Origin of the sequence: Thalassospira tepidiphila MCCC 1A03514 (assembly GCF_001662875.1) — a bacterium.
Taxonomy (GTDB): Bacteria; Pseudomonadota; Alphaproteobacteria; order Rhodospirillales; family Thalassospiraceae; genus Thalassospira; species Thalassospira tepidiphila.
The window spans coordinates 1-115,343 of the sequence record NZ_JPVZ01000010.1 but is presented as its reverse complement, the minus strand read 5'-3'; the positions used below and the strand labels follow the sequence as shown (position 1 = coordinate 115,343).

Sequence of the window (115,343 nt, the reverse complement as noted above, 5' to 3'; positions counted from 1 at the left end):
CCATGCTGGCCGGTGTGCTGGTACGTGGGGGCTTGGTGGCATCGGCACGTCGTGCACTTGCCTGATCGGCAATGCGAAGGGTGTCGATGTTTTGTTCGATGATCGCAATCGCCTTGCGGTCATTGTCAAAGAATACTGCGCGTTCCGCCCCGCGTGAAATGGCTTCAAGGCCAAGCGCACCCGATCCGGCAAAGGCGTCAAGGATCACGCCATCATAAAGCGGGTTGAAGTCATCCTCATACCAGCGCGATGCGTGTGACAGGATGCTAAACAGGGCTTCGCGCACCCGATCAAGGGTCGGGCGCGTATCGCGTCCTTCCGGTGCGGCCAAAAGCCTGCCACGATGGGTGCCACCGACAATCCGCATTCAACTTAGTCCTTCTTGCCGCGCGGACGGTTGCCGGACGGCTTGCGACCGGGCGCACTATGTGTGGTATCGCCGGAACGACCAGCAGGTTTTCCCGATGGTTTGCCGGTTGGCTTTCCACGACCGCGTCCTTCGATGAAGCCCGGCTTGCCTTCGCGGCCACCAGTGCCCCGTCCGCCATCACGACCGCCATCACGCCCACCAGAAGCTTTGCCTTCGGCACTGTAACGGCCACGGCCCTTGTAGGTCGGGCGCGATGATCCGCGTTCTTCGCGCATATCGCGTTCCTGGCGATCCCCGCCAGAAGCCGGTTTGCCACGGCCACCGGCACGCGGGGCAGCCCCGATGCGCGGGCCTTTCCGTGCCGCACCACTCGCCGGACGTTCGCGGGTTTCACGCTGTTGGTCGGCCTCGGCATTCTGGGCTGCGGCGTTCGCGCCACCTTGCGGGCGTTTGCGCTGGGCTGGTTGGCCGAATACGGTGCGCGGGGCTTTCGGGCGCGACGTGCCGCCACGGGCAACCGATTTCTTTTCGGAAACCTTGGAATAGTCGCCCTTGAAGAACGCAGCGAGCTGTTCTTTCATCACCTTGCCGGTGATTTCTTCGCACTCGCCCGGCGCCAGATTGCCCAACTGGAACGGGCCATAGGAAACACGCATCAGGCGCGTCACCGGCCAGCCAAGATGTTCCATCACACGGCGAATTTCACGGTTCTTGCCTTCACGCAGCGTCACCGTCATCCAGGCATTGGTACCTTTCTGAACGTCAACCTCGGCCTGGATAGAGCCATAATTAATGCCGTCGACCGTGACACCGTCTTCAAGCTGCTTGAGCTTGGCCGGGTCAATTTGCCCATGCACGCGCACGCGGTACCGCCGCGCCCAGCCGGTTGCAGGCAGTTCAAGATAGCGGGCAAGCTCGCCATCGTTGGTCAGCAACAGCAACCCTTCGGAGTTCAAATCCAGTCGACCGACTGAAATCACGCGCGGGACGTAACTTGGCAGATGTTCAAACACCGTGTCGCGGCCCTGTTCATCGCGGTGGCTGGTGACCAGACCACGCTTTTTAAACAGGCGCCAAAGACGCGGCTTTTCCTTTTCCGGAAGCGGCTTGCCATCGACGATGATTTCATCTTCGTCGGTCACGGTGACGGCCGGGGTATCAAGCTTCTTGCCATTGAGGCGTACAAGCCCCTCGGCGATCATGCGTTCGGCATCACGTCGGGAGCAAACACCAGATCGTGCAATGCGCTTGGCAATGCGTTCGGGCTTGTTGTCATCCGGGGTGGTGTTCTTGTCGCTCATTTGCGGGCCTCGGAAATCAGGGCGTCGAAAATCTTCGCATCGCCCGAACTGATATGGAATTCGGGATGCCACTGGACCCCGAGACAATAACGATATTTCGGATGCTCAATCCCCTCGATCACGCCATCAGGCGCATAGGAATTAATGATCACATCCGGGCCAACCCCCGCCACCGCCTGATGGTGGGCGGAATTGACCGAAAGACTTTTCACATCGCCAACGATCTTCGCCAGAAGCGTATCGGGTTCGACCGTGACATTATGGCCGGGCTCGTTGCGCGGGTTCGGCTGTTCGTGGGGCAGGCAGTTTTCAACCGTGTCCGGGATATGCTGGATCAGCGACCCGCCCAGAATAACGTTCAAAAGCTGCTGACCACCGCAAATGCCAAGAACCGGCATGTCGCGCTCAAGCGCGCCTTCGGCCATCGCCCATTCAAATTTGGTGCGCCGATCCTTGGTGACAACCGTGTCGTGCTTTTCCGTCGCACCAAACAGGCTCGGATCCACGTCAAACGCGCCACCGGTCACGACCAGCCCGTCAATCAGATCAAGCAGATCGGGAACCAGTTCCACTTCGTGGGGCAAAGGCATCGGAATGCCGCCTGCCTCGGTCACCGCACCGGCATAGTTTTCACGCAGCGCATACCACGGGAATTTGGAATAGCCCCCCGGTTCTTCGGAATCGAGTGTGATACCAATGATCGGCTTGCGCGTGGTCATGATCGAAATAGCCTTGATGCTGGTGACAGGTTCGCGAATAAAGTCACGCGGAAACTACCTGTGTAACCCTTTAAGGGCAACGGCAATTCACGCGGATGGTCCATGCGTTTCTGCGGGCCCTCGCCAGTAAAGCTTCACCAGCAACCCGCCAGATCATCGCTTGACCGATTATCTGCATGGTAGCACTCTGGATCCTAACGCCCTAAAATGAAGTAAAAACAAGATCAGCCATGACAAACGACCTGATTTGTCAGATGGCCCAAGTGGGATGGAAAGATCATGAGTGCAGACAGCTACATGGATATGGCACTTGAAGAAGCCCGTGCTGCCGCGCGCCGGGGCGAAGTGCCCGTCGGTGCCGTTCTTGTCGATGCTGATAGCGGCGAGGTTTTGGCACGCGCCGGAAACCTGACCGAGGAAATGAACGACCCAACAGCACACGCCGAAATCCTCGTCATCCGGGCCGCTGCCGGGGCCAAGGGCGAACCAAGACTTCCCAATTGCGATCTTTACGTCACGCTTGAACCTTGCCCGATGTGCGCGACCGCCATTTCATTTGCCCGTCTGCGCCGGGTTTATTTCGGGGCTTATGATCCGAAGGGTGGTGGCGTTGATCACGGCCCGCGCGTGTTTGAAAGCACAAGCTGCCATCACCGTCCGGAAGTCTATGGTGGCATTGGCGAGGTCGAGGCTACTAAGCTTCTGAAGGATTTCTTTGGCAGCTTGCGCTAGGGATTTGATTGTTCGGTTGGGTGGCGTCGGAACTTAGTTTTCCGGCACTTCACGGAACATCACCATGCCACCGTGATACAGGACATCATTTTCGAAATAGCCATCGGCAGTAAAACCGGTGTCATCCTGATAGGTGATGTAGTTCCCCGAAACCTGATAGTCGCCCTGATAGGCCGACTGACGTGTGCCACGGGCCTCGTCATAGCGGCCATCGGCACGCAGTTCCTGGCGGATATGACCATCCTTGGTCACCCACATGCCGACATACGGGTGCGGGGCGATTTCAGCACTTTTGTTCATACCGGCCTCCTGCTGGGCCCATGCTGGTGATGCGAACACCACCAGCATGGAAAGAAAACACAAGGATTGCAGAATGATCTTCATCAGAACGCCGATGCCGTCGGACGGACGATGACTTCGTTGATGTCGACATCTGCGGGCTGATCAAGGGCATAAAGCACAGCGCGCGCAATGGCATCCGGGGTAAGGGATACCTGACGGAACTGGGTCAGAAGCTCCTTGCTGTTCGGATCGGAAATATCGTGGCCAAGTTCGGTCTCGACCACGCCCGGTGAAATGGTGGTGACACGGACATTGGTGCTTTCCTGACGCAGGCCTTCGGAAATCGCCCAGACCGCGTATTTGGTTCCGCAATAGACAGCAGCACTTGAATAAACGTTGTGTGCTGCAATGGACGCGGTGTTGATGACATGGCCGCCGCCCTGTTGTTCAAACAGCGGCAGAACAGCTGCAATACCGTTCAGAACACCGCGAATATTGACGTTGATCATGTTGTCCCATTCGTCGGTTTTCAGTGCCGACATCGGGGCAAGCGGCATCACGCCGGCATTGTTGAAAATCGCATCCACACGGCCATAAAGGTTGTTTGCGTTGTAAACCAGTGCCTCGACGCTATCGGCATTGGTGACATCCACCGAACGGGCCATGGCACGGCCGCCGGCAGCTTCGATTTCGGTGGCAATCTCATCAAGGCGTTCTGTGCGGCGTGCGCCAAGAACCACATTCGCCCCGCGGGATGCAAGAAGGCGGGCGGTGGCTTCGCCAATGCCGCTGCTGGCCCCGGTGATGATAACGGTCTTGTTTTCGACATGGTTGATTGGGTTCGACATGACATGCTCCTTGGGTTGGTGTGTCGGTGTTTGTTCGTGGCGCTTACTCTGTCGATAAATCCCCGATTGATGAATACACAGAACTCGAATTGGATTGCCTAATCCTCCAAATCGAAGATTGAGTGCTTTGTCCGTGTGAAGGCGGGTGTATAGTGGGCCTATGGAAAACAAAGGGTTTTACGATGGATAGCTATCAGAAGCTGTGTGACCTGATTGACAAATACTGCGAGGCGGATGGCGCTGTGCGCACGGCTGTTGAGCCGGTCTGGATGTTCCGATCAACCGGCCCGACCCTTAAGGTACCGACGATCTACAAGCCTTGCCTGTGTCTGATTATCTCAGGCGCGAAGGAAGTCACGCTGGGGGACGAGCTTTATCGCTATGAGCCCGGCCAACTGCTGGCCGCATCGGTCGATTTGCCACTTGTTGGCCATGTGACGCTGGCGGCCAAGGATGCGCCGTATCGCAGCCTGTCACTTGATCTGGATGCGAAGATCCTCGGCGAACTTGTTGCCAACATGGACATCAAGATGGGTGCAGATGGCGAAAGCACACGCGGGCTTTTTGTCGAAAAGACAACCGAAAGCCTGACCGATGCTGTCTTGCGCGTGGTTGAGCTGCTTGATCGTCCCGATGATGTGCCGGTGATGTTGCCGCTTTTGATGCGCGAAGTGCATTACCGCTTGTTATGTACCGCCAAGGGGGCGGCGATTGCGGGGCTTGCTATCGGCGGCAGCAACATGCAGCGGATCTCGGCCGCCCTTCAATTGATCAAGGATAACTTCGACAAGCCGCTGAAGGTGGAAGACCTGGCAAATCGCGCCAATATGAGCCCGTCTTCCTTCCATCACCACTTCAAGCAGGTGACAGCCATGAGCCCGCTTCAATACCAAAAGCGGCTCCGCCTGACGACGGCGCGTCAGATCATGCTGGCCGAAATGAAGGATGCTGCATCTGCGGCCTACGCGGTCGGATATGAAAGCGCGTCACAGTTCAGTCGCGAATATGCCCGCATGTTTGGCGCACCGCCAATCCGCGATGTCATGGCGATCCTTGGGCAGGGCGGGGCCAGCCAGTCTGCTGACATGGCCCCGCATTAACCCTAACCCTGTTGCTGGTTGCCAACGGCCGGCAGGTGCTGGAACATCCAGGTTTCACTGAGCGGTTCGTCACCGCGTTTCAGATACATGCGCAGGTCAACCGGATCATTGCCCGCGGCCTTCAGGTCAAAGGCCGCCCGCCAGATGCGGGTATCCATGATCGGTTCGATCTTGGTGCGGACAATCTCCCCGCGCGAGGATGTCACAACCACTTCGGGGAATTCGCCGTAGGCAAGGGTTCCCAGAACCTCGCCTTCGAACTCGACGGAAAACTTGATTTCGTCCTTGGGCCGGTTGGTGCCGGGCTCCCCGCCACGGCCCATGCGGGTTGCGGTTGCGGTTGCCAGTTCCTTGACCGGGAACGGGTTATGGGCCTGCCAGTACAGACGGTATTTGAACTGATAGCTGTTGCCCGCCTTGGCGGGGCCATTCGGGACCCAGAAGGCGGCAATGTTATCGTGGATTTCATCGTCGGTCGGGATTTCGATCAACTGAACCGCACCGTCATTCCAATCGCCCTGCGGTTCGACCCACAGGCTGGGGCGGCGGTGATAACGCACACCATCCAGATAGTTTTCCACATCGCGATCGCGCTGCATCAGACCAAAACCACGCGGGTTATTGTCACCAAACGCAGATGCGCGGATGGTTTCCGGGTTGTTCAGCTGTCGCCATATGCGTTCGCCGCCGCCGGTCCAAAGCTCCAGCCCGTCGCTGTCATGCACTTCCGGACGCCAGTCAAAGCGGAACGATTTGTTCTGTTCGGAATACCAGAACATGCTGGTCAGCGGTGCGATGCCAAGCCGTTCGATGTCACGGCGCAAAAACAGATGTTTTTCGACATCCATCGTGACCCCTTCGCCGCGATAAAGCAGGAATTTATAAGCCCCCGTGATGCTGGGGCCATCCAGCAGGGCATAGACCGTCACCGGGTCTTCGGGATTTTTGGCCGGTTCGATAAAGAACTGACGGAAATCTGGGAATTCTTCGGGCACCGAGGTCGCCGTATTGACCGCAATGCCTCGCGCCGACAGGCCATATTGGCCTTGATCCCCAATCGCGCGGAAGTACGATGCGCCAAGAAACGCTGCCCAGTCCTGGGTCTTCCAGTCATCGCGCGCCTGATTTTCATGCAGGCGGAAACCGGCAAAGCCGCTATTGGCGGGCAACTGTCGGGCAATGCTGTCTTCGGGCATGTCAAAGTATTCGGGCTTGTAGATCACTTCGCGCGCCTGCCCGTTTTCCAGAAGGTACATATGCACCGGTTTGGCGAAATACATACCCAGATGGAAGAAGGTCAGCGGATAGGTGCCCGACCCATCGGAAAACGGCGAATGGTCGCGTTTGTAATGCAGCTTGCCATGGGTGTCGTAATCGATTTTGCCGACAATGTCCGGGTTTGGCGCAACGGGTGCTTCATATGCCGATGCGGCCATGGATTTGGCGCGTGCAATCAAATCGGCAAAATCAAACGGCTGTGCCGAACCCAGATCAAGGCCGTCGACATCTGCCAAAGCATGCTGATAGATCGACATTCCCGGCAGGATAAGACCGGCTGCCGCGATGGATTTCAAAAAGCGTCTGCGTTCAACAGAAGTCGTCATGTTCATCACATTCCTGTGGTTTGAGGTGTCGGGAAAGCATACCCGGCAGTGTGGAGGTAATCGGGATGAAACATGGCAAATTCAAGGTCGTATCAATTGCTTTTTATGCATGGAGGCGCAGCGTTAATGCCGCTGGTGGTCTGCCAATTTCCTTGACCGTGTTTTTGGTTTAATCTAACCGTGACGTGTCGGTATCCGAATATCGGATAAAGGGAATTCGAGATGGGCCGAATATTGGCTCATTAACCGAAGCTGCCCCCGCAACTGTAGGCGGCGAGCATTTTTCTGACCAATGCCACTGGGATCAACCCGGGAAGGCCAGGGAAAATGCGTTGACCCGTAAGCCAGGAGACCTGCCGACACGAAGACGACGGACCGGGCGGGGTGCCCCGGAGAATGTCGGTACGTGTCTTGGCCCAACAGTTTAGCCCAGGTTTTCTAAGCTTTAAGGCCGACATCTTCCGTCATCTCCTGACACTTTTGCCAGTCCATTGACAGCAGCAAAACTGATGTTATGGTATAACATAACATTTGACGATGTGTTGAAACTGGATCATCCAAAACGGTCCCGGATCAGCCCATCAGCAAGAGGGAACTAAAAGTGATCAATCACGATAAACGTGTACTGGCGGTCGGGGTGTTTGCCGCTGGTCTTATTTCATCTGTTTCATTTGCGTCCGCAACCGAATATCCGGTCAGTATCGAGAACTGCGGCACTGTGTTGCAATTTGATGCGGCCCCGGAACGCGTGGTGTCGCTGGGCCAAAGCACGACCGAAATTCTTTATTCGTTGGGCCTGGCCGATAAGGTCAAGGGTACGGGTGTCTGGTTTGGCCCGGTGATGGATGAATTCAAGGACGTCAACGCATCTGTGCCGCGTCTGGCCGACAATGATCCGGGGTTCGAAACCGTTGTCGCGCAAAAGCCGCAACTGGTTGCCACCCAGTATCAGTGGCATGTCGGGCCCAAGGGCACCGTTGGCACCACCGAACAGTTCAACGAACTGTCCATTCCGGTCTACACCGCACCCGCTGATTGTGTGGGCAAGGACAATGCCGGTGGCGGTGACGGGGTGCGTCACGAAGGCTTCACTATGGATCTGATTTATCGCGAGATTTCCGATCTTGCGCAAATCTTTGATGTCGAAGATCGCGGCGACGCACTGATTGCCAGCTTGAAGGAACGTCAGGAAAGCTCATTGGCGCGTGTGACGGCAAGCGGCCATGACAACGTATCCGCTGTCTTCTGGTTTTCCAGTCCCGAAATCAACAGTGATCCCTATGTGGCCGGCAAAAACGGTGCAGCGGGCTATATCGCCGGTAAACTTGGTGTTCGCAACATCATCGACAGCAATGAAGAATGGCCGACCGTTGGCTGGGAAACCATCGCGCGCGCCAATCCTGATATCATTGTGATTGGCAAAATGGGCCGTCGGCGTTTTCCGGCCGATGACTGGCAGGTCAAGATGGACTTCCTGAAAACCGATCCGGTCGCAAGTCAGATGAAGGCGGTGCGCAATGGCAATATCGTGGTGATGGACGCCCAGTCGATGGATCCGACCATCCGCCTGATCAATGGTATTGAAACACTTGCCGAAGCCGTCGAAAGACTGAGCGCTTCGAACTGACCTGCACTGCCAAAGGCGCATGATATGCCCGGAGAATTCAATGTTTGAAACAACGCCAGTGCAGCAGCCGGTTCAGCCACCTCGGCAATCGCTGGCGGGTCGGGCATATCTTGCGCGGGCTGGTGTCAGTCTTGGTGCTTTGGTTTTGCTTGTTGGCGTCATCGCAATGGCCGCGGCCAAGGGGGAAACACACATTCCCCTTGGTACCGTCTTTCAGACCATTGCCAATCATCTTTGGCAGGCGGGCTATGACGTTGATCCGATTGATGCCGGGATCATCTGGAATTACCGGATATCGCGCGCCATGGTGGCGGCGGCCTGCGGGGCGTCCCTTGCGCTGTCCGGCGCAGTGTTGCAGGCACTTTTGCGCAATAGCCTTGCTGATCCTTATTTGCTGGGGATTTCGGCCGGGGCATCGACCGGTGCAGTCAGCGTTGCCATTCTGGGGTTTGGCGCGGGCATGGTTTCCCTGTCACTTGGCGCCTTTGTCGGCGCGCTGGTGGCATTCGGGTTTGTTGCCCTTTTGGCCATTCCGGCCGGGCGCGGGGCCGGTGCGATCATTCTTGCCGGGGTAGCCGGATCACAACTGTTTAACGCGTTAACGTCCTTCATCGTGACCAAGGCCGCCACGGCGGACGAGGCACGCGGGGTAATGTTCTGGCTGCTTGGTAATCTAAGTGGCGTGCGATGGCCTGATGTCTATCTTGCGCTGCCGGTTGCCGTTATCGGCTTGCTGGTTTGCCTTTGGTATTCCCGTGCGCTTGATGCCTTTACCTTTGGTGTGGAGTCGGCAGCATCCCTTGGTGTGCCGGTGCGCCGGGTTTATGTGGTGTTGATTGCCATTGCTGCCTCGATGACCGCAGTGATGGTCAGTATCGTCGGGTCCATCGGCTTTGTCGGGTTGGTCATTCCCCATGCCGCGCGGTTCTTTGTTGGAACACGGCACGGATTTCTGTTGCCGGCATCGGCTCTGATCGGGGCGGTGTTTCTTGTGGCGGCCGATATTGTATCGCGCATCATCCTTGATGGTCAGGTCCTGCCCATCGGGGTTATCACGGCGCTGATCGGTGCACCGGCCTTTGCGATCATCCTGTGTCATGGGCGGGTGTTGCGATGAGCCTTGAATTACGCAATGTCGGCTGGAATGCCGGATTTAAAAAGATCATCAGCGACGTGTCGCTTCACGTGACACGGGGCGAGTTCCTGGGTGTGATTGGGCCAAACGGATCAGGCAAAACCAGCATGATGTCGGTTCTGGGCGGCATTCGTGCGCCGTCGACCGGGCAGGCATTGCTGGGGGACCAACCGATGAAGAAAATCGGTCGGCGCAACCTTGCCCGTCATATCGGCTTTGTCGAACAACAGGCCGATACCATCGACCGCATTACCGTGCGCGATGCCGTCGCCCTTGGCAGAACGCCTTATCTCAGTTTGCTGACACCATGGTCAGGGCACGACGACGCCATCGTGTGCGAAGCCCTTGCCAGTGTTGAAATGGGGCCGTTTGCGGACCGGATGTGGCATACGCTTTCGGGGGGTGAAAAGCAGCGCGTTCACATCGCCCGTGCCTTGGCGCAGCAGCCTGACTTCCTGTTGCTTGATGAACCGACCAACCATCTTGATATCCATCATCAACTGGGCCTGCTGGAACTGGTGCGTGCGCTGCCTGTCACCGTGGTGGCAGCACTCCATGACCTGAACCATGCGGCGATGTTTTGTGACCGGATTGCGATGATGAATGGTGGCAAGCTGATTGCGCTTGGCACACCCGAACAGATTTTGACATCGCAAAACCTGCACGATGTTTTTGGCGTTGCCGCCGATATCGAGATTGATGATCAGGGCCGCTGCCATATCCGTTATCACGCCGGAAACCAGAAATCTTCGGCCATAAAAAAGACCGGGTTGCGTAACCCGGTCTTTTGATTTCGGTAGCTTGGTCTGCTTGCGGCTTAGCCCTGTTCGCGGGCAACCGCGCGCCAGCCGATATCGCGGCGGCAGAAACCACCATCCCAATCAATTGCATCAACCGCCTCATAGGCGCGTTTCTGCGTTTCGGTCACCGTCGCACCGCGCGCGGTCACACCAAGAACGCGGCCACCGGTCGCAACCAGTTTGTCGCCATCCATCTTGGTACCGGCATGGAGGACCTTGACCTTGTCCATGGCGTCCGCCGCCGGAACGTTTTTGATCTCGGTCCCTTTTTCGTAGGATCCCGGATACCCCTTGGCGGCCATAACAACGACCATCGCGGTTTCATCGTGCCATTCCGGTTTGACTTGATCGAGGTTGCCGGTGGCTGCCCCATCAAGGATATCAAGCACATCTGATTTCAGACGCGTCATCAGCACCTGACATTCCGGATCGCCAAAACGAATGTTGTATTCGATCAGTTTCGGATTGCCCGCATCATCAATCATCAAGCCAGCAAACAAAACACCCTTGAACGGGTGGCCTTCGTTGGCCATGCCCTTGACGGTCGGGATGATGATCTGATCCATGACCTTGGCTTCGACTGCATCGGTAAAGACCGGGGCCGGGGAATAAGCGCCCATGCCGCCCGTGTTCGGGCCGGTATCGCCTTCGCCAACCGCCTTGTGATCCTGGGCTGCGACCAGCGGAATGACGTTTTCGCCATCACAAACAGCAAAAAATGAGGCTTCCTCACCTTTGAGGAATTCCTCGATCACGATTTCTGCGCCAGCATCGCCAAACTTGCCGCCGACCATGCATTCTTCAATGGCAGCAAAGGCTTCGTCATTTGTCATACAAATGGTCACACCCTTGCCCGCGGCCAGACCATCGGTCTTGACCACAATCGGTGCGCCCTGTTTTTCGACAAACGCCTTGGCGTCTTTGGGATCGGTGAAGCGGCCATAGGCAGCAGTCGGCACACCGAACTTTGCCACCATGTCCTTCATGAAGCCCTTGGAGCCTTCAAGCTGGGCGGCTGCCTTGGAACAACCGAACGATTTGATGCCCTCGGCATCCAGTGCATCGACAAGGCCTGCTACCAGCGGGGCTTCGGGGCCGACAACGACCAGATCAACCGCGTTGTCCGAGGCAAAATTTACCAGACCATCAATGTCGCTATCGGAAATCGCAACGCATTCGGCGCTGTCTGCAATCCCGGCATTGCCCGGTGCACACCACAGTTTGGAGATGCGCGGGCTGCGCGCAATTGCCCAGCACAATGCGTGTTCACGTCCGCCGCCGCCAACGACCAGAACCTTCATGACTTTATCCTTCGACTTGTCCGATTGCTTGATGGTCCATGCGCGATGAACTAGGCTAGACCTAATTGCCACCCCGCAAAATTATTAGGCGGGCTTTTAGCATAAAGTACCCTTGATGACGCAAGATTTGTTCGACCCTTATGCCCCGGTTCCCGAAACGCCCGTAAAATCGGGAAATGCACCCGAGTTTTCGGTTTCCGACCTGTCAAACGCGCTGAAGCGGACCGTGGAGGATGCGTTTTCGTTCGTGCGGGTGCGCGGCGAAATTTCCGGGTTCAAGCGCGCCAGCAGCGGGCATATGTACCTTGCGCTTAAAGACGACAAGGCGGTGATTGATGGCGTGTGCTGGCGCGGGCAGGCGGCCAAGCTTGGCCTTGTGCCCGAAGACGGCATGGAAGTCATCGTTACCGGGCGCCTGACGACATTTCCAGGCCGATCAAAATACCAGATCGTGATCGAGACGATGGAAGTTGCGGGCGAAGGCGCGCTTTTAAAGCTTCTGGAAGAACGCAAAAAGAAACTCGCCGCCGAAGGGCTTTTTGATCCGGACCGCAAAAAGCCGATCCCGTTCCTGCCCGATGTCATTGGCATTGTGACATCGCCCACGGGTGCCGTGATCCGCGATATCATGCATCGCCTGCGCGATCGTTTCCCGCGCCGGGTTTTGCTTTGGCCGGTACTCGTGCAGGGGCAGGGGGCGGCCGAACAGGTGGCCGAGGCCGTGCGGGGGTTTAACGATCTTTTGCCGTATGGCCAGATCCCGCGCCCGGATGTTCTGATTGTTGCGCGCGGTGGTGGATCGCTTGAAGATCTGTGGTCGTTTAACGAGGAAGTCGTTGCCCGTGCGGTGGCCGAGTCTGATATTCCGGTGATTTCGGCGGTCGGCCATGAAACCGATACCACCCTGATCGATTTTGTTTCGGACCTGCGTGCGCCGACGCCCACCGGGGCGGCGGAAAAGGCCGTGCCGGTCCGCGTCGAGCTGATTGGTCAGGTCGAGGAAGATGGTCTTCGTCTGGCGCAAGCCGTCCGGCGTTTGGGCGTTGAGAAGAAAACGGCGCTTGAAAGTCTTGCCCGTGGGCTCGGAGATCCCAAACGCATGCTCGAGGAACGCAGCCAGACCCTTGATAACTGGGCTGATCGTTTGCCGCGCGCAGCCGTCAATGTCACGCAACAAGCCCGCGCCCGGTTGAACGAGGCCAGCGCCCGACTGGTCAGCCCGCGTGAACAGCTTTCGGAAAAGCGCGGCCGTCTGGAAAACGCGGCATTGCGTCTGGATGGTGCGATGAAATCCGCCCTTCAGATGCAGCAATCTCGCCTTGATCGTGCCGCGGCGGGCCTTCGGCCCAGTGACGCCAAACGCGACATTGCCCGTGCCGACAAACAGATCATTGATCTTGGTACGCGTTTGCAGGGGGCGGTTCGCAATACGCTGACCCGCGAGGCAGAAGGACTTGCCCGCTATGACCGGCTTTTGGAAAGTTATTCCTATCGCAATGTGCTGAAACGCGGGTTTGCGGTGGTCCGCGACGGGGAGGGCAAACTTATTGGTAAGTCGTCCGATCTTGTCACAGGTCAGACCTATGATCTTGAGATGGGCGATGGCATTACGCCTGTCACGGCGGGCGAGGGGGTGGCGACATCAAAGCCCGTGCCGGGCAGGGATAATAGCGCTACCATCGCAGATCAAAACGCCGCCATATCTGCGCCGGAAAAATCCGCCAAACCCAAACCGGCGAAGAAGAAAAATCCAAGCCCCAAAGACGATGACAGACAAGGGAGCCTTCTGTAATGCGTATGACCATTTCCGGCATGCTGGCCGCAGCGGGCCTTTTGGCGGTTAGTCTTTCCGCACAGGCGGCCGAGCCGACCTATCAGGGGCAGTTTGTTCAGGGCGGGATTGTGTTCGGGCAGACAGATGCCGGGTCCCAAGTGCTGCTGGATGACGAGGCGATTGATACCATAGCACCCGATGGCCGGTTTGTTCTGGGGTTCCCGCGCGATTACGAAGGCCCGGCACGGGTCAGCATCCGGCATGCCGATGGCAGTGTTGAAGCGTTCAGTTACGAGATCGGTGATCGCGAATTTAATGTTCAACGGATTGACGGGTTGGCACCCAAAATGGTGACGCCCGATCCGGGCGTCATCAGCCGCATTCAGGATGATTCACGCCAGGCCCGCGAAGCACGCACCGAACGGTTTACCGAGAACTTCCTGGAAAACGGTTTTATCTGGCCCGCCGTTGGTCCGATCAGCGGGGTTTATGGATCGCAGCGTATCTTGAATGGGGAGCCGCGTGCACCGCATTGGGGCGTTGATATTGCCCTTCCGACCGGAAGCCCGGTTGTGGCCCCGGCGGATGGCATTGTGACGCTGGCCCATCCCGATATGTATTTTTCCGGTGCGACATTGTTTATCGATCATGGGCTTGGCGTGGTGTCGGCATTTTTGCATCTGTCAGAAATTGATGTGCAGGTCGGCGACGTCGTTAAACAGGGCGATTTGATCGGCAAAATCGGTGAATCAGGTCGTGCGACCGGGCCGCATCTGGATTGGCGGGTCAATGTCGGGGCAGCACGGGTTGATGCCCAGTTGCTGGTGCCACCGATGGAAGAAGCACAAAAGACCGCAAACGCCAGTCAGTAACGGGAAACATAAGCCATGAAAACCCACGGGGCCGTTGCCGCAGGACATGCCGTTACCGCAGATGCGGCGGCCCGTGTGCTTGACGAAGGTGGCAATGCCTTTGACGCGGTGATTGCCGCGATGTGGGCGGCCTGTGTGGCGGAGCCGGTTCTGGCATCCTTGGGGGGCGGTGGTTTTGTGATGGCGCGGCCTTCCGGGCAGACGCCACGGCTTTATGATTTCTTTGTTGAAACCCCGCTTGAAAAACGATCGCGTGAAAATCTTGAGTTTGAAAGCCGCCTTGCGACCTTTGCCGGTGGCGTAACCCAGGAATTCCATGGTGGCTATGGTTCGGTGGCAACACCGGGCGTGGTGGCGGGGCTTTTTGCCGTCCATGACGATCTTGCCAAACTCCCGATGGCGAAACTGGCGGAGCCAGCAATCCGTGCCGCGCGCGATGGCGTGGAACTTGATGCCTTTCAACGCTATGTCATGGGGATTGTCGAGCCGCTTTTGGGCTTCTGCGCCGAAAGCCGCAAGGTGTTTGGCAAGGCTGGCAAAACCGGAGCCGATGAGTTCGAGCTGCTTGATGCCGGTGTGCTTCATCGGCAACCCGATCTGGCATGCAGCATCAACTATCTGGTCGAGAACGGGGCAGAGGGTTTTTACCAAGGTGACCTTGGTGCCGCCCTTGTGCGCGGATGTACCGAGCATGGTGGATATCTCACAGCACAGGATCTGGCAGGCTATCGAGTTTTGGTGCGTGATCCGTTGCTGGTGTCCGGACGCAAGGGGCGGTTTGTCCTGAACCCGCCACCGGCATCGGGCGGGGTTCTGGTTGGTTTTGGCCTTAAGCTTACGCGGGAAATGGCATTGGGGGCGTTTGGCTCTGAACGTCATCTTGAAGCGGTGTCGCGGATCATTCATGCCACGGGTTTGGCGCGTGGGGAATATGGTGCGCGCCCGGCGATCCTGGCGGACGAGCTGTGCGAACGTTATCGTCTGATGATTGGCGAACGCCCGCTTAGTCAGAATGGCACCACCCATATTTCGGTGGTTGATCAACATGGCAATCTTGCCGCGGCGACGATTTCAAACGGCTCCACATCGGGGCGGGTCGTGCCGGGCACCGGGATCATGATGAACAACATGCTGGGGGAGGCCGATCTGTCACCGGATGGTTTCCATAACTGGCCGTGTGGTGTTCGCATGACATCGATGATGACCCCGTCGCTTTATCTCGGGCAGGACGGGGCGTCAGTTGCGCTGGGTTCTGGCGGGTCAAACCGGATCCGGTCAACCATGCTGCAGGTGTTGCTTAATATCGATGCGTTTGACATGACCCTGCACGGGGCGATCTCGGCCCCGCGCATGCATGTCGAAGATGAATTGTTATCGGTCGAGCCGGGATTTGATGATGCTTTGCTTGATGGGCTCAGCCTTGGCAATCAACAGCGCTGGGATTGCGAGGATATGTTCTTTGGCGGGGTGCATGCGGCCAAGGTAAATCAGTCGGGCGACATGCTTTCGGCGACCGGGGATGGGCGACGCAGTGGTCATCAGATCATTGTTTGATCGGCCGATAGTTCTGAGGGGCTTATCTGAACCGCTGAATAACGGCGAAAATCAGTGAAAAGATCGCAATCAGAATGATGGCAACCGTTGCGATCAGAAGCGCCTGTTTGGTGCGTAGTTCATAGGCCTGCTTGCGTTCGACAAAGACAATCACATCACGGCGCAACTGGTCCATTTCCGGTGCAACATCAAGACTGTTGAGGTAAAGCCTTGCACCTGCGCGAGCCAGAAGATCATTGGTTTTGTTCATCTCGCGGGTGAACAGGGCAAACCGTTCTTCGGTGTCGGCCAGATCATCAAGAAGGTTTTTATCATCCTTCCCGGCAGAGGCGATTGTGATGGTTGTTCGCGTCAGATCGCGCGCATCTTCTTCGATACATTGCGACAATGATTTTCGGGGTTGATCAGAGGTGCATTCAACTTGCCGATTGCCGAATTCTTCAAGGGCACGCTTCAGATGTTCCTTGAGCTGCTGATCAAGTTCGGAAATTCGCAACCGGATGTCGCGTGCCGTTTCACGAATGGTCGTGTCGTCCTGATCAAGCGCCATTGTAGGCCAGACGACAAAGATCGAGCCGGCCAGAATAAGACAGAAAATGATCAGCAAGCGGCGCAAAAAGGCGGGCTCCGAAGACGCGTTCGACAGCGGACGAAATGCCAGTCTGCGCCAACAGGGTTCCTATTCGGTTAATGCCCGATCGAAACGCCAGTCGGATTTACTTCGGCCAACGGCGATGCAGCCAAAGCCATTGTTCGGGGCGTTCGCGGATCCACTTTTCCATGACAGCGTTGACCTCGGTCATGGTAGCCAGAATATCGGCGTGCCGGTCGCCTGTTTTGGGAACTTCCAGTGGTGGATAGAACGTCACACGGAAATGCGCACCATTCAGGCGTTCTGAACGAATGGGAATGATTGGCGCATCGTATTTAAGGGCAAACTGTGCCAGTGCCGGGGCTGTCATCGCATCCCGGCCAAAAAACGGCACGGCGATACCATCTGTCATTTTTTGATCGACCAGCATGCAGGCATGACCGCCATCTTTTAGATAGCGTGTGAGCTTGCGTGCACCTTCCGGTCCTTTTTTGACCAGTTTCCCCTTAAAGGTTTTGCGGGCCCGCATGAACAGGCCTTCTACCCACGGATTATCCGGTGCGCGATAGACACTCATCATGTCCATATCAAGCACCTCGGCGATGCACATGGTCGCTTCCCAGTTGCCGATGTGACCGGAAAAGAACAGGCCGGGTTTGTCATCGGTCTTGGTGGCAAGGCCATTTTCAATGCCAACGATTTCAATGCGGGGTCCACCCGGGCGCATTTTATGCAGATGGGGAATTTCGGCTGCCGAACGGCCAAGGTTGTCCCACATGCCAACAATGATCTTGTCGATCTCTTCGGGGGACTTTTCCGGGAACGCCGCAACCAGATTGTTGCGTGCCTTTTTCGTCTGACCGACTTTGGGGCCCAGGGTACGCATAAGCCAACCGCCAACCGCCGATGCCATGTCCGCGGGCATCAGCGCAAACATCCAGTAGACCAGATACGCCCCGAAACCCTGAAGCGGGTGGGAGATGTATTTCTGGCGCATTTTGTAAAGTTGGCTGTTCTTATCCATCGGCAAGTACTGATGTCACAATCTTTGCGAGCTGATCTGGTGCCTTGAACACCAGACGAATGTCGAGACTGCTTATGCCGTCCCGGTCCTGTAATGGCAAGCGCATCAGATCTTTTTGGGTCGTGACCAGTCTGGCATCAAGCCGTGCCGCCTCGGCACGCAGATCGCCAAGTTCTTGCGCCGTAAAGGGGTGGTGATCTGAAAAATCACGTGTCTGGATGATTTGCGCGCCAGCCTTCCGGAGGCTGTCATAGAACTTCGACGGTTGGCCAATCCCGGCAAAGGCCAGAACACGGGATTGATTGAAATCACCCGCGTTGATCGCCTCAATCGTTGCGCGCAACACCGGAACGGAAGCCGGAAGGCGCGTGATAAAGTCGGGCGTCTTGTCGCCGATCAGAATGATGGCCCGCACCTTTTCAAGACCGCTGATCAGCGGTTCGCGCATGGGGCCTGCGGGCATGACGCGGCCATTGCCAATGCCATAGTTGCTGTCGATCACAGCAAAACTGCAATCCTTGATCAGGGTTGGATTTTGCAATCCGTCATCAAGAATGATCGCATTTGCACCGCCATCAACCGCCATTTCGGCGCCAAGGGCACGGTTGCGTGAAATCCACGCAGGGCCATGCTGGGCGAGCAAAAGTGGTTCATCGCCGACTTTGTCAGCCGTATCAACGCCCGGATTGACCCGGTGCGGGCCTTCAAGCGATCCGCCATAGCCGCGGCTGACAAAATGCGGCGTCCGGCCAAGGCTTGTCAGAAGATTGTAAAGTGCGACCGCAGTCGGGGTTTTGCCGGCACCACCCACAGTGAAATTGCCGACGCAGAAAACCGGGCAGCCGGGATGGCGCGGTGTGGTTGTCAGTTTGCGAAAGCAGGTGCCCGCCCGCCAGGCTGCGGACAGCGGGCTTAGAAGTTTGGGAATGACGCCGTCATGCTGCCAGAATTCCGGATCACGCATCACTGGCCTCCTTGATGCCCTTTTGCGCCAACAACGGGCGCAGGGCATCAAGCGTTCGATCGAGCACTTCGGCCTTGGAGTTTGCGTAATCAAGTGCGGCTTTGGCGATTTTCCCTGTGGAGTCAGGATCGCGAAGCAGGGCGGCAACCTGTCGTGCAAGATCATCCGCATCGGTCACCGGGCGGCAGGCACCGTTTGCCAGCATTTCGGCGCTGATGGCGGCAAAGTTGCTCATATCCGGGCCGTGCAAGATGGCGCAGTTCAATCGTGCCGGTTCCAGCGGGTTCTGACCGCCACCCGCAGACAGGGTTTTGCCCATAAAGACGATTGGCGCGATGCGGTAAAACAGGCCAAGTTCACCCATGGTATCGGCAAGGTAAACATCAGTACCCGGTGTGATGTCGTGACCAAGGCTTCGGCGCGAAACCTGCAGGCCCTGTGCGACCAGATCGGCCTCAATATCATCGGCGCGATCCGGATGACGCGGCACGATGATGGTCAGCACGCCGCTATGGTCGCTGGCGAGTTTTTTGTGCACGTCGCCGGCAATATGTTCTTCGCCCTTAAATGTGCTTGAGGCCAGCCAGACCGGACGATGACCAATCTGTTCCTGAAGCTTTGCCAGATCAGCCTCATTGGCAGGCAGGGGAGGAGCGGCAAATTTAAGATTGCCAACAGCCCGGACCGATGTCGCACCGAGGCTTTCAAATCGCGTGGTTTCGTCACCGCTTTGGGTCAGGATCAAATCAAACGCAGAAATAACCGGCCGGATAAAGGACGGATAGCGTGAGTATCCCTTAAAGCTTTTTTCCGAAATGCGCCCATTGAGCAATGCAAGACTGACACCGGCTTTCTTTGCCTTGGTCAGCAGATTTGGCCAGAAGTCACTTTCAAGCCAAAGCGCGACATCAGGTTTCCAGTGATGCAGGAAACGCGCGACACAGACCTGACGGTCAATCGGGACGAACTGGTGAATAACGCCCCTGGGCAGGCGGGCATGCATCATGGTCGCCGATGTAACCGTGCCGGTCGTCACCAGAATGGATGCCGACGGATAAAGACGACGGATTTCATCAATTACCGGCAAGGCCGACAGGGATTCCCCCACACTGGCCCCGTGAATCCAGACCAGATGGCCCTTGGGGCGGGCCGCACCCGGATGACCAAACCGTTCCCCAATGCGCCCTGCGTCTTCCTTGCCGCGGCTTTTGCGACGGTTCAGATAAAGGTTTAGCGCCGGACCAAGCAGGCGGGTTGCCGCGCGATAGGCGTAAAACAGGCTCATGATCCGGTTTCCCCCGCCGCGATGGCAGATCGCTTTTGCTTGGGCAGTTCATCGGGGGCAGCAGGCGGGATCACCGCAAGACCAAGTTCACGATCAGTTTCCTGGGTGAGCCTGGTCAGGGCGTTTTCAAGCTCGATCCGTTTGGCTTCCATGCCTTCGTCATCAAGCTTGCGGTCGACAAAAATCGGATCGCCCCAGTGAAAAACACCGCGTGAAAAGGGCAGCGGTAAAATGAACCGATCCCAGCTTTGAATGACCTTGCGGTTGGAAGCCGAATAGGTCAGCGGGAAAATCGGAACACCGGCCATACGGGCCGCCTGAATGATCCCGTCGGATGCCCGCATGCGCGGGCCGCGCGGCCCATCTGGCGTCATGCCGACAACTTCGCCGGCTTTCAGTGCCTTGAGAATCTGGCGAAGCGCCGCAGCACCGCCTTTGCCCTTGCCGGTCGATCCGGCGATGGTCTTGATATCAAAGCGCGCAATCGTCCGAGAAATGATTTCCCCGTCACGATGCGATGAAATCAACATGTTAAACGGGCGGTCCCCGCCAACAGATCGCCAGGTATAGGGCATCATCAAAAGACGTTGATGCCAGAAGGCAACGATAAACGGTTTGCCTTCCGTCAGGTAGTGGGCCGGATGGTCACCACCTTTGGTGCGCCAGCGTCCTGTGGCACGCATCAGGCGCACATAAAACGCCGCCAGCCAGCACAGTGTGCTGCGCATTGTATCGCTTTTTATGATCCGTTTATGCCACTGCACGCCCGATATTCCCGAAGTTGTCCGGATCAGTTTCCGTTTTCTTCCGAGAATTGCAAGTTATAGAGGTGCGCATAAGCCCCTCCCAGTGCTAGCAATTCTTCGTGTTTGCCCTGTTCGGTCACGCGACCATTGCTGACAACGCAAATCTTGTCGGCATCAATGATGGTCGACAGACGGTGCGCAATCACAAGGGTCGTTCGGCCTTTCATCAGTTCGGCCAAAGCCCCCTGAATATGGCGTTCGGATTCCGTATCAAGGGCCGAGGTTGCTTCATCAAGCAACAGGATCGGCGCGTTTTTCAGCATGGCGCGCGCAATCGCAATACGCTGACGCTGCCCACCCGACAGCTTTACACCATGTTCGCCGACAATCGTGTCATAGCCATGTTGAAGCTGTCCGATAAAGTCGTGGGCGGCGGCCTGACGTGCGGCCTGTTCGATCTCGGCATCCGAGGCGCCGGCGCGACCATAGGCGATGTTGGCACGCACCGTATCGTCAAACAGGGTGATTTCCTGACTGACAAGCGCGGTCGCCTTGCGCAGGCTTTCAAGCGTTACATTGCGGATATCCTGACCATCAATGGTGATGGCACCCTGATCGATGTCATAGAAACGCGGGATCAGGTTGAGGATGGTCGATTTACCCGCACCCGACGGGCCAACAAGGGCCACGGTTTCGCCCGCCTTGATATCAAGATCAATCTCGCGCAGTGCTGTGATTTCAGGGGTATAGGCAAAGGCAACGTTTTTGAAGTTGATGTTGCCACCTGAAACCGCGAGCTCCTTGGCATCCGGTGCGTCCTTGATTTCAGGTTCAATATCTAGAACCGTGAAGACGCGCTGGGATGCAGCAAGGCCTTGCTGCAAGGTGATGTTGATATTGGCCAGACGTTTGACCGGCTCATAGGCCAGCAGCAAGGCCGTGATAAAGGCAAAGAAGCTTCCGGGGTCACTTGCCCCGTCGATCACGCGGTTGCCGCCATAAATGATGATCGCGGTGATTGCTGCACCACCAAGTGTTTCCATGATGGGGGAAGAACGCGCGCTAACCGTCGATGCCTTGAAGCTCAGTTTGAAGACGGTTTCAACCAGCTTGCCCATGCGCGAACATTCATAGGGCTCCATGCCATATGCCTTCACGTGGCGAATGCCCTGGAAGGTTTGTTCAAGCAAGGTGGCGAATTCGCCAATCTGTTGCTGGGTGTTGGCAGAGACCTTGCGCATGCGTTTACCCAGTCGCGCAATCGGATAGATCGCAGCGGGAAATACGGTAAAGGCGATGATCGCAAGCAACCAGTCCTTGTAGAACATCACGCCGACAAGGACGGCAGCAGTCAGAAGGTCTTTGCCAAAACCGGTCAGCGAGTTTGAAACTGCTGCGCGCATCGCGGTGATGTCGTTGGTAAAGCGCGTGATCAGCTTGCCGGTATTCGTGCTGTGGAAAAAGCCGATATCAAGGCGAATGACATGCTCATACAGGCTGTTTTGCAGATCGGCCAGAATACGCCCGCCGACATAGCTCATCAAAACCGTCTGGCCATAGTTGGCAAAGCCTTTGAGGGCGAAGGATCCAAGAACTGCCGCCCCGACGGGTACCAGCATGTTTTCCTTCTTGTTGATGAAAACATCATTGATGATCGGATCCATCAAAAGCGCGTAAAGGCCGGTCGCCCCGGCCATCAGCGCCATGCAGAGAAGGGCAAGCAGTATTTTGCCAAGATAGGGGGCAACCGCATCTCGCACGATACGCTTGACCAGCGGCCAGGTACCCCAGTGTTCTGCAGTATGATCCAACGAATTCTTTGGCAATGATTTGATCCCGGCCTTCTTCGCCATTTCCAGATTGTATCGAATTGATACTATCGTTATGGATACGGCATCATAAAAGTAAAATACTCGCGCTGTTGCTAGCACGCTCGGACAAGGGCGGCAAGCTGCTGAGACGCTTTAACGGACACAAAAATGGTCTGCATAACAGCAGATTGCCAACTGCGACATATAAGACAAATAAATGAACGAGCAACTCCACGCACTTGTCGAACGCACCGTGGCCCAGGGTGTCGGGGCACGGGTTTTCCCGCTGCGCTGGGATAACCGGCGCATTTGGGTCAAACAGGCAGTTCCGGCCAAACATAAAGTCTGGCACAGCGTTCAGCGCTTTGCGGCCAACATTACCGGTATTCCATTGTTGCGCCCGACCGTATCGCCCGGCGGGCAAAAGGGCCTTGAAAGCGAGGCCGCGACCTTGCGCAAGCTTGCCGCCCTTGGTGTGTTGGTCCCGGATCTGATTGACGTCGGTGAAAACTGGATTGCGATTGGCGATAATGGCCGCATCCTTAAAACCTGCATCGAAGATGATGTCGACAAGGGCAATGATGATGCCATCCGTCGCCATGTTGTTGACGCCGGTGCGGCCTTGGCAAGATTGCACAGCGAAGGGGTTGCTCATGGTGCGCCACTGCTTCGCAACATGACACTGCGCGACGATCATCAGATCGGCTTTATCGATTTCGAAGAAGATCCAAACGCCCGCATGCCGGTGATTGATGCCCAGGCGCGCGACATCTTGCTGTTTGTGTTTTCCATCCAGCGTGAATTTAAAAAACGCCCGGAATTGCTGCGTGCCGGATGGCAGGCCTATGTCGAGGCTGCTGGCGCAACTGCACCGCAATTAGTACCGCTGCGTAAGGTGATCAGGCTTTTGCGCCCGGTCTATCTGATGCTGCGCCCGTTCCGTCGCTGGTTGGGCACGGATGCGCTCAACGGTCTTTGGGCATATCGCACCTTGCGCAAAAGCCTTTATCGCTGATCAGGCGTGCGACCTATTGGGCTGGTTGCCCAACAGGTGCTTTGCCTGCCACGGTTTCAGGCGCGTGATCCGGTTCTGCGACCGCTGACTTTGCTGCGCTGGTATTTGCCGCGTCATCCAGTGAAATGCGGGTTGCCTCAACACCATCAAACCCACCGGAAAACGGTGCCAGATTGTGCAGGAACTGGTTGGCGGAATTGCGCCAGCTATATTGTTCGGCCAATGCGCGGGCATCGTCACTTTTAAGCTCCAACGCGGCCAAGGCGGCTTCGCGCAGGTCGGCATCGATGGCGCCGGCCTTGGTCCCACGCACGATATCGGCTGGTCCCTGAACCGGGAAGACGGCAACCGGGGTGCCCGATGCCAGGGCTTCAAGGATCACAAGGCCGAAAGTATCCGTCTTACTGGGGAAGACAAAGACGTCGGCCGCGGCAAAGGCCGTTGCCAGTTCTTCACCAATTTTTTTGCCGAGAAACTGCGCGTTGGGATACTTGCCCTTGAGCTCATTTAGTTGCGGGCCATCGCCGACAACGAATTTCGTACCCGGCAGGTCAAGATCCAGGAAATGGCCGATATTCTTTTCCACCGCAACCCGGCCGACAAACAGCCAGTGCGGTTTTGGGAAATCGCCAAAACTGGCGTCCGGGCGGGGGCGGAACAGGTCCAGATCGACACCGCGTGACCAGATTTGCAGGTTGTTAAAGCCCCAGTCGGACAGTTCCTGACGCAGGGTTTCGGTCGCGACCATGACGGATTGCGATTTGCCGTGGAAATGCTTCATGCCGCGATAAAGGATCGAAAGCGGCAGGCGCCAGCGGGCATGAATATATTCCGGGAAACGCGTGTGATAGGCGGTCGAAAACGGAATGCCACGCTTAAGGCAATAGGCCCGTGCGGCCTGACCCAGCGGGCCTTCGGTGGAAATGTGGATGGCGACGGGATGAAGGGCCTCGATCATCTTGGCCATTTTGCGTTTGGCAAAAAGCGCCAGCCGGATTTCCGGATAAGTCGGGCAGGGGATGGTTTTAAACTGATCGGGCGAGATGACATGAACGTCATGTCCCATCTCGCCCAACTCGCCCCGTACGGTTTCAAGGGTACGGACAACACCGTTGACCTGCGGATACCAGGCATCGGTTACGATCAGTATTTTCATGCAGTCTTTCCAATCGGTGCATCACTGCCCTTTTTCGAAGAGCCCGATGCAGAGTTGCCCGCTTCATGGGCGATACGAAACATGGAAATCAATTTGCCGAGGCCAAGTGACGGGGCGCTTGCCGCATCGTGACCGGGGCTTGAATGGCTCATCGCCATCTGGCGCATTTCGGCCCAGTGCAGCAGTTCCAGCTTGCCTTCCTTGTCTTCGACAAGGGCCGTACAGCTTTCAACCCAGTCACCATCATTGCAATACAGCACATCGCCGATCTTGCGTTTTTCGGCGTGATGGATGTGTCCGCAAACAACGCCATCCACCTTGCGTTTGGCGGCTTCGTGGGCGACGGCATTTTCAAAGTTGCAGATGAACTGAACCGCGTTCTTCACCCGGTTCTTAAGATAGGCCGAAAGCGACCAGTATCCGTAACCAAGGCGGCGTCGAACGCCGTTGAAATAGCGGTTGAGTGTAATGGCAAGGTTGTAGGCGGTGTCACCCAGATAGGCCAGCCACTTGGCATATTTGACGACCCCGTCAAATTCATCGCCATGGATGACCAAAAGGCGCTTGCCATCGGCGGTGACGTGGATATCGTTCATTTTAACGTCGACATGGCCAAAAGTCATATCGACAAACTCGCGGGCGAATTCATCATGGTTCCCGGGGACGAAGATGACTTTGGCGCCATTCTTTGCCTTTTCCATGATTGTCGTGATCACGGCATGATGACTTTCCGGCCAGTACCAGCTTTTCTTGAGGCGCCAGCCGTCAATAATGTCACCCACCAGATAATAGGTGTCTGCCGTCACTTCATTGAGGAAATCCAATAGAAGGTCTGCCTGACATCCACGTGTCCCCAGATGGACGTCTGAAATCCAGACCGTGCGGTAATGCGGTTGCAGCGTCATCGCTGTCATTGCCGCTCCTCCGTATCCTGCCAAAAGGATGGCTGGAAATCGACAGTTTGTCTTGCCGAATACTGTTCCAAACCAGTATCGGTTTAAAACAAATCGTTCGATTATATAACCCGTTCACAGAAATTTCGCAGTTCTGTAAAGCAACTGTTACATGTTTTATTTCATATGGTAGGTGCTGTGAAAAATTTATTTCATTTTTATTTCGGAAGTGGGTCCAAATGGCCGATGCGGATGTGACTGTCATCTTCAATCCACGTGCCGGTGGCAATAAACAGCGGTTTTTATCCCAGATATTGCAACATGCCGGCATCAAGGTGGAGTTGCTGCAAACCACCCATCCCGGTCACGCCCGCGAACTGGCCCGCAAGGTCCGTGCCCATCAACGTTTGTTTGTTGCCGGTGGCGACGGGTCGCTTAACGAGGCATTAAACGGATTGCTTGATGCCCAGATCGACGGGCACGAGGTTCCGCCACTTGGCATCATCCCGCTTGGAACGGCCAATGTGCTGGCGGTCGAGGTCGGGCTTGAAATCCGGGCACGCGCGATTGCCGACTATATCAACAATCCCGGCATGGTCTGGGTTCGTCCCGGACTGGTCAATGGCCGGGCGTTCTTTTTGATGGTCGGCATGGGGGCCGATGCCGATACGGTCGCCAATGTTTCGCTGCGCCTCAAACGCCTGATTGGCAAGGGGGCCTATGTCCTGGAAGGTCTTCGTAACATCTTTTTCCCGCGTCATCGTGATTTTGAAGTCAGTATTGGCCGGGAAAACTACCGGGTGTCGGGCGTGGTTGTGACCCATGCGCAACATTATGGCGGGGCATTTGTCATATCGCCCGATGCCAGCCTGACGGCCAACAGCCTTGATGTGGTGCTGATGCCGGGCAACGGTATCGGGGCCTTGTCGCGTTATGGTCTGGCACTGACACTTAATCGGTTGCATGCCCAAAGCGACGTTTCGGTGGTCCGGGCAGAGCGCATCACGATCACCAGTCATTGCGGCCCGGCCCCGCTTCAGATTGACGGGGAAAGTGCAGGAAAACTGCCATGCGAGATCAGCTTGTCCCCCTATCCTGTGCGATTGATGGTGCCGCCGGCCTATGCCGAATTGTCATCCAAAACCGATACAACGTCGCCTGAGTTGCTTCGGATTGCGGCAGACTAAGAAAATATAGGCTGAAACTATCCTTCAAGACTTGCCCGCCAGATCCTGCACAACACGCAGATTTGAAGGGTTTATTATATGCTCAGTGCAAAAAATGCATGGATCCTTGAAGTTGAACTTCTTTTTGCCAATTTAATTACAAGGGGATAAGTGCGTGCCCCCTCCCCATTTGAGGATATTCGGCACGTGGAAAATTCCGCTAGATCGCATCGGTGAGCGTAGATGGATGTCTTCGCCTTGCAAGGAGTTTGACGATGGTTTCGGGGTCCTCTGCTTTGGTTCTCAACTCAGGTGTGTTGGCTAACATGCGAATAAAATCAAAAATTCTGGCTGGTTTTGCCGTGGTGCTGGCAATTCTGATTGCCGCACTTGGTTTCGCTTATTTCACCTTCGTTGCGGTGTCACATGATGTGGATGAGTACGCCCATTATGTCGAAGAGGCATCATTGATCGGCGAGATCGAGACGCAGTTTCTGCGCTTTAACAATCATGCGCGTGAATTTGCCAATACGGCTGATCCGGAAGACGCCGACGCCGTCTTTACCTATGCCAAGCAGCTTGAACTGATGCTTCAAGACGCGCAGTCGCAATTCATGGTCGAAGAACATCGTAATCGCATCGAACAGATTGCGCATGAGCTTGATGTTTACCTTGAAAGTTTCACCGCGGCCAAAAGCCTGAGCGACGAATACCATTCCCTGATCCTGGATCGCCTTGAGCCGGACGGGATCAAAATCGTTGCCGATCTCGACAAGCTTGTCGCCCATGCGCAGAACACCGGTGATCTTGAGCTCCTCAAACGCTCAGTCGCGGCACGTGAACATGCACTTCTGGCAAGGTTGTATGCCAATATCCTGATTGGCCGTCAGGATGACAGCTTTGGGGCCAAATCCGCCGATGAGTTTACAAAGCTTGAAGCCGCATTGGGGCAAATCGGCAATCAGCCGCTTACGGGTGACCTGAAAGCTGTGCTGGATGATGCCAACAACCTGTTTGCTGATTACCGCGAAGTGTTTGACAAGATCCGTGCCGACGAACTGGAAATTGTCGCCACGGTCCACGGGACCATGCGCGAAGCATCGGAGGGTATCATTGCCGACGCCGAGGCCCTGAAACAGGAACTGGCGGTGGCAGAGCACAACATCTTTGAAAAGGTCGTCGCCGAAATCATTCTGGCGGAAAAGGAAATCCTGATCGCATCGATTGGCGGTGCCGTTCTTGGGATGGTTTTGGCCTGGGTCATGGGGGATCGTTTGTCGCGTCCGATCACTGCGATTACGACCATCATGCGCAGGCTGGCCGATCACGATCTGGGTGTTGAAATTCCCGGACAGACCCGCAAGGACGAAATCGGCCAGATGGCGCAGGCGGTTCAGGTGTTTAAAACCAACGCCATCCGCAACGACGAACTCGAAGCTGAAGCCCGTGCGCAGGAAGAACGGACCAAGGAAGAACAGCGGCGGTTCATGAACCAGACGGCAGACAGCTTTACCAACAGTGTGGGCAGCATCATCGAAGCCGTTGCCGCCGCCGCGGTTGAACTTCAGGCAACTGCAACCGGTATGTCGCGTATTGCCACTGCCGCGTCCGAACAGACAACGGCGGTTGCATCCGCCAGTGAACAGGCCAGTGGCAATGTCGATTCTGTTGCCTCTGCGACCGAGGAGCTCAACAGCTCAATCGAAGAGATTAACCGACAGGTGATCTTCTCGACCGAGGTTGCCAAAAGAGCAGTTGATCAGGCCCGGGAAACCATGCGCGGTATTCAGGAACTGGTCGAGGCATCGAACAATATCGATCATGTTCTCAAACTGATTGCCGATATTTCCGATCAGACCAACATGCTTGCGCTCAATGCGACGATTGAAGCATCGCGGGCAGGGGATGCGGGCAAGGGATTTGCAGTTGTCGCCAACGAAGTCAAAACCCTGTCGGCCCAGACAGCCAAGGCCACTGAGGAAATCCGAGAACAGGTCAACAATGTTCAAAGTCGAACCGGCTTTGCCGCCAGCCAGATTGATCTGATCAGTAGAACCATCAGCGAAATGGAAGGCATTGTTGCCTCGATTTCCTCAGCCGTTGAGCAACAGTCGGCGGCAACCCGCGAGATCGCCTTTAACATCGAACAGGCCGCAACCGGTGCAACGGTTGTGAGCTCCAATATCGTTACGGTTTCTCAGGCCGTAACCGAGGCTGGCTCTGCGTCCAGTGACGTCTTGTCAGCTGTTAGCACCTTGTCTGAGAACTTCACTACCCTGAAAGGTGCTACTGACAGTTTTGTCAGTACCATTCGGGCTGCCTGAGCACCCGGATACCCGAAGTACCCAAACTTAAAACGCCCGGTCAAATCGACCGGGCGTTCTTTTTTGATCGGTTGGCAATCAAATGACGATGGGATTACTGCCCGGCCAGCGTCATGCCGTCAATGCGAAGGGTCGGGGCATTGGTGCCGTATTTGAATGTCAGGTCATTGGCCGGGACAACGGTCTTGAACATGTCTTTAAGGTTGCCCGCCACCGTGATTTCCGACACCGGATAGGCCAGTTCGCCATTTTCAATCCAGTAACCCGACGCACCGCGCGAATAATCGCCCGTCACACCATTTACGCTGCTGCCGATCATCTCGGTGATGTAAAGGCCCGACTTGATATCCTTGATCATGTCTTCGGGCGAAATGGTGCCCGGGTCCATGTACAGGTTGGTGGTTGACGGCCCCGGCAGGCTTCCGGCCCCGCGTGACGCGTTACCGGTCGATTTCAGGCCAAGCTGACGGGCCGAACGCAGATCCATGATCCAGGTTTTCAGGACACCGTTTTCGATTAGATGGCGTTTCTGGTTTGCCACCCCTTCGGCGTCAAACGGTTTGGAACGCAGGCCACGTTTGCGATGCGGATCATCAATGATGTTGATATGCGGCGCGAAGATTTCGCTGCCCATCGCATCCAGAAGGAAGCTGGTGCCACGTGCAATGCCGGAACCATTAATCGCCGATGACAGGTGCCCGACGATCGATGCCGAAACGCGCGGATCATAGATCACCGGGACCTGCGCGCTTTTGACCTTGCGCGGGTTCAAACGACGCAGGGTCTTTTCAGCGGCCTTTTTGCCGATATCGACCGGATCGCGCAGATCGGTCGAAAACACTGCACTGTCATAATCGTAATCGCGTTCCATGCCTGTGCCGGTCCCCGCCAATACGGAAACCGAGATATGGCTGCCCGACCCGGCATAGGAATTGGCAAAGCCGTTGGTGGCGGCAAGTGTAATCTGATGGCGGCCCCAACCAGCTTCGGATCCTTCTGAGTTGGTGATGCCGTCGACGGAGCGCGCGGCCTCTTCGCAGGCGCTGGCCCATTCGATCAGTTTGTCCTGATCAACTTCGCCCGGCTCGCACAGTTCAAGTGCTTCGACATTGAAACTTTCGGCAAGTTCACTTGGGTCGGCAATACCGCAATAGGGATCTTCGGGGGCATTTTTGGCCATCGCAACCGCACGTTCGACCAATTCGGCAAGGGCGGCGTCGCTGGTATCAGATGACGATACAACTGCCTGTTTCTTGCCAATCAGAACCCGCAGGCCAAGATCGGCCCCCTCGGAACGTTCAAGCTTTTCCATCTTGCCCAGACGCTGGGCAACCGAAAGCGATGTGCCTTCGACATAAACGGCATCGGCATCGTCTGCACCGGCCTTTTTTGCCTGTGCCAGAAGGTCATTGATGCGATCAAGTGTCATGTCGGTCTTGGGCATGGAGGCTCCCTTGTATCGGAATGTGTTTCTTACGTTATAGGGGGCACGAACGTTTTCGCATAGACCCGAAACAAAAAGCTGGTTTTGGCCTAAAATTCCTGCCTTGTTTCAGAGGTGGCAGGACGAGGGCCGAATGGCAAGGCCCGGACAATGACAGATTTCAAACGGCTTTCTGTTATAGTCAGACAAACAAGTGCTACTGGCGCCAGATAAACGGGAACGCGATGAACAAGCAGAAAATTCTTTCCGGGCTTAGTGTGGCTTGCCTGATCGGATTGGTCAGCCCTGCATTCGCAGATGACAGCAAGACTGTGATGAAAGGCTGGGATGAAAATGGTGTATGGGAGCTGAATGCGAATGGCGAAACCGATCCGGTTTCAAGCGCACAGTTTTATTACGAAATGCGCTGGCAGGGCGGGCAATACGCCCGAAACTATCGCCATCAGATGCTGACCGGTGATTTTACCTGTGATGGCGTGCTTGATCGCATCGCCGGTTGGGTTGACCTTGATAACCCTGATGGCCCGTTTTTCGCATTGTTGTTTGTGACCAACCATGGTGCCAAAGATCACAGTGAAATCCGTTATATCCCGTTCAAGCAGTCCGAGCAGTTTGCGCTTTGTGTCTTTGATGAAACGGCACCACCGGTGCTGAGCTGGCAGGAAAACAGTACTGAATACATGGCCGAAGTTATGGGCGATGCGGATATGTGCAATTTCGCCATCCGGGTTGATGATTTCATGTGTGATGCGCCGCAGTTTTTCTATTCCGAAAAGCCGGATGAAAATGGCGACCACTGGATGTTTTTCAGAAATTGAGCTTGGTGTGGTTTCCTGATAATGTATGCGCATAAATATGCACATGGAGCTTGCGTAAATGACCGCAGATGTCAAAGCCAAGCAGCGCAAGCCGACAAATGTCAGTCTTGATGCTGAATTGTTGCAAGAGGCCAAAAAACTCGGGATCAATATTTCGCGCTCAGCCGAGTCAGGTTTGCGTGATGCGATTTCGATGAAACGGGCTGAACTTTGGAAAGAGCAAAACAAGGCAGCCCTTGAGGCGAGTAACAGCTATGTCGCGAAAAACGGCATACCTTTGGCCAAACATCGGAAGTTCTGATGGCCAAGGGGGATATTTGCCGTTTCGAGGATGGCTATGTCGTCGATGTGCAGTCGGATCTGCTTTCTGATTTGCAGACACGGGTTGTCGTGCCCCTGAAACCAATTGCCCAATATGCCTTGCCAGCCGAGCGGCTAAATCCTGTAGTTCGTATAAGCGGCGATAACTGGGTTTTGCTGCCGCAGTTTATCGCGACGGTTGGTCTGGCGGAAATTGGTGAGAAAGTTGGTGAGTTCGAAGATAGTTTCGCCCTCACCAACGCACTCGATATGGTCTTTCACGGCTTTTAGCGATCAGTCCCGCCAAATCTTCTTGCCCGTTCCGGGCAGGCCATAGCGTTCCCATTTCTGATCGACTCGGTCGATGATGTCATCATCCATATAGATCTTTTCGCCCCATTCGCGGTTGGTTTCACCGGGCAACTTGTTGGTGGCATCAAGGCCAAGCTTGCCGCCAAGGCCCGAAACCGGGGATGCGAAATCAAGATAGTCAATCGGGGTGTCGGTGACGGTGGTGATATCGCGTACTGGGTCCATCCGCGTCGAGATCGCCCACATGACATCCTTCCAGTCACGGACATCAATATCGTCATCCACGACAATGACGAATTTGGTGTACATGAACTGACGCAAGAACGACCAGACGCCCATCATCACGCGCTTGGCGTGACCGGCATAGGCCTTCTTCATCGAAACAACCGCAATGCGATAGCTGCATCCTTCTGGCGGCAGCCAGAAATCAACGATTTCCGGGAACTGTTGCTGCAAAAGCGGCACAAACACGTCATTCAATGCTTCACCCAGAACCGACGGTTCATCTGGCGGACGGCCGGTGAAGGTCGACAGATAGATCGGCTTTTTGCGCATGGTGATGGCGGTCACGGTAAAGACCGGGAAATCTTCGACCGAGTTATAATAACCGGTGTGATCGCCATACGGCCCCTCGGGCGCGTATTCATCAAGCGATACGTAACCTTCAAGAATGATCTCGGCCCTGGCCGGGACCTTGAGCGGCACGGTTTTGCAATCGACCAGTTCGACTTTCTCGCCGCGCAAAAGCCCGGCAAACTGATATTCCGACAGGGTATCAGGGACCGGGGTGACCGCGGCAAGGATCGTGCCCGGATCTGCGCCCAGAACGATGGCAGCGGGCAGCGGTTCACGCTTTTCCTGTTTCCAGCGGGCATGATGCTGTGCGCCGCCGCGATGTTTCAGCCAGCGCATGATGGTTTTGTTTTTGCCCAACACCTGCATGCGATAGATGCCAAGGTTAAACACATCGCGCTTGTCACCACCCTTGGTGCCGGCACTTGGTCCCTGGGTCACCACCAGCGGCCAAGTGATCAGCGGGCCGGGTTCACCGGGCCAGCAGGATTGAACCGGAATTTTCGAAAGATCGATGTCATCGCCCTGAAGGACCACTTCCTGACACGGCGCCTTGGAAACCGTTTTGGGTTTCATCGCCATCACGGTTTTGGCAAGCGGCAGCATCGAAAAAGCTTCGCGGATGCTGGCCGGTGGTTCTGGCTGTTTGAGGAATGCCAGCGTTTCGCCGACTTCGCGCAGTTCTTCGGGCTTGCGGTTCATGCCCGCCGCCACGCGGTCCACGGTGCCAAACAGGTTGACCAGAACCGGCATGTCATATTTTTTGCCGTCATCACCGACAACATTTTCAAACAGAACCGCCGGGCCACCTTCGGCGAGAAGGCGGGTCTGGATTTCCGTCATTTCAAGATTGGGGGAGACCGGTTCAGTGACACGGACAAGACGGCCGGTTTTTTCCAGCGCATCCATGAAGTCACGAAGGGATTGATAGGGCATGGCACCTGTCATCTGCAAAGCTTTGAAACCTGATTGTCTTCATACGCCGCGGAGCGAAACGGGACAACCTTGCTGTTGTCAAATACGTTATTTGTAACCGGTTCGATCCATCCCTACATGATCTGACAATGCTGCGTTGCAGGGCGATGCATAATTTTGCGGTTTTGGTCAGCGCATCATTTGGTTATACATGGGCAAGGAAAAGAGTCGCGTGACCCACAGCACGCGACCTGGCAACTCACCAAAAGCATGAAGGACGCACAGATGGCCAAGTACTGGGTTATCGGGGGCACCTATCAGGATACCGGTTTCGACAAGCCGATTGGCGAAGAAACCAAAGTTGGTCCGTTTGGCAGCTTCGAAGACGCCGAAAAGGAATGGTCGAAAATGGCCTGGCAGTCGGTTGATGACGCGAATTCGCGTTATCGGATCGAACGCCTTGAAGAATACTGGGTTGTCGGTGGCGAATATGAAAGCACCGATTTCGAAACCCCGGTTGGCGGTGAAGAAGAACGTCATGGCCCGTTTGCCACGTTTGGCGATGCAGAAAAGGCATGGTCGAAACTGGCATGGCAGCATGTTGACGACTGCAACTATCGCTATCGCGTTGTCGAAGGCTAAGCCCGACGACCAGCATGTTTTCGATATCTGATGCGCATATGATCACGGATCCCGTGTTGCGCGACCAGATCGAACAGCATCCACGCGCGCAGGATCTCCTGCGCGCGTTTTTGTATCCCTATCCTGCGCCGGATCACGATTTCCTGTTTCGTGGTGGTGACGCGATTGCGATAGAGCCATCAGACGTCGCGACTGCGACAAGGGGCAGGACACCGGTTCTGGCCGTCGGGTCCAATCGTGCACCGATACAACTTGCCCGAAAATTCACCCATCAGAACCTGTCAGATGAAATTCCGGTGACCCATGGTTGGCTGTCGCATCATGATATTGTCTATTCAACGCACATAACCGGATACGGCGCGGTTCCGGCAACGCTGGCGCCATCACCGGGCACGCGCGTGCGTGTTTCGGTGACCTGGCTCACCCCGACACAACTTGCCCATATGCATGTCACGGAATCGGTGCCAGCCCATTACAGCTACGTTCACTTTCCGGGGCGCGATCTTGATCTCGATTGCGGGGTTACGACCGATCACATCGGCATGTACCAATCTGCGCGCGGGCATGTTTTTGATCAGGGCGCGGTGTTTGCCTTGTCTGCGATTGAGGCCAGAGATCGCCGGTTCACATACCTTGATCAATGGGAAATGACGGCACTTTTCGCCAAGCGTGCCGGGCAGGTCTTTAGCCCCGCATTCGTCCTGCGTGTCATTGATGATCCGGCATTTCGCCGTCTTGTTGTTGAACAGGATTAATCACGGTCCGGCAAAAGCTGCCAGATGCGGGTGAACTTGGTGTCGGTATCTTCGACCGCGACATCGACAGGTACGTCATAGGTTTCAAGCTCGTCGATATTGTGCGTCGGCGCATAGGTCCGGCCGGGGTCGGCCAGGATGACCTTGGTGCCAAGGCGCGCTTCGGCCATCAGCCACTGCAAAACGGCATTTGCCATATCCTGCTGATAACAGACGTCGCCGGCAAAAATCACATCCCAGCGCTTTTGCGGGGCCGATGTGCCAACCAGATTTTCGGTCGTCGTCGGGACTTCAGCACCATTGTGTTTGGCATTCAGCCTTGTAGCGGTAATCGCCACCGGGTCGATGTCATTGGCAAGGATTTCTGCGGCATCAGAACGGACGCAGGCAATCGCCTGCATGCCGCCACCACAGGCGAAATCAAGCACCCGCTTGCCGCGTACCAGTTCCGGGTGATCAAGGATATAGCGCGTGATTGCCTGCCCACCCGGCCAGGCAAAGGCCCAATAGGGTGGTGGGATATCAAGCACACCCAGAATATCCTCGGTCGCCTGCCAAAGCGGGGTGATGTGGGTCGCCAGATACATCTCGATTTCCGGCGCCAGTGGCACGCGGGCCGGTACGGTGAATGTTTCGATCAGATCGGCAAATTGCGGATCATCGACATCGGGCACCAGTGCATCGGCGAAGACATTCTCGCTCATTGGCGGTTTACCTTGAAAAGGGGGTATCGGGTTATGCGTTCGCAATCAGGTGCGAAAGCACGATGGCAGCAAGTACCAGTAATCCGTAATCGCGGTTGGATTTAAACCGCTTCAGGCAATTGGCCGCATTATCAAGCTTGACGGTGGCAACCTGCCAGCCAAGGTGAATGCCCGCCAACCCCAGCAAGACAAAATAGGACCAGTGCAAACCGGCCAGCATGCCCGAAACGCCCAGCAAAAGCGTGGTCATGGTATAGAACCCCTTGGCCCATTTCGGCGTCGCATCGCCCAGACGGAGGGCGAGGGATTTCAGGCCGATCTTGGCATCATCATCCTTGTCCTGATGGGCATAGATGGTGTCATAGCCAAGCGTCCAGAAAAAGCCGGCCGCATACATGGCAATGGCGGCCGGTTCGACCGTGCCGGTCACAGCCGCCCAACCGACCAGCGCGCCCCAGTTAAATGCAAGGCCAAGGCAGGCCTGCGGCCAATAGGTGATCCGCTTCATGAACGGATAGGTGATGATGATCGGGATCGAACAGATGCCGACGATGATCGCCTCGATGCGGAATTGCACCAGAATGCCAAGTCCCAGCAACATCATGAAGCCGAGGAACAGCAAAGCCTGCCATACCTTGACCTGACCACTGGGGAGCGGGCGGGTGGTGGTGCGTTCGACCTTGCCGTCAAAATTGCGGTCGGCCAGATCATTGATCACGCAACCGGCCCCGCGCATGATCACGGCGCCCACCCCGAACAGGGCCATCATGATGACGATCTGTTTGGTGGTGACGGCATCGGTTAACCCGCCTGCCATGGCGGTGGACCACCAGCAGGGCAAAAGCAAAAGCCAGGTGCCAATCGGACGATCAAGGCGCAGCAGTTTCAGATAGGGCCGGACAGCTTCGGGCATGAAACGATCGATCCAGCCATCCTGTGGCATATCGTTCTTGCTGGTCTGTATTGGCTGGTTGACCTGTGTCATAATTGGCCTATCTGATAAAAAACCATTTCAAGATGCCGTAAAACGGCTTTGGGGACCTTTATGACTGCTGATGCCACGCGCGCCCGCCAACGCCTTTTCGTTCGGGATCCTATCACGGCTGATAGTGAAATCGAACTTGCTCCCGAACAGTCTCATTACCTCGAACATGTCATGCGCCTCAAGCCCGGAACACCGGTAAAAATTTTTAATGGCCTTGACGGGGAGTGGCTGGGCACGATCAGCGAACTTCGCAAAAAGAAGGGCAGCGTCACCGCGGAACGCCAATTGCGCACGCAGGGCAATGAAGTTGGTCCGACTCTTGTTTTTGCACCGATCAAAAAGCAACGACTTGATTTCCTGATTGAAAAGGCGGTTGAGTTGGGCGTTCAAAGTTTGCAACCGGTCATCACCCAACATGGCATCACCGACAAGGTCCGCCTTGATCGTTTGCAGGCACAGGTTGTTGAGGCGGCCGAACAGTGTGAACGCCTGACTGTGCCTGAGGTTTGCGAACCTGTGCGTCTTTTGGACTGGGTCGCAAATCTGCCGGAAAATAACCATCTGCTGTTTTGTGATGAAACAGGATCGGGGTCACCAATTGGTGAAGTGCTAAGTCAGCTATTGGCAAAGGGCGCTGGCTCGTTTATCGACAATACCAATGTTGTTAACCATGCAATCGTGATTGGACCCGAGGGCGGCTTTAGCGCCGACGAACTTGAACGTATCCGCAAACAGCCTTTTGCAACGCCTGTAAGCCTCGGTCCGCGTATTCTGCGTGCCGAAACGGCCGCAATTGCAGCTTTGACCGTATTTCAGGATCGTATCGGCGATTGGTCGCACCGACCCGTTGCGAGAGATTAGGGGAAGCCCTTATGACTGTCAGCGCCTCCACTGGTGACAGCCCGGTAATTGAAAGCCGGCGCCAGCTTGTCGAATGGTTCGAGTCCGGCTGTACGCCAAAAAAAGACTGGGCCATCGGCACTGAACACGAAAAATTCGCCTTCACCCGCGATGATCTTCGTCCCATCCCTTATGAAGGGGAACGCGGGGTCAAAATGCTGCTCAATGCCCTGGCCGAACATTATGACTGGGAGCCGATCATTGAGAACGGCAATGTCATTGCACTGACCAAGGACAAATGTTCCGTCTCGCTCGAGCCGGGTGGTCAGATCGAACTTTCAGGTGCGCCGCTTAAGAACATTCACCAGACCTGTGGTGAAGTGCATACGCATCTTCATGAAGTTCGCGAGATTTGCGACGGGCTTGGCATTGATATGCTGGGTGTCGGCCATAATCCGAAATGGAAACGTGAAGACATCCCGTGGATGCCCAAGGGCCGCTACGAGATCATGAAAAATTACATGCCCAAGGTCGGAAACCTCGGTCTGGACATGATGCTCAGGACCTCGACCATTCAGGTCAATCTGGATTTCAGTTCCGAAGCCGACATGGTCAAGAAATTCCGGACCTCTTTGGCGCTTCAGCCGGTGGCAACCGCCCTGTTTGCGGCGTCGCCGTTTGTTGATGGCAAGCCAAGCGGCTTCTTGTCGGCACGATCAAACGTCTGGACCGATACCGACCCGGATCGTTGTGGCATGTTGCCGTTCGTGTTCGAGGACGGTTTTGGCTTTGAACGCTATGTCGACTACATGCTCGATGTGCCGATGTATTTCGTTTATCGCGACGGTAAATACATTGATGCAGCAGGCAAGTCGTTCCGTGATTTCATGGATGGCAAACTTGATGTTTTGCCGGGTGAACGCCCGACCATGAATGACTGGTCTGATCACATGACCACGGCGTTCCCGGAAGTGCGTCTTAAGAAGTTCCTTGAAATGCGCGGTGCTGATGGTGGCCCGTGGAAACGCATCTGTGCGCTGCCGGCCCTTTGGGTTGGTTTGCTGTATGATGACGCCGCCCTTGATGCTGCATGGGATCTGGTCAAGGACCTGTCGGTTGCTGAGCGCGAAGCGCTTCGCAACGATGTTCCACGCACCGCCCTTGCCACGCCTTTCAAAAACGGCACGGTTCAGGATCTGTCAAAAGACGTTCTGGCGATTTCCCGTCAGGGTCTTAAGAACCGTGGCCGCATGGACAGCTACGGCGACGATGAAGGCCATTTCCTTGATAGCCTTGATGATGTGGCACAAAGCGGCCGCACTCTGGCTGAGGAATTCCTTGATAAGTACGAAACCGAATGGAACGGCTCGGTCGATCCGTTGTTCAAGGAATACGCCTATTAAGGCCAACGAATACGCAATAAAAAAGGGCAGTGATTTCACTGCCCTTTTTTGATGTTTGCAGGTTGCTCGTTTTGAAGGTTACTGCGCAGCCCGATCAAGCCGGGTTTGGGCGGCAAACCATTTTTCGATGGCATCGACCTGATCAGGCTGCATCCCGAGGCCAAGCTTTGTCCGGCGCCACAGAACATCTTCTGCGCGACACGCCCATTCATTGGCCATCAGGTACTTGAGTTCAGCTTCGTAAAGGTTCGGCGCGACTTCTGTGCCCAGATCACCAAGTGACGTCGCCGTGCCAATGATCTTGCTGATCGCCGTGCCGTAGCTTCGCACCAGCCGATACAGCAATGCGCGTGGCAACCAGTCATAGGTTGCCTTGGCCTTGGCAAGGAATGCATCAAAATCGCCGTCTGGCATGTCGCCACCGGGAAGGATGGCATTTGCCGTCCAGTCCTTGGCATCGTTGCTCAGAACCGGAGCCAGTTTCTGCATCGCATGTTCGGCAAGCTTGCGATAAGTGGTGATCTTACCGCCATAGATCGACAGGATCGGGGCCGAACTTCCGCTATCGCCGGTATCAAGATCGAACACGTAGTCGCGGGTTACCGCCGACGCATTGTCGTTCTTGTCATCATAAAGCGGTCGCACGCCGGAATAATCCCAAACCACGTCCTTGCGGTTGAGTGGTTTGTCCAGATAGCCATTCACCAGATCCAGCAGATAGTCGACTTCCTGATCGCTGATTTTGACCTGTGCCGGATCGCCGTTATAGGTAACGTCGGTGGTGCCGATCAGGGTGTAGTCCTGCTGATAGGGGATGGCAAAGGCAATGCGCCCATCGCCATTCTGGAAGATATAGCAATGATCATGGTCATGAATGCGCGCAACCACAATGTGGCTGCCCTTGACCAGTCGAAGACCGGCGGCCTTCTTGCCAAGTCCGGCATTTTCAACCATTTCGGTAACCCACGGGCCTGCGGCGTTGACCACGGACTTGGCGCTGACCGATTGGGGGGTACCATCAGGCCCGATCAGTTCGGCATTCCAGTGATCGTGATGACGCACCAGTGACGCACATCTGGTGCGGGTTCGGATATCAGCCCCACGGGCCTGTGCATCCTGTGCGTTCAGGACCACAAGCCTGGCATCATCGACCCAGCAATCGGAATAGGAAAAACCGCCCGCGTAATCAGATTTCAACGGTTGGCCTTCCGGCGTGCCATTAAACGAGACGGCACGTGATCCAGGCAGACGTTTGCGTTTTGCCAGATGGTCATAAAGAAACAATCCGGCACGCAGCATCCATTTCGGACGCAGGCCCCGGTGATGGGGCAGAACGAATGTCAAAGGCCAGATGATATGTGGGGCAGCAGCCAACAGAACTTCGCGTTCCTGAAGTGCTTCGCGCACCAGACGGAACTCGTAATGTTCAAGATATCGAAGACCGCCATGGATGAGTTTGGTCGAGGAAGAAGAGGTGGCCGAGGCAAGGTCGCGCTGTTCGACCAAAAGAACAGAAAGCCCGCGACCGGCGGCATCACGGGCAATACCAGCCCCGTTGATGCCGCCGCCAACGACCAGAAGGTCGTAAGTTTCGGTCACGTTAGATCACCTTTTTACGCAGGTAAGCTGAAATGGCTTCGCCAATAATGACCAGACCAATGATTGCCAGAAGGATCGTGGCAACCGTTTGCCATGCAAAGGTATCAATCGCCCCCTGAAGGATGATGCCGATCCCGCCAGCCCCGACCAGACCCAGAACCGTACTTTCACGCAGGTTGATGTCCCAGCGGAGAATGGACACGGCAAAGAAGGTCGGCATGACTTGCGGAATGACGCCATAGACCAGAATCTTGAAACGCGATGCGCCCACAGATTCCAGTGCCTCGATCGGGGCACGGTCGATTTCCTCGATCGCTTCGCCCAGCAGTTTGCCAAGGAAGCCAAGCGACCGGAAAATGATCGCCAGAATACCGGCCAAAACACCCGGTCCGAACACAGCCACAAACAGCAGCGCCCAGATGATGGTGTTGACCGAACGCGACGACACCAGAATGAACCGGCCAAGCCAGAGCGTGAAACGGTTCGGCGTGGTGTTCTGGGCTGCGATCAGTGCAATCGGCAGGGACAGGAACACGGCAAAGAAGGTCGCAATGGTTGCGATATTGACGGTTTCCAAAAGCGTCCAGCCGATTTCCTGCCAGCCTTCAAGCGATGGCGGGAACATGCGGGCAAACAGATCGCCCATCTGTTCCGGCGCATCCCAAAGCCACGGCCAGATGATGTTGATCGTCGATAAGGACCAGACGACAGCCAGCGCGACCAGTGCGGTCAGGCCATAACGCCGCCAGCGTTCCTTGGTGGTGTAGCGGGACCATTCGCGGTTGGCGATTGCTTCCGGTCCGGTAGGTTGGGTGGTGGCTACCATAGGTTCCTCCTGATCCGGCCGCTGATGGCCTCGCTGACAAGGATCACACCGATGATGCAAAGGGTAATCGCCAGCGCAAAGTCATAGTCGTAACGCCCAAAGGCATTAAGAAGGGTCGATCCGATACCGCCCGCACCAACGATGCCAACAATGGCAGATGCGCGCAGGTTGCTATCAAGCTGATAGATCGAAAGACCGATCTGACGGGGCATGATTTGCGGGATCACGGCATACAGAAGAGTGACAAATGTCGCCCCGCCAGCAGCACGGATCGCCTCGACCTGACCCCAGTCGATTTCCTCAATCCGTTCGGCCAGCATTTTGGCAACGAAACCGATGGAATAGACCGTCAGCGTCAGAATACCTGCCAGCGGGCCAAAGCCGACCGCTTTGACAAACAGGATGGCGACAATGACCGGGTGGAAAGAACGGGCAACAATGATCACGCCACGCCCGATGGTATAAAGCCATTTCGGGGCGATGTTTGACGCCGATGCAAAGGCAATCGGAACGCTGAGTGCCAGACCGAGCAGGGTCGAGACAATGGCGATCTTGATGCTTTCCATGAAGCCGTCAAACAGCAACTCGCCACGGATGAAGCTTGGCGGGAAGGCGCCCTTGAAGATGCGGATCGCACGCGGGACACCGTCCTGGATGCGCTCCCAGTCGAATGGCAGGGTTGTGATGGCCCACCAGACATAGGCAACAACAGCAATCAGAAGTCCCCAGCGCAACATCGGGTTGGCAATAAAGGGGGGCTTCTTCCATGTGCGGCCCGTTTTTTGAACGGTGCTGCTCATCGTGCGGCGACCTCGCGCAGGTGGGTGCTGCTTTCGGCATCGCCGCGTTCTTCGGCGGGCACACCGGCATAGATATCGTCCATGGCGTCATTGGTCAGGTCGACCGGCTCGCCATCGAAAATGATGCGGCCAAAGCGCATGCCAACGATCCGCTGGGTATATTCCTTGGCTTCGTTGACGTTATGGATGTTGATCAGAACCGGCAGGTGCAGCTCGGATGCGAGCGCGCGCAGCAGTTCCATGATCTGACGCGATGTTTTCGGATCAAGCGATGCGGTCGGTTCATCGGCCAGCAGGATTTCAGGTTCCTGCATCAGGGCGCGGACCACACCGACACGCTGGCGTTCGCCGCCGGAAAGTTCGTCGGCACGTTTGTCGGCATAATGGGCGATCCCGACGCGTTCCATCAAATGAAAGGCGCGATCAATGTCTTCCTGCGGATATTTGCGCGTGACCGCGCGCCATGCCGGAAGATAGCCAAGGCGCCCGGATTGCACGTTTTCCATCACTGTCAAACGGTCGATCAGGTTGAAGCCCTGAAACACCATGCCGATTCGACGGCGTGCCAGACGCAGCGCCTTGCCTTCAAGCTTGGTCAGTTCCGTGCCATTGAGTTCGATTGAGCCCGAAGACGGTTCGACAAGGCGGTTGATACAACGCAGCAGGGTACTTTTGCCCGCACCTGATGCGCCGATGATGGAAACAACACTTTCGCCCGGCACTTCAAGGTTCAGGTTCTTCAACACTGCCTTTTCTTCGCCATAGCGTTTTACAAGTTCTTTGATACGCAGCATTGCGTTACCCCGAATGAAATGGGTGGCACAGGGCCTGCCAAGGCAGGCCCTGCAAAGTTCGGATCGATTGGAAAATCAGGAATTACTTCAGGTTGTCCGGGGTGTATTTCACGCCGTTGGCAGCCTGAATTTCGCGGATAACCGCCCAGTCTTCCTGATAGGTGATCGGCAGGAACTTCGACACACCCTTGAATTCTTCACCAAGGGCGGTGCCCTTCATGTCAAAGGTAAAGAAGGCTTCCTTGATCTTTTCGACCAGTTCCGGCTTCAGGTTGTAGGCGTAGTTGAACGAAGTGGTCGGGAAAGGCTTGCTTTCATAGATGATTTTGACTTCGTTCGGATCATAGAGATCGCGCTGGGCCATACGTTCGACAACTTCGGACGCGACCGGGGCTGCGTCATAGTCACCGGCGACAACGCCCAGGATCGACTGATCGTGCGAACCGGAATAGACAACTTCGTAATCCTGTTCCGGAACGATGCCCTGACCCGGAAGCAGTGCACGCGGTGCAAGGTTGCCCGAGTTCGAGGTCGGCGAGGTATGAGCAACGCGTTTGCCCTTAAGGTCGGCCGGGGTATCGATGCCGCTGTCTACACGGGTGTAGAGCTGAAGCGTGTAACCAAAGCGGCCATCATCCGCACCCATCAGCGCAAACGGAACTGCACCGGCAAGGTTGACGGCAAACGGTGTCGGACCGGTCGAGAAGCCGGCAACGTGCAGGCGGCCTGAACGCATGGCTTCGACTTCTGCCGAGTTCGACTGAACGGCAAAGAAGTGAACGTCCTTGCCGGTGACTTCTTCAAGATGCTGCAGGAACGGGTCCCAGATGTCGGCATAAACCGCCGGGTCTTCGACCGGGGTATATGCAAAGACAAGGGTGTCCGGATCGACCTGCTGGTCTGCGGGCGGGGCATCGGCAACAAGGTCGCCGTCCATGTCGCAATACATCGGGTCAAGATCGCCGCGTGCGATGCAGTCATCTGCCGCTGCGGCCGGGGTGGATGCCATGCCGACCATGCCGATTGCGGCAAGGAGGGTGGTGAGCTTTAAACTGTCGGTTTTTTTCGGAATTGAAAACACTGTTTTCGAACCTTTCTTCCCTGTGAATGACGGCTTTCCGCCGTTTTTGAATGTGGTTTTGTTGTTTTTATTGTTGCTTTAATCAACAATATGAATTTGAAAAAGTTGGAAAATCAACACAAAACTGTAACAAAAGGTTTCACTCAGGATTGCTAAGATGCCTGCTATTGGCACAAAACCGGCCATAATTGAGGGGGATGTGGCTTTGCGTTTGGGAAAAAAAGAGCGGCAGCGTCGTATTTTACAAGAGTTACAGGTTCACCCTCATGTGAGAGTTGCCACACTTGCAGAGCGATTCGATGTTGCAACCGAAACCATCCGTCGTGATCTTGACGCGCTGAGCCGTGATGGATTGATCAAACGCGAGTTCGGTGGCGCATCGGCCCGTCCCATGGGTCATCAGCCCGATCTGGCAGAACGACAGCTATCAGCCGTGGCGGGGTTTGAACGGATTGGCATGCTGGCGGCTGACATGGTGCGGTCCGGCGATGTGGCCATGATAGATGCCGGATCGACCGTCGCCCAGATCGCACCGTTTCTGGCAGCCCGCACGACAAAACTGCCACGTACGTTTCTGACCAATTGCTATGCTGTGGTGCATGGCATGGCCGAGCTTGCCGATCATGATGATGTTTTGATGTGCCCGGGCCAGTTTGATCGTCGTGAAAACGCTGTCTATGGCAACGATACCGTTGAATATCTGCGCCGTTTCCATGCCAATATTGCCTTTATCGGGGCATCGGGGATTTCGCGGCAGGGCTTTAGTGACGTCAACCGCCGGGCGGTGGCCGTTAAACGGGCAATGATGGAACGATCAGACGAAACCTGGCTGATGGTTGATCATACGAAGTTTGACCAACGCTATCTGGAAAATGTCGCCCCGCTTGAGGCCCTTACCGGCATCATCACGGATCGCAGACCCGAACCGGAATTCGCATCCCAGCTTGAACGGGCGGGAATACGGCTTTTGGCGTGGTGCGATGAAAAACATGGTCTGGCATGAACCGACTGGCCTAAACCGATAAATAGATCGGTCAAACCGCAATTTGGTCGCAGTTGAGTTTGCGTTCGTCCTGATTCCAAACCATATTTCCCGGCACAGCGCGTTATTGTGTTGAATGCCGGGTTCCCGCCCCGGTCAGTTTGTTTCTGACACGGAGGATTATGATCGTGACCAATCCAGTGACCACCCGTACCGAACAAGACACCATGGGCGAAATTGATGTGCCTTCTGATCGGTATTGGGGGGCGCAAACCCAGCGATCCAGACAGAATTTCCGCATTGGCGGCGAACGTATGCCTGATGCACTGATCAAGGCGTTCGGGGTTCAAAAACTGGCCGCTGCGCGCGCCAATGCCGCCCTTGATAATCTCGATCCGGAACTGGCCAAGGCGATTGAGGCCGCCGCATCCGAAGTGGCCGAAGGCAAGCTTTTGGATCACTTCCCGCTTGTTGTCTGGCAAACCGGATCGGGTACCCAGACCAATATGAACACCAACGAAGTCATCGCCAACCGTGCGTGCGAGATTTTGGGCAAGCCGATGGGCAAACGCGAACCGGTCCATCCCAATGACCATGTCAATCGCGGCCAGTCATCGAATGACAGTTTCCCGGCCGCCATGCATATCGCCGCCGTGGTCGAGATCGAGGAAAAGCTGAAACCCGCCCTTAAGCACCTGCGCACGACCCTTGACGCCAAGGTCGAAGCATTTGGCGATATCGTCAAAATCGGCCGCACCCATATGCAGGATGCGGTTCCCCTGACCCTGGGGCAGGAATTTTCCGGTTATGCCGCGCAAATCGCGCTGGGGCTGGATCGGATCGACGATGCGCTTAAACGCCTGCGCAAACTGGCACAGGGTGGCACCGCCCTTGGTACCGGGCTGAATGCGCCGGATGGCTTTGACGTTGAATTTGCCAAACAGGTGTCAAAAATCACGGGGCTTGAGTTTGAAACGGCGGAAAACAAGTTCGAAGCACTGGCCGCCCATGACGCCTGTGTCGAGATGTCGGGTGTCATGAATGTGCTGGCGACGTCGCTGATGAAAATCGGCAATGATATCCGTCTGCTTGGGTCCGGGCCGCGTTGTGGTCTGGGTGAACTTGTCCTGCCCGCCAACGAGCCGGGATCATCGATCATGCCGGGCAAGGTCAATCCGACCCAGGCAGAAGCATTGACCATGGTCTGCGCGCAGGTGATGGGCAATCATGTTGCGGTCACGGTGGGTGGTTCGAACGGTCATCTGGACCTTAACGTGTTCAAACCGGTGATTATTTATAACCTTCTGCAATCCATCCGCCTGATTGCCGATGCATCGGTAAGCTTTGCCGATAACTGCATTGCCGGGCTTGAGGCCGATCAGGAAAAGATCGCGCACTATGTCGAACAAAGCCTGATGCTGGTGACCGCCCTGGCCCCGCATATTGGCTATGACAATGCGGCGGCCGTGGCCAAGAAGGCGCACAAGGAACGCAGCAGCCTGAAGGAAGCCTGCATCGCCCTTGGTTTCCTCGATGGGGATCGCTTTGATGAGCTGGTTCAGGCCCGCGATATGATCTGATGTGATGTTTTAAAGCATCGAATAACAAGGCCGGGTATCGTACCCGGCCTTATGTTTCCGCATCATGAAAAGTATGAAGACGTCTGGACGAAACAGCCCCCGTGGAATGATCAATGTCATTGCAGGTGTGGTTTAAATCGGGCATATCCAACCCATGATCACGTGCAAACGCCATAACCGCCGTTCGTGCGGAATTTCCCTGCGCCGTGTCGTTCAGACATGGCTGGTGGCGTTTGTTGTCCTGTTTGCCGGCGTGACCCAGTCCGGCCTTGTCCCGGCATTGCTCAGCGGGCAGGCAACCGGTATCGCGACCGCATCCGCGGCGGAAATTGCGCCGGGTGGTGATTACGTTCTGATTTGCACCCCGGCTGGCATCAAGCTTGTATCTGCTGATACGCTTGAAGGTGTCGTGGCATCAAATGCGTCCGGTCAGGCTGACGAAATGCCAGCCCATGCGTTTTGCCCGCTTTGTGCAAACCATCACGGGGCGATGGCGGCGATTGATTTGCCCTATGTCGCGCCGGTGCCGGTCATTCATGATGTCAGCTATGCCAAGGCGATTGCCTTTGTCGCGGTCAATGACATCCCGCGCGGTCGCCATTCCCGGGCACCTCCGGTTTCCATCTGATTTCAAAGACTGATCAAAACACGATTACTGAAATCGCAGACCTGCGGATGCAGGCTGCTTATTGGATGGAATATCATGAAAAAGCTTTTTGCAGTTGTTGCGACCGTCGCGTCGCTGTTTATCGTTACCAACGCCTTTGCCGCCGATATCGAAGTCAAGGATGCCTGGGCGAAGGCATCCAAGGGCATGGTGCGCAATGGTGCGGCCTTCTTTGATGTTGTGAATACCGGTGCCGCAGACCGCATTGTCAGCGTACGCAGTGACCTTGCAGAACGCACCGAACTTCACACCCACATCATGGAGAACAATGTCATGAAGATGCGTGAAGTTCAGGGTGGTGTTGAAGTGCCGATGCATGGCTCTGTGCAGTTCAAACCGGGCAGCTATCACGTCATGTTCATTGGCCTGAACAAGCCGCTTGAAGAAGGCGAGAAAATCGACATCACGCTGGAATTCGAGAAGGCCGGTGATGTGCCTGTGACCATTGATGTTCTCAACACCATGGCGATGGGGCCGAACGGTGGTGCCGGCATGGGGCATGGTCATGGCAAGATGAAAATGAACAGTAACTAGGGTTGCGCGGCAGCCGAATATTCAAAGGGGGAAGGTTTGCGCCGACCCCCTTTTTTCGTCATGATGGGGCAACCAAAACGCTCGGTTACAGGGAGCCCATCATGTCTGACGACATCACTATTGACGATCTGATCGCCAAGCTTGGCCTGCAACCCCATCCCGAGGGTGGCTATTACGCCGAGACCTTCAGGGCGTTTGAAACCTGCAATCCCGGTAATCGGTATCTGGGGGTGCGCAGCACGGGAACGGCGATCTATTACCTTCTGACGCCCGACACTTTTTCAGGCATGCATATCCTGACCAGTGACGAGATTTTCCACCACTATATCGGGGATGCCGTCGAACAGCTTCAGCTGTTTGAAGACGGCACGCACAAGCGGGTCGAGATCGGCAAGGATTTGCTGGCCGGGCAGAAACCGCAAATGGTGGTGCCGAAAAATGTCTGGCAGGGGGCGCGGCTTAAGCCCGGTGGCAAGTTTGCGCTTTTGGGCTGCACCGTTGCGCCGGGCTTTGATTTTGCAGATTTCTCCATGGGCAAACGCGCGGCACTGACGGCGAAATGGCCCGCCGCGTCGGAGCTGATTGCGGCATTGACGCGCGACTGAATTTCAGGCGAAAGTACGTCGTCACCAACTTGGGGTTGTTTGGCGTGGCCGCCAACCCCGGAATACAGGAATAGCCCCATGCAGCTCGACACCTGGCTTCTTTTTGCCGGGGCGGCGATCGCGTTGGCGATGGCCCCCGGTCCCAATAATCTTCTCGCGATGTTTAATGGCGCGCGGTACGGCGTATCGTCTGCTGCCGTGGGCGGGATTGGCCGTATTGTTGCCTTTGCCCTGATGATTGTGGTGACTGCAGCCGGGCTTGGTGTGGTGCTGGCCGCCAGTGAAACGGCCTTCCTTGTGATCAAATGGGGTGGCGCGGTTTATCTGGTCTGGCTTGGTCTTAAAAGCTGGTTTGCCAAGGTCAATGACAGTGATGAAACGACCGGTCCGGCCGAGCTTATGGTCAATCCGGGGCCATTTAATCTGGCCAAGACCGAGTTCCTGACCGCGATTGGCAATCCCAAGGCGATCCTGATCTTTACGGCCTTCTTCCCGCAATTCCTTGATCCGGCGGTGGCATACGGGCCGCAATTCACCGTCATGGGGGTGACATTCATTGCCATGGAGACCAGCGTTTTGCTGGCCTATGGATTGCTGGGCGGGCAGGTTAAGGGCCTGATCAAGTCAGCCCGACATATGCGGATGCTTAACCGTGTTTCGGGCACGCTTCTGGTCGGGGCGGGTGTTTTGCTTGCACTCACCGACCGGTCACGTACGACGGCCTAATTCAGGCAACATATCCTCAGAAATGCGCAGGGGCGCAGCTTTGTTAAAAGCGCGCCCCCTTGCTCCCTTGTCTACCTGGATAGCTGTTAGGCTTTCCGGGCGATCGCCTGTTGTCAGGCGATTTCTTCGACCCGATGACACGCCACTTCGCGGCCCTCGAAATTGCGCAGTTCCGGGCGAACTTTCGCGCATTCCTCGGTCGCAAACGGGCAACGTTTATGGAACGCACAGCCCGATGGCGGGTTGATCGGTGATGGCAGCTCGCCGGTCAGCGGTTCTGCCTTCACACGTTGTGTCGGGTCGATCTTTGGTGCCGACGCCAAAAGCGCCCGTGTATAGGGGTGCAGCGGCTTGGCAAAGATCTCGTCAGTCGGTCCCTTTTCAGCGACGCGACCGAGATACATCACCATGACGTCATCTGCAATATGTCTGACGACAGAAAGATCATGCGAGATGAAAACATAGGCGACATTCATCTCTTCCTGCAGGTCCATCATCAGGTTCAGGACCTGTGCTTGCACCGATACATCAAGGGCCGATACCGGCTCGTCCGCGACGATGACTTTCGGCTCAAGGATCAGGGCACGGGCAATCGCGATACGCTGACGCTGACCACCGGAAAACATATGCGGATAACGCTGATAAAATTCCGGGCGCAGTCCAACCTTTGCCATGGTGGCATGGACGCGTTCTTCACGTTCCTTGCGGCCAAGATTGTCCATGTTCAAAAGAACCGGCTCGGCCAAAATCTGGCCAACCTTTTTGCGCGGGTTCAGCGACCCATACGGGTTCTGGAAGATCATCTGAACAGTGCGGCGGAACTGCTTGGCTTCCTTGTCAGACAGGTTGCCAACGGCATTGCCATTCAGTTTCAGCGCGCCCGAGGTCGGCTTTTCGATCAGGGTTAGCTGACGGCCAAGGGTCGATTTGCCACAGCCCGACTCACCGACAACCGCAAGGGTCTTTTGCGATTCAAGAGTAAAGGAAACCCCATCAAGCGCCTTGACCATGGCACTGGGTTTGCCAAAGCCACGATTGACCTCGTAGTGACGGACAAGATCATCGGATTCCAGAAGCGGAACACCGGGTTTGGTATCCAGAAAACTCATTACACAGTCTCCCCGGTGGTCGTATCAGCGGTCAGGCCGGTCGGCTGGCCCTGATCATTTAGCGGATAGAAGCAGCGCACATCGCGGCCATTGAAGTCGGTGACCTCCGGGCGCGATTTCACGCAGTGTTCATTGGCATAACGGCAACGCGGTGCCAGAAGGCATCCCTGCGGGCGGTCATACTGACCGGGAACCACGCCGGGGATGGTGCGAAGACGGTCATGGCCTTCGGACCGTTCCGGCAGCGCTTCGAGCAGCGCCTGCGTATAGGGATGGCGGGGTGCGGCAAAGATGCTGTCAGCCGGGCCACTTTCAAACAGCTGACCGGCATACATCACCTGAATGCGGTTGGCGGCCTCCGACACCAGTGCCAGATCGTGGGTGATCAGGATCAGGCCCATGTCGCTGTCTTCTTGCAGTTTCAGCAACAGATCGATGATCTGGGCCTGAATGGTCACATCAAGGGCCGTGGTCGGCTCGTCGGCAATCAGAAGGCGCGGGTTGCACGCAATCGCCATGGCAATAACAATACGCTGGCTCATGCCGCCCGACAGCTGATGCGGATAGGCGGTCATGCGCGACTTCGGATCGGGAATGCCGACCTGGTTTAAAAGATCAAGCGTGCGTTCACGGCGTTGCTTCTTGTTGCCGCCTTCATGGACCTTAAGGGCCTCCATGATCTGGGCTTCGACCGTGAAGCACGGATTAAGCGCCGACATCGGATCCTGAAAGATCATGGCAATGTCTTTGCCGGTGATCTCGCGGCGGCGTTTTGCCGGCATGGTGATCAGGTCCTGACCATCGAAGGTCAGGGCATCCGCCGAAACGCGGCCGGGAAAATCAATCAGACCCATCACGGCAAGCGATGAAACCGATTTACCCGAACCGGATTCACCGACGATGCCAAGGACTTCGCCACGATCAACAGAATAGCTTACGGAATCAACAGCACGAAACGGCTTGTCTTCGGAGCCGAACTCGACTGTCAGGTTTTTTACTTCGAGAAGAGCCATGACTTACCGTTTCATCTTGGGATCAAGGGCATCGCGCAGGCCATCACCCATCAGGTTGAAGGCAAGCACGGTGACAAGGATGCAAAGGCCGGGGAAGGTGATCACCCACCATGCCGAGCCCACAAATTCACGGGCCTCGGACAGCATGGTGCCCCATTCCGGCAGCGGCGGCTGCGCGCCAAGGCCAAGGAAGCCAAGGGCAGCAGCGTCAAGGATCGCACTTGAAATACCAAGCGTGCCCTGCACGATCAGCGGTGCCATGCAGTTCGGCAGAATATTGACGAACATCTGGCGGACATGACCGGCACCGGCAATCTGCGATGCGATGACATATTCCTTGTTAAGTTCGGATACGACCGATGCACGGGTCAGGCGCACATAGTGCGGCAACTGGACGATGGCGATGGCCAGCATCGCGTTTTCAAGCCCCGGGCCGAGGATGGCAACAATCGCAAGTGCCATGATCAGGCTGGGCAGGGCCAGCATGATGTCCATCAGGCGCATGACGCCGACTTCGATCCAGCCGCGGAAGTAACCGGCAACCATACCAAGCACGATACCGGCAATCATCGACAGGATCACGACGACGACACCGATCGAAACTGACAACTGAGCGCCGTGGATCAGGCGCGACAGGATGTCACGGCCAACCGCATCAGTGCCAAGGATGTAACGGGGATCGGCACCTTCCATCCAGATCGGCGGTTTCAGAAACGCGGTACGGTCCTGTGCGACCGGGTCGAACGGTGCGATCCATTGTGCGGTCACGGCCAGAAACAGAATGATCGCAATGACGATCAGACCGGCAAAGGCACCACGGTTCTTTTTGAAATAGTCCCAAGTTTCGCGCATCGGGCTCGGCGGTGCGCCGACGGGCTCAACGGCTGCTTCGGCAACGTTTGAGGCCTGTGCTGCGGACGGGGTGGTGTTCTCGCTCATCTCACAGCTCTCCTTAGCGCTTGTAACGGATACGGGGGTTAATAATCCCGTACAGAACGTCAACGATCAGGTTCACGGCCATCACAAGGAAGGCAATCATCAGAATGCCACCCTGAATGGTCGGATAGTCGCGACGGTTCATGGCTTCGATGATCCATTTGCCGATACCCGGCCAAGAGAAAATCGTCTCCGTCAGGATTGCACCAGCCAGCAGCACGCCGACCTGAAGGCCGATCACCGTGATCACCGGGATCAAGGCATTACGCAGCGCATGAACCATGATTACCCGCATCGGTGCCAGACCTTTGGCGCGTGCAACGCGGATATATTCTTCGCCCAGGACTTCCAGCATCGAGGAGCGCGTCATGCGCGCAATCACCGCCATCGGAATAGTGCCGAGCGCAACGGTAGGCAGGATCATATGGCTGAGTGCACTGGTGAAAGCACCTTTCTCACCGCTCAGGAGGCTGTCGATCAGCATGAAACCGGTCACCGGCTCAAAGAAATACATGACCGATATTCGACCCGAGACCGGCGTCCAGCCCAAGGTGGTCGAGAAGAACATGATCAGAAGCAGCGCCCACCAGAAAATCGGCATCGAATAGCCTGTAAGGGATACAGACATTGTCAGGTGGTCGAGCCACTTCCCGCGATTAATGGCGGCAAGCACTCCCAGCGGAATGCCAAGGATCACAGCAAACAGGATACCCATGACTGCAAGTTCGACCGTCGCCGGGAACAGGGTCAGGAATTCGTCCAGAACAGGTTTCTTGGTGACAAAGGATTTGCCAAGATCCCCTTGGAATACGCCCATCAGATAATCGAAATACTGAACGATCAGTGGCTGGTCGAAACCATACTGAGCCTGAAGCTCTGCATATCGCTCAGCATCGACACCACGTTCACCAGCCATCATCAGGATGGGATCACTGGGAATGAGGCGGATCAGGAAGAATACCAAAAGGGTGACACCGAAGAAGGTCGGGATGATGTCCCCCAAACGGCGAAACAGGAATCCTAGCATGCCATCGGGCCTTTATTGTGTCCGCACACATAAGGATGCAGGCGGACGTCTCTCTCTTTTGCGAAATTGCAAAGAGGCCCGGAAAACCGGGCCTCTCTGATCAGGTTTTGATACGCTTATTCAGCGAGATCTACACCATAGAAGATGTGACCACCGAACGGATCGATTTTGTAGTCAACAACTTCGCTGCGGATCGGTTCGAACACGATCGAGTGTGCGATGGTTGCCCACGGTGCTTCGCGTTTGAAGACCAGCTGAGCTTCTTCGTACAGACGGGTGCGCTCGAGAACGTCCGAGGTGGTTTTTGCCTGCTGAATCAGGTTATCGAACTCTTCGTTGCACCACTGTGCACGGTTCGCACTGCCAACTGCGTCACAGCCAAGAAGAACTGCGAGGAAGTTGTCGGGGTCACCGTTATCACCGGTCCAACCGAGCATGAAGGTACCCTGTTCACCTTTTTTGGTGCGATCAAGGTATTCACCCCATTCGTAGGATACGATCTCGGCGTTCACACCAATAGCAGCCCAGTCAGCCTGAACGAGTTCAGCCATACGGCGTGCGTTCGGGTTGTAAGGACGCTGAACCGGCATCGCCCAGATGTCGGTGGTGAAGCCGTCCGGATAACCAGCTTCTGCCAGCATGGCTTTGGCTGCTTCCGGATCATACGGGTCATCAACGGTGTCGTTGTTGTAAGACCAGATGGTCGGCGGCAGCGGGTTTTTCGCAGCCGAACCGGCACCCTGATAAACACCTTCGATGATGGCGTCTTTGTTGATCGCCATGTTCAGTGCTTTACGAACTTTCGGGTCGGTGAACGGTTCTTTCTGGGTGTTGTAGCCCAGATAACCAACGTTCAGACCTTCCTGGCTCATCAGGTTGATGTCGGCATCTGCTTCCATCTCTTCCAGATCAGCCGGGTTCGGGAACGGCATGACATGGCATTCGCCAGCTTTCAGCTTCTGGTAGCGAACGGTGCTGTCCGGGGTGATTGCGAAGATCAGGTTATCGATTGCTGCTTTGCCTTCCCAGTATTCCGGGAATGCTTTGTAACGGATAACCGCATCTTTCTGATAGGCAACGAGCTGGAACGGACCGGTACCGACCGGGTTCAGGTCAACATTTTCCGGGGTGCCTGCTTCCATCATCTTGTCAGCATATTCAGCCGACAGAACAGATGCGAAGTCCATGGCCATGTTGGCGATGAACGGTGCTTCCGGACGGTTCAGCACGAATTTGACGGTTTGATCGTCAACCTTGACGATGTCCTTGACCAAGTCGCCCATCGACATCGAGTTGAAGTACTCGTAACCGCCGCCCGAAACACCATGATACGGGTGCTCGGTGTCAAACTGACGCATGAAGGTGAAGATCACGTCATCAGCATTGAAATCACGGGTCGGGGTGAAGTCTTCGGTGGTGTGGAATTTCACGCCTTCACGCAGGTTGAAGGTATATTCCAGACCATCAGCCGAAACGTCCCAGCTGGTCGCAAGACCCGGAACGATGGTGGTGGTACCGCGCTTGAACTGTACGAGGCGGTTGAAGACCTGACGCGAAGACGCATCGAAGGTCGTACCTGCAGTGTAAAGCTGCGGGTTGAAGCCTTCCGGGCTACCTTCCGAGCAATATACCAGGGTTTTTGCCGAAGCGGCAGTCGGAGCAGCAAGTGCGGTGGCTGCAAGCAGGCCTGCACCAAGTGCCACTTTGACGAAATTCGCTTTCATTAAATGCCTCCCTCAAGGCTGGTCCGAGCAAATCAATGCTGTCCGCGTGACATTTGATCCGGTCACGTTTGACAGCATATTTTGCAACGGACGAGGTTTACCCGATCCAACAGGTATGAATGTTGGCAATCGACGAGGGAAAGTAATCAGGGTTTCTGCGTATCGTCAACGGTTCCTGCGGGATTTTACGTAGTGCGACCGCAGGTCCGAATGATGAATTTAAGTCAAGTATTTGTTATTTTTATGAAATTCACTGTCCGGTTTCATCATTGCAGCAGTGCATTTTTTTCAAGGCTCGGCCGGTGAAATCGCTAAATCACGTGTTTAAAATGTGCTTTTAAACGATTCATATCTTATTGAATCATAATGATTCGTTTGATTTCACCCGTCCTTTTTGCCTCAATTTCTACCCTAGAGTGGTATTGAGTTTCGTGATTTGCACGATATCCGCGTTCCACGCCGCAACAAATCGATAAACATCGGCACCAAGCGATGGCCAGCCGTGGAACATAAGACCGGCATCACGCAATTTTGCAGCAAGATCCGGGGACATTTTGATAAACAGCTCATTGCCCTCTGCCGCATGCGTAAGTGACGCGCCCTGTTTGATCAGGACGTCGGCAAGGGCCTGCGCTGCTGCGTTGGCGTGGGCGGCATTTTTCAGCCAGACATCATCCCTGATATAGGCCAGAAGCTGGGTCGCCAGATAGCGGTGCTTGGAATGCAGGTGGCCACTGCGTTTGCGCGCCTGCTCGATCCGGGGTTTCAAGCTGGTGTCAAAAAGAACAATGGCATCAACCGCCATCGCACCATTTTTGGTCGCGCCAAAGCTGAGGGCATCGACGCCGGCCTTCCAGGTGACGTCGGCCGGATGGCATTTGAGATGTGCCATCGCGTTGGCAAAACGCGCCCCGTCCATAAACAGGCGCAGATCATGCTTGCGGCAGACCTCGCCAATCGCCTTGACCTCTTCAACCGTGTACACCGCACCAAGTTCTGTAGCCTGTGTGATCGCCACACATTCAGGCGACACCGAATGCACACCGCGATCAACCAGACCGCTGACAAAGCCATCAAGGCCATCTGCTTCAAGCTTTGCTGCCGGGCCATCCATCGGCAAAAGCTTCGCGCCGCCCGTGAAGAAGGCAACGCCGGTGCTTTCATCCTCGTTGATATGCGCTTCGTGGTGGCAAACCACCCCGCCATAGGGCGAAACAAGCGCAGACAAGCTGATACAGTTTGCCGCAGTGCCGGTTGCAACCGGGATGACGGCAACTTCCTTGTCAAACAGTTCGGAAAAGGCTGCATCGAGTTGCTGGCTGAGATCGTCACCGCCATAGGCCGGCGCATTGACAGACGCGTCCTTTGTCAGGGCTTCCAGAATTTCCGGGCAAAAGGGCGATACGTTGTCCGAGGCAAAATTCATCTTAAATCTCGTCGTTTTTTGGTGGCATTGGGGCGGTGATATCACATGCAGCCGGGCGGCATGGCAAGGCTGCGCTATTGACCAACGGTTTCCGGCAAGGCTTCGATCAACTCAATCGGACTGTTCCAGGCACAGACAAACCGATAGGCATCCGGACCAAGTGACGGCCAGGGGCGGAATACAATACCTGCATCGCGGAGCTTCTCGGCCAAGGCATTGGTCATGTGAATAAACAGCTCGTTGCCCTGGGGAACAAAGGCTGGCTTTGCGCCCATGGTTGAAAGGGATTTGGCAAGTGCCTGTGCGGCTGTGTTGGCATGACGGGCATTGCGCAGCCATAGGTCATCTTCAAGATAAGCCAGAAGCTGTGCGGCAAGATAGCGGTGCTTGGAAAACAGATGGCCGCCGCGCTTGCGGTTCTGTTCCGTTTTGCGCCGGAGTTCCGGATCAAACAAAATAATCGCATCAACAGCCAAGGCGCCGTTCTTGGTGGCGCCAAAGCTCAGGACGTCAACACCGGCTTTCCATGTGATTTCAGATGGGTGGCAATCAAGGGCGGCAACCGCATTGGCAAAACGTGCCCCATCCATGAAAAGCCGCATATTGTGTTTTTGGCAAACCGATCCAATCGCCTGAATTTCATCAACGCTGTAAACGGTTCCGAACTCGGTACTTTGCGTGATCGCAACACATTCCGGATCAACTGAATGCATGCCGTTTGAAACATGGTTGGTCAAATAGGCATCCAGTGCGTCGGCTTCGATCTTTGCCGACGGCCCGTCAATCCCCAGCAACTTTGCCCCGCCGCCGTAAAAGGCAACACCTGTGGATTCCGTGACATTGATATGGGCGTGGTGATGACAGACCACGCCGCCAAATGGCGACACCAGCCCAGAAAGCCCAATGACGTTGGCCGCCGTTCCGGTTGCAACCGGCACGACGGATACATCACGCCCGAACAATTCTGAAAAAGCAGCATCAAGCTTTTGGCTTTTGTCATCCGCGCCATAGGGCAGGGCGCTGGCATCACTTTCGGCGGCGATAGCCGCAAGGATTTCCGGACAGATCGGGGTGACATTGTCAGATGAAAAGTTCATTGGGGCCTCAAAGGGATGACGTAAAAAGGCGCGCAGTTTGGCAAGGCAATGCTGTTTGGTGGTTGGCCAAGATTGTTTGGATTTTGCGTGCTTGGCAAGTAAGCTATTTGCTGGTGGCGATGAATACGCCATCCCAATCGGCTGGTGGGGGCGTTTCTTTGAACAAAGCGATGCGGCTGGCGTAAAGATCATAAAGGTCGCCAAGCTTCGCAAAATCGCTTGATGCCTGCTGGCATTCTGCGATCAAATTTTCGGCCTCATCCCAGTTTCGGGCGCGATAGGCCGAAAGCATGGCCGCGTGCAAATCGGCGAAGTTTTTGAACTGCGCTGATGCCGCCATGTCCTTATCGCCCAGCAGGGCAAAAATATGCAGTGCCTCGCTTTTGCCCTTAACGGTGATCAAATCGAGTTCGATCAGTGCGAAATCATCACCAACCCGTGTGGCAACATCCTCGCCCAGAACGACATCGACGCCATAGTTCTTTGATTGTCCCTCAAGCCGGGAAGCGAGGTTGACCGCATCGCCCAGCACCGAATAATCAAAGCGCTGATCCGATCCCATATTGCCGACAAGACAATCACCGCAATTGATCCCGATGCCGACATTGAGCGGCAGGAAGGGCTCATTGGCTTGTTCTGCTTCCTGTTTGCGTTCGTCATTGAGCTTTCTAAGCGCATGTCGCATCGCAAGCGCGCTGTCACAGGCATTGTGGGCATGGTTTTCAACATCAAGTGGCGCATTCCAGAACGCCATGATGCAGTCGCCCATGTATTTATCAATCGTGCCCTCACGGTTCAGGATGCATTCGCTCAGTGGTGTCAGAAGTCGGTTGATCAGGCGTGTCAGGCCTTGCGGATTGGATTTGAAACCTTCGGATATGGCGGTAAATCCGCGGACATCACAGAACATCAGGGTCATGTCACGGGTTTCCCCGCCCAGTTTCAGACGTTCGGGATGTTCGGCCAGTTGCGCCACCAATGCCGGTGACAGATAGTTGGCAAAGGCTGCGCGCACCTGACGGCGTTCGCCCTCGGTCCGCATGAAACCAAGCGAACTGGTTGCAAGATAGACGGCTGCCAAACCGACAATCGGATAGAGCGGATCGATGAGTACGAGTTTATCTGAGTAGGCCCACCAGGAAATGCCGATCGCGCTGGTCGCAACCGCCAGACCAATCACCGCCGGCCAGACCGCACCAAGCCGTGGAACTGCCAGAATGAAGAACATGCCGATGATCAGAAGGACCAGCATTTCGACCTCCGCCGCCCAATAGGGACGGGTCATGAAATGTTCAAGCAGCATCTGTTCAAGCATCTCGGCATGGACTTCGACCCCCGGGATCACGCGATCAAGCGGGGTGGAGCGCAAGTCAAGCAACCCGGCTGCACTCGTTCCCAGTAGCACCATTTTATTTTGCAGAATGTCGGTTCCGACCGTTCCGTTGAGGATATCTGTCGCCGAAAGATACCGGTCTTTCTGATGGCCGGTAAAATGCACCCACATATACCCGGCGCGATCCGTCGGGATGGTCAGGGCACCAACGCGAACGGACGCAATGCCTTCCGAGTTGGTCCAGCGCGTACTGCCGCTCGCCCCTGACATCCGCACCAGCATGGTCTTGGGGGCATTCTGTAAAACGCGCAACATCTCAAGGCTGAGTGTCGGGTAAACTGGCTTGCCAATGCCTGGCTGATCATGGTCGATGGCAGCCATCAACGGCACACGGCGTACAATCCCGTCCTGACCCGGCGAGACGTTGACCAGCGCATTGCCGGTCGCAGCCGCTTCAATAATATCAAGGTTTCTGGCTGCACTTGGCAAGACCGGAACGAAATCTGAAAGCGTGCGACCTGCTTCGCCAGCTGCACTGAAATTCCCGACCTGGCGGGGAAGGGCATCAAACTCGCCATTGCGGAGCTGAACCGCGGTGACCACGTTGCCAGTACCCTTGATGAATTGGGCAAATAACTGATCGTGATCGGGCAAGGCCTTTGCCATTTCCGCGATACGATCACGTTCCGTGCTTTGCGGCCAATCGTCGATCACACGTGATGGGGATGTACGATCAGGTTCGGCAAAAACCATATCAAAGCCAACGACAAGCGCCCCATTGGCGCGCAGGCGATAAAGCAATTCCGAAAGCTTGGTACGCGGCCACGGCCATTGGCCCTCGCTGGCCAAACTGCGCTCATCAATATCGACAATCCGAACCCCGACATCTTCATAAGCGCGCGGTGCAATTTGTTGATAAAGATCGAAAACCGTTAAACGCAGCTGATCAATCACCGGCACATTCTGCCAGCGCAAAACGATGCAGGTGAAGAGTATGGCCAGCGGAACGATATATTGCAGCCCGGTCATAAGACCGAATTTTCTCAGACCCATGATTGTGCCTTTGATCGAAGGATCAAGAGGATCAATTCAATGTCCCGGATGATGCATTTCCATTCGGAACGTTCGTGGTCTTCACATTGAAATCGACATGTGTCGCATCCGTAAATGTCGCAGACGGATTACAGTTCATCGTATTGCAGGCGGCGTTGTAGCTAAAAGCACTGTTGTCAAAGGCGACATTCCCGGAGCTTGCTGAGTAGTCGAAACCGGAAAAGGACGCCGATCCACCTGTCCCTACGCCATCATTGATGCTGGTAAATGAAACATCGATCTTTCTGTTTGCGTAATCGACCGTTGTCGAGAAACTGTATGAAATTCCGCCGCCACTGACATTCAAGGTGCCTGTTGTGGCGCTACCACTCATTACCTGACGAAGTCCGTCATAGTTAAATGGGTCAGATGAGCCGCCTGAACTGCTTGTATTGTTGACCAGATTATTATTCAGGATCGACGTGGTTTCAGCGACATTTTGGGCGCTGTTGACTGTTCCGATTTGCGCCATGGCGACGTCAACGGCTTGTGCGCTGGTTGCGCCGGTCTGGTTTTGCGCCTGTCCGGTTTGCTGGCTCGTGACAACAGGCTGTTGAGTGGCTGATGAGGTCGAGTTTGCACCTGCCCCGGAATCCGAGCCACCACCAAGTGATGCGGTGCGCACAACATTCGCCGAAAAATCAAACGTCGCGGCACTGGTCGGGAAACGTGTGGGCGTGGTGACGTTGCGGTCTGAGACAAAGACGCCAAAGTTTTCGCCGGTCACGCTTTGCGAGCCGCCATTCTGGTTAAAGGCGGCAAAGGCGCCGGGCCGTGATGTTGTGTCATTACGCGAAAGGCCGGGCCCCTGATTGACCGCCATGAAAACCAGCTGGTTTGCGGTGTTTGCGTCGGTGGTATCAAAACTGCCCGGCACGATTTCGTTTGCCTGTTCGGCCGTCATGGATCGGATCAGGCCAATGGTGCCGCGAATACCAATCGAGCCGACCGGCAGGTTCACATCCATACTCGATGGATTGTTGAGCGGAATTTTACCGGTGACAAAGCGCATCACGCCCTTGGCCATATCGGCGACAATTTGTCCGTCGCCGGTGGCCGGGTCATAGACGAACTCGTCAATCGCAACGTCGCTGTTCGGGCCGATGGTAAACACCGTTTCATCAAGCAACAGGACCTGCATGCCCGAGTTGGCCGATGTAACGATCCGATCCCCCAGATAGACCGGCATGCCGCTTTCAACCAGAATGCCGACTTCGCCGGTGACTTTGGAAAGTGTGATTTCGCCGGTTACAGCGGCCGAGATGCCCGCCATTTCGGCTTCAAGTTCTGCACTGGCGGGTTTTGGCGCCATAAAGACTGTTGCGGCAATCAAAGGTGCGCAAAGCAACGTTGCGCCAGCAAACCGACGAATTGTCGCAGTCGATTTCAGGGGCGAATATTTGGCCATTTGCATCACTAGAACTCCCAGCGGCGTGTCAGAAATACCTGTGCACGTGCGTTATGGTATTCGTAGTTGGGAATGTTTGATTTTGTGTTCAGATACTCACCGGTGACCGACCAGTTGATCGGTGCCAGAAAGCCAAGTATCTGATTTGCCGTTTCGCTATCCCCAAACAAGTCGGTCGGCAATATCGTCGAAAGCGGTGCACCGTATGTCAGGCGGGTCCGAGTACTGCGATCCGTGCGATGTTGCGGCGAATTGCCGGTCGTCAAAAAATCCGGATCCCGGTACTGGTCCATGCCATAGCGGATGCTTCCGCTGATGTAACTTCCCCCGCCAAACAGATAAGCATGGATCAGCTCGCCGCTCAAGCTATTGTAACTGTAATAGTTTCTGGCGGCTTCCTTCATCCCGGCCGCAAAATTCACCGTCGTACGATGATTTGGCGACCAATTGTAGTTGCCGCCGATCCGTGCGCCATAGCGCTGACCCGAATGCAGGCGAAGCGCACTGGATTCAGATGTGTTCTGGTATCGCTCGTCAGAATAGCTGACATCGCCGTTCAGGTTAAAGAACGGGCGCACGTTCCAGTCCAGCCGCAGGCGGCCGGTCCTGGCGGTCAGGTACTTCTCGCGCGAAAGCGACTGTGCGGTCTGGCTGAGTGTCGGGGTCAGCATCCAGTATCCGCCGCGAATACGCGTGCCGATTTCTGCCGAAAAGGATCCAAGGTCCAGCGCGTCAAGCTGAACCTGGTCACTGCCATAACCGGTTAAACTTGCAAAAACCTCGTGGCCTTCCTGATAGCCAAGATCATAGCTGACGTCATAGCGAAGCGCCCCGATATAGGCGATGTCATTATTGGGTTTGTCGCCGCTTGCGGTGATGGTCGTCGGCGTGCCGGTCAGAAGTTGGACCTTGTCGTTCGGGGCCGCATTGCGGTTGCTGTCGATCTGGCTTCCCAGTGTCAAAGTCAGGCTTTGTGACAGGCGCTTGCGGCGGCGTTCGATGGCACTGACATACTGACGGATATTGGTTTCGACATCTGGCGAGATATCCATTTGCAACAGGCGATCAAACTGGCTGCGGGCCTCGTCCAGGCTATCAAGGCGATAAAGAACAATCGCGTAATACAGGCGTACCGGCGCCAGATCCGGGTCCAGAACAAGAATGCGTTCAAGGGTTGCCGATGCCCCGCGGACGTCACCACGCGCCAGCTGCGCCTTGGCCCAGCGGAAGTTGAGGACGATGTCATCGGGATTTGCAAGGATATCGGCATAGGTGATGTCGCCGCCATCATCAGTGCTCAGCAGAAAGTTCGCCCGTGCGGTTACGTCGGTGAGTCGCTCGAAATCTTCGGAAAACTGGCGTGCTTCGTCTGTACGCACATCAATGCTTTGCTGTGCGCTTACTTCGGTTGTTCCGATTGCAAGCGACGTTAGACCCGCTGCAATCAGCGCGGTAGCGTACTGCCATCTGCCTGTCGTCAAACTGCTTTCCTACCATTGGCAGGTCAGGACCGTCATCGGGTGCACGTAATGTCAGCAGAAAGTTTGGCGACGAAACCCGAATGGCGACCATAACCTGTTTGGAAACGATCAAATCAGATTATGGTCTTTGAAAAGACAGGGATAGCCATTCGGCAGGTTGGTGTTGCCATGTGTGGGTGGATAGTATTTCGCACCTTGCGTATAGTGAATTTACCGAAAGGTGGTTTTGCTCCTATCCATAGGTCACCCAGGGTTATACTGCAGTCCCGCCGACGGTCAGACCATCAATGCGGAGCGTCGGTTGCCCGACACCAACAGGAACACCTTGCCCGTCCTTGCCACAGGTACCGATACCATCATCAAGCGCCATGTCATTGCCGATCATGGAAACCTTGGTCAGGCTGTCTGGCCCGTTGCCGATCAGGGTCGCGCCCTTGACCGGTGCGCCAAGCTTGCCATCCTCGATCAGATAGGCTTCGGAGGCCGAGAACACGAATTTGCCAGATGTAATATCGACCTGACCACCGCCAAAGTTGACGGCATAGATGCCCTTTTTGACCGAGGCCAGAATTTCTTCCGGCTCCTTGTCGCCACCGAGCATATAAGTGTTGGTCATGCGTGGCATCGGGGCGTGGGCGTATGATTGGCGACGTCCGTTACCGGTGGATTTGACACCGGTCAGGCGCGCGTTCAGGCGATCCTGCATAAAGCCCTTGAGGATGCCATCCTCGATCAGGACGGTTTTCTGGGTTGGCGTGCCTTCATCATCAATGGACAGCGACCCGCGACGGTCATGGATGGTGCCATCATCAACCACCGTCACACCCGGCGATGCTATCCGCTGGCCCAGAAGCCCGGCAAAGGCAGAGGTGCCCTTGCGATTGAAATCACCTTCAAGGCCGTGACCGATGGCTTCGTGCAGCAAAATGCCCGGCCAACCCGGGCCAAGCACCACGGTCATTTCACCCGCCGGTGCGGCGACTGAATCAAGGTTCACAACCGCCTGACGGAGCGACTCATCAACCGCCTTTTTCCAGGTTTTCTCATCAAAGAACCCGTCATAACCAATCCGGCCACCTTCGCCGTGTGATCCGGTTTCCATGCGATCGCCCTGTTTGACAACGACCGAGACGTTAAAACGCACAAGCGGGCGAATATCGCCAATACGCTGTCCGCCGGAACGCCAGATTTGCACGGCCTGCCAGTTGCCTGAGATTGAGGCGGAAACCTGTACCACACGCGGGTCACGCGAACGCGCATAGGCATCAATCTGGGCCAAAAGGTCGACCTTGGCCTCAAATGTGGCCTCACCCAGCGGGTTCACGTCGGAATAAAGCGATACGTTCGTACCGATTGATCCCAGATCAACCTTGCCCGAGCGGCCCGAGCCAACCGCCTTGACGGTTTCGGCGGCACGCGCAACCGCGTCATTGGAGAGTTCGTTGGAATGCGAAAAGGCGGTCGCCTCGTCGGCAACAGCGCGCAGGCCAAAGCCCTGTGCGGTATCAAAGTTCGCACTGCGCAGGCGGCCATCATCCCAGACAAGGCTTTCGGATTGGCGATATTCAAGGAACAGTTCCCCGTCTTCGGCAGCGCTGAGTGCATCATTGACCTGTGTTTCAAGCCGGTCGCGATCAAGATCACCCTTGGCGAAAAACAGATTGTCGGTGGTGCGAAGATCGGTCATGGAACCTCCTTGGGGCCGCGATAACACGGCCAGAGAAAATGTCTTTCCCTGTACGATAATTCAGTTGAGGCAGTATTATCCCTTACTCAATTTAGGGTTTCTGATGCCTTCGACTTTCATCTATACAGGTACTTGTTCGGGCAGAGGACAAAGCAATGGCCCGAGTGGTTTATATAGACTGCAATAACCAATTATGAAAGCCCGTGGCAATGTTTGTCGAACATCCCCAGCGCGTCGCCCTTCATAATGAAATCCATGCCCGACCGTTTGGTGGTGTGACCAGCCCGGCGCGGTGTTCCTGCCTTGCCTTTCAAACGGGCGAAGACCTTGATGACGCGGTGCGCGACCACTTCACCGCCTTTTGCCATCGCTATAGCCTGACGCCACCAGCTGCAGATCAAAAATATTTCGAAGCCGCCTGTGATGGATTTTCCGTCATCTGGGAACGGCACGCGGAATTCACGGTCTATGTCTTCAAACGCACCGAGCCATTCGATAACCCGTTCGAAGACCCGGTGATCAATCTTGTGCCGCGCGACTGGCTTGATGAAACACCGGGACAATTGCTGGTGGGGTTGCATATCGTCGTCGACAAGGCTGAGCGGAGTGAGGATGAGCTTTCCCGGCTGTTTGATCACAATGGCCTGACCGGCAGCCGCATATTGGGGGGCACGGCACAGGTCTGGACGGATTTTCGCCTGCATGGCGATGGATTTGGGCGCATCCTGATCAAGGATTGCGGCCTCGAACACCTTCAGGCCGGGCGTCTGGTGCAGCGGCTTAAGGAAATTGAGGTCTATCGCATGATGGCGCTGCTGGCCTTTCCGTTGGCACATACGGCGACACCCAAGGTATCGGAAATCGATACCCGCCTGTCGGAAATCACCGCTGAAATGGCGAGTAAAACCCAGACCAATGACGAAGAAACACTCGCCAAACTGACCGACCTTGCCGCCCAGACCGAGGAAATGGCAGCCTCGCTCAATTACCGGTTCAGTGCAGCGCGGGCCTATTACCGCATCGTACAGGCGCGCCTTGGCGAACTGCGCGAAGAACGCATCGAAGGCATGCAAACCATTGCCGAATTCCTTGAACGCCGCTTGGCGCCAGCAATGCGGACCTGCCGGAATATCGGCGATCGGCTGGAAGTTCTGTCAAAGCGTGTCGCGCGAGCCAACAACCTGCTGCGCACCCGTGTTGATATCCTGCTTGAGGCGCAAAACCGCGACCTTCTGGCCAGCATGGACCGGCGTGTGAAACTGCAACTGCGCCTGCAACAAACCGTCGAAGGTTTGTCGGTGGCCGCCATCACCTATTATGCGGTCGGGCTTCTGGGTTACCTGTTCAAGGCGATCAAGGATACCGGCGTTCCGATCAACGACCGGGTTGCCACCGGTGTTGCCGTGCCACTGGTGCTGGGCGCGATCTGGTTTTCGATGCACCGCATCCGCAAGGCGCTGCATCGTGCCGATGACTAACTAACGATACGTCCGCGACTTAGGCCGTATCGCGCAGTTTGTAGGCGGCATAGGTTGTAGTCCCAACCAGAACAACCGCACCGGCCTGATGGGCGACACCCAGCGGTAGCCACACGACGCTCAGAAGCGTTGTGATGCCAAGCGTGACCTGCAGGCAGGCCGCAAGCAGAACCAGATGGGTGGCAAAGCGTTGGTTGGGGTTAAGGTCCCATTTGCCAGCACGCCACCAGAACACCAGCACCATCACGAATGTCAGTTTCGCCAGCCAGCGATGATCCCACTGCACTGTCATGTGGTCCTCAAATGGCGCGAGCCAGGCCGGATCAAACACGAACAGGCCATCGGGGATCAGTTGCCCGTCCATCAGCGGGAAGGTGTTGTATATGTGCCCGGCATTAAGACCGGCGACAAAGCCGCCGGACAGGGCGGTAAGCACAATCAGACACAGCAACTGCAAGGCGCGCGTTGACGCGGCTGTGGTTGTCACACGCGGGCTCAACTGTTGCAGGGCAACCCACAGCAGGGCGATGAAAATAACCAGTGCCAGACCGAAGTGCGCGGTCAGGCGATACTGGCTGACATCGGGGCGATCAACCAGACCGCTCATCACCATGTACCAGCCCATCAGGCCCTGCAGACCACCAAGGATGAACAGCCCCCAGAGCTTCCACTTGGTTGCGCGATCAATCGATTTCTTGGCCAGGAACCAGACAAACGGGATGAAGAACACGATCCCGATCAACCGTCCCCACAGGCGGTGGATGAATTCCAGCCAGAAGATCGATTTGAAATCCTCCACCGACATCCATGCGTTGATCTTCTGGAACTCGGGATACTGGCTGTATTTTTGATAAAGCGTTTGCCAGTCGGCCTCATTCATCGGCGGAATGATGCCGGTAAAGGGCCGCCATTCCACAATCGAAAGCCCGGATTCAGTCAGGCGCGTCAAGCCGCCGATCACCACCATGATGAACACCATCGCCGCACATGAAAACAGCCAGATGGCGACGTTTTTGTTGGCTTGTGGGTGCGCAAGGCTGACTTCGGACAGGGCAGGGGAGGCACTGCTGGACATCTGGACGCTCTCTTGACGATATCTTCTGGCGGACGGGTTTTGAAATTTGGCCCAATATAGGGCGATTTTGCAAGAATTGCAGGAAAAGCTTTACGGAAAAATCGGGTCTGATGGATCAGTCAGTTCGCAACTATTAAATACCAATATTTAGTGTTATTTATATATAAAACACATAAAAAATGTATTGAATAATTTGCTATCCACACTCATAGTCATGGGCAATAGAGAGAAACCCGCATTAGAGGATCGACGATGTTTCCCATCAATCTGGACCTGACGCGACTTTCGGTCGCTTTGGTCGGCAACGGTCAGTCCACCCTGAACCGTTTGCGCCAGTTTGACGGTGATGGGGCAAAATACGTTACCGTCTATTCTGAAGACCCGATACCCGAACTGGCCGAACAGGCCGGTGACCGGTTGCAGCGCTATTTGCCAAACTCGGCGGATGTCAACGCGGCTTCCATCATGTTTATCATCGACCTTGATCTTAAAAAGGCAGCCGAGCTGGCCTCCATTGCCAAGGCCGTTGGCACGATTGCGAATGTCGAGGACGTCAAACAATATTGTGATTTTTCATCGCCCGCGCGCATTCAGCGCGGTGATCTGATGATCACGGTTTCGACCAATGGGAAGAGTCCAAGACTTGCAGGACGCATTCGTCGTGCTATAGAGAACTGGCTTGATCCGAAATGGTCCGAACGTCTATCCATTCTTGCCGACCAGCGAGAGAAGTGGAAGGCCGACGGTGCTGATATGAAGCAGTTACTTGAGAAAACCGACGATTTTATTGATCGTCGTGGATGGTTGCCATGAATGTATTGCGCGAAGAAGATATTGTGACCGGCGGTTCGATGTCTACCGAAGAGGCAACAGACCGTGCTGCGGCTTTGCTAAGCCGTTATGGAGATCTGCAAGGTGTCGCTCTAATTGAACCGATGGTGCATGAAGAATTCAACGGCCGCATCACCATGACCTCATCCTTCGGGACAGAGGCCGCCGCCCTTCTGGCGCTGGTGGCCGAGGTCGACCGTGATTTGCCGGTGATCTTCCTTGATACCCGCAAGCTGTTTGGCGAAACGCATACTTATCGCGAAAAGCTGGTCGATCATTTGGGCCTGACCAATATCAAGATCATGCGCCCGGACGAGGAAAAGCTGAAGGCCGAGGACCCTAACGGCATGCTGTTTGCCTCGGACTTGGCGAAATGCTGCTACCTGCGCAAGGTGGAGCCGCTTCAGCGTGCGCTGGAAGGCTATGACGCCTGGTTGACCGGTCGCAAACGCTTCCACGGTGGCGAACGTGATGCGCTTCCGGTGATTGAACCGGCGGGTTCACGGATCAAGATCAATCCGCTGGCGGGGTACAAGCGCGAAGATATCGAAGACATCTTTGAACATCGCGCGTTGCCGCGTCATCCGCTTGAGGCTGAAGGCTTCCTGTCGATTGGCTGCATGCCCTGCACCGAACGTGTTGACCCCAACACAACCGATGTCCGTGCCGGACGCTGGGCCGGGCAGGACAAGACCGAGTGCGGCATTCACTACATCATCTAGGCCTGATCAGGCTTTCATGAAAAACCCGGCCAGATGGCCGGGTTTTTTGTTAAATGGTAATGCCCTGAAGCTTCCTGAACAGTGTCACCGCATAACGATCCGTCATGCCGGAAATGTAATCCATCACCCGCATCAGGCGGCTATAGAGGTCGGGTGCTGCCATTAGCTTGCCCGACAGAAGCTTGTCGATGCGGTCTGCCTGCGGTGGCAGGCGTTTGCCGTGGTTTTTATGCTCATCAATGTCGATGGCGGCCCGCACAAAGCTGTCCAGCAGACCATTGATGACCTCAAACCCGGCCATTTCAATCGGCAGGACATGCGGCGCGTTATAAATCCTTTGCACCGCCAGTTTCTTGCAGGCCTTGGCATAGGGGCCAAGCGGAGTGTTGGCCAAAAGATCACCTTCGATGGTGCCGGCAAGCAATGCGTCTTCATGTTCGATGAAGGCATCAACGGCCGCCTTGACCAGATTGCCAATCGCCTTGCCGCGCAGGAACCCGATCCGGTCGTCTTCGGATTTTTCGGCATACCAGCCTTCCGAACGCAGGTCTTTCCAGCGCTGTTCGGCATCGCCATCATATTTTTCCGGATGGCGGGCAATCGGGGCAAGGGCTCGTTCGACTTCCTCGAAACTGACACAGCCCAGTTCCCAGCCATCTTCAAGATCGACCACGGAATAACAAATGTCATCGGCCGCCTCGACCAGATAGACCAGCGGATGACGCCGCCATGCGCCATCAAACCCTTCAAGCGGGGACAGGCCACAAACCCTGGCAATCGCCTGCGCAATGTCGCGTTCGGCCTGATAATATCCGGGCTTTTTAAGGCCGGTATATTCCTTGCGGCGGGCGTCAGGAACCGATGTGCTGCGCGGATATTTGATGAAACTGCCCAGCGTGCCGTATGTCAGGTTAAGCCCACCGTCAAAGCGCTTCATTTCAAGCTGGCTGATGATGCGTAACCCCTGGGCGTTGCCTTCGAAATGACGCAGGTCTTCAAGTTCCGGCCCCGAAAGGCGTGATGTCAGCTCATCCTTGGCAAGGCGCGATGTGGTGAACCATTCATTGATGGCGTCCTCGCCAGAATGCCCGAATGGCGGGTTGCCGATATCGTGGGCAAGGCACGCGGCCTGCACCATATAGCCGATATCGGCCACGGTGGTTTCCGATCCCTTGGGCAGGTTTTTGACGATATGCGCGCCTGCCATCAGCCCCAATGACTGCCCGACCGAGCCGACCTCGATCGTGTGGGTCAGGCGGGTATGGACATGATCGTTTTCGGATAAGGGGTGAACCTGCGTCTTGTTTTGCAGACGACGGAACGAGGATGAGAAGATTACCCGATCAACATCGATCTGAAACGGGCTTCGGCCATCGGGTGTCGGATAGGGGGCACCTTCGGGCAGGCGAATTTTGCCATCCTTGAATTCAAGCCGATGAGAAGAAAGAAGATCTTCCCAGCGCATTTTATCGCCGGAACCCTGTACAGACGACGCCACTTTTTACCCCTGTCCAAATCAAATGTTATTTTCGGGCAACTTTAACGGGCCGGGGAGTCCGGTGCAATCGGACAAACAGTCTTTGACCCGATTGCACCGCGTTTATGGGCGATCAGCCAAAGAACCAGCTTTGCGGGTTATCAACCGGGCGGCCATTCAGCGCACGCAGAAGGCCGATCACATTACGCCCGATAAACCAGGCGGTGGTGTAAAGCGCCATCAACCCGACAACAGCCCAACCCAGAAGCGGGATCCAGCCAATCACGAAGGTGAAGAAGCCAAGAATGATAGCATAAAGGATGCTGATCCAGAATGTCCGGATGACAAACGTGTAGTGGCTGTTGGTCCAGTGATTGTCGTCTTCGCGCGCGACATAGGACACAATCAGCGCAATCAAACCGGTGGCAAAGGCCGTAAACAGGGTTGCGATCATCAGCCCGTAACAGACAGCGGCCGTATTCCCGCCGCGCTCGTCAGTATAGCGCGGTGCATTGTCAAAAGACGCATCCTGACCGTGGATATGGTCGTTCATGGATAAAATCCTATCAAGTTGTCGCAATCCCCATCGCGTCTTTGCCATCATATAGCGCGAAAGTTTATAAAAGCTATCCCATAGCGGCATCTTGCGCCTTTGCGGGCACATTGGGGCCCTTTCACGCGGATTTTACGCCCGGTTTACCGTGTTTTGCCTCGACTCTTGGCAAATTCGCCCTACATTTGGCGCCATGTTGTCAATTGACCAAAAACAGGAATTTCCGCATGTCGGACTATGATTTTGATTTGTTTGTTGTTGGTGCCGGTTCGGGTGGTGTGCGTGCCGCGCGCGTGGCATCGGGATATGGTGCCAAGGTTGCCATCGCCGAAGAAAGCCAGGTCGGTGGTACCTGCGTGATCCGTGGCTGTGTACCGAAAAAACTGCTGGTCTACGGCGCACACTTTGCCGAGGATTTCGAAGATGCCTCCGCCTATGGCTGGACCCTTCCGGGTGAGCCGAGCTTTAGCTGGAAGACCCTGATCGAAAACAAGGATACCGAGATCAATCGTCTCAATGGCATCTATAAAAGCCTTCTGAAGGGATCGAATGTCGAGCTGTTTGAAAGCCGTGCGGTCCTGAAAGATGCCCATACCCTTGAGGTCGGCGACAAAACGGTGACCGCCGAACGCATTCTGATTGCAGTTGGTGGGACGCCGGTGATGCCTGATATCCCGGGCATCGAACATGCCATTTCATCCAATCAGGCCTTCCACCTCGAAGACCTGCCAGAACGCATCGCGGTTGTTGGCGGCGGTTACATTGCCGTTGAATTTGCCGGTATCTTTGCCGGTCTTGGCGCAAATGTGACCCAGTTCTATCGCGGCGATCAAATCCTGCGCGGTTTTGATAACGATATCCGTAACCATCTGGCCGCTGAAATCGTCAAAAAGGGCATTGATCTGCGTCTGGAGACCAATGTCACGGCGATTGAAAAGAACGACGACGGCTCGCTCAGCCTGACACTGACCGGTGGTGGTCATCAGGAAGTTGATGCCATCATGTTTGCCACGGGGCGTGAACCCAAAACCCACGGTCTGGGTCTTGAACAGGCCGGGGTGGAATTGAACGACCGCGGGGCGATCAAAACCAATGCCGGTTTGCAGACCAGCGTGCCAAACATCTATGCCGTTGGCGATGTCCGCGATCACGTGCAACTGACGCCGGTCGCGATCAAGGAAGGCATGTCATTTGCCGACACAGTCTATGGCGGCAAGCCTTGGTCGATGTCCTATCAGGCCATCCCGACCGCTGTCTTCAGCCAGCCACCGGTTGGCACCGTCGGGCTTTCCGAGGAAGAAGCGCGCGACAAGGGCAAGGATATCGAAATCTATAAATCGACCTTCAAACCGATGCGCCACACCCTGTCGGGCCGTGATGAAAAAACGCTAATGAAACTTGTGGTCGACAAAACCACCGATGTGGTGCTTGGCGCGCATATGGTCGGCCCGGATGCGGCTGAAATCATTCAGGGCATCGGCATTGCTGTCCGCATGGGCGCAACCAAGGCCCAGTTCGATCAGACTGTTGCTGTTCATCCGTCAGCGGCGGAAGAATTCGTCACCATGCGCTTCCCGGTCGCGAACTAATTCTCTTATTGACTGATTTTGGTGGAAGAAAGGCGGCGACAAATCGCCGCCTTTCTTGTTGAGGATTTTCTCGTATAAGTCTTGGGCGCTGACACCTAAATTCCGGATTTCCCAAAAATCACGTTTATACTGCTAAGTGTTTGAATTTTATCGCCAAAAATACTTTCGTATTCCAGTGAAACTGCGATGCCTTTCATTGACAAGCTATAGGGACACAGCTCGAATGGAGCGGAGCTGCATAGTTTTTGCCTAGCTTCGTTATCGGATGGAAAGTTTGTTCCCCTAGTTTGTCCAATATACTTCCAGCCATTAGTTTTCGGAATCAAAACTTCGGCTAGTTCGGAGATGGAGATAATAGGAAATTCATAAGAATTTCCTGACCTGATTATTAAATCACTTCTATGAAAAGTTTTGTGTACATTGGTTTTATCCAGAAGTTCTGATTTTGGTGTGAAAAATCGGGCCTTAACGTTTTTTGCAGATACGGTCGCCAAATTTTCAACTCTAACTGTGAGATAAGTTTTGTCGGAACCGACGTAGTTTTTTAGATCTGCACCGACAATCGTTAACTTGGTGGGGTTCTGATCTTTTACTAGTAGTTCACTGGGTGATAATTGTGGATCTACTGTAGTTAGAGATGGGATCAATTTTGCTTGTAGGTCGGTCCATACTGCTCTCGTGCATTCTTGGGAAGCCAAGACGATTGCCGACAGATCTTCTTGTAAGACACCTTGGTATGTTCCGCGGCTAAATTCAGCAGCGCCTGAAATGTTCAAGTCAACCAATTTCCTAAAAAGCATGTTCAGTTCTAATGTAGCTTCGCCGTCTAGAGTTACGGTAGTGGTTTCGCCATCTGTGGGTATGTTGTTACAAAGCGCCGAAGCTGTTTTCTGGATCAGATCGATCGCTTGTTTCTGCTGGTCGAGCTCGATGGCTCCTACAGAGTAGCTAGAAAGTAAAGAAATGGCGGCAAAGATTGGGGCAATGCGGTACATAGAAAGCCTTTCGTGTCAAATTCAACGTGGGTTTGCTTCATTCTTTCGTGGCCTAATTAGTACTTTAGATAAACTCACGAACAGCATGTTGTAGTTTTTTGAAGTTTCGATAGTCTTGTGTTCAAAATGGTAGTGGCGCGTTATCGACCACTTCCTTCATGACAAAGAAAGTGCGGGTTTGGCGCACACCGGGCAGGGCGATCAGTTGATCACCGTGCAGGCGATTGAAGTCGGCCATATCGCGCACCCGGATTTTCAGGAAATAGTCGAAATCGCCCGCTACTAGGTGACAATCGAGAATGAAGGGCATGGTGCGACAGTTTGCCTCGAACTCGGCGAAGCTTTCGGGTGTTGAGCGATCAAGCACCACGCCGACAATCACCAGGGCACTGCGGTCGACTTTTTCCGGCGCGATCTGGGCACGGATGTTTTTGACGTAGCCTTCCTCAAACAGCTTTTGTGTCCGACGGTGGCAGGTGGCAGCACTTACATTGACCTGTTTGGCAATTTCGGCATTGCCCATGCGGCCATCTTGCTGCAACAGGCGCAAAATCTTGAAGTCGATCTTGTCAGGCTCGAAATGCATGAAAGAACCTTCCCTAAATTTACCAATTAATGGAACAAATGGTGATTTGATCAAAGTGTGATGGTCTGAGCCGGGAAAATCAATCCGAACTACGAGAGCACCTTTCAAACGTGTCGCGCTAGCCTGAAGACGGTTTCAATCAGTTTTCAGGAGTGTCCGATGAATTTGCACAAGTTCGAAAAATATCCGCTGACCTTTGGCCCAACCCCGATTGAGTCTTTGCCGCGCCTGTCCGCCCATCTTGGTGGTGATGTTGAACTTTACGCCAAGCGCGAAGACTGCAATTCCGGTTTGGCTTTCGGCGGGAACAAGGTCCGCAAGATGGAATATATCATTCCCGATGCGATCAAATCCGGGGCGGATACGCTGGTGACCATCGGTGGCGTGCAATCCAACCATACCCGGCAGGTCGCTGCAATCGCTGCCAAGATCGGGATGAAATGCCGGTTGGTGCAGGAAAGCTGGGTGCCATTCAATGATGCGGTCTATGACCGTGTAGGCAACATCCTGATGAGCCGGGTGATGGGCGCGCAGATCGAACTGGTCGATGAAGGATTTGACATCGGTATTCGCGAAAGCTGGGAAGCAGCCCTTGAGGATGTAAAGGCCAAGGGCGGTGTGCCCTATGCCATTCCTGCCGGGGCATCGGTTCATAAATATGGTGGCCTTGGTTTCGTTGGCTTTGCCGAGGAAGTTCGTGCGCAGGAAGCCGAACTTGGCTTCAAGTTTGATTATGTCGTCGTCTGTACCGTGACAGGCTCAACCCATGCCGGGATGGCAGTCGGCTTTGCCGCAGATGGTCGAGCTGACAAGGTGGTCGGTATTGATGCGTCGGCAACACCGGATCAGACCCGTGCACAGGTGCTTGCGATTGCACAGAAAACCGCCGATCTGGTGGAGCTGGAAGGTGGCATTTTGGACCGGGATATCACCCTGATCGAAGATTACGCCTATCCACTCTATGGTGTGCCGTCTGAGGAAACCAACGAAGCCATCCGTCTTTGTGGACGCCTTGAAGGCATGATGACTGATCCGGTTTATGAGGGGAAATCGATGCAGGGAATGATTGATCTGGTGCGCAAGGGATACTTCCCCAAGGGATCGAAAGTCCTTTATGCTCATCTTGGTGGCGTGCCTGCGATCAATGCATACAGCTATATCTATCGCAACGGCTAACCGGCGCGGGAAATGAAAAAGGGCGGAGCCAAATGGCTCCACCCTTCGTTTTTAGCCCCCGGCAAGGCCCGGGAAGATGATCAGAAGTGCCACGGCCAAAATCTGCAGGCAGATAAACGGCAGAAGCGACTTGAAGATATCGCCAAGCGATATGTCGGGTGGCGCGACCGATTTCAGGTAAAAGGCCGCAGGCCCGAATGGCGGCGACAGGAAGCTGACCTGCATGTTCATGGCAAACAGCACGCCAAACCAGACCGGGTCGTAGCCAAGCTCTTTTACGATCGGCACAAAGATCGGCATGGTCAGAAGCGCGATACCGACCCAGTCAAGGAACATGCCCAGCACGAACAGGATCAGCATCATGAACAGGATGATGATGGTTGGATCATCGGAAATGCCGGTGATCAGGGTTGAGACAAACTTGATCCCGCCCATCAGGTTGAATACGCCGACAAGGGCAGATGCGCCGATGCCGATCCAGACAATCATGCCGCAGGTCGAAAGCGTTTGAAGTGCTGCCGCCTTAAGCATCGGAAGCGAAAATTCACGCCGCAGAACAGTTGAGGCGATCACACCGGCCACACCGACGGCCGATGCCTCGGTCACGGATGCGATGCCACCATAGATCGACCCCAGAACGCAGAACACGACCAGAATGGGCAGGAAAAGGCCCTTGAGCAGGCGGATCTTTTCTTCGCGCGGGATTTTTTCGGTCTGCGGCGGCGGGGCGATGTTGTTGCCGGTGTAAGAACGGAACAGCACATAGGCGACATAGAAGCCCGCCAGCATGAAGCCCGGCAAAAAGGCCGAGGTGAACAGATCGCCAATCGATACGTTCGCGGTCAGGCCATAAATGATCAAAACAATCGAAGGCGGCACCATGGTGCCCAGCGACCCGCCAGCACAGACAACGCCGATAGCAAGGTTCTTGTCATAGCCCTGACGCAGCATCTGCGGCAGGGCGATCAGGCCGAGTAGAACAATTTCGCCGCCGATGATACCGCTCATGGCAGCCAGGATCACGGCAACAAAGATCGTTTGAACCGCAACGCCGCCTTTAAGGCGTCCGCCAAACAGGCGCATGGCATCAAACAAATCGCGTGCAATACCGGATCGGTCAAGGATGGCCGCCATCAGGACGAACATCGGCACCGAGACGAAAACAAAGGATGAAACGAATGAATAGACCCGGCTTGTGATCAGCGGTACTGCCATCGGGCCGAACCAGCCAAGGGTAAAGATCAAGGCAATCAACAGCGTGACAAATGCCAACGGCATGCCGGTCACAAGGAAACCAAGCAACATGACAAACATGGCAAGTGTGCCGAATTCGATGCCAAGAGACTGTAAATCAAACATTTAAATGTATCCTGTTGCGCTGCTTGGCATGGCCGTGCAAAGACGCATCAATTGATTGGGCACGAGGCGCTGATTATTCGGTCGAAGTGTGGGATGCCGGCATGATCGGTGCCTTGCGGGCATAGTTGAAGGCCTGAACCAGGAACTGAACCATCAATACAATCAGGACCACCAACAAAAATACCTTGAGGATGCCCGGATAAGGCGCATTGAACGCACTGCCGGTTGTTTCAAGGTGGATGTCACCAGTGGGCGTAAAGACGGCACGTTCAACCATCAGCCAGGCGGCCCAGGCAAAGAAGCCCGATGCGATCATGCAGACCAGAGAAATACAGATATCAAGCGTCTTGCGCATTTTCGGTCCGGCAATGTCATAAAGCAGGACAACACGAATATGCTTGTCGCGCGCGGCACAATAAAGGCCGCCAAACACAAAGCCGACAGCGCAGATAAAGGTCGTGGTTTCATGCGCCCACAAGGTAGGGCTGCCAAAAACGTGACGTGCCACGATCTCATAAATCAACGTCGCCATGGAAAGCAGAAATCCAATGGCGAACACGCTGGAAACCTTTGTAATCATCTGGCCCAGAAGACCGGACACCTCAGTTGCCTGATCGGTGCTTTCTTCAAGTTCGGGAAGTTCGGGCAACGGTGAGTGTTGCGGGGTGTCAGACATTTCTGCGTTCCTTGCATCAACAGGAAATACAATCCGGCAAGGAGGGAGGCCTTCAGTCCCGATACGTCTCGGATCACGGAACCAGCCGGATTGTATCCCAGCAGTTTGCCGGCAGCAACACGGTGCGTTGCTGCCGGCGAAAAAGCTGTTCTGTCTTAGATCATACCCTGTGACTTAAGGTAGTCTACAAGGGTGTCGTATACACGCTGTGCATCTTCGGAACGTGCCGCGACTTTTTCCCACTGGCTGGTGGCAATCTGACGGAATTTCGCACGCTCTTCAGCCGACCAGTTGTGGATGGTGACGCCACCTTCCGAACGGGCCTTGGCAACAGCTTCCATGTCTTTCATCGCCAGACGTGCATCCATGTCATGGGCCAGATCACGGACCGACATTTCAAGGATCGCCTGGATATCAGCCGGCATGGAATCCCACTTGGTCTTGTTGATCGATACTTCAAGCATCGGCATGGAGTGGAAGCCCGGATAGACCGGATGTTTTGCAACATCATGCAGACCCATGGCCTGGTTGGTCGAGAACACGGTCGCATCCGCAGCATCGATCACTTTTTTATCAAGCGAGGTGAATACTTCGGACTGCGGGATGTTCACCGGCGATGCGCCGGCTGCTGCGAAGACCTGCTGAACCATGCCTTCCGGGGCACGCATTTTCAGGCCTTTAAGATCGGCAACGCCATCAAGCGGGACAGAGGAAACAAATGCTTCCAGGCCCGGGGTAACGGCACCGACGAACTGCAAACCACGCGGGTTCAGAAGGCTGTTCATCAGTTCCTTGCCGCCGCCATATTCAACAAAGCGCAGCATTTCGGACGGTGCCGACCACGCGCCAACCGGGTTGGCGATCAGGCCGAATGCCGGATCTTTACCGGTGAAATAGCTGGTGTCGGTGATGTGACCGTCAAGAATGCCAGCCGCAATTGCGTCCTGGGTTTCGGCATGTTCGACAATCGAGTTAACCGGCAGCATTTCCACGGAAACGCGGCCACCGGTCATGACGCCGACACGTTCGGCCCATTCCTGTTCCAGCTCAAAGTTAGGCACGCCAGCAGCATCGCTCGACTGCATCTTGAGGGTAAATTCCTGTGCATTGGCGGCAAACGGCGCCGTTGCAATCAGGGTTGCGATAAAGCCTGCACCTGCAAGCGATTTAAGAGTCTTGGTCATTCGTCTTCTCCCTAAAATGCCTTATTTTCCGGCAGTATTCTCTTTGATAAAGGAAAAACTGCCGTCTTCACGCTCCGCCAGTCGGTCAAGGACCGTGGCAACAACAGTTTCAAGCGGGGCATCGATAAAGACAGTCACGCAATTCTCGTCCGGCCCCGGCGGCTCGAGAGCTGTAAACTGGCTGTCTAAAAGTGCGGATGGCATGAAATGACCGACACGGCGTTCAAGCCGGGACAGGATTACTTCACGTGTGCCATCCAGAAAAACAAAGGTGATCGGGTCGAGGTGCGTGCGCAACACATCGCGATAGCGACGTTTAAGCGCAGAACAGGCGATGAAAATGGCCTGACCGGACTTTGCGCTTCCCTCTGAACTGGCAACCGAACCAGCCTGCGTGCGGGCCGCTGCTGCGACCGCATCAAGCCAGGGCCAACGCATGTCGTCATTGAGCGGAAGACCACGGCGCATGTGTTCGACATTCGTGCTTGGATGGTGATCGTCGGCGTCAAGATACATGGTATCTGTCATGCTTGCCAGACGACGCGCGACCTCGGTTTTGCCCGATCCGCTCACACCCATGACAACGACATACTGCGTTTGCCGGTTCATTGAATTCGATGCACTCACTGATTTTCAGGGCGGGTTTTACTCTTGGACTGCCCTGTTGTGTTATAATGTTAGCGCTAACATAATGTTAGCGCTAACATTGAGTCAACAGCCGAATTTCCGGTGTTTGCTTTACCGTCACAAGGTGCTTGTCGGTTTGGAAAAGACGTAATAAATGTAAGGTTATGAGGAAGCGCAAAGGGGCCGGACGGCCAACAATATCCGATGTTGCCGAACGGGCTGGCGTCAGCACCATTACGGTCTCACGCGCGTTGCGCGATCCGTCAAAGGTGTCTGATCACCTGCGACGAAAAATCAACGATGCGGTGCGCAAGCTTAATTATGTGCCCCATTCGCATGCCAGTGCGCTGGCCTCGACCCGATCAAATGTCATCGGTGTGATCGTTCCCTCGCTGACCAACAACGTGTTCGCCGATACGCTGCGTGCCATTTATGACGAGCTCTATCAGGGGCCGTTTCAGGTGCAGCTCGGCAACTCGCGCTATGTTGCCAAGGACGAGGAACGCCTTGTGCGCACCTTCCTTGGCCAGGGCCCTTCAGCCATGATTGTCGCCGGGGTTGATCAGACCGACGCAACCCGCGAACTTCTTGAAAATGCCGAATGTCCGGTGGTTCAGGTCATGGATATCAGTGATGACCCGATCGACATGATGGTCGGTTTTTCGCATTTTGAAGGCGGGCGGGCCGCCGGGGTGCATCTGGTGCAAAAGGGCTACAAACGCATCGGTTTTCTTGGCGCGCGCATGGATCCGCGCTCCCACCGCCGTATGGAAGGCTTCAAGGAAGCCTTGCGCTCAGGCGGGCGATACGACCCGGACCTGATGATGACAACCACCGATTCCTCAAGTGTTTCGCTTGGCGGGCATTTGATCGAACAGTTGCGCAAATGTCGCCCGGACCTTGATGCCGTATTCTGCAACAATGATGACATGGCGCTTGGCGCGCTGTTTGGCTGTCAGAAGGCGGGTATCTCGGTCCCCGACGAAATGGGGATCATCGGTTTTAATGATCTTGAAATGATGGCGGCAAGCTACCCGTCACTGACGTCCATCCGAACCGACCGTTATCAGATCGGCAAACGGGCTGTGCAAATGATCAAAGCGGTGCTGGACGGCGAAACCCCCGAACAAAAAATCATCGATCTTGGTTTCGAACTTCAATGCCGTGAAAGCACCATGCGCCCGAAGTCAAAAGCGCGCTAGTAACTCTCACTCAGGCATTGGAAACTGAACGCTAAGCTCTGCCAGGCGTTCACGTGGTCCGGTGATTTTGATGCGCGTTCCGTCGGTATCAAACTGACGATCCAGGATGGTGATGCCGCCCTCTGCACAGGCTTGTTCCAGCGTTCCGGCATCGGAAAATCCGGCAAACAGTTCTGCCTCGCCCTGCGGAATGTATTCGATGATCTCGGCAATATCGCAAACCGCATTGGCCGCCCCGCTATAGGCGCGCACCAACCCGCCAGTTCCCAGTTTTGTTCCACCGAAATAGCGGGTCACAATTACCGCAACATTGATCAGATCACGTCCCTGAAGGACCTTAAGGCACGGAATGCCTGATGTGCCGGATGGTTCCCCGTCATCCTTGCCGTGTTCAATCAGCTGGCCTTCGTCATTAAGATAGCGATAGGCGTTCACATGATGATTGGCCTTGGGATGAAGGCTGCGCAATTCATCAATCCGCTTGGCCAGATCGTCATGAAAAACGAGTTCGGCCAGAAAGCGGGACTTCTTTTCTTCGGTTTCGGCAAAGGCAGGGCGGGCGATGGTTTTCATGGCGAAGTGCTATCAGAAATGGCCGGGTTGTGCCAGATGACATCTCCGACCCGCGCTGGCGTTCGACCGTCAAGACGCAAACAGTTTGCCAACCAGAATGACGCCAAAAATGATCAGCATGATCAAAACAACCTTGCGGAAGGTTTCCGCATTCATTCGATCCCGCACACGCGTGCCCAGCTTGGTGCCCAAATAAACCGGTACCAACCCGGCCAGCGATATCCACAGCGTTTCAATCGTCATCAGCCCCAATCGCGCAAGGCCGAGTGCCATGACGATGCTTGAAAGACTGAACGAGATATTGATGGCCGTCAGGAAGCGTTTGGGCTCAAGCCGCATGGAAAGCAGGAAGGGCAACACCGGCATGACCTGTGATCCTGTGATGCCGTTGATAAGGCCGGTGGCAAAACCTGATATCGGGGCCAGTCGCCGTGCAAGCTTGTCAGATAGCGGCTTGCCATGACGAAACAGCGTAATCGCCCCATAATTCATCAACACCAACCCCAAAACCGCCCCGGCCAGAATGCTGTCGACCATTTCAAGCACAGCAAGCCCGATCAGAATGCCCGGAATGGTCGCGAGAAACATCGGCCAGAACCGGTTGATCGTTTCACGAAAGTGACCCGCCTGCGCCATGATGATGGAATTGCTGACAAGCGATGGAATGATCACAAGCGGCATACCCGCCTTAAGCCCCAGCCCAAGAGCCAGGATCGGGAGGGCTGAGGTCGAAAAGCCAAGCCCGGTTGCCCCTTTGACAAAGGCGGCAACGAAATAGGCGCAGGCAATTATCGCAAGTGTTTCAAGGGGCATTGGGGATCCGGCTGATCGGTGGCGCTGGTGGTGGTAGGCGCTCGCAGTGTGCCCGCAAATCATGAACTGTGCAATTGGTCTGATGATTGGGCAGTGCCGGATTCGCACTACCTTGTTTGGTATGACGAATTGGCATTCGCCGGTGTCACATGCATGAATTCACGGTTATGAGTGGAATTTTGCGTGGTTTTTGGGCCCGTTGGCAAAAAATTGCGAGATTTTATTGTCCATACGTCGAGAAGGGGTGGAAATGCGTTTGCAAAACCCGTATCAAGTTTGGCCCGGTTGCATGACCGGATGCCAAGGCGGAAGACCGCCGGACAACTGGATTTGTGTTATAATGGCGGCATGATGATGAACATGCCGGATTGAGAGGAAGCAAATGAGCAAGAGCTGGAGCATTGAAAGCTGGCGTAACCTGCCGATCAAGCAGGTGCCGACTTATCCTGATGCACAGGCCGTAAAGGCCGTAGAGCAAGAGCTCGGCAGCTATCCTCCTTTGGTGTTTGCTGGCGAGGCGCGCGCGCTTAAAGAAAAGCTTGGTGACGTTGCAGAAGGCAATGCCTTCCTGCTGCAGGGCGGCGACTGTGCCGAGAGCTTTAAGGAATTTCACCCCAACAACATTCGCGACACTTTCAAGGTGATGTTGCAGATGGCGGTGGTTCTGACCTATGGCGCGGCATGCCCGGTGGTCAAGGTTGGCCGTATGGCTGGCCAGTTTGCCAAGCCGCGCTCATCTGACACCGAAACCATCAATGGCGTCGAACTGCCAAGCTATCGCGGTGACGTGGTCAACGGGATCGAGTTCACCGAAGAAGCCCGTATTCCCGACCCGCAGCGCCAGATTCGCGCCTATAACCAGTCTGCAGCGACGCTGAACTTGCTGCGTGCCTTTGCGCAGGGCGGTTTTGCCGATCTGACCAAGATCCATCGCTGGAACCTGTCTTTTGTCGATGGCAGCCCGGCCGGTGAGCGTTACAGCAAGATGACCACCCAGATCGATGAGGCGGTTGCCTTCATGGAAGCATGCGGCATCACGGCTGAAAGCGCGCCGCAGCTGCGTGAAACCGATTTCTATACCTCGCACGAGGCGCTTTTGCTGGGTTATGAGCAGGCCTTGACCCGCCAGGATAGTCTTACCGGCGAATGGTATGATTGTTCGGCACACATGCTGTGGATTGGCGACCGCACCCGTCAGGCCGATCATGCTCATGTTGAATTCCTGCGTGGGGTGAAAAACCCGATTGGTATGAAATGCGGACCGACGATGGATGAGGATGATCTGATCCGTCTGATCGATATCCTTAACCCGCAGAACGAAGCCGGTCGTCTGACCCTGATCGCACGTATGGGGGCGGACAATGTGTTTGATAACCTGCCGCGTCTGGTCAAACGTGTTAAGGCCGAAGGCCGCAAGGTCGTGTGGTCCTGCGATCCGATGCATGGCAACACGATCAAGGCATCAAGCGGATATAAAACCCGTCCGTTTGACGCGATCCTGTCGGAAGTCAAAAACTTCTTTGACGTGCACAAGGCCGAAGGCACCCATGCCGGTGGCGTTCATTTCGAAATGACCGGTACGGATGTGACCGAATGCATCGGGGGTGCCCGCGAAGTGACCGAAGATGCGCTTTCGGATCGTTACCACACTCATTGCGACCCGCGCCTCAATGGCGGACAGGCCCTTGAGCTTGCCTTCCTGATGGCGGAAATGATCAAAAAAGAACGTGACAGTGTACGCGCAGAACAGATGGCTGCTTCTGCTTGATTTGATTGGTCGGGTTGATATTGTCACGGGCGTCCGATTGCCGGGCGCCCGTTTTCTATTGTATTTTTTAGGTGATTACTGCTGTGAAACGCTCAGCCTTTCCAGATTTTCGAGCGTCAACCTTTGACGACAGAAAACTGTACCTTTCCGTCATTTTTATGATCCTACTGTTCAAGATCGCTGTATTGCTCATTTGGGGGCCAGGAGTTGCACCGGATACCGGTGGATATACACGCTTTGCCGAGTTGATATTGGAAAGTTCGGATTGGTTGACCGACGCCGGTCTCGAGGACAGTGCAATGCCGACAACTGTCTTCAGAATAGCCGGATATCCTATGTTCATTGCGCTAACGCAATTGATCTCCTCAGAGAACTGGCAGTGGATTGTTGTTCTTTCACAGTTCTTGCTGTCCGCGGTATCGCTTTACAGCCTTTCGCGCCTTATCTCCGCGTTGGGTATGAAGCCTTTTTGGGGTGCGTTCTGTTTGCTGGCAACGGGGCTGTCATTCTCGTTGCTGTTGGACTCCATGATCTTGACCGACAGTTTTGCCACGAGCCTATTTGTGATTGTGCTTAGCGAAAACGCGGCAGCGACCTTGCGCGGACGCCCCTTTGGGTTTGTTCAAGCGCTGCTCTTTGGCATGCTGATCACCCTTGGCTTTCTCGTTCGAGAAGGAGTGGCGATACTGTCAATCCTGTTTGTCATACCGTTTTTAGTTCGAGCTTTTGTCGCGGAAAAGCAGCGGTGGAAATCATGCGCTGCAATCGCTGTTTTCTTTATTCCACTAATCGTGGCTACGCAATTGTATAAGACGTGGAATGAGGACCGGACTGGATATAGTTTTATCACATCAGGATCGCAAACCATCTACATGGTTGGGCTTGTCGACGCAGCAGAAAAAGATCAGAGAATATTCTCCGGCAATGAACCGGTAGACATAACCGCACGTGAAAAACTAAGCAATTACTCCTTCTCGGAGGTTCTCGCCGTTCAGTGGAGTTTGTTCGAGCAAGGGTGCGTTGCTCCAGAGTTGGCAAATATTTCGAAGCAGAAGTATTTCGAAAGCTGGGTTAACTATCCGGGTTCAATGCTGCGCATGACAATCGGGCACATACGTGAGAACTACGCGACGCTCACTTTCCGCCCGTTCGGCGCGATTAGGGAAACAGGTTTCTGGATTCACGGAGAAAAACCTTGGCCCGATTATCGGGAACTTCGCGAAAGTATGTTTGATGATGCGGCGGCATTCGCACTGTTCTCTGGCGAAATGGTCGAGCGCGTAATTGCTATCATCATTACTGTTGCTTTCGTGATTCTACCGATTGTCTGGCTTGTACGTCTTTATCTCGGCAAGAATGTGTGCAAGAGAGAAGTACTTGTCTGCGCGGCTTTGTGGGCAGTTTATTTTGGTGTGTTATTTGCACACGCTTTGGTCCACTTGGAAACGCGTTATCTTGCACCGGTGGTACCATTCTCAACACTGATTGGTTGTTTTTATCTTCAGCGTATTTTCGATCGGAAGAAGGTACTGGACGCTAGCTCCTGACGTCGTCGACAGGGTTATGTAACCATTTTTTTCCTGCGAGGAATTGTAAAGGGGCAGCGATTGCGACAACAACGAGCGGCGCGATGATATGTGGTACTGAAATTTGTAATGTAATCCACATAAGTGATGCGAATAAAAGAGAATAACCAGAATAAATCAGAAGTGATTTTCCTGCGTTTGCGAGCGTGAGCTTGGCGTTGAAAACAAAAGGTGCCATCATTGCGATCTGAATGACAAACGCTACTGCCAATGCACACCAGTAGGCAGTCATAGGTCCGAAAAACTGTAATGCTATCAGATAGGTCGAATAAGTCGCCGCGGTCGTAATTGCACCTAGTCCAATGAATTTAGCTATTGCTCTCATTTGGTCACTTGTCTCTGGTCGTTAGTGGCAAACGCCAACGGGGTATAGATCTGTTAAAACCGCCCAGTCGGACTGTTTTGCAGCGCCAACCAGTTCCATAGGAAAAAGCGGTTGTCGCTCTTGCCGCTGTGATGCTCAGTCCACTGGGATGCAGCGTAGTACATATCCACCCCTGGGACTGGCCGTGGCGATTGTACCTCAGGCGTTTTACGCATCCAGTCTGCCAACGGGATGCCAAAGCCTTTCTTCTTACGATTTATCGTTTGGCTGGGCAGCAGCGGTTCTAGAGCTTTCTTGAGTAGGTACTTTCTTTGACCGTTCCGGATTTTGAAGTGCGATGGCAGCTTGATGCAGAAATCAACAATGTCGTTGTCGAGGAAGATAGCGCGCGTCTCTAGCGACGACATCATGGATGCACGATCGACCTTGGTCAGGATGTCATTTTGCAGATAGAGATTGGTGAAAAATGTTAGTAGTCGGTCAGTTCTGTCCACAGCAGAATTGCTATCCCAGATTTCCATGGCTTCGGAGTAAAGATCTTCAAGAGGAAGGGGCTCTTCGAAGAACTCTTTCATTTGGTCAGGAAATAGTGGCGCCATCCAGACAGGTGCCCAAACAGATTCCTGATACGACAATCCAGCAAGTGTCCGCCGAAGCTTGAAATCGAAACTCATGTTGCGACCGGATTTCGGTAGTGCGTTTGCAAGTCCGGTAAACAACTTGTGCGCGAGATCTGGCACGTATTTCTTGTAGGCCTGTGCCGGCTTCAGAGCCAAAAAAGGGTCATACCCAGCAAAAAGTTCGTCGGCCCCATCGCCCGAAAGTGCAACTGTAACATTTTCCCTTGTGAATTTACTTAGAAGGTAAGTCGGAAGCACAGAGGCGTCACCAATTGGCTCGTCCAGTTGCCCCAGGACCTCCGGAATGAGTTCTTGTGCGTTGGCAAGGTTTAGCATTCTAAGATGATGAATGGACCCCGCGTGCTCGGCAACCAACTGAGCGTAACCCGACTCATCATAGGATGCTTGCTCGAAGCCAATGGTAAAGGATGATACCTTCCTATCTTTGGCATTCTTGGCTGCTGCACACAAAATTGCGCTTGAGTCGACGCCGCCGCTCAGGAAAACTCCGAGAGGGACGTCACTTACAAGGCGGCGAGAAACTGATTGCAAAATAAGTTCCTGAAGATGTTCTGCAAGTTCGTCATCTTTGGCTGCGGTGAGGTTGTCATCCGGGGTGATCAAAAATTCCCAATACTTGCTGATCTTCGTGTCAAGTGTATCCAGTTCGACAGTCATTTGCTGGCCAGCTGGTAACTTAAAGACATTCTCAAGCAAACTGTTCGGGGCAGGAATGTAGCCGTAAGCAAACAGTTTCTGCAGGCCAAAGTTGGATATATTGCCGTCGATCCCAGAATGTTTTTCAAGCGATTTCAGTTCGCTTGAAAAGGCAAACAGATCACTTTTAGCTGTATAAAATAGTGGCTTTTCACCAAAGCGATCACGGGCGAGGTAAAGTCTGCCTCGTATCTTGTCGATAATAGCAAAGGCAAACATGCCGTTCAGGCGTCGAGCCAGATCGGTGCCCCAGTGGCGATAGCCATGAATGAGAACTTCGGTATCAGAGTGCGATGTCTGAAAGACGGCACCTAATGCTTCAAGTTCTGCTCGTAACTCGGGGAAGTTATAAATTTCGCCGTTAAAGACGATCCCCGTTTCGTTTGACGCATCCCACATCGGTTGGGCACCGCCTTCAATGTCTCTAACAGACAGACGACGATGTCCTAAGTAGATATGTTTTTCTTCGTCGAAGTAAAACCCTTCCCCGTCGGGACCGCGATGTGCCAGTGCATCAGTCATGGCATGGATATCTGAGCGACTACCCCGTCCCATAAAGCCGGCAATGCCGCACATCGCTATTCTTGCTCCATATTGACCGTCTCTTTGACGAGGTAAGGGCTGCGCCCTTGTGATTCAAAGTATGTTCGGACAATCATCTCCGCCAGAAGACCGAGTAGGATACACATTACGCCGACCAGGAAAGTCATCGTAACGACAAGCGGTAGTGGGGTCTGGATCATTGAAGTATTTTCAAAGAACTTCAGCCAAAGCATCCAGATTGTACTCAGAAAAGAAGCGAAGAAAGACACAAGACCAATTCCGCCGAACACATAGATCGGTTTGACCATGTGACGGTCGAGGAATTTCACGACCATAAGGTCCAGAAGCACTTTCGCTATCCGCTCCAAACCGTACTTTGACTGCCCAAATTGACGGGCATGGTGCTGAACCGGAATTTCACAGACCTTTGCGCCCATCCATGTGGCGTAAATGGGAATAAACCGATGCATTTCGCCATAAAGCCGAATGCCTTTAACAACATCTTTCTTATAGGCTTTGAGCGTGCAGCCGTAGTCGTGAAGGTGAACACCAGAAATCTTTGAAATCAGTCTGTTAGCCAAACGGCTGACAAAGTTCCGGCGTATGGCCGCGTCTTGACGGTCTTTGCGCCATCCAGATACGACATCATAGCCTTCTGCCAGTTTGCCGAGCAGTTTGGGGATGTCGGCAGGATCATTCTGCAAGTCGGCATCAATTGGAATGATGACTTCGCCTGACGCATGATCAATGCCAGCCATCGTGGCTGCGGTTTGGCCGTAATTTCGGCGGAAGTTGACGATTTTCAGTTCAATTCGCTCTTTTGCCGCATCTTGCAACAGCGAGAAAGAGTTGTCTGAGCTTCCGTCATTAACGAAGATTACCTCGAATGGTTTTCCCATTTCATCGAGGACAGAGAGCAAGCGTTCGCAGAGCGGCTTTATGCTTTCTTCTTCGTTATATATCGGAACGATGACCGACAGTTCGGTTAGGTTGACAGTTTGAGAAACAGCTTGCGCCACCTGAATGCCCTGTTATCTGATGCTTTAAAGGAGTAGCGCAATGGTTAGCATGATAACATTGGAAACGTCCAGATTTTGCCGCGTCTACCTTGTTACATTTGGCAAAGTTTCAAGTCTCTTTGTTGCTAGTTGACGACTCAAAATATCAATTTGTTGCGCAATCGGCATGAATTCATAAAAAACATCTACCAATGGGCTGTAAATATTCTTAAGTATGGGTAATTGCAGGGTGTTCCTGACAGACGATTAAGGGCGAGGGATCGCAACGGGTATGATGGACGACGCTGCATTCAGCGCATGGCAAGAGAAGGTGGAGGGAACCAACATTTCCTCGACCACGCTTTTGGCGACCGACTATCTGAACCATTTCAACGAGATCGTCATGCTGCTCGAAATGGTGCCCGACATGCCTGACATGATCGAGGACTGCAAGGAATGGGCGCCGAAAAGCTATCAGGAGCATTTCCGCGATAGTGCCTTTTCCGACAAGGAACTGGCGATTGAGGCCTATGAACACGTCCCGCCAAAATTCCGTCGTCCGTTTGAGGAAACCATCGAGCACCTCAATACGATCGTGGCACACGCGGTTTCGCAGCTTGAAACCATCATCGAGACGGGTGATGAAGACCTGCTGCGCGTGACGGCCAGTGCAGTGACGACGTCGCTTCAGAAATTCATGGATGTCGCCAGTGGCATTATCCATGGTTCGGCCAAAACCATGAGCCAGGACGAGATCGACGCAGCCCTCGCACTTTGATTGTTGGCGACGTTTTCATGTATGCGGACACAAAAAACCGGGACTGCAAACAGCCCCGGTTTTGTTTTTGTCTGGTCGAGATGTTAATCCCGATCAATCCGTCATTTTGGCGAGTTCACCATCAAGACGCTCAATTTCGGACTGCAGCAGCGGCAAGACATCGGCACGTGCGGTGGCGACAATTTCCTGCATGTTTTCAAGAGCATGTTTTGCCATGCCGTTGGCATTTTGCTGCATGAACATGATCGTCATCTGCGCTTCGATATCGGAATAAAATCGACGTACACCGGTGATAATTGCCGGATCGACTTCAAAGGTACGCTGGGAATAGCGCATGGTTTCCCAAACCATATCGTCAAGCTTGTGACGTTCGCGCGGGGCGAGGTTTGCCGCATGCCAGGTCATCGGCCCTTCGGGATAGTCGGCAATCCAGGTTTCGACCTTTTCGATGTTATCGACAAACTCCGCCTCAAGCGATCGTTCGAGGTTATAAACATCAGACGTGCTTTGATAACGGTCGAAATCGACAGCAATTTCAAAACCGGCAAAGCTTGCCAGATACACACCCAGAACGGTTGATGCCAGAATGATGCACTGGGTAAGCCAGAACTCGGTATTGGGCTGGCCACTGACGCTTAGAAAGCGAAACGGGGCGAAAAGTCCGCGCATGGGCTAGTGTCCTGTATTGGTAAGATTGAATTGGTGGCGGTCTTCAAGCGCGCTTGCCGGGATTTCACCCGTGCGTACAAGGAAATTCTCAAAGGCGATTTGAAGATCAACCGGTTCTCTGATCGGAAGACCCTGTTCGCGCGCCATATCCTCAAGCCGTTCCACCCGGTCACGTGGATGGGGATGGGTTGAAAGATAATCCAGCAAACTGCGGTCGCCTTGAAGCTGCCCCAATTTTGCAAAGGTGGTGGATGCTTCTGCGACATGGCCGTATTTGGCCATCAGGATGCGCAGGCTCCAGTCATCGGCATCGAGTTCCTGACTTCGGGAATAGTCCCGATCAGCCAGAAGTTTCGGCCAGCTTGCCGCCCAGGTGGTCAAAACCGCATCGGTCTGAAACATCATGGCCGAAAGTGCGACACCAACGACTTCACGGCCAATGCCTTCAAGGTGATCGCGTCCGTTGTAATGACCGATTTCATGGCCAAGGATCGACAGCAGCTCGTTCTCGGTATCGACCAGTTCAAGCATTCCGGTATGAACAAGCATCAGGCCACCGGGCAGTGCCGCGGCATTGGGACTGTCATCGGGGATGATCAGAACGTCAAAATCATAATCCTTTGCCGGGCCAATGGCCTCCTTAGGGATGGAATTGACCAGATCAAGAAGATAGCGTTCCGGCAGGCTGCGTTCATAATCTTCGCGATGTTCTGCGATCAGTCCGGGTTCAAGCTCCGACCAGATGGCAACTTCTTCCTGAACCGAAATACTGTTTGCCGCCCATTCAACCGCGAGGCCGCTTGCCGTATAAATCCCCCAGCAAATCAGCAGGAACGCAATACTGCCCGACGCAAATTCGGCCAAAAGATTGCGATGCGAAATATTCACCCCGTCATCGGGAAGGGCAGATGGCCGCCCGCCCGCCGGGCGATGATCGGTATAAAGGGCGGTGCCGGAAACAATCACCTCGATCATGCCGCGCCCGAGTTCGGCAGAATCAAAGCGTAAACCGATAATGTGACTTGCACCCTTGGCGTTGGTGCGAAGCCGCAAGATCGCCTCGCGCTTGGCCCTGGTGACGGTGGCTTCGTGCGCGGCCAGTCGACCGCCGACGAAAATGCGCAGGCGGGCCAGAAGATTGCGAAAACGGTCTTCGGCAATGACGACCTTTCCGGTCACCAGTTTGCTGTCATGCAACGTGATGTCATCGGGAACTGCATCCCCGGAATCAAGATATTGATGGGGCAACAATGCTTCGTCGCGTCTGAGCGCGCGTTCATGTGCCCCATCGGCCAAACGGCCGGTTATATAAGCGATTCCGACCAGGATGGTCAGGGCAATTCCCGGAAGAAACAGATCTTCCATGGTGTTGTGCCTGCCCTGTTATTTCAGTCGTACGGCTGTGCCGTATGCGAAAATCTCAGCCGCCTTGTAGGCCACCTGTGACGTTGCGAAATGAACATCCACAACTGCGTCGGCATCCAATTTTTGGGCTTGGGCAATCAGGCGGCTGGTGGCTTCCTGCTGGGCGTCTTCCAGAAGCCGGGTGTAGGAACGTACTTCACCCCCGAACAGGTTTTTCAGCATCGCAAAAATATCGAAAAGGAAGTTGCGGCTGCGCACGGAACTGCCAAAGACAATGCCAAGGTTTTCACTGATTTCGCGGCCTGGAATATAGGAAATGGTTACCGCCGCCATTTCGGCGGCCGCATTGGGGCTGTGGGTCATGTTGTTTGCTCGTATTTTAATTTGTGTTTATTGCCGTGTTTTCACGGTCGCGTGCAATAGATCGGGAAGAAGCCGATTTTGCAAGTCATTATCAACACGCTAAGTCGTTGATAAGAATAAAATCACGCTGAAAGACAGCGTACTTGCAGGTTTCAAAGCTTTGCATTTCTGCCATGCAAGAATGGCGATCTTGTCTGAAACATGGGATATTGCGCATTCCGCAATTGACAGCGCGCAGGGGCGATCCTATTCCAACATCATGACAAAGAAGCTTGCCATTGCGATTGCCCAACTCAACCCGATTGTCGGTGATGTCACCGGGAACCGGGACAAGGTTGTGGCTGCCTGGGAAACTGCGGCTGATCAGGCTGCGGACGTGGTTCTATATTCTGAACTGGTCCTGTCGGGCTATCCGCCCGAGGACCTTGTGATGAAGCCGGCCTTCATGCGCCATCTGCATGACGCGGTCGAATTTATCTGTGAACACACGGCCAAACGCAACGATGGTCCGGCCTTGCTGTTGACCACGCCATGGGAAGTCGATGGCACACGTCATAATGCGGTGTTGCTGATTGATCAGGGCAAGATCGTTGATGTGCGCGCCAAGAATGATTTGCCGAATTATGGCGTGTTTGATGAAAAGCGCGTCTTTGCCGCGGGCCCGATGCCGACCCCGATATCCTTCAAGGGTGTCAAGCTGGGTGTGCCGATCTGTGAAGATGTCTGGACGCCGAACGTCGTTGCCCATCTGGCCGATGCGGGGGCAGAAATCTTCCTTGTGCCGAACGGGTCACCGTTTGAAGCCGACAAGGATGATTTGCGCCGTAAGCTGATCGAGGATCGGGTGCGCGAAAGCGGCAAGCCGATGATTTACTGCAACGAAGTCGGCGGTCAGGATGAACTGGTGTTTGACGGCGGATCATTCGGCCTGAACGGCGATGGATCGCTTGCGGTTGCCCTGCCGGCCTTTGCCGAGGATGTGGTGCTGACCACCTGGCAACAGGATGAAAACGGTCAATGGCGTTGCGCAGATGACGCGCCGAAGGTTGGCTATCCCACCGGACTTGATGCGATCTATCAGGCGCTGGTTCTGGGCCTGCGCGACTATGTGAATAAAAACGGTTTCCCCGGAGTTGTGATCGGCATGTCGGGCGGGATCGACAGTGCGCTGTCGGCCGCGGTTGCCGTGGATGCGCTGGGTTCTGATCGCGTGCGTCTGGTGATGATGCCATCGCCTTATACCTCGGCCGAGAGCCTGGAGGATGCGGAGCTTTGCGCAGGCATGCTCAAGACCGGGATCGAGAGCATCAATATTGGTCCGGCCATGGCCGCGTTCGAGCAGATGCTGGCCCCCGCCTTTGAAGGCCGGGATGCCGACATTACCGAAGAAAACATTCAGGCCCGCTCGCGCGGGATTATCCTGATGGGGCTTTCAAACAAGTTTGGCCACATGGTCCTGACCACCGGCAATAAATCCGAAATGTCGGTTGGCTATGCCACGCTTTATGGCGATATGTGTGGTGGCTATTCGGTTCTGAAAGACCTTTATAAAACGACCGTGTTTAATCTGTGCCACTGGCGCAATGAACACAAACCGGTCGGGGCTGTTGGCCCGGATGGCATGGTGATCCCCGAACGGATTATCACCAAGCCGCCATCGGCCGAGCTTCGCCCGGATCAGAAAGACGAAGATAGTCTGCCGCCTTATGATGTTTTGGATGATATCCTCCATCAGATGATTGAAGGTGAGCGGTCTGTTCGCGATATCGTGGATAGCGGTCACGATGAGGCAACAGTGCGCCGGGTCTGGCGGTTGCTGGATCGGGCGGAATATAAACGCCGTCAGGCACCCCCGGGGGTCAAGATTACCCCGCGTGCCTTTGGCCGTGACCGTCGCTATCCGATTACCAATGGTTTCACGAACCTTGTTACGTGATTGAAAAGTTTGAAATGACAAAACCTGTTCTGCGATTTGCCCCCAGCCCGACCGGGCTTCTTCACGTCGGTAACGCCCGTGTGGCGCTGATGAACTGGCTTTATGCCCGTAAATCAGGTGGGAAATTCATCCTGCGCTTTGACGATACCGACCCGGTGCGCTCCAAAGACGAATATGTCGATGCGATCCGTGAAGACCTCTCCTGGCTTGGCATCGACTGGGATCAGGAAGAACGTCAAAGCCTGCGTCAGGACAAATATGACGCGGCGATTGATGACCTGAAAAAGCGTGAATTGCTTTATCCGTGCTACGAGACCGAAGGCGAGCTCAACTGGAAACGCAAGGCTGCCCGCCAGCGTCACCAGCCGTTCATTTATGACCGCAAGGCATTGACGCTGTCTGATGAAGAAATTGCCGCCCTTGAGGCCGAAGGCCGCAAGCCGCATTGGCGTTTCCTTCTGACCGACGGCATGGTCGAATGGGATGACCTGACGCGCGGGATTTGCTCGTTTGATACCGAACATGTGTCTGACCCGGTCCTGATCCGTGAAGATGGATCGTTGCTTTATATGCTGGGCTCGGTGGTGGATGACCTTGAAATGGGTGTTACCCACATCATTCGCGGCGAAGACCACGTGACCAATACCGTGTCGCAGATCCTGTTGTATCTGGCGCTTGGCGGGAAGCCGGGTGCGCTTGAATTTGCCCATATGCCGCTTTTGGCGGGGCCGGGTGGCTCGCAGCTTTCAAAGCGCCTTGGCAGTCTTTCACTGCGTGAATTGCGCAATGACGGGTTTGAGGTCGAGGCGCTTGTTGGCCTTCTGACGGGCCTTGGTGCATCCGACAAGATTGAGCCGGCAAACCTTTCCCAGGTGCTTGAGAAATTCGATCTTGATCATTATGGCCGTTCCACGCCGAAATTTGATCCGGCCGAACTGGCAAGCCTTAATGAAAAAGTCATTCACGAAATGTCTTTTGAGGCCGCCAAGCCAAAGCTTGAAGCAGCTGGCATGGCAGATGCCGACGAGATGTTCTGGAATGCGGTGCGCGGCAATTGCTGGCGCGTGGCCGAGGCACTGGAATGGTGGGATGTGATCCACAAAAACGTCATTCCGGAAATTGATGCCGAGGATGCCGAGTTTCTCAAACAGGCCGCCGAAATGCTGCCGGAAGGCGAGCTTGATGGCACCAGCTGGAAAACCTGGACCACGGCGCTTAAGGAAGAAACCGGACGCAAGGGCAAGCAGCTTTTCATGCCGCTGCGCAAGGCGCTGACGGCGCGCGAACATGGTCCGGAAATGTCGACGATGCTGGTTTTGATCGGGTCTGAAAAGGCGCGTGACCGGTTGTGTGGGAAGGCGGTCTAAGCATCTGCTTTGATCGCCGGAAAATGTACGCATTTGACCCGATAACACAGCCAAACGGACGTTTGAAATGACCAAAACACTTCGCATCTTTGATACGCTCACCCGCGAAAAGCAGGTGTTCGCGCCGATTGATCCCGATCACGTGCGGCTTTATGTCTGCGGCCCGACGGTCTATGACTATGCCCATGTCGGTAATGCCCGCCCGGTGGTGGTGTTTGATACGCTGGTGCGCGTGCTGCGCCATATCTATCCCAAGGTAACCTATGTGCGGAATGTCACGGACGTTGATGACAAGATCAACGCGCGTGCCAAGGAAAGCGGTGAACCGATTTCCGAAATCACCAAACGCACCCATCAGGCCTATCTGGATGACATGGGCGCGCTTAATGCCGCCAAACCCGATATCGAACCGCGCGCGACCGAACATATCGCTGAAATGATCGCCATGTGCGAAAGCCTGATCGAACAGGGCTTTGCCTATGCCGCCGAGGGCCATGTGCTGTTCTCGGTCGAGGCGTTTGATGATTATGGCAAGCTGTCGCGTCGTGATCGCAAGGAAATGATCGCCGGTGCCCGTGTTGAAGTCGCCCCTTATAAAAAAGACCCGGCGGACTTCGTTTTGTGGAAACCGTCGAGTGACGATATTCCGGGATGGGATAGCCCGTGGGGCCGTGGTCGTCCGGGCTGGCATATTGAATGCTCTGCCATGTCGACGCGTTATCTCGGTGAAAACTTTGACATCCATGGCGGTGGTTCGGATCTGGTGTTCCCGCACCACGAAAACGAACTGGCGCAAAGCTGCTGCGCCAATAAGGGGTCAAGCTACGCCAAATACTGGATGCATAACGGCCATCTGATGGTCGAAGGCGAAAAGATGTCCAAGTCATTGGGCAACTTCGTCACCGTGCATGAGCTGCTTGAAAAATGGCCGGGTGAGGCGATCCGGCTGGCGATGATGGGAACCCATTATCATCAGCCGATCAACTGGACCGAAGAAAACCTGCGTCAGGCCAAAGAGGCGCTTGATCGGTTCTATACTGCGCTTCGTCAGAGTTCTGACGTGACCCCGGAAAATATGCCGGTGCCGCGTGCGGTGCTTGATGCGCTGTGTGATGATCTCAACACGCCGCTTGCGATTTCGGAATTCCATAACCTTGTGACCAAGTTCAACAAGGCGGAAAAGAAGTTCGAACGTGCTGAAGCCAAGGGTGAAATCCTTGCCGCGGCCAAGCTTTTGGGCATTCTTGAAGCGGATCCCGAAGCCTGGTTTACCGGATCAGCCGATGAAGACGAAGCAGCCGAGATCGACGGACTGATCGCCCAGCGTGCGGATGCCAAGAAGAACAAGGATTTCGCAACGGCGGACAAAATCCGTGATGACCTTCTGGCACGCGGCATCATCCTTGAAGACTTCAAGGATGGGACAAGCTGGAAGCGCGTTTAACGCAGATTGACAGTTTTTGACCAAAGGGCTGCAAACATCAGGTTTGCAGCCCTTTTTTTGTTTCGGGTGATATAGGTCTCTTGTCAGTTTACCAAAAGTTGCGTTCGGGCAGAATTCTGCCCAAATCTTGATGGATCATGTTTGAAGATTGGTCCGAAGCAACGAAAAGGTGCTCTAAGCCATGTCTGAATTTGACCGTCGCGGGTTTCTGAAGGCTTCTGCCTCACTAGGCGCGCTTGGCCTGTTGGCGTCGGGGGTGCCTGCGTGGGCGCAGGGAAGCTCCGATGCGCGCGCATCGGAAGTATTGCAAAAGAAAATCCCCTCAACCGGTGAAGAAATCCCCGCTGTCGGGCTTGGAAGCTGGATCACGTTCAATGTCGGCCAAGACATTGAATTGCGCAATCAGTGCGCGGATGTGATGTCGGCGTTTTTCGATGCCGGTGGGCGCATGATTGACAGTTCGCCGATGTACGGTTCTGCCCAGGATGTGATTGGCTACGGGCTCGATAAGCTTGGTGCGCGCGATCGTGTGTTTTCGACCGACAAGGTCTGGACCGCAGGCGATGGTGCCGAACAGATCGCCGAGACATCAGATCGATGGAAGATCGAGCAGTTTGACCTTTTGCAGGTCCATAATCTGTTGGGCATCAATGAAAACCTGCCGCTTCTGTTTCGCATGAAGGACGAACGGCAGTTGCGCCATGTCGGTGTGACGACCTCGCACGGGCGACGTACCGAAGACCTGATCGCGGTGATGAAGAACGAACGGCTTGATTTCGTGCAGGTGACCTATAACCCGATTGACCGCAAGGTTGAGGATTATCTTTTGCCATTGGCATATGATCGCGGCATTGCGGTGATTGTGAACCGGCCGTTTCGCGGCGGCAGCCTGACCGAGCGTCTGGAAGGCCAGCCCATGCCGGAATTTGCCGCCGAACTTGAAGCCAAAAGTTGGGCGCAGTTGATTTTGAAATATCTGATCGCCCATCCGGCTGTGACCTGTCCGATCCCGGCCACCACCAAACCGGCCCATGCGGCGGAAAACATGGCGGCCGCAACCGGGCCATTGCCCGATGATAAAATGCGCGAACAGATCGCCGCTGTCATTGGCGTTCTGGTGTGATCAAGGCAATCGGGGGCAGACAGCATGACTGAATGGTGGGATTACGGACTGGCAGACCTGTTGCTGTTTTCGCCGCGTGTCTATTACCGGCTGTTTGAAACCATGAACACCACCTGGTGGCTGGTGGTTGCCAGCGCGCTGATTGCCGGGTTGATCGCATCGGGCCTTGCCCTGCGTCACGGTTTTCGCGGCAACCGGGTTATTCTGGTATTGTTGGCACTGGTCTGGGCCTGGTCGGGCTTTGGCTTCCTTTGGCAATATTATCAGCCGATCAATTGGGCGGTGCCTTATCTGCTGCCGGCCTTTGCCCTGCAGGTGGTTTTGTTTGCCATCTTTGCTGCGCGTCCGTTGCCGCTTCGTTTTGGCTGGCGCGGGGATTTGTCCTGTTATGTCGGGGCGTCTCTGGTTGCCTTTGCGCTGCTTGTCTATCCGTTTATTGGCCTGATTGAAGGGCGCGACTTGGTACAGGCCGAAATTTTTGGCAGTGCAGCCGATCCAACCGCCCTTGGCACGTTGGGCTTTGTTTTGCTGTCACGCGGCACCTGGCGGTGGTTATTGTTGCCGGTTCCCCTGGCGTGGTGTGTTATATCCGCAGGCACGCTTTGGGTGATGGATCAGTATGTCGCGTATTTGATGCTGGCCGCCGTCTGGGTGACTGTTTTTTGCGGCTGGCTTGATCTCAAAAACGGGGTCACCACCAAACGCCTGACCGAGGCAGAGATCAGAGACCCGGCTGCTTAGGTCAAAAAATCCCCTTCATACCGAAAAAAGTCTGGAAACTGAATGTGATCAGTGGTTTCGTACTTTTCGCTGAGACTTGTCATTTGTCTGAACCAACACGACATCAGACCAAGGCGCGCTGAGCTCACAGACAGTCCGGTAATCCCCAAAGTGCGAAAGGGCGATTCATGATCCAGGTTTTAACCAGTGTCTGGGCACTTCTTATTGGAGTTGTCCTGATCATGCTGGGCAATGGCATGCATTTCACCCTGATCGGTTTGCGCGGCGGGATTGAGGGTTTTTCCTCGGCCGAACTGGCGATTGTCACATCGGGTTACTTTGCCGGTTTCCTGTCTGGCGCACGCATCACACCGCGCATGATCAAGCGGGTTGGCCATGTGCGCGTCTTTGCCGCACTCGGAAGCTTTACCTCCGCCGGGCTGATTGCCTTTCCACTGATTGCCGAGCCATGGGCATGGACGGCGTTGCGCGTGATTTTGGGCTTTTGCATGTCGGGGATCTATGTGACGGCGGAAAGCTGGCTTAATGATGCCTCGACCAACGAAACCCGGGGCAAGGTTCTGTCGGCTTATATGATTGCCCAGACGCTTGGTATTATCGGGGCGCAGGGGCTTTTGACGCTTGGCGATGCCGCGAACTCGGCCCTGTTTATTGTTGCGTCCATTCTGGTCTCGATTTCCTTTGCGCCGATCCTGCTGTCGGCCTCGTCCGTGCCAGTGACCGAGGCCGCCCGCCCGATGGGGCTTAAGGAACTGTTTGCCGGATCGCCGCTCAGTACAGTGGGAATCTTCCTGTTGGGGTGTGTTTATGCCACCCAGACCGGTATGGCGGCGGTTTATGGCACCCAGATCGAAATGACGACCGTGCAGATCGCGACCTTTGTGGCGATGCTGTTTGCCGGTGCGTTGGTGTTCCAATATCCGATTGGCTGGTTGTCGGACCGCATGGATCGCCGCAAGCTGATTTTTGGTGCGGCGGCAGTTGCCATGTCAGCCTGTATGCTTGGCTGGCTTTCGGGTAACCAGTTGGTCTTTATGATGTGTGCAGCCTTTGTCGCAGGCGGCATGACCACACCGCTTTACGCGCTGTTTCTGGCCTACACCAACGATTTCCTGTCACTCGAAGAAATGCCGGCCGCATCAGGTGGTCTTGTTCTGACCTTCGGGGTGGGGGCAATTCTTGGCCCGTTGATTGCCGGTTGGTCGATGGAACATCTTGGCCCGCAGTCGTTCTGGCTGGTGCTTGCCGGGACCTTTGCGGTGATCGCGGTTTATGCGCTTTATCGCATGACGCGCCGTGAAGCCCTGCCGGTTGAAGAAACCGAAAGCTATGTCAGCGTTCTGCCGACGGCATCCCCCATGGCGGTTGAAACCGCCGGGGTTTGGGCGGCCGAGCAGGCCGAGGCCGCCGCAGAAGAAGCCGCGGCTGAGGAGGCTGCTGCCGAGGAGGCCGAAGCCAAGGCTGAAGCTGAAGCAGAAAAGGCCGAGGCAGTTGAAGGCAAGGCCCCCAAGGCATAGCTTTTCGCTGACAGCTTAGCGGTTGAACAACAACCGCAGCCCGACGGCGGCAAAGAACACACCAAGCAACCCGTTGATCCATCCGGCTGCGCGGCGATAAATCGAAATCGCCGGGGCGGTGGAGAAGGCGGTGGCATAAAGCAAATGAATGCTGGTTGAAATCAGACCACAACCAATCACAATCGCCGCACCAACCCAAAGCGGGGCGCCTTCGTGAAAGCCGATTGAAATGATGGCGATCCAGGTCAGGATGGCCTTGGGATTGGTCAGGTGAAGTCCCAATCCGCGAAAATAATAACCGCGTCCCGATATCTTTCGGGTATCAACGGCGTCGGCAATATCTGATGTGGTGGGTGGTTTGCGAAATGCCGTGCGAAACGCCCGATAGGACATCCACAGCAAATAAAGTCCGCCAAAAATCCGGATGGCCGTCATCGCATCGGCATAGGTGGCAAGAACAGCCGACAGCCCCGTCAGGGTCAGAAGTCCGATCGAAAACGATCCGGTTCCGATGCCAAGGGCAAAATGTTGACCAGCGCGACGGCCCTGATCAAGCGACACCCCCATCAAGCCCAAAAGGGCAGGGCCGGGGCTAATAAGGCCGACAAGCAGGGCTGCATAAGACAGCAATATTCCGGGCAGATATTGCCCAAACTCGGCAAGGCTGATCATGGGGCGTTTCCTTGTGTGGTGGCAAGATCAGCCTAGATCGGTATTTGAGTTCTGTCGAGGGCCACGAAGAAGCCCGATCCAATGGACCGGGCTTTGTTCATCTGTCTGCACTTAGGCCTAATCAGGCGTCGTTTTGGGCTTCGGCAAGGATTTCATCACCCTGACGCGCGATTTCCGAAAGGGCCTGTTCGAACACTTCTGGCGGGTGGCCGCCGGAAATGGCGAATTTGCCATTGACCACATAGGTCGGTACCGAACTGATGCCGGCATCGCCAAATTCGTCTTCCTCGGCGCGGACTTCCTTGGCGAATTCGTCGCTGGCAAGGATTTCGGCGGCACGTTCCGGTGAAAGGCCAACTTCCTCGACCGCGCGTTTCAAAACACCATGGTCGGCGGTGTTATCACCGCCCTGGAAGTAGGCGGCAAACAGGTTGAGCTTAAGCGCTGTCTGCTGGCCGTACTCGCCTTCTTTGCCCGCCCAGTACAGTAAACGGTGGGCGTCAAAGGTGTTATAGATGCGGGCATCGGAGCCAAAATGGATCGGGAAGCCGACATTTTCGCCCATCATGGTGATGCGGGCGCGGTTATCGGCACTTTGATCGGCGGTCAGGCCGTATTTTTCGCTGATATGTTCCGAGAGGTCCTGGCCCTCGGGCGGCATATCGCGGTTCAGTTCGAACGGGTGCCAGCGCAGGGTGACGTCAATTTCGCCGTCCAGACGGCTGATGGCATCTTCAAGGTTCTTGTAACCGATGATGCACCACGGACAGACAACGTCCGAAACAATGTCGATCTGCATGGGAATGGCTTTGGTCATTGGATTAGGCTTGCCTTGGATTATGTAACGTTGCGCTACCCCAACACATAATCGACATGGCGTCAAACGCAAGGAAAAGCCGGGGCGGACGCGTATTTGAGGGACGATTTATTAGTTGTATCTGATTTTGCGGGCGTGGTTACCCGCCGATAATCAGGATGATTGCCGTCGGGCGTTGTCGACCATGTATTCGGCAAATGTTTCAAGGATCGGGCAAGACCAATCCGCACGGGTCAGTTCCCCGTCCCGTTCCCAGTCGCCATACCAACGTTCATCGATGTCACGGAATATGATGTAGCGGGCAAAACGGTCTGATGCAGTCCAGCAATTGCGACCGGTACGTTCCCACGTCAGGCCGGCAAGCATCATGATATCAACGCTGGTGGGGGCGTCATTTGCCATTTTTATTGTCCTTGGACGTCGCGCGATCATTAGCTTTGTTCTACATGTGCAGGGTTTTGATCAAGCGTACTACAACCTAGGATAAAGGTAATCATCGCATAGTGGTGGTTGCAACCATTCAAGGGGACAGGTCAGCTATCCTAAAGATGGGTAATTTGTTGAAATAGAGCAGAAATTGTCGTCGGGATGGCAATTTGAGTAATGCTGTTGCGCTGCTGTCTGTTTTGCGGCAATTTGCCAGACCCGCAAAGGACATGAAATCATGAGCCTTGCGAACAGAATAGCGGCGGCCAAAAAACGGCCGCGGCACCCGAGACGATCGATCAGTTGGAATGAAAATGTCAGACAAGCGCGTCTATCTCTATGACAGTACCTTGCGCGATGGGCAACAGACCCAGGGCGTGGATTTTTCGGCCGCGGACAAGACCGCGATTGCCAAGGCACTGGACGAACTGTCGATTGACTATATTGAAGGCGGCTGGCCGGGGGCAAACCCGACCGATGATGCATTCTTTGCCAATCCGCCCAAACTCAAGAATTCCAAACTGACCGCCTTTGGCATGACCCGACGCGCAGGTCGTTCGGCGTCGAACGATCCGGGGCTGACCAGCCTGGCGCAGAATGCACCGATTGTTTGCATGGTCGGCAAAAGCTGGGATTTTCAGGTGACCGAGGCACTCGGGATCGAGCTTGATGAAAATCTTGCGATGATTTCAGATTCAATTGCCCATCTGAAAACCAAGGTTTCCGAAGTCATGTTCGATGCCGAGCATTTCTTTGATGGTTACAAGGCAAACCGGGACTATGCCCTTGCCGCGATCAAGTCGGCCTATGAGGCCGGGGCGCGCTGGGTTGTTTTGTGTGACACCAATGGCGGCACGCTGCCTGACGAGATTTTTGACATTGTCACCGATGTCTGCCGCCAGATCCCCGGCAGCCATGTCGGTATTCATTGCCACAATGATACGGAAAATGCGGTTGCGAACTCTTTGGCCGCCGTACGTGCCGGTGCGCGGCAAGTGCAGGGGACGCTGAATGGTTTGGGTGAGCGGTGCGGCAATGCTAACCTGATTTCGATCATTCCGACGCTGATGCTGAAAATGGGTTATGACGTTGGCATTTCCCATGACCAGCTGACCCATCTGCGGCGCATTTCGCACATCCTTGATGAGCGGCTGAACCGTGAACCGCTGCGGCAGGCGGCCTATGTCGGCGACAGTGCCTTTGCCCACAAGGGCGGCTTGCATGTTTCAGCGGTTGAAAAGAACCCGACCTGCTACGAACATATCGAACCGCATCTGGTTGGCAACCAGCGCCATATCCTTGTTTCGGATCAGGCGGGGCGGTCGAACATTCTTGCCCGTTTCCGCGAGATCGGCGTTGAGGTTGATCCCAAATCCGAGGCCGTCGGCAAACTGGTTGAAACCGTCAAGCGCCGTGAGTTCGACGGTTATGCCTATGACGGGGCCGAGGCCAGCTTTGAACTGCTGGCGCGCAAGGCCATGGGCGAGCTTGATCGTTATTTCCGGGTTACGTCTTTCCGTGTGATTGACGAACGCCGCTGGGTTGATGAGCAGGACGAACAGGTCATCACCATGAGTGAGGCCACCGTCAAGGTCGTGGTCGGTGATGATCAGTTCATGTCGGTGGCCGAAGGCAACGGCCCGGTTAACGCCCTTGATGCGGCCCTTCGTAAGGTCCTTTTGACCGTGCCGGAATACCGCGATGCGGTCGAACAGATCGAACTTATCGACTATAAGGTCCGCATCATAACCCGCGGCGATGGGACGCGCGCAGTGACCCGCGTCATGATCGAAAGCCGCGACGCCGAAGGCAATAACTGGGCAACGGTGGGCGTTTCGACCAACATTATCGAGGCGTCCTATAACGCGCTTCGCGATTCCATCACCTATAAACTGTTCAAGTCGGGCGTGCGCAGCCAGCACGCCTGATGATGTGATCGGATATCCGTCAAATACATGCAGCCGGGCCATGTCAAGGTCCGGCTGTTTTCGTGACGGATAAGGAGACTTAAATCTGGAGGCTGGCGCGAACGGTTGGCTTTTGCTAAGTAAGCGCCAATATGGACGGGGACGCCCGAAAAACAGCTTCTATGCCTTCCTTTGACGACCGGAGAATACCGCGATGAGCGAGCCCATCGGCAGTGCCAAGCCTGAAACAGGCGGGATTGCCAATCCGCCCGTAATCATTCTGATTGAGCCGCAGCTTGGCGATAATATCGGCAAGGCCGCGCGCGCGATGCTCAATTGTGGTCTGGTGGATTTGCGTTTGGTGCGGCCGCGTGATGGTTGGCCAAATGAACGGGCAACCGCCAATGCATCGGGTGCCGATATCGTCATCGACAACACCAAGGTGTTTGAGCGCGAAGAAGATGCGCTGGCAGATCTGAACCGGGTTTACGTCACCACCGCCCGCACCCGTGATGCCATCAAGCCGGTCTTTACCCCCAAGGGTCTGGCACCGGAAATGCGCGCTGTGATCGGGCGTGGTGAAAAGGTCGGCGTGATGTTTGGCCCGGAACGCACCGGCGTTCGCAACGAACATATTGCCATGGGCGATGCGGTGGTGACCGTGCCGCTTAATCCCGGTTTTACGTCGCTTAACCTGGCCCAGGCGGTTCTTTTGATCGGCTATGAATGGTGGCAGGCGGGCGTTGATGTGCCTGACTATCAATTGATGATGGCCGACACCTTCCCGGCGACCAAGGATGATATGGAACGTCTTTTCCTTCATCTTGAAAGCGAACTTGATGAGTCGGGGTTCTTTCGGGTGGCGGAAAAACGCCCCGGCATGGCGCGCAATATTCGCAACATCTTTAACCGCGCCAATCTGACCCATCAGGAAGTCCAGACGCTGCGCGGGATGATCGTTGCCATGCGCGGAGGAAAGTTCAAAGCCAAGGACTAATATGGCTCAGTCTGAAAGCCAGAAAACCATTTCTCGTACTGTGCCTTGTCGGGGAATTGGTAGCTCTCAGAAATAGCACTTGCGTCGTAGGTAGTTAATTTGGGTGTGTCGTCCTTCCCAAATTTCTTCTCGTAGGCTTTTATCAAGTTGCTTAGATGTTGATGTGCTTCCTCACACAGCACATAGGAAAAATACACGCAATCATCGGTGTATAGTTCAATATTTCTTTGGAGGTCTGAAAATCTTGAGTCTTTCGGGCTGCCCGGCATCTCGATGCTGAAATAGTTCATAGGTGTCGGTCTTTCTAAATTTTCCGACCACTTATCAAAGAACTTGTTTATTTTTGAGTTTGTATCGTTAAATGCAGCTTCCGACTGTCGTGTGGCTACTGCTGAAGCCACTAGAAGGGGCGTGGCGTTAATGTTTTGAGAGATATTCGCCAGAATAGCCTCGCTCTCCAAGTTAATTCCTTGAATTGAATCCATGCTTACTTGGAAAACAGCGGGCTTAATTCCAGCGGCGACTTCGCATTGAAATCTTTGTTTTGCAAGGTAGTATCGACTTAGGGTAGGTGCGATGTTTTGTCTCTTGACGGACCAAGATTTGTTTAGGGCGTTGAAGGCGAATGACATCAGTATTTGAGTGGTTCGTATTTCGCTAAGTAGCTCTTTTTTTAGCGTGTGTCTCTCAGTCGTATCTCTTTGAAGCTTTGCGCCGAAATATGCTCCAGAAAGGCCTGATAGAAGAGTAAATATCCCAGTCAAAAATATGTCGCTTGTCAGAAGGTCTCTGAGCCAAATTGAAAATGCAGAAGATTCATTTATAGATGAGTTTAGAGCGAGCGCCAGTTTCATGAGCGCAGCTTCTACATCTGTCATTAAGTCATCCTTACCGTAGCACAAACCTCAGTACATATTAGTACAAGTTCATTAGAGTGCCAATTTCAGGGTGTTGTCTTTTGCGGGCATCCGGGTTGGGACGCAATCAGCCCGGTAAAAGAACGGTATCTACCACGTGGATCACGCCGTTGGACTGCATGACATTGGCGATGGTGATCTGTGACCACTGGCCTTTGTCATCGACGACATAAAGATCGTCACCTTTCATTTCAGCGGTGATGGTGCCACCCGATGCGGTGGTCATTTCATACATGCCACCCATCGCCTTGGTTTTTTCCACCCGATTGCCAAGTGCGGTGCAGGTGGGGTGCCATTCAAGCGGAACTCGGCAGAAATGCAGGGCTTCCATGCGGGATGGCGGGCGCGATTAATGTTTGACTCTTGATCAATCATCTCTATATTGCGCCTCACTTCCGAGAAAGTGGGTCGAAACATGTGGTTTCGTCCCCGTTCCGCATGCTCAGGTTTGGGCCGCTGGAAACTATCGGGACAATAAGTGATCTTTAAAAAAAGAGAGTTACAAAATGTCGAAACGTATTGCTGCAAAGCATAAGATTGACCGCCGCCTTGGTGTGAACCTTTGGGGCCGTGCAAAATCGCCGCTGAACAAGCGCGAATATGCACCGGGCATGCACGGCGCAACCCGCCGTAAGAAGCCGACCGACTATGGTACCCAGCTGTTTGCGAAACAGCAGCTCAAAGGCTACTACGGCTCGATCTCTGAAAAACAGTTCCTGCGCTACTACAAAGAAGCATCCCGTCGTCCGGGTGATACCTCCGAAACCCTCGTTGGTATTCTTGAGCAGCGCCTCGATGCGGTTATCTACCGCATGAAATTCGTTCCGACCGTGTTTGCTGCACGTCAGTTCGTGAACCACGGCCACATTCTTGTTAATGGCAAGAAAGTAACCATCCCGTCCTACCTGGTACAGGAAGGTGACGTTGTCGAAGTGAAACCTGCTTCGCGCGAAATCCCGATGGTTATGGAAGCTGCCAACCTGAACGAACGTGACGTTCCGGAATATCTCGACGTTGACGCGAAGGCCTTCAAAGGTACCTTCGTTCGCGTTCCGAAATTCGCAGAAATTCCGTACCCGGTTCAGATGCAGCCGAACCTGGTCATCGAATTCTACTCGCGTTAATCCTTACGGATTTCGCGACGAACCGATACGAAGACGCCCGCTGGAAACAGCGGGCGTTTTTGTTTGTCTGCGTTTTGGATAACACCCTCAGGCGGGCGGTTTGTTCAGTTGCTCGGACGCCTGTTGGGCGGCGGCGGCAACCGCTTCCTGTTTTTGTTCAGGTGTGGCATCTGGCGGCACATCGACCTTGACGTTGCGCGAGGCCATCTGGATGCCATTTTCCTTGAACATCGCCAGAACCCGCTGATAAACGGTTTTGCGGATGGTGAATTGTTCGCCGGGTTTTGAGGTGTATTTCAGCCCAATCACCATGTTGAATTCTTCCATCCGGCGCACGCCCTGGGATTTCAGCGGTTCGATGAAGCTGTCGCCAATCAGCGGATCTTCCAGAAGTTCTGCCGCCAGTTTCTTGACCAGTTTCTTGATCTTGTTGACGTCGGTTTCAAACGGCACACGGAATTCCAGTTTGACGATCACCCAATCGCGGCTGTGGTTGACGATGGATTTGATCTCGCCAAACGGGACGGTCTGAAGCGGGCCACGGTGATGGCGCAGTTGCATGGACCGGATCGAGATGTTTTCAACCCGGCCACGCAGATTGTCGACTTCGATATATTCGCCAAGCCGAAATGCATCATCAAGCAGGAAGAACACACCCGCCACCACATCGCGCACCAGCGCCTGACTGCCAAAACCAAGGGCAAGGCCGACAACACCGGCACCGGCAATCAGTGGCCCGATATCAACGCCCAATGAGGACAGGGTCACCATGGCGACCATGATGACAATCACGGTCAGCGCAAAGTTTTTCAAAAGCGGCAAAAGGGTTTCGACCCGCGAAAGCCCGGTGCCACCGCCTTCATCGCCGGCATTGCCCGTTGCTGACGCGCTCATGCGTTCATCAAGGAACGTCTTGATCAGCGACCAGATCAGATCAGCGATCAGAAGAATCATGATGATTTCGGTCGAGCTATCAATGATCCGGGCAATGATCCCGGCATCATCGGCCTGTGCTAACCGGTCAAAGCCCCAGATGCGCCAGATACTTGCCAGCACAAACACCAGTGCCAGAAGCCGCACACCGCGTTTAAGCACCTTGGTAAAAACAGGGGCCTTGGGCTTTACCGGTTCAAACACTTCGTCATGTTCATGGGCCGCCGCCTCTGCCCTGGCATTGTGTTCGGCGGCTTCCTGTTCGGCCACTTGCAGTTTCTTGCGATGCTGGCTTTCGATGATGTTGCGAAACACAACGTCAAACAAACAGGCAAGCCCGATGGCAAGCAGTGCCTTAAGGATGCGTTCGGCGCCAATGATTGCCACCCCGCCCACCAGAATGAACCAGCCACAGACAATCATCGGCCACAAACGGGCAATCGATGTTGGCAGGGCCATTTTCTCGACCTCGGCACTTGCCGCGTGGCTGGCAAAGAACCGGCCAATTGAAAGCGTGACCGCGCAGAAGGCGACAACTGAAATCACCACAGCCGCATCAAACAGGATGATATCCCCCGCAACCATGGTCGGCGCGGCACCAAACACATTGGCCAAGGCAAAGGCAAACAATGATATCCCGGCCGCCCAGGTCAGGCGTTTGGTCAGCACGGTGGCGGCCTGTGGATCGACATTGATCATGCGAAGGCCTTCGGCCTTGGGCGCAAACAGGAATTGCAGCACGATGATCAGGACACGCAGGGCAAAGAACGCCATCAGAAGTGACATCACAGCCGATTTCATGATGGGCGGCCAGTCAAACATCATAAACGCGCCAAGCGATCCGATGGCAAAGACAAGTAGCGAAAACAGCGAAAGCACACAAAGCCCGACCATGTGTTTAAGGCGTTCCGAAAACTTCCGGGGGCTTTGCGATTCAAGATAGGCACATGCCGGTGCCGAAAGACGGCGATAGATCACCTCGGCCAGGATACCGACACCAACGAAAATGACGGTAAACAGCAAAATGCGCATCAGGCCGGTCTGGCCAAAATCGGTCGACAGCAAGGCGCGTGTGGCATCGAGTTCTGCCGGAAAGGCATCAAGGCCGGACATGGTTTCGGCGATGCGGGCCTGGGTGCGGGTGACACCTTCTTCAAGGAAGCCATAATAGCTGAAGGTTTCGGCAATCACGCCGTCTTCGGGAAGTTCTGTGGCGGGTTCTGATCCGTCTTCTGATCCGCCCTCTGAGCCACTTAGGGCGGTAACGGCCGCCATCTGTGCTGCTGTGGGCGGGATGGGCAAGGCAAACCAGATTGCAAACAGCCAGATCGCAAAACATGCCATTGTTTTGATTGCCGGTTTCATGCCTGTGACTTCCCCTGTGGCGCAAATTTCAGCATGCCCTAAAGATGGGGAATAGCGATCAAACCATCAAGAAATAGTTTTATCCAGAACGGGATATGATCGCATTTGGCGAGTTTGGCGATGGTCCGGGCACAAAAAACGCGCTGGCAGAAAACCTGCGCAGCGCGTTTTTGAATGGGGTCAGGTCTTTTGCCTTGTTGACTTGTTGCCTTAGGCGGCAACGGCAACGCCCTTGTCTTTAAGGTGCTGGGACAGCTCGCCGCTGGCGGCCATTTCACGCACGATGTCGCAACCACCAAGGAACTCGCCCTTGACGTAAAGCTGCGGAATGGTCGGCCAGTTGGAGAAGTCCTTGATGCCCTGACGGATCGCCGGGTCGACCAGAACGTTGATATCCTTGAACTGAACGCCAAGCTCGGCCAGGACCTGAACAACAGCGGCAGAGAAGCCGCACTGCGGGAACATTGCGGTACCCTTCATGAACAGGACGACGTCATTGTCATTGACGTCTTTCTGGATGCGTTCGAATACCGGATTGTCGGTCATGATGATTGTCCTTGGCTTGGGGGCCCTGTTCGGGCCGCGAATTCAGGTTAAACTTTTATGGGCGAAGATATGGCTGGAACCTGCGGTTCTGTCAACTCTTGGCGCGATTTTGCCGCGCGGTACGCAGGTTATCCCAGGTGAAAATACCCAGACCGAACCACACCAGCGCATAGGTGATCATGTGGGCCTCGGTAAATATCTCGCCGAAAATCAGAACCGCGACAAAGAACTGGATGGTCGGATTGAGATATTGCATCAATCCAAGGGCCGAGAATTTCATGTTGCGCGCCGCAAAGGCAAACAACACAAGCGGCGCTGTCGTGCAAACGCCAAGCCCGATCAAAAGCGCATCTTCGACCCGCCCGATATGCCCAAAGGTCATATCACCCTGATAGGTAAGCCAGCCAAGATACCCCAAGGCAAACGGGGTCAGAAGAATACATTCAACAAAAAGACCGGCGATCGGGTCGGCCGGGACGAATTTGCGAATCACACCGTAAAAGCCAAACAAGGTCGAAAGCCCGACGGCAACCCAGGGCATATTGCCATAAAAAACCAGAAGGTTCAGAACCCCGGCCGCACAGATCAAAACGGAAATGATCTGAATGCGGTTGAGTTTTTCGGCAAAGAAAATGCGGCCGAGGATCAGCATGATCAGCGGCATGATGTAATAGCCAAGGCTTGCTTCCAGGGCATGGGCATTATTGACAGCCCAGATGTAAAGCAACCAGTTCCCCGCGACCAGAAGGCTTGAAAGAAACAAAAGCCCGACGGTGCGTGCTGACGAAATCAGCTCAAGCAGTTTTTTGCGCCGCCCCAGAACAAACACCAGCAGAAGGGTGAGAAGTGCTGACCACACAATGCGGTGCGACAGGATTTCAAGCGGAGTGGCAAAGGCGACCTGTTTGAAATACAGGCCGAAAAACCCCCAGAAGATGAAGGCGCCAAGCCCGGCGAGGGGGCCGGGGCCGATCAGTGCCGGTTTTTCTTGAGAAGACATAATTTCAAGCCGTGGTCAGTGAATGGGGCTGTGACCGGCCGCTTAAGTCTTCGGACCAGCTCAGTTCGATCTGAAAGGCAACAGGGGCCGAAGGCAAACGGCCCCTGAGTTTGGTCTGGCGAAGCGGGTCGTGGTGGCGAGGTGCTTTGCCAAAGCTTTATCTTGGGTGATCTTATTCCGGCGCAGAAGTCTGCAGGGCCAGCGCATGAAGATCGCCGCCCATTTTGCCCTTAAGGGCGGAATAGACCATCTGGTGCTGAACCACGCGGGTTTTGCCGCGGAACTGTTCGGAGACGACAATCGCTGCATAATGATCGCCATCGCCGCGCAAATCCTCGATGCGGACCTGTGCATCGGGAAGGGCTTCCTTGATCATGCTTTCGATTTCATAGGCTTCCATGGCCATGGCGCATATTCCTTATGGTTGATCGGCGCATATTCGGGACCGCCGATATGACGTGTTTTCACTGGTATATGTTGTTGTCACGGGGGCTGTCAATTTTTGAGAAAGGCGCGCCATCCGCCGATGTCAGGCGATAACCGCGCAATGTCAGGCAATGCGAAAACCTTGTTTTTGGGCCGAGATTGGGCTAACACGCTTTCTACGGGGTGCGCACCCCTGCCGTCCGCAAGGTTTATGCCTTTGGTAAAGTGCGTGGAATGAAATTTTCGGACCCGTTTCCCGATCAGGATACGGCCCGGCAATGCGGACCCCCGGCCTCCTGCGTGGAGACGATTTATGACTTCCAATACGCTCAATATCAGCCGTGCCGACATTGAAACGGACGCGACCGAGCAATTCAAGGCACAGGCAAAACGCCTGCGCAAAGCCTTGGCCGCGCGTGATGTCTCGATCTCGCATACCGGTTCGCTGGAACTGCTGGCGCAAAGCCACGGTTTTCGCGACTGGAACACCGCCGTTGCCATGGCACGGCGCAATATCCCGACCAGTGTGTCCGATCTTGGTATCGGCAAACGGTTTGCCGGCTCCTACCTTGGTCATGCCGTCACCGGCCTGATCCGAAGCGTCACGGCGACCCCGACACCGGGTGTGTTCCGGGTCGAAGTGCATCTTGATGAACCGGTCGATGTGGTGGAATCAAAACGCTTTAGCGGCTTTCGCCAACGCATCGCGTCGCGGATCAACGAACATTGCGAACCGGTGCTGACCAACGGCATGGCTGGCCCCGGTCTTTCGATTGATCTGTTGCTGCGAGAGTCCCCGGACGCGTGAGCACGTTTTTCCCAGAGATAAATGACCAAACCCTCCGGCAGCTTCCCAAAGTTGCCGGAGCTTACGTTCTGGTGATCGAACTCACCGCTGACCTGACGCTTCAAAACAAACGGTTTGCCGGGATCACCCTTGCCAAAGGAACCTACCTTTATTGCGGTTCCGCCAACGGCCCCGGCGGCATTGCTGCAAGGGTCAAACGCCACTGCAAGGCGACCAAGAAACCCCATTGGCATGTCGATGAACTGACCTCAAACGGCGCCGGGCGGGTTGTTTCGGTGCTGGTGGTGCCAGGTGGGAATGAGTGTGAATTGCTTGCTGGGTTACTGGACCAAAGCACACCCGTTCCAGTGCCGGGATTTGGCAGCAGCGATTGCACCAAATGCGCGTCACATCTGATCAGTACAGGCGTTGGGAATTGTTTGATGCTTCTGCGAAGTCTTGCCGGGGCTGCTTAGCCGCCAGTCATGCTCATATGTCGACCGACAGCCGGTTTCTGGCCTTTGCGATCAATCACAAAATCATGGCCCTTGGGTTTGAGGTCCATGGCGGCATCGAGCATCTGATCCAGCGCACGTGGGTCGCCGGTGCGAAGGGCCGCGCGCAGATCAACGTGATCTTCCTGACCAAGGCACATGTAAAGCGTGCCGGTGCAGGTGACACGCACGCGGTTGCAGCCTTCGCAGAAATTATGGGTCAGCGGTGTGATAAAGCCGAGACGTCCGCCGGTTTCAGCCACCGTGGTATAGCGGGCCGGGCCGGGGGTGACATATTCGGACGGGATCAGGGTGTATTCCTGCTCCAGCCGTTCACGCACCGCAGTCAGCGGCAGGTATTGGTCGGTGCGATCACCATCAATGTCGCCGAGCGGCATGGTTTCGATCAGGCAAAGATCAAAGCCCTCCTTACCGCACCAGGCGACAAGGCGTGACATTTCGTCTTCGTTGAAATTGCGAAGCGCCACCGTGTTGATCTTGATCGAAATGCCAGCCTGTTTGGCGGCTTCAAGCCCGGCCAGGACCTGTTCCAGGCGGCCGCGACGGGTGATTTCGGTGAATTTCTGAGAATCCAGACTATCAAGCGAGATGTTAAGGCGCTTCACACCCAGGCGCGCCAGATCATCGGCATAGGTGGCAAGCTGGCTGCCATTGGTGGTCATGGTCAACTCGTCCAGCGCGCCGGTTTTAAGATGGCGCGACAGATTGGCGATCAGATCCATGATGCCCCGGCGGACCAGCGGTTCGCCGCCGGTCAGGCGCAGTTTGCGCACACCGCGCGTGATGAAAGCCGTGCAAAGCTGATCGAGTTCTTCAAGCGAAAGAACATCGGATTTGGGCAGGAAGGTCATGTTTTCCGCCATGCAATAGGTGCAGCGGAAATCGCAGCGATCGGTTACCGAAACGCGCAGGTAAGAGACATGTCTGCCATATTTGTCGATCAGCGGTTTGGTCATGGTGGCGTTTCAACGGTGTTTTTGAGTTTGCGGGCTTTTTGCAATCGTTGTGAGGCGACTGTGGCACAGCAGACGGGGTTTTGACCAGTCTGTTTCGATCTGTGGTGTTCACCTTTCCGTCAGGTGAAAACGATATGAGCCACGATCCGATAATGATCGCAGCTCATATATTCGTTCGTTAAAGGGTAACCGTCAGGTAACGGGTGCCCGCAGGTCGGCTATCACTTTGATAATTTGGCGACGTCGGCATCAATGCATTTGACCACTTCGCGCAGGGTGGCGACGTTTTCGCGGCCCATCCGCGCGACCAGTTCGGCGGAATGTTCCGGCACGGCGAGCGTCTTGCGCACATCGGCAAACAGCGCATCAAGCAGTCGGATGCAGTGGGTTTCGGTGAACTCCCAACGTTCTTCGCCATGGACCATGTTGTCATTGACGAGCTGGATCAGCCATTTCTTGCGGTGTTCATAGTTGCTGAAATGCAGCGCCATGCGGGCAAACACCAGATTGATCCGTGATCGGACTTCCGGGGTTTTGGCCAGATGATCCCAGTATTCGGAAGGATTGCGCAACTCGTCATCATCATTGGCGTGGGCTTCGATGATTTCGTGAATTTCACGATCGATTTCCTGAAGCATGTCCATGCCGACCATCATGCGGATGACCTTGAAGAAAGGCTGCAGGATGGTGCGTGACAGAGCACCATGTTCGATGTCGCCGGCAGCATTGCCTTCAAGCAGATGATCAAAGCGCGAGACCAGCAGACGCCCGAACGGATCGTGGCGCAGGGCTGCATGTTCGCGGGTCTTGATCGCTTCGAGGTCACTTTCAAGGATCGCCCATGCATTGTCGAACAAATCTTCGTTGTCGCGCAGGCTGTTGAGCGATTTAAGGATCTGTTCTTCGGTAACGGAACCGCCATGGTTGCGGGCAACATGCACAAGACCCTGGGCAAATTGTTCCAGCACGGTAAAGGCCGCTACGTGGTGGCGCTGTTTAAAGCTGTCACGTGGTGGTTTATTGGCTGCGATCATGGGCTTCGAAACCTTCTTAAGACTGTTGTGCTCGTGTCAGGTTCATCTATCGAGTGTATGATAGAGTCCATCTTTTATGGTGAATTGATTAACAATTCGATCCGAGCAATCCATGTGCCAAGCGTCGCCTTCAAGGACCGGTTGCAGGAAGGGCGCTTATTCGTAGCCCGCCGCGGCTTCGACAATTTCCAGAACGACATAGCGCTGGCGGATGATCTGGCGACCGGCCTCTTCGAAATTGACAGCGATTCGATCTCCGTCAACGGCCTGAATGCGGCCCAGTCCCCAGTCCGGTTGATTGGGATGACGCACGATGGCGCCTGGCGTCAGCAAGAAATCCATTGGGTGCTCTGTATCCTGTGTTGCTGGTTTCAATATAGGTCGTTTGCCGAGGTCGCGCAATTTGCGGCTGCGTGTTGCGGACCCGATATCGGGGCCGATATCGCAAAGCGGCAAAATTTGCCGGGTCGGAAAAGCCTGATTTTCGAGCGTGCTAAATAAGCTCTTAATATATCGGCGGCAATCTTGTGGCTTCTGCGAGTGACCTGTTCGGTCAGAACGGACCATTCGGGAAGCGCATCGTGTCTTGGGGCATGATGTTGTGACGATACGCAAAGACCTTGGAGAGCCCGCGCTATGGAAGAGGATGCCACCCTTGAACTGACCTTGATCGAACTGATCAGTTCGCGGATCTGTCATGATCTTGTCGGTCCGGTCGGGGCGGTCAATGCCGGGGCAGAACTGATGGGGGAAGACGGGGTTAGCGACGATGAGGCGCTGGCACTCATGCGCAAAAGCGGTCTTGAGGCCGCGCGCCGTTTGCAACTGTTCCGGTTGGCCTTCGGGCGTGCGGGCAGCAGTGCCGATACCGCCGCGATGCGTGAAGCGGCAAAACAGACTTATGCGGCCGAAGGAAAGGTCACACTTGATTGGCCGGATCTTCCGATTGATCCATCTCACGGGCGAATCGTATTGAACATGGTTATGCTTGCCCGTGAAGCTTTGCCGTTCGGTGGAACGCTTTCGGTTATGCGCGACTCCGGTAAAGTAACGGTTCTGGGCGAAGGCAAACGCGCTGCCTTGCGCCCTGAAATCATGAATGTATTGGAAAAAGAAGTTTCTACTGATGCACTCGATCCGCGCAATGTTCAGGCGTTTTTCTTGCGGAAACTGGCTAAACTCGGGGGTGGAGTGCTTTCGGTCTTGCAACAGGACGGAAATATTGCATTGATCTATGGATAAAAATTTGACCGGCAGGTCTGGTAATGGCGTGCAATAGCTTCTACCTAAGATACCGAAGTATAGTACGTTTGCGCCATTTGGCGCTTTAATGGGAGTTCCAGTTCCGACAAGCTATTGATTGTTGGAGATTTGGAGGGGGTATATGGACGATCTTTTAAGTGAATTTCTGACCGAGACTTCTGAAAGCCTGTCGACGCTTGACGTCGAACTGGTGAAGCTGGAACAGAACCCGAATGATCCGGACATCTTGTCCAATATTTTCCGCTTGGTTCACACCATTAAAGGCACATGCGGCTTCCTTGGCCTGCCGCGCCTTGAGGCTGTAGCCCACGCTGGCGAGAACGTGCTCGGTAAAATCCGTGACGGCGAACTGGTGGTGACACCTGATGCCGTGACGCTTGTTCTTGAGTCGATTGATACCATTAAGTATCTGCTGGGCGAGCTCGAACAGAACGAAGCCGAGCCGGACGGAAATGATGCTGACCTGATTGGTCGTCTGAACCACTTTGCCGATACCGGTCAAATTCCGGGTGGTGCGCCGGCTGCTGCAGCAGCCCCGGCAGCAGAGGAAGCCGACGAAGAAGTTCCGATGACGGATGACGAAAAACTGCAGGCTGCTTTTGACGCCGCAGAATACGATCCCGATTTTGAAGTTCCTGACGAACCGGCGGCCGCCGCTGAGCCGGAGCC

At 54.9% G+C, this 115,343-nt stretch carries 110 protein-coding genes and 1 riboswitch (1 of these 111 running past the window's edge); of the genes, 46 read left to right on the top strand and 64 right to left on the bottom strand.

The genetic code is table 11. The features are described from left to right. The 3 genes in view from rsmD to TH4_RS17745 are tightly spaced (at most 5 nt apart) and all read right to left on the bottom strand, a layout consistent with a single transcriptional unit that may run on beyond the window. Window positions 1–367, bottom strand: the 5' portion of a protein-coding gene (gene rsmD / locus TH4_RS17755; protein WP_064782173.1) for a 16S rRNA (guanine(966)-N(2))-methyltransferase RsmD. It extends 203 nt beyond the left edge of the window; the window shows 367 of its 570 coding nt (coding positions 1–367); the start codon lies at window positions 365–367; the stop codon falls past the left edge of the window. Between the two features lie 5 nt (window positions 368–372). After that, window positions 373–1,671: a pseudouridine synthase gene (locus TH4_RS21000; RefSeq protein WP_064782172.1), complete on the bottom strand. Its 1,299-nt coding sequence runs from the start codon at window positions 1,669–1,671 to the stop codon at window positions 373–375. After that, window positions 1,668–2,390 (bottom strand): gamma-glutamyl-gamma-aminobutyrate hydrolase family protein, encoded by a 723-nt coding sequence (locus tag TH4_RS17745; protein ID WP_064782171.1) that lies wholly within the window; start codon window positions 2,388–2,390, stop codon window positions 1,668–1,670. The genes TH4_RS21000 and TH4_RS17745 overlap by 4 nt, the downstream gene beginning before the upstream one ends. 279 nt (window positions 2,391–2,669) lie before the next feature. Here TH4_RS17745 and TH4_RS17740 point away from each other — a divergent pair, with 279 nt between their 5' ends. After that, window positions 2,670–3,122, top strand: coding sequence for a nucleoside deaminase (locus TH4_RS17740; protein ID WP_064782170.1), 453 nt, complete (start codon window positions 2,670–2,672; stop codon window positions 3,120–3,122). A 33-nt stretch (window positions 3,123–3,155) separates the two neighbouring features. On the opposite strand, the gene TH4_RS17735 is transcribed toward TH4_RS17740, so the two are convergent. Then, window positions 3,156–3,422 carry an Atu4866 domain-containing protein gene (locus TH4_RS17735; protein WP_238538722.1) on the bottom strand — a complete coding sequence of 89 codons (267 nt, stop codon included), beginning with the start codon at window positions 3,420–3,422 and terminating at the stop codon, window positions 3,156–3,158. Window positions 3,423–3,505: 83 nt separating this feature from the next. Further along, window positions 3,506–4,252: an SDR family oxidoreductase gene (locus tag TH4_RS17730; protein ID WP_198155620.1), complete on the bottom strand. Its 747-nt coding sequence runs from the start codon at window positions 4,250–4,252 to the stop codon at window positions 3,506–3,508. Between the two features lie 182 nt (window positions 4,253–4,434). Between TH4_RS17730 and TH4_RS17725 the strand changes: the two genes are divergently transcribed. Then, window positions 4,435–5,352: an AraC family transcriptional regulator gene (locus tag TH4_RS17725; protein WP_064782168.1), complete on the top strand. Its 918-nt coding sequence runs from the start codon at window positions 4,435–4,437 to the stop codon at window positions 5,350–5,352. 2 nt (window positions 5,353–5,354) lie between these two features. Here TH4_RS17725 and TH4_RS17720 read toward each other — a convergent pair whose 3' ends face one another. Next, window positions 5,355–6,956 carry an OpgD/OpgG family glucan biosynthesis protein gene (locus TH4_RS17720; RefSeq protein ID WP_064782196.1) on the bottom strand — a complete coding sequence of 534 codons (1,602 nt, stop codon included), beginning with the start codon at window positions 6,954–6,956 and terminating at the stop codon, window positions 5,355–5,357. Window positions 6,957–7,128: 172 nt separating this feature from the next. Beyond that, window positions 7,129–7,331, top strand: a riboswitch (cobalamin riboswitch). 226 nt (window positions 7,332–7,557) lie between these two features. Between TH4_RS17720 and TH4_RS17715 the strand changes: the two genes are divergently transcribed. From TH4_RS17715 to TH4_RS17705, 3 genes are read left to right on the top strand one after another with little or no spacing between them, the layout of a single operon-like run. Next, entirely contained in the window at window positions 7,558–8,583 is a 1,026-nt protein-coding gene (locus TH4_RS17715) for an ABC transporter substrate-binding protein (protein WP_083997175.1), read from the top strand. Between the two features lie 40 nt (window positions 8,584–8,623). Then, entirely contained in the window at window positions 8,624–9,700 is a 1,077-nt protein-coding gene (locus TH4_RS17710) for a FecCD family ABC transporter permease (protein ID WP_083997174.1), read from the top strand. Beyond that, entirely contained in the window at window positions 9,697–10,509 is an 813-nt protein-coding gene (locus TH4_RS17705) for an ABC transporter ATP-binding protein (RefSeq protein ID WP_064782167.1), read from the top strand. Before TH4_RS17710 ends, TH4_RS17705 begins: the two co-directional genes overlap by 4 nt. A 26-nt stretch (window positions 10,510–10,535) precedes the next feature. Here TH4_RS17705 and purD read toward each other — a convergent pair whose 3' ends face one another. Next, entirely contained in the window at window positions 10,536–11,819 is a 1,284-nt protein-coding gene (gene purD / locus TH4_RS17700) for a phosphoribosylamine--glycine ligase (RefSeq protein WP_064782166.1), read from the bottom strand. 115 nt (window positions 11,820–11,934) lie between these two features. Between purD and xseA the strand changes: the two genes are divergently transcribed. From xseA to TH4_RS17685, 3 genes are read left to right on the top strand one after another with little or no spacing between them, the layout of a single operon-like run. After that, window positions 11,935–13,611 carry an exodeoxyribonuclease VII large subunit gene (gene xseA / locus TH4_RS17695; RefSeq protein WP_064782165.1) on the top strand — a complete coding sequence of 559 codons (1,677 nt, stop codon included), beginning with the start codon at window positions 11,935–11,937 and terminating at the stop codon, window positions 13,609–13,611. Further along, window positions 13,611–14,465 carry a M23 family metallopeptidase gene (locus TH4_RS17690; RefSeq protein WP_064782164.1) on the top strand — a complete coding sequence of 285 codons (855 nt, stop codon included), beginning with the start codon at window positions 13,611–13,613 and terminating at the stop codon, window positions 14,463–14,465. Before xseA ends, TH4_RS17690 begins: the two co-directional genes overlap by 1 nt. Window positions 14,466–14,480: 15 nt before the next feature. Continuing rightward, the gene (locus TH4_RS17685; RefSeq protein ID WP_064782163.1) at window positions 14,481–16,019 is read left to right on the top strand and encodes a gamma-glutamyltransferase family protein; all 1,539 of its coding nucleotides are present in this window, start codon (window positions 14,481–14,483) and stop codon (window positions 16,017–16,019) included. A 22-nt stretch (window positions 16,020–16,041) separates the two neighbouring features. Here TH4_RS17685 and TH4_RS17680 read toward each other — a convergent pair whose 3' ends face one another. The 6 genes from TH4_RS17680 to TH4_RS17655 form a co-directional block, all read right to left on the bottom strand. Continuing rightward, on the bottom strand, window positions 16,042–16,635 hold the full coding sequence (locus TH4_RS17680) for a hypothetical protein (protein ID WP_064782162.1): 594 nt from the start codon (window positions 16,633–16,635) through the stop codon (window positions 16,042–16,044). Window positions 16,636–16,735: 100 nt separating this feature from the next. Further along, a complete protein-coding gene (locus tag TH4_RS17675; protein WP_064782161.1) occupies window positions 16,736–17,635 on the bottom strand; it encodes an LpxL/LpxP family acyltransferase in 900 nt (299 codons plus the stop codon). Then, a complete protein-coding gene (gene lpxK / locus TH4_RS17670) occupies window positions 17,628–18,599 on the bottom strand; it encodes a tetraacyldisaccharide 4'-kinase (RefSeq protein WP_064782160.1) in 972 nt (323 codons plus the stop codon). The genes TH4_RS17675 and lpxK overlap by 8 nt, the downstream gene beginning before the upstream one ends. Further along, a complete protein-coding gene (locus tag TH4_RS17665) occupies window positions 18,592–19,884 on the bottom strand; it encodes a 3-deoxy-D-manno-octulosonic acid transferase (protein ID WP_064782159.1) in 1,293 nt (430 codons plus the stop codon). The genes lpxK and TH4_RS17665 overlap by 8 nt, the downstream gene beginning before the upstream one ends. Continuing rightward, window positions 19,881–20,612, bottom strand: a complete 732-nt coding sequence (locus tag TH4_RS17660) for a lysophospholipid acyltransferase family protein (protein WP_064782158.1) — start codon at window positions 20,610–20,612, stop codon at window positions 19,881–19,883. Before TH4_RS17660 ends, TH4_RS17665 begins: the two co-directional genes overlap by 4 nt. Window positions 20,613–20,674: 62 nt before the next feature. Then, window positions 20,675–22,483 carry an ABC transporter ATP-binding protein gene (locus TH4_RS17655; RefSeq protein WP_064782157.1) on the bottom strand — a complete coding sequence of 603 codons (1,809 nt, stop codon included), beginning with the start codon at window positions 22,481–22,483 and terminating at the stop codon, window positions 20,675–20,677. A 175-nt stretch (window positions 22,484–22,658) separates the two neighbouring features. Between TH4_RS17655 and TH4_RS17650 the strand changes: the two genes are divergently transcribed. Further along, entirely contained in the window at window positions 22,659–23,456 is a 798-nt protein-coding gene (locus tag TH4_RS17650) for a BUD32 family EKC/KEOPS complex subunit (RefSeq protein ID WP_064782156.1), read from the top strand. 13 nt (window positions 23,457–23,469) lie between these two features. On the opposite strand, the gene TH4_RS17645 is transcribed toward TH4_RS17650, so the two are convergent. Continuing rightward, a complete protein-coding gene (locus tag TH4_RS17645) occupies window positions 23,470–24,612 on the bottom strand; it encodes a glycosyltransferase family 4 protein (RefSeq protein ID WP_064782155.1) in 1,143 nt (380 codons plus the stop codon). Further along, window positions 24,609–25,526 carry a UDP-2,3-diacylglucosamine diphosphatase gene (locus TH4_RS17640; RefSeq protein ID WP_064782154.1) on the bottom strand — a complete coding sequence of 306 codons (918 nt, stop codon included), beginning with the start codon at window positions 25,524–25,526 and terminating at the stop codon, window positions 24,609–24,611. Before TH4_RS17640 ends, TH4_RS17645 begins: the two co-directional genes overlap by 4 nt. Before the next feature lie 218 nt (window positions 25,527–25,744). Here TH4_RS17640 and TH4_RS17635 point away from each other — a divergent pair, with 218 nt between their 5' ends. Both TH4_RS17635 and TH4_RS17630 read left to right on the top strand, forming a co-directional pair. Beyond that, window positions 25,745–26,692, top strand: a complete 948-nt coding sequence (locus TH4_RS17635) for a diacylglycerol/lipid kinase family protein (protein WP_064782153.1) — start codon at window positions 25,745–25,747, stop codon at window positions 26,690–26,692. Window positions 26,693–26,997: 305 nt separating this feature from the next. Further along, complete coding sequence (locus TH4_RS17630) at window positions 26,998–28,995, top strand: methyl-accepting chemotaxis protein (RefSeq protein WP_064782152.1); 1,998 nt, start codon at window positions 26,998–27,000, stop codon at window positions 28,993–28,995. A 94-nt stretch (window positions 28,996–29,089) separates the two neighbouring features. Here TH4_RS17630 and TH4_RS17625 read toward each other — a convergent pair whose 3' ends face one another. Continuing rightward, window positions 29,090–30,439, bottom strand: coding sequence for a TldD/PmbA family protein (locus TH4_RS17625; protein WP_064782151.1), 1,350 nt, complete (start codon window positions 30,437–30,439; stop codon window positions 29,090–29,092). Between the two features lie 224 nt (window positions 30,440–30,663). Between TH4_RS17625 and TH4_RS17620 the strand changes: the two genes are divergently transcribed. The 3 genes from TH4_RS17620 to TH4_RS17610 are packed head-to-tail and all read left to right on the top strand — an operon-like array spanning window position 30,664 to window position 31,848. Continuing rightward, window positions 30,664–31,257 carry a hypothetical protein gene (locus tag TH4_RS17620; protein ID WP_064782150.1) on the top strand — a complete coding sequence of 198 codons (594 nt, stop codon included), beginning with the start codon at window positions 30,664–30,666 and terminating at the stop codon, window positions 31,255–31,257. A 58-nt stretch (window positions 31,258–31,315) separates the two neighbouring features. Beyond that, the gene (locus TH4_RS17615) at window positions 31,316–31,558 is read left to right on the top strand and encodes a type II toxin-antitoxin system CcdA family antitoxin (protein WP_064782149.1); all 243 of its coding nucleotides are present in this window, start codon (window positions 31,316–31,318) and stop codon (window positions 31,556–31,558) included. After that, on the top strand, window positions 31,558–31,848 hold the full coding sequence (locus TH4_RS17610; RefSeq protein WP_064782148.1) for a CcdB family protein: 291 nt from the start codon (window positions 31,558–31,560) through the stop codon (window positions 31,846–31,848). The genes TH4_RS17615 and TH4_RS17610 overlap by 1 nt, the downstream gene beginning before the upstream one ends. Before the next feature lie 3 nt (window positions 31,849–31,851). On the opposite strand, the gene TH4_RS17605 is transcribed toward TH4_RS17610, so the two are convergent. Then, window positions 31,852–33,378, bottom strand: coding sequence for a UbiD family decarboxylase (locus tag TH4_RS17605; RefSeq protein WP_064782193.1), 1,527 nt, complete (start codon window positions 33,376–33,378; stop codon window positions 31,852–31,854). 264 nt (window positions 33,379–33,642) lie between these two features. On the opposite strand from TH4_RS17605, the gene TH4_RS17600 reads away from it, so the two are divergent. Together TH4_RS17600 and TH4_RS17595 are read left to right on the top strand one after the other, a co-directional pair. Continuing rightward, a complete protein-coding gene (locus TH4_RS17600) occupies window positions 33,643–33,999 on the top strand; it encodes a DUF4170 domain-containing protein (protein WP_064782192.1) in 357 nt (118 codons plus the stop codon). A gap of 38 nt (window positions 34,000–34,037) precedes the next feature. Next, on the top strand, window positions 34,038–34,754 hold the full coding sequence (locus tag TH4_RS17595; protein ID WP_157097787.1) for a hypothetical protein: 717 nt from the start codon (window positions 34,038–34,040) through the stop codon (window positions 34,752–34,754). Here the strand turns inward: TH4_RS17595 and TH4_RS17590 are convergent. Both TH4_RS17590 and ubiA read right to left on the bottom strand, forming a co-directional pair. Further along, a complete protein-coding gene (locus TH4_RS17590; RefSeq protein ID WP_064782146.1) occupies window positions 34,751–35,458 on the bottom strand; it encodes a class I SAM-dependent methyltransferase in 708 nt (235 codons plus the stop codon). The genes TH4_RS17595 and TH4_RS17590 overlap by 4 nt on opposite strands. 31 nt (window positions 35,459–35,489) lie before the next feature. Beyond that, window positions 35,490–36,443: a 4-hydroxybenzoate octaprenyltransferase gene (gene ubiA, locus TH4_RS17585; protein ID WP_064782145.1), complete on the bottom strand. Its 954-nt coding sequence runs from the start codon at window positions 36,441–36,443 to the stop codon at window positions 35,490–35,492. Window positions 36,444–36,503: 60 nt separating this feature from the next. On the opposite strand from ubiA, the gene TH4_RS17580 reads away from it, so the two are divergent. After that, window positions 36,504–37,304, top strand: a complete 801-nt coding sequence (locus TH4_RS17580) for a 16S rRNA (uracil(1498)-N(3))-methyltransferase (RefSeq protein ID WP_064782144.1) — start codon at window positions 36,504–36,506, stop codon at window positions 37,302–37,304. 11 nt (window positions 37,305–37,315) lie between these two features. Beyond that, window positions 37,316–38,686, top strand: a complete 1,371-nt coding sequence (locus tag TH4_RS17575) for a glutamate--cysteine ligase (RefSeq protein WP_064782143.1) — start codon at window positions 37,316–37,318, stop codon at window positions 38,684–38,686. A 78-nt stretch (window positions 38,687–38,764) separates the two neighbouring features. Here TH4_RS17575 and glpD read toward each other — a convergent pair whose 3' ends face one another. The 5 genes from glpD to phnD form a co-directional block, all read right to left on the bottom strand. Further along, window positions 38,765–40,285 (bottom strand): glycerol-3-phosphate dehydrogenase, encoded by a 1,521-nt coding sequence (glpD, locus tag TH4_RS17570; protein ID WP_064782142.1) that lies wholly within the window; start codon window positions 40,283–40,285, stop codon window positions 38,765–38,767. 1 nt (window position 40,286) lies between these two features. Further along, on the bottom strand, window positions 40,287–41,111 hold the full coding sequence (gene phnE, locus TH4_RS17565) for a phosphonate ABC transporter, permease protein PhnE (protein ID WP_008891549.1): 825 nt from the start codon (window positions 41,109–41,111) through the stop codon (window positions 40,287–40,289). After that, complete coding sequence (gene phnE, locus TH4_RS17560) at window positions 41,105–41,911, bottom strand: phosphonate ABC transporter, permease protein PhnE (RefSeq protein WP_008891550.1); 807 nt, start codon at window positions 41,909–41,911, stop codon at window positions 41,105–41,107. Before phnE (TH4_RS17560) ends, phnE (TH4_RS17565) begins: the two co-directional genes overlap by 7 nt. Beyond that, window positions 41,908–42,705, bottom strand: coding sequence for a phosphonate ABC transporter ATP-binding protein (phnC, locus tag TH4_RS17555; protein ID WP_008891551.1), 798 nt, complete (start codon window positions 42,703–42,705; stop codon window positions 41,908–41,910). Before phnC ends, phnE (TH4_RS17560) begins: the two co-directional genes overlap by 4 nt. Before the next feature lie 82 nt (window positions 42,706–42,787). Continuing rightward, on the bottom strand, window positions 42,788–43,786 hold the full coding sequence (gene phnD, locus TH4_RS17550; protein ID WP_082923482.1) for a phosphate/phosphite/phosphonate ABC transporter substrate-binding protein: 999 nt from the start codon (window positions 43,784–43,786) through the stop codon (window positions 42,788–42,790). A gap of 157 nt (window positions 43,787–43,943) precedes the next feature. On the opposite strand from phnD, the gene TH4_RS17545 reads away from it, so the two are divergent. The 6 genes from TH4_RS17545 (at window position 43,944) to TH4_RS17520 (ending at window position 48,880) form a co-directional block, all read left to right on the top strand. Beyond that, window positions 43,944–44,789, top strand: a complete 846-nt coding sequence (locus tag TH4_RS17545) for a DeoR/GlpR family DNA-binding transcription regulator (RefSeq protein WP_064782141.1) — start codon at window positions 43,944–43,946, stop codon at window positions 44,787–44,789. A gap of 161 nt (window positions 44,790–44,950) precedes the next feature. After that, the gene (fumC, locus tag TH4_RS17540; protein WP_064782140.1) at window positions 44,951–46,348 is read left to right on the top strand and encodes a class II fumarate hydratase; all 1,398 of its coding nucleotides are present in this window, start codon (window positions 44,951–44,953) and stop codon (window positions 46,346–46,348) included. Window positions 46,349–46,502: 154 nt separating this feature from the next. Further along, window positions 46,503–46,976 carry a DUF2946 family protein gene (locus tag TH4_RS17535; protein ID WP_064782139.1) on the top strand — a complete coding sequence of 158 codons (474 nt, stop codon included), beginning with the start codon at window positions 46,503–46,505 and terminating at the stop codon, window positions 46,974–46,976. Between the two features lie 75 nt (window positions 46,977–47,051). Beyond that, window positions 47,052–47,549: a copper chaperone PCu(A)C gene (locus TH4_RS17530; protein ID WP_064782138.1), complete on the top strand. Its 498-nt coding sequence runs from the start codon at window positions 47,052–47,054 to the stop codon at window positions 47,547–47,549. 101 nt (window positions 47,550–47,650) lie between these two features. Continuing rightward, window positions 47,651–48,154, top strand: coding sequence for a cupin domain-containing protein (locus TH4_RS17525; protein ID WP_064782137.1), 504 nt, complete (start codon window positions 47,651–47,653; stop codon window positions 48,152–48,154). Between the two features lie 78 nt (window positions 48,155–48,232). After that, window positions 48,233–48,880, top strand: coding sequence for a LysE family translocator (locus TH4_RS17520; protein ID WP_064782136.1), 648 nt, complete (start codon window positions 48,233–48,235; stop codon window positions 48,878–48,880). A gap of 113 nt (window positions 48,881–48,993) precedes the next feature. Here the strand turns inward: TH4_RS17520 and TH4_RS17515 are convergent, their stop codons facing one another. The 11 genes from TH4_RS17515 to tldD all read right to left on the bottom strand — a co-directional run bounded on the left by TH4_RS17515 (window position 48,994) and on the right by tldD (window position 64,213). Continuing rightward, window positions 48,994–49,989: a peptide ABC transporter ATP-binding protein gene (locus TH4_RS17515; RefSeq protein ID WP_008891559.1), complete on the bottom strand. Its 996-nt coding sequence runs from the start codon at window positions 49,987–49,989 to the stop codon at window positions 48,994–48,996. Further along, window positions 49,989–51,002, bottom strand: coding sequence for a dipeptide ABC transporter ATP-binding protein (gene dppD / locus TH4_RS17510; protein WP_064782135.1), 1,014 nt, complete (start codon window positions 51,000–51,002; stop codon window positions 49,989–49,991). Before dppD ends, TH4_RS17515 begins: the two co-directional genes overlap by 1 nt. Window positions 51,003–51,005: 3 nt before the next feature. After that, window positions 51,006–51,941 (bottom strand): ABC transporter permease subunit, encoded by a 936-nt coding sequence (locus TH4_RS17505; protein ID WP_064782134.1) that lies wholly within the window; start codon window positions 51,939–51,941, stop codon window positions 51,006–51,008. Window positions 51,942–51,954: 13 nt separating this feature from the next. Next, the gene (locus TH4_RS17500; RefSeq protein WP_063087349.1) at window positions 51,955–52,965 is read right to left on the bottom strand and encodes an ABC transporter permease subunit; all 1,011 of its coding nucleotides are present in this window, start codon (window positions 52,963–52,965) and stop codon (window positions 51,955–51,957) included. A 116-nt stretch (window positions 52,966–53,081) separates the two neighbouring features. Further along, window positions 53,082–54,689, bottom strand: coding sequence for an ABC transporter substrate-binding protein (locus tag TH4_RS17495; RefSeq protein ID WP_063087351.1), 1,608 nt, complete (start codon window positions 54,687–54,689; stop codon window positions 53,082–53,084). A 406-nt stretch (window positions 54,690–55,095) separates the two neighbouring features. After that, window positions 55,096–56,115: a threonine aldolase family protein gene (locus TH4_RS17490; RefSeq protein WP_064782133.1), complete on the bottom strand. Its 1,020-nt coding sequence runs from the start codon at window positions 56,113–56,115 to the stop codon at window positions 55,096–55,098. 74 nt (window positions 56,116–56,189) lie between these two features. Then, window positions 56,190–57,212, bottom strand: coding sequence for a threonine aldolase family protein (locus tag TH4_RS17485; RefSeq protein WP_064782132.1), 1,023 nt, complete (start codon window positions 57,210–57,212; stop codon window positions 56,190–56,192). Between the two features lie 103 nt (window positions 57,213–57,315). After that, complete coding sequence (locus tag TH4_RS20975; protein WP_064782131.1) at window positions 57,316–59,598, bottom strand: CHASE2 domain-containing protein; 2,283 nt, start codon at window positions 59,596–59,598, stop codon at window positions 57,316–57,318. Between the two features lie 31 nt (window positions 59,599–59,629). Further along, window positions 59,630–61,051 (bottom strand): FecR family protein, encoded by a 1,422-nt coding sequence (locus TH4_RS17475; protein ID WP_064782130.1) that lies wholly within the window; start codon window positions 61,049–61,051, stop codon window positions 59,630–59,632. 2 nt (window positions 61,052–61,053) lie between these two features. Next, window positions 61,054–62,526, bottom strand: a complete 1,473-nt coding sequence (locus TH4_RS17470; RefSeq protein WP_064782129.1) for a tetratricopeptide repeat protein — start codon at window positions 62,524–62,526, stop codon at window positions 61,054–61,056. Window positions 62,527–62,779: 253 nt separating this feature from the next. Beyond that, window positions 62,780–64,213, bottom strand: a complete 1,434-nt coding sequence (gene tldD, locus TH4_RS17465; protein WP_008891569.1) for a metalloprotease TldD — start codon at window positions 64,211–64,213, stop codon at window positions 62,780–62,782. Between the two features lie 209 nt (window positions 64,214–64,422). Between tldD and TH4_RS17460 the strand changes: the two genes are divergently transcribed. Next, window positions 64,423–65,691 carry a DUF3422 family protein gene (locus TH4_RS17460; protein WP_064782128.1) on the top strand — a complete coding sequence of 423 codons (1,269 nt, stop codon included), beginning with the start codon at window positions 64,423–64,425 and terminating at the stop codon, window positions 65,689–65,691. 19 nt (window positions 65,692–65,710) lie between these two features. Here the strand turns inward: TH4_RS17460 and TH4_RS17455 are convergent, their stop codons facing one another. Next, a complete protein-coding gene (locus TH4_RS17455; RefSeq protein ID WP_064782127.1) occupies window positions 65,711–66,766 on the bottom strand; it encodes a COX15/CtaA family protein in 1,056 nt (351 codons plus the stop codon). Between the two features lie 252 nt (window positions 66,767–67,018). Here TH4_RS17455 and TH4_RS17450 point away from each other — a divergent pair, with 252 nt between their 5' ends. Beyond that, window positions 67,019–67,579 carry a precorrin-2 dehydrogenase/sirohydrochlorin ferrochelatase family protein gene (locus tag TH4_RS17450; RefSeq protein WP_064782126.1) on the top strand — a complete coding sequence of 187 codons (561 nt, stop codon included), beginning with the start codon at window positions 67,019–67,021 and terminating at the stop codon, window positions 67,577–67,579. After that, window positions 67,576–68,319, top strand: coding sequence for a phosphoadenylyl-sulfate reductase (locus tag TH4_RS17445; RefSeq protein ID WP_083997180.1), 744 nt, complete (start codon window positions 67,576–67,578; stop codon window positions 68,317–68,319). Before TH4_RS17450 ends, TH4_RS17445 begins: the two co-directional genes overlap by 4 nt. A gap of 49 nt (window positions 68,320–68,368) precedes the next feature. On the opposite strand, the gene TH4_RS17440 is transcribed toward TH4_RS17445, so the two are convergent. Continuing rightward, window positions 68,369–69,817 (bottom strand): deoxyguanosinetriphosphate triphosphohydrolase, encoded by a 1,449-nt coding sequence (locus TH4_RS17440; RefSeq protein WP_245227986.1) that lies wholly within the window; start codon window positions 69,815–69,817, stop codon window positions 68,369–68,371. Window positions 69,818–69,929: 112 nt separating this feature from the next. Beyond that, window positions 69,930–70,349 (bottom strand): DUF4870 family protein, encoded by a 420-nt coding sequence (locus TH4_RS17435; protein WP_064782125.1) that lies wholly within the window; start codon window positions 70,347–70,349, stop codon window positions 69,930–69,932. Window positions 70,350–70,576: 227 nt separating this feature from the next. On the opposite strand from TH4_RS17435, the gene gor reads away from it, so the two are divergent. Beyond that, window positions 70,577–71,938, top strand: a complete 1,362-nt coding sequence (gene gor, locus TH4_RS17430; RefSeq protein ID WP_064782124.1) for a glutathione-disulfide reductase — start codon at window positions 70,577–70,579, stop codon at window positions 71,936–71,938. A gap of 95 nt (window positions 71,939–72,033) precedes the next feature. On the opposite strand, the gene TH4_RS17425 is transcribed toward gor, so the two are convergent. Then, complete coding sequence (locus TH4_RS17425) at window positions 72,034–72,933, bottom strand: hypothetical protein (protein WP_064782123.1); 900 nt, start codon at window positions 72,931–72,933, stop codon at window positions 72,034–72,036. 121 nt (window positions 72,934–73,054) lie between these two features. Next, window positions 73,055–73,519, bottom strand: coding sequence for an Lrp/AsnC family transcriptional regulator (locus TH4_RS17420; RefSeq protein WP_064782122.1), 465 nt, complete (start codon window positions 73,517–73,519; stop codon window positions 73,055–73,057). Between the two features lie 159 nt (window positions 73,520–73,678). On the opposite strand from TH4_RS17420, the gene TH4_RS17415 reads away from it, so the two are divergent. Next, complete coding sequence (locus TH4_RS17415) at window positions 73,679–74,695, top strand: 1-aminocyclopropane-1-carboxylate deaminase (RefSeq protein WP_064782121.1); 1,017 nt, start codon at window positions 73,679–73,681, stop codon at window positions 74,693–74,695. Between the two features lie 51 nt (window positions 74,696–74,746). On the opposite strand, the gene TH4_RS17410 is transcribed toward TH4_RS17415, so the two are convergent. The 4 genes from TH4_RS17410 to TH4_RS17395 form a co-directional block, all read right to left on the bottom strand. Further along, window positions 74,747–76,054, bottom strand: a complete 1,308-nt coding sequence (locus TH4_RS17410; RefSeq protein WP_008891577.1) for a TRAP transporter large permease — start codon at window positions 76,052–76,054, stop codon at window positions 74,747–74,749. 73 nt (window positions 76,055–76,127) lie between these two features. Then, a complete protein-coding gene (locus TH4_RS17405; protein WP_064782120.1) occupies window positions 76,128–76,730 on the bottom strand; it encodes a TRAP transporter small permease subunit in 603 nt (200 codons plus the stop codon). A 155-nt stretch (window positions 76,731–76,885) separates the two neighbouring features. After that, window positions 76,886–77,914 (bottom strand): TRAP transporter substrate-binding protein, encoded by a 1,029-nt coding sequence (locus tag TH4_RS17400; RefSeq protein WP_008891579.1) that lies wholly within the window; start codon window positions 77,912–77,914, stop codon window positions 76,886–76,888. 21 nt (window positions 77,915–77,935) lie between these two features. Continuing rightward, window positions 77,936–78,523 carry a gluconokinase gene (locus TH4_RS17395; RefSeq protein WP_064782119.1) on the bottom strand — a complete coding sequence of 196 codons (588 nt, stop codon included), beginning with the start codon at window positions 78,521–78,523 and terminating at the stop codon, window positions 77,936–77,938. A 182-nt stretch (window positions 78,524–78,705) separates the two neighbouring features. Here TH4_RS17395 and gntR point away from each other — a divergent pair, with 182 nt between their 5' ends. Continuing rightward, window positions 78,706–79,743 (top strand): HTH-type transcriptional regulator GntR, encoded by a 1,038-nt coding sequence (gntR, locus tag TH4_RS17390; RefSeq protein WP_064782118.1) that lies wholly within the window; start codon window positions 78,706–78,708, stop codon window positions 79,741–79,743. Window positions 79,744–79,749: 6 nt separating this feature from the next. On the opposite strand, the gene TH4_RS17385 is transcribed toward gntR, so the two are convergent. Further along, complete coding sequence (locus tag TH4_RS17385) at window positions 79,750–80,316, bottom strand: IMPACT family protein (RefSeq protein WP_064782117.1); 567 nt, start codon at window positions 80,314–80,316, stop codon at window positions 79,750–79,752. 69 nt (window positions 80,317–80,385) lie between these two features. Beyond that, the gene (locus tag TH4_RS17380) at window positions 80,386–81,129 is read right to left on the bottom strand and encodes a sulfite exporter TauE/SafE family protein (protein WP_064782116.1); all 744 of its coding nucleotides are present in this window, start codon (window positions 81,127–81,129) and stop codon (window positions 80,386–80,388) included. A 382-nt stretch (window positions 81,130–81,511) separates the two neighbouring features. Between TH4_RS17380 and TH4_RS17375 the strand changes: the two genes are divergently transcribed. Both TH4_RS17375 and TH4_RS17370 read left to right on the top strand, forming a co-directional pair. Next, window positions 81,512–82,897, top strand: a complete 1,386-nt coding sequence (locus tag TH4_RS17375; protein ID WP_064782115.1) for a class II 3-deoxy-7-phosphoheptulonate synthase — start codon at window positions 81,512–81,514, stop codon at window positions 82,895–82,897. Between the two features lie 83 nt (window positions 82,898–82,980). Beyond that, on the top strand, window positions 82,981–84,444 hold the full coding sequence (locus TH4_RS17370; protein WP_157097786.1) for a hypothetical protein: 1,464 nt from the start codon (window positions 82,981–82,983) through the stop codon (window positions 84,442–84,444). Here TH4_RS17370 and TH4_RS17365 read toward each other — a convergent pair. The 3 genes from TH4_RS17365 to TH4_RS17355 are packed head-to-tail and all read right to left on the bottom strand — an operon-like array spanning window position 84,434 to window position 87,707. Continuing rightward, entirely contained in the window at window positions 84,434–84,808 is a 375-nt protein-coding gene (locus TH4_RS17365) for a GtrA family protein (RefSeq protein ID WP_064782113.1), read from the bottom strand. The genes TH4_RS17370 and TH4_RS17365 overlap by 11 nt on opposite strands. A gap of 53 nt (window positions 84,809–84,861) precedes the next feature. Then, window positions 84,862–86,721, bottom strand: coding sequence for an asparagine synthase (glutamine-hydrolyzing) (gene asnB / locus TH4_RS17360; RefSeq protein WP_064782112.1), 1,860 nt, complete (start codon window positions 86,719–86,721; stop codon window positions 84,862–84,864). 2 nt (window positions 86,722–86,723) lie between these two features. Further along, window positions 86,724–87,707 carry a glycosyltransferase family 2 protein gene (locus tag TH4_RS17355; RefSeq protein WP_157097785.1) on the bottom strand — a complete coding sequence of 328 codons (984 nt, stop codon included), beginning with the start codon at window positions 87,705–87,707 and terminating at the stop codon, window positions 86,724–86,726. A 271-nt stretch (window positions 87,708–87,978) separates the two neighbouring features. Here TH4_RS17355 and TH4_RS17350 point away from each other — a divergent pair, with 271 nt between their 5' ends. Continuing rightward, window positions 87,979–88,464, top strand: coding sequence for a hypothetical protein (locus TH4_RS17350; protein WP_064782111.1), 486 nt, complete (start codon window positions 87,979–87,981; stop codon window positions 88,462–88,464). A gap of 93 nt (window positions 88,465–88,557) precedes the next feature. On the opposite strand, the gene TH4_RS17345 is transcribed toward TH4_RS17350, so the two are convergent. From TH4_RS17345 to TH4_RS17335, 3 genes are read right to left on the bottom strand one after another with little or no spacing between them, the layout of a single operon-like run. Next, window positions 88,558–89,133 (bottom strand): hypothetical protein, encoded by a 576-nt coding sequence (locus tag TH4_RS17345; protein ID WP_064782110.1) that lies wholly within the window; start codon window positions 89,131–89,133, stop codon window positions 88,558–88,560. Window positions 89,134–89,136: 3 nt separating this feature from the next. Continuing rightward, complete coding sequence (locus TH4_RS17340; RefSeq protein WP_064782109.1) at window positions 89,137–90,498, bottom strand: M48 family metallopeptidase; 1,362 nt, start codon at window positions 90,496–90,498, stop codon at window positions 89,137–89,139. Between the two features lie 18 nt (window positions 90,499–90,516). Then, complete coding sequence (locus tag TH4_RS17335) at window positions 90,517–90,861, bottom strand: YbjQ family protein (RefSeq protein WP_083997170.1); 345 nt, start codon at window positions 90,859–90,861, stop codon at window positions 90,517–90,519. A 259-nt stretch (window positions 90,862–91,120) separates the two neighbouring features. Here TH4_RS17335 and TH4_RS17330 point away from each other — a divergent pair, with 259 nt between their 5' ends. From TH4_RS17330 to TH4_RS17305, 6 genes are all read left to right on the top strand, one after another. Next, a complete protein-coding gene (locus TH4_RS17330) occupies window positions 91,121–92,797 on the top strand; it encodes an NAD+ synthase (RefSeq protein ID WP_064782187.1) in 1,677 nt (558 codons plus the stop codon). 14 nt (window positions 92,798–92,811) lie between these two features. Further along, complete coding sequence (gene gltX / locus TH4_RS17325) at window positions 92,812–94,164, top strand: glutamate--tRNA ligase (RefSeq protein WP_064782186.1); 1,353 nt, start codon at window positions 92,812–92,814, stop codon at window positions 94,162–94,164. A 67-nt stretch (window positions 94,165–94,231) separates the two neighbouring features. Then, on the top strand, window positions 94,232–95,608 hold the full coding sequence (gene cysS / locus TH4_RS17320; RefSeq protein ID WP_064782108.1) for a cysteine--tRNA ligase: 1,377 nt from the start codon (window positions 94,232–94,234) through the stop codon (window positions 95,606–95,608). Window positions 95,609–95,789: 181 nt separating this feature from the next. Beyond that, window positions 95,790–96,731: an aldo/keto reductase gene (locus TH4_RS17315; RefSeq protein WP_064782107.1), complete on the top strand. Its 942-nt coding sequence runs from the start codon at window positions 95,790–95,792 to the stop codon at window positions 96,729–96,731. Between the two features lie 24 nt (window positions 96,732–96,755). Beyond that, window positions 96,756–97,472 (top strand): hypothetical protein, encoded by a 717-nt coding sequence (locus tag TH4_RS17310; RefSeq protein ID WP_064782106.1) that lies wholly within the window; start codon window positions 96,756–96,758, stop codon window positions 97,470–97,472. A gap of 167 nt (window positions 97,473–97,639) precedes the next feature. Then, window positions 97,640–98,989 carry an MFS transporter gene (locus TH4_RS17305; RefSeq protein WP_064782105.1) on the top strand — a complete coding sequence of 450 codons (1,350 nt, stop codon included), beginning with the start codon at window positions 97,640–97,642 and terminating at the stop codon, window positions 98,987–98,989. 15 nt (window positions 98,990–99,004) lie between these two features. On the opposite strand, the gene TH4_RS17300 is transcribed toward TH4_RS17305, so the two are convergent. The 3 genes from TH4_RS17300 to TH4_RS17290 all read right to left on the bottom strand — a co-directional run bounded on the left by TH4_RS17300 (window position 99,005) and on the right by TH4_RS17290 (window position 100,880). Beyond that, complete coding sequence (locus TH4_RS17300) at window positions 99,005–99,661, bottom strand: LysE family translocator (RefSeq protein ID WP_064782104.1); 657 nt, start codon at window positions 99,659–99,661, stop codon at window positions 99,005–99,007. Window positions 99,662–99,782: 121 nt separating this feature from the next. Continuing rightward, the gene (locus TH4_RS17295; protein ID WP_064782103.1) at window positions 99,783–100,478 is read right to left on the bottom strand and encodes a DsbA family oxidoreductase; all 696 of its coding nucleotides are present in this window, start codon (window positions 100,476–100,478) and stop codon (window positions 99,783–99,785) included. 153 nt (window positions 100,479–100,631) lie between these two features. Further along, a complete protein-coding gene (locus tag TH4_RS17290; RefSeq protein WP_008891599.1) occupies window positions 100,632–100,880 on the bottom strand; it encodes a hypothetical protein in 249 nt (82 codons plus the stop codon). Window positions 100,881–101,218: 338 nt separating this feature from the next. On the opposite strand from TH4_RS17290, the gene cimA reads away from it, so the two are divergent. Then, window positions 101,219–102,832, top strand: coding sequence for a citramalate synthase (gene cimA, locus TH4_RS17285; RefSeq protein WP_064782185.1), 1,614 nt, complete (start codon window positions 101,219–101,221; stop codon window positions 102,830–102,832). Between the two features lie 193 nt (window positions 102,833–103,025). Next, complete coding sequence (locus TH4_RS17280; protein ID WP_064782102.1) at window positions 103,026–103,808, top strand: RNA methyltransferase; 783 nt, start codon at window positions 103,026–103,028, stop codon at window positions 103,806–103,808. Here the strand turns inward: TH4_RS17280 and TH4_RS17275 are convergent. After that, window positions 103,805–104,686 (bottom strand): hypothetical protein, encoded by an 882-nt coding sequence (locus TH4_RS17275; RefSeq protein ID WP_064782101.1) that lies wholly within the window; start codon window positions 104,684–104,686, stop codon window positions 103,805–103,807. The two genes, TH4_RS17280 and TH4_RS17275, sit on opposite strands and share 4 nt — an antisense overlap. A 106-nt stretch (window positions 104,687–104,792) precedes the next feature. Then, window positions 104,793–105,056 (bottom strand): fasciclin domain-containing protein, encoded by a 264-nt coding sequence (locus tag TH4_RS17270; RefSeq protein WP_064782100.1) that lies wholly within the window; start codon window positions 105,054–105,056, stop codon window positions 104,793–104,795. A gap of 175 nt (window positions 105,057–105,231) precedes the next feature. Here TH4_RS17270 and rpsD point away from each other — a divergent pair, with 175 nt between their 5' ends. Next, complete coding sequence (gene rpsD, locus TH4_RS17265) at window positions 105,232–105,849, top strand: 30S ribosomal protein S4 (protein WP_063087428.1); 618 nt, start codon at window positions 105,232–105,234, stop codon at window positions 105,847–105,849. 87 nt (window positions 105,850–105,936) lie between these two features. On the opposite strand, the gene TH4_RS17260 is transcribed toward rpsD, so the two are convergent. From TH4_RS17260 to TH4_RS17245, 4 genes are all read right to left on the bottom strand, one after another. Continuing rightward, window positions 105,937–108,147, bottom strand: a complete 2,211-nt coding sequence (locus TH4_RS17260; RefSeq protein ID WP_064782099.1) for a mechanosensitive ion channel family protein — start codon at window positions 108,145–108,147, stop codon at window positions 105,937–105,939. 210 nt (window positions 108,148–108,357) lie between these two features. Then, complete coding sequence (grxD, locus tag TH4_RS17255) at window positions 108,358–108,693, bottom strand: Grx4 family monothiol glutaredoxin (protein WP_044827586.1); 336 nt, start codon at window positions 108,691–108,693, stop codon at window positions 108,358–108,360. Between the two features lie 91 nt (window positions 108,694–108,784). Continuing rightward, window positions 108,785–109,693: an EamA family transporter RarD gene (gene rarD / locus TH4_RS17250; protein ID WP_064782098.1), complete on the bottom strand. Its 909-nt coding sequence runs from the start codon at window positions 109,691–109,693 to the stop codon at window positions 108,785–108,787. A 172-nt stretch (window positions 109,694–109,865) separates the two neighbouring features. Then, a complete protein-coding gene (locus TH4_RS17245; RefSeq protein ID WP_008891609.1) occupies window positions 109,866–110,099 on the bottom strand; it encodes a BolA family protein in 234 nt (77 codons plus the stop codon). 333 nt (window positions 110,100–110,432) lie between these two features. Between TH4_RS17245 and TH4_RS17240 the strand changes: the two genes are divergently transcribed. Together TH4_RS17240 and TH4_RS17235 are read left to right on the top strand one after the other, a co-directional pair. Then, window positions 110,433–110,927 (top strand): glyoxalase superfamily protein, encoded by a 495-nt coding sequence (locus TH4_RS17240; RefSeq protein WP_064782097.1) that lies wholly within the window; start codon window positions 110,433–110,435, stop codon window positions 110,925–110,927. Between the two features lie 71 nt (window positions 110,928–110,998). Further along, window positions 110,999–111,382, top strand: a complete 384-nt coding sequence (locus TH4_RS17235) for a GIY-YIG nuclease family protein (protein ID WP_083997178.1) — start codon at window positions 110,999–111,001, stop codon at window positions 111,380–111,382. On the opposite strand, the gene moaA is transcribed toward TH4_RS17235, so the two are convergent. The 3 genes from moaA to TH4_RS20535 form a co-directional block, all read right to left on the bottom strand. Then, complete coding sequence (gene moaA / locus TH4_RS17230; RefSeq protein ID WP_063087436.1) at window positions 111,379–112,377, bottom strand: GTP 3',8-cyclase MoaA; 999 nt, start codon at window positions 112,375–112,377, stop codon at window positions 111,379–111,381. The two genes, TH4_RS17235 and moaA, sit on opposite strands and share 4 nt — an antisense overlap. 221 nt (window positions 112,378–112,598) lie before the next feature. Next, on the bottom strand, window positions 112,599–113,411 hold the full coding sequence (locus TH4_RS17225) for a hypothetical protein (protein WP_008891613.1): 813 nt from the start codon (window positions 113,409–113,411) through the stop codon (window positions 112,599–112,601). 156 nt (window positions 113,412–113,567) lie between these two features. Then, window positions 113,568–113,753 carry a DUF3553 domain-containing protein gene (locus TH4_RS20535; protein ID WP_008891614.1) on the bottom strand — a complete coding sequence of 62 codons (186 nt, stop codon included), beginning with the start codon at window positions 113,751–113,753 and terminating at the stop codon, window positions 113,568–113,570. A 294-nt stretch (window positions 113,754–114,047) separates the two neighbouring features. Between TH4_RS20535 and TH4_RS17215 the strand changes: the two genes are divergently transcribed. Together TH4_RS17215 and TH4_RS17210 are read left to right on the top strand one after the other, a co-directional pair. Continuing rightward, window positions 114,048–114,653 carry a histidine phosphotransferase family protein gene (locus TH4_RS17215; protein ID WP_008891615.1) on the top strand — a complete coding sequence of 202 codons (606 nt, stop codon included), beginning with the start codon at window positions 114,048–114,050 and terminating at the stop codon, window positions 114,651–114,653. Between the two features lie 142 nt (window positions 114,654–114,795). After that, on the top strand, window positions 114,796–115,343 hold a 548-nt coding region (locus tag TH4_RS17210; RefSeq protein WP_245227983.1), incomplete at its 3' end, for an Hpt domain-containing protein.

Coding starts and splice junctions, on each gene's coding strand:
- TH4_RS21000 (WP_064782172.1), bottom strand. CDS start 1,671: ATGAGCGACAAGAACACCACCCCGGATGACAACAAGCCCGAACGCATT.
- TH4_RS17745 (WP_064782171.1), bottom strand. CDS start 2,390: ATGACCACGCGCAAGCCGATCATTGGTATCACACTCGATTCCGAAGAA.
- TH4_RS17740 (WP_064782170.1), top strand. CDS start 2,670: ATGAGTGCAGACAGCTACATGGATATGGCACTTGAAGAAGCCCGTGCT.
- TH4_RS17735 (WP_238538722.1), bottom strand. CDS start 3,422: ATGAACAAAAGTGCTGAAATCGCCCCGCACCCGTATGTCGGCATGTGG.
- TH4_RS17730 (WP_198155620.1), bottom strand. CDS start 4,252: ATGTCGAACCCAATCAACCATGTCGAAAACAAGACCGTTATCATCACC.
- TH4_RS17725 (WP_064782168.1), top strand. CDS start 4,435: ATGGATAGCTATCAGAAGCTGTGTGACCTGATTGACAAATACTGCGAG.
- TH4_RS17720 (WP_064782196.1), bottom strand. CDS start 6,956: ATGACGACTTCTGTTGAACGCAGACGCTTTTTGAAATCCATCGCGGCA.
- TH4_RS17710 (WP_083997174.1), top strand. CDS start 8,624: ATGTTTGAAACAACGCCAGTGCAGCAGCCGGTTCAGCCACCTCGGCAA.
- TH4_RS17705 (WP_064782167.1), top strand. CDS start 9,697: ATGAGCCTTGAATTACGCAATGTCGGCTGGAATGCCGGATTTAAAAAG.
- purD (WP_064782166.1), bottom strand. CDS start 11,819: ATGAAGGTTCTGGTCGTTGGCGGCGGCGGACGTGAACACGCATTGTGC.
- xseA (WP_064782165.1), top strand. CDS start 11,935: ATGACGCAAGATTTGTTCGACCCTTATGCCCCGGTTCCCGAAACGCCC.
- TH4_RS17690 (WP_064782164.1), top strand. CDS start 13,611: ATGCGTATGACCATTTCCGGCATGCTGGCCGCAGCGGGCCTTTTGGCG.
- TH4_RS17685 (WP_064782163.1), top strand. CDS start 14,481: ATGAAAACCCACGGGGCCGTTGCCGCAGGACATGCCGTTACCGCAGAT.
- TH4_RS17675 (WP_064782161.1), bottom strand. CDS start 17,635: ATGGATAAGAACAGCCAACTTTACAAAATGCGCCAGAAATACATCTCC.
- lpxK (WP_064782160.1), bottom strand. CDS start 18,599: ATGCGTGATCCGGAATTCTGGCAGCATGACGGCGTCATTCCCAAACTT.
- TH4_RS17665 (WP_064782159.1), bottom strand. CDS start 19,884: ATGAGCCTGTTTTACGCCTATCGCGCGGCAACCCGCCTGCTTGGTCCG.
- TH4_RS17660 (WP_064782158.1), bottom strand. CDS start 20,612: ATGCGCAGCACACTGTGCTGGCTGGCGGCGTTTTATGTGCGCCTGATG.
- TH4_RS17655 (WP_064782157.1), bottom strand. CDS start 22,483: ATGGCGAAGAAGGCCGGGATCAAATCATTGCCAAAGAATTCGTTGGAT.
- TH4_RS17650 (WP_064782156.1), top strand. CDS start 22,659: ATGAACGAGCAACTCCACGCACTTGTCGAACGCACCGTGGCCCAGGGT.
- TH4_RS17645 (WP_064782155.1), bottom strand. CDS start 24,612: ATGAAAATACTGATCGTAACCGATGCCTGGTATCCGCAGGTCAACGGT.
- TH4_RS17640 (WP_064782154.1), bottom strand. CDS start 25,526: ATGACAGCGATGACGCTGCAACCGCATTACCGCACGGTCTGGATTTCA.
- TH4_RS17635 (WP_064782153.1), top strand. CDS start 25,745: ATGGCCGATGCGGATGTGACTGTCATCTTCAATCCACGTGCCGGTGGC.
- TH4_RS17630 (WP_064782152.1), top strand. CDS start 26,998: ATGCGAATAAAATCAAAAATTCTGGCTGGTTTTGCCGTGGTGCTGGCA.
- TH4_RS17625 (WP_064782151.1), bottom strand. CDS start 30,439: ATGCCCAAGACCGACATGACACTTGATCGCATCAATGACCTTCTGGCA.
- TH4_RS17620 (WP_064782150.1), top strand. CDS start 30,664: ATGAACAAGCAGAAAATTCTTTCCGGGCTTAGTGTGGCTTGCCTGATC.
- TH4_RS17615 (WP_064782149.1), top strand. CDS start 31,316: ATGACCGCAGATGTCAAAGCCAAGCAGCGCAAGCCGACAAATGTCAGT.
- TH4_RS17610 (WP_064782148.1), top strand. CDS start 31,558: ATGGCCAAGGGGGATATTTGCCGTTTCGAGGATGGCTATGTCGTCGAT.
- TH4_RS17605 (WP_064782193.1), bottom strand. CDS start 33,378: ATGCCCTATCAATCCCTTCGTGACTTCATGGATGCGCTGGAAAAAACC.
- TH4_RS17600 (WP_064782192.1), top strand. CDS start 33,643: ATGGCCAAGTACTGGGTTATCGGGGGCACCTATCAGGATACCGGTTTC.
- TH4_RS17595 (WP_157097787.1), top strand. CDS start 34,038: ATGATCACGGATCCCGTGTTGCGCGACCAGATCGAACAGCATCCACGC.
- TH4_RS17590 (WP_064782146.1), bottom strand. CDS start 35,458: ATGAGCGAGAATGTCTTCGCCGATGCACTGGTGCCCGATGTCGATGAT.
- ubiA (WP_064782145.1), bottom strand. CDS start 36,443: ATGACACAGGTCAACCAGCCAATACAGACCAGCAAGAACGATATGCCA.
- TH4_RS17580 (WP_064782144.1), top strand. CDS start 36,504: ATGACTGCTGATGCCACGCGCGCCCGCCAACGCCTTTTCGTTCGGGAT.
- TH4_RS17575 (WP_064782143.1), top strand. CDS start 37,316: ATGACTGTCAGCGCCTCCACTGGTGACAGCCCGGTAATTGAAAGCCGG.
- phnE (WP_008891549.1), bottom strand. CDS start 41,111: ATGGTAGCCACCACCCAACCTACCGGACCGGAAGCAATCGCCAACCGC.
- phnE (WP_008891550.1), bottom strand. CDS start 41,911: ATGAGCAGCACCGTTCAAAAAACGGGCCGCACATGGAAGAAGCCCCCC.
- phnC (WP_008891551.1), bottom strand. CDS start 42,705: ATGCTGCGTATCAAAGAACTTGTAAAACGCTATGGCGAAGAAAAGGCA.
- TH4_RS17545 (WP_064782141.1), top strand. CDS start 43,944: ATGCCTGCTATTGGCACAAAACCGGCCATAATTGAGGGGGATGTGGCT.
- fumC (WP_064782140.1), top strand. CDS start 44,951: ATGATCGTGACCAATCCAGTGACCACCCGTACCGAACAAGACACCATG.
- TH4_RS17535 (WP_064782139.1), top strand. CDS start 46,503: ATGATCACGTGCAAACGCCATAACCGCCGTTCGTGCGGAATTTCCCTG.
- TH4_RS17530 (WP_064782138.1), top strand. CDS start 47,052: ATGAAAAAGCTTTTTGCAGTTGTTGCGACCGTCGCGTCGCTGTTTATC.
- TH4_RS17525 (WP_064782137.1), top strand. CDS start 47,651: ATGTCTGACGACATCACTATTGACGATCTGATCGCCAAGCTTGGCCTG.
- TH4_RS17520 (WP_064782136.1), top strand. CDS start 48,233: ATGCAGCTCGACACCTGGCTTCTTTTTGCCGGGGCGGCGATCGCGTTG.
- TH4_RS17515 (WP_008891559.1), bottom strand. CDS start 49,989: ATGAGTTTTCTGGATACCAAACCCGGTGTTCCGCTTCTGGAATCCGAT.
- dppD (WP_064782135.1), bottom strand. CDS start 51,002: ATGGCTCTTCTCGAAGTAAAAAACCTGACAGTCGAGTTCGGCTCCGAA.
- TH4_RS17505 (WP_064782134.1), bottom strand. CDS start 51,941: ATGAGCGAGAACACCACCCCGTCCGCAGCACAGGCCTCAAACGTTGCC.
- TH4_RS17500 (WP_063087349.1), bottom strand. CDS start 52,965: ATGCTAGGATTCCTGTTTCGCCGTTTGGGGGACATCATCCCGACCTTC.
- TH4_RS17495 (WP_063087351.1), bottom strand. CDS start 54,689: ATGAAAGCGAATTTCGTCAAAGTGGCACTTGGTGCAGGCCTGCTTGCA.
- TH4_RS17490 (WP_064782133.1), bottom strand. CDS start 56,115: ATGAATTTTGCCTCGGACAACGTATCGCCCTTTTGCCCGGAAATTCTG.
- TH4_RS17485 (WP_064782132.1), bottom strand. CDS start 57,212: ATGAACTTTTCATCTGACAATGTCACCCCGATCTGTCCGGAAATCCTT.
- TH4_RS20975 (WP_064782131.1), bottom strand. CDS start 59,598: ATGGGTCTGAGAAAATTCGGTCTTATGACCGGGCTGCAATATATCGTT.
- TH4_RS17475 (WP_064782130.1), bottom strand. CDS start 61,051: ATGCAAATGGCCAAATATTCGCCCCTGAAATCGACTGCGACAATTCGT.
- tldD (WP_008891569.1), bottom strand. CDS start 64,213: ATGACCGATCTTCGCACCACCGACAATCTGTTTTTCGCCAAGGGTGAT.
- TH4_RS17460 (WP_064782128.1), top strand. CDS start 64,423: ATGTTTGTCGAACATCCCCAGCGCGTCGCCCTTCATAATGAAATCCAT.
- TH4_RS17455 (WP_064782127.1), bottom strand. CDS start 66,766: ATGTCCAGCAGTGCCTCCCCTGCCCTGTCCGAAGTCAGCCTTGCGCAC.
- TH4_RS17450 (WP_064782126.1), top strand. CDS start 67,019: ATGTTTCCCATCAATCTGGACCTGACGCGACTTTCGGTCGCTTTGGTC.
- TH4_RS17445 (WP_083997180.1), top strand. CDS start 67,576: ATGAATGTATTGCGCGAAGAAGATATTGTGACCGGCGGTTCGATGTCT.
- TH4_RS17435 (WP_064782125.1), bottom strand. CDS start 70,349: ATGAACGACCATATCCACGGTCAGGATGCGTCTTTTGACAATGCACCG.
- gor (WP_064782124.1), top strand. CDS start 70,577: ATGTCGGACTATGATTTTGATTTGTTTGTTGTTGGTGCCGGTTCGGGT.
- TH4_RS17425 (WP_064782123.1), bottom strand. CDS start 72,933: ATGTACCGCATTGCCCCAATCTTTGCCGCCATTTCTTTACTTTCTAGC.
- TH4_RS17420 (WP_064782122.1), bottom strand. CDS start 73,519: ATGCATTTCGAGCCTGACAAGATCGACTTCAAGATTTTGCGCCTGTTG.
- TH4_RS17415 (WP_064782121.1), top strand. CDS start 73,679: ATGAATTTGCACAAGTTCGAAAAATATCCGCTGACCTTTGGCCCAACC.
- TH4_RS17410 (WP_008891577.1), bottom strand. CDS start 76,054: ATGTTTGATTTACAGTCTCTTGGCATCGAATTCGGCACACTTGCCATG.
- TH4_RS17405 (WP_064782120.1), bottom strand. CDS start 76,730: ATGTCTGACACCCCGCAACACTCACCGTTGCCCGAACTTCCCGAACTT.
- TH4_RS17400 (WP_008891579.1), bottom strand. CDS start 77,914: ATGACCAAGACTCTTAAATCGCTTGCAGGTGCAGGCTTTATCGCAACC.
- TH4_RS17395 (WP_064782119.1), bottom strand. CDS start 78,523: ATGAACCGGCAAACGCAGTATGTCGTTGTCATGGGTGTGAGCGGATCG.
- gntR (WP_064782118.1), top strand. CDS start 78,706: ATGAGGAAGCGCAAAGGGGCCGGACGGCCAACAATATCCGATGTTGCC.
- TH4_RS17385 (WP_064782117.1), bottom strand. CDS start 80,316: ATGAAAACCATCGCCCGCCCTGCCTTTGCCGAAACCGAAGAAAAGAAG.
- TH4_RS17380 (WP_064782116.1), bottom strand. CDS start 81,129: ATGCCCCTTGAAACACTTGCGATAATTGCCTGCGCCTATTTCGTTGCC.
- TH4_RS17375 (WP_064782115.1), top strand. CDS start 81,512: ATGAGCAAGAGCTGGAGCATTGAAAGCTGGCGTAACCTGCCGATCAAG.
- TH4_RS17365 (WP_064782113.1), bottom strand. CDS start 84,808: ATGAGAGCAATAGCTAAATTCATTGGACTAGGTGCAATTACGACCGCG.
- asnB (WP_064782112.1), bottom strand. CDS start 86,721: ATGTGCGGCATTGCCGGCTTTATGGGACGGGGTAGTCGCTCAGATATC.
- TH4_RS17350 (WP_064782111.1), top strand. CDS start 87,979: ATGATGGACGACGCTGCATTCAGCGCATGGCAAGAGAAGGTGGAGGGA.
- TH4_RS17345 (WP_064782110.1), bottom strand. CDS start 89,133: ATGCGCGGACTTTTCGCCCCGTTTCGCTTTCTAAGCGTCAGTGGCCAG.
- TH4_RS17340 (WP_064782109.1), bottom strand. CDS start 90,498: ATGGAAGATCTGTTTCTTCCGGGAATTGCCCTGACCATCCTGGTCGGA.
- TH4_RS17335 (WP_083997170.1), bottom strand. CDS start 90,861: ATGACCCACAGCCCCAATGCGGCCGCCGAAATGGCGGCGGTAACCATT.
- TH4_RS17330 (WP_064782187.1), top strand. CDS start 91,121: ATGACAAAGAAGCTTGCCATTGCGATTGCCCAACTCAACCCGATTGTC.
- gltX (WP_064782186.1), top strand. CDS start 92,812: ATGACAAAACCTGTTCTGCGATTTGCCCCCAGCCCGACCGGGCTTCTT.
- cysS (WP_064782108.1), top strand. CDS start 94,232: ATGACCAAAACACTTCGCATCTTTGATACGCTCACCCGCGAAAAGCAG.
- TH4_RS17315 (WP_064782107.1), top strand. CDS start 95,790: ATGTCTGAATTTGACCGTCGCGGGTTTCTGAAGGCTTCTGCCTCACTA.
- TH4_RS17310 (WP_064782106.1), top strand. CDS start 96,756: ATGACTGAATGGTGGGATTACGGACTGGCAGACCTGTTGCTGTTTTCG.
- TH4_RS17305 (WP_064782105.1), top strand. CDS start 97,640: ATGATCCAGGTTTTAACCAGTGTCTGGGCACTTCTTATTGGAGTTGTC.
- TH4_RS17300 (WP_064782104.1), bottom strand. CDS start 99,661: ATGATCAGCCTTGCCGAGTTTGGGCAATATCTGCCCGGAATATTGCTG.
- TH4_RS17295 (WP_064782103.1), bottom strand. CDS start 100,478: ATGACCAAAGCCATTCCCATGCAGATCGACATTGTTTCGGACGTTGTC.
- TH4_RS17290 (WP_008891599.1), bottom strand. CDS start 100,880: ATGGCAAATGACGCCCCCACCAGCGTTGATATCATGATGCTTGCCGGC.
- cimA (WP_064782185.1), top strand. CDS start 101,219: ATGTCAGACAAGCGCGTCTATCTCTATGACAGTACCTTGCGCGATGGG.
- TH4_RS17280 (WP_064782102.1), top strand. CDS start 103,026: ATGAGCGAGCCCATCGGCAGTGCCAAGCCTGAAACAGGCGGGATTGCC.
- TH4_RS17275 (WP_064782101.1), bottom strand. CDS start 104,686: ATGACAGATGTAGAAGCTGCGCTCATGAAACTGGCGCTCGCTCTAAAC.
- TH4_RS17270 (WP_064782100.1), bottom strand. CDS start 105,056: ATGGAAGCCCTGCATTTCTGCCGAGTTCCGCTTGAATGGCACCCCACC.
- rpsD (WP_063087428.1), top strand. CDS start 105,232: ATGTCGAAACGTATTGCTGCAAAGCATAAGATTGACCGCCGCCTTGGT.
- TH4_RS17260 (WP_064782099.1), bottom strand. CDS start 108,147: ATGAAACCGGCAATCAAAACAATGGCATGTTTTGCGATCTGGCTGTTT.
- grxD (WP_044827586.1), bottom strand. CDS start 108,693: ATGACCGACAATCCGGTATTCGAACGCATCCAGAAAGACGTCAATGAC.
- rarD (WP_064782098.1), bottom strand. CDS start 109,693: ATGTCTTCTCAAGAAAAACCGGCACTGATCGGCCCCGGCCCCCTCGCC.
- TH4_RS17245 (WP_008891609.1), bottom strand. CDS start 110,099: ATGGCCATGGAAGCCTATGAAATCGAAAGCATGATCAAGGAAGCCCTT.
- TH4_RS17240 (WP_064782097.1), top strand. CDS start 110,433: ATGACTTCCAATACGCTCAATATCAGCCGTGCCGACATTGAAACGGAC.
- moaA (WP_063087436.1), bottom strand. CDS start 112,377: ATGACCAAACCGCTGATCGACAAATATGGCAGACATGTCTCTTACCTG.
- TH4_RS17225 (WP_008891613.1), bottom strand. CDS start 113,411: ATGATCGCAGCCAATAAACCACCACGTGACAGCTTTAAACAGCGCCAC.
- TH4_RS20535 (WP_008891614.1), bottom strand. CDS start 113,753: ATGGATTTCTTGCTGACGCCAGGCGCCATCGTGCGTCATCCCAATCAA.
- TH4_RS17215 (WP_008891615.1), top strand. CDS start 114,048: ATGGAAGAGGATGCCACCCTTGAACTGACCTTGATCGAACTGATCAGT.